Source organism: Oceanospirillum beijerinckii DSM 7166 (assembly GCF_000422425.1).
In the GTDB taxonomy this organism is placed as follows: Bacteria; Pseudomonadota; Gammaproteobacteria; order Pseudomonadales; family Halomonadaceae; genus Oceanospirillum; species Oceanospirillum beijerinckii.
Genome location: NZ_AULT01000005.1, coordinates 1 through 115,343, shown reverse-complemented (window position 1 = coordinate 115,343; position 115,343 = coordinate 1). Strand labels below are relative to the sequence as shown.

The following is a 115,343-nucleotide window of genomic DNA, read 5'->3' as shown; positions in this document are numbered from 1 at the left end:
ACCGGTACCACAACCGATATCCAGCACTGAATCTGCCTGTGGACAATGAGACAACAGACGACCCGCAATACGTTTCTGCGCTTCCGCCAACTGATCATACTGACCTGCTGCAGAACTGAACGCTTTAGCCACACGGCTTTTATCGATCACCTTGCCGTTTGAAATCTGTTTACTGCTCATCATCTGCCGCCTTAATAATCCTTAGCAGATGTTCCGCCAGAACTTCGCTTTGAGTCAGCATCGGCAAATGACCACAATCACTCAATACCTCAACCTGCCCCGGTAGTTGCTCTGCGACAGCAACCGGCACCAGAGGATCATGCTCTCCCAGTAACCAATGTAAACGCAACAGCTGAGACTGGGCGCTCTCGCTCAGCTCCTGCTCAGTCAGGTTCAGCTCAGTCAGATCCAACTTGGTCAGATCAAGTTCAGCCAGCCACTTCAGACCTGCCGCCAGAGTTGCATTGTCCGCAGGCATCTCTTTACCCACCAAGGCAGTAAAAGCTTTTTTGCAGCCTCTAAGGTCACTTTCACCCTGCATCTGCAGGCCATGAAAGCGCTTCAGGGTCTTTTCCGGGGCTTGATCAAAACCTTGGCGGAACTGCTCTAATACGTCAGCAGACAGCGCTTCAGGCCAATGTTCACGTTGAGCAAAACTGGCATTACTGCCCAGCATAATCAGCTGACCAGTGTGAAATTGAGCGGCTTCGTTCTCTGTGGTTTGATTCTCTATAGCCTGGCTCGCTGCAGTCTGTTTATTCGATGGGCTTTGCTGAGCGACAAGCTCCGCCAACCATAGCACCAGATTACCCCCTAAGGACCAGCCCAACCAATGGGCATCCAGCGGTAGTTTTGGCAGCATAACTTCAGCTAATTCATTAAGATTATCGGCCTCTGCCAACGCTGGCTCATCCCCATAACCGGGCCAGGACAGATTAATAATCTCCAGTTCAGGACAACGGGTATTCAGCACCTCAATCAGCGGCTGCCAGACTGCAGGACTGGCACCCCAGCCATGCAACAACACCAGAGGTTTTAGCTGACCTGACACTTCTGTACCTCTCCCTACAGGCTTGCTGTTTGCGGGAACGTTTTCTTTATCGACTGTTGCTATTGAAGCACTCATAACTCAACTGCCTCTGGCAGACCTCGTTGCTGCACAATCTGTTGCAGAGCCGTTAATAAACGCTCCAGCTGCGACTGAGTATGACTGGCACTGAAGGTGATTCTTAAACGTGCGGTGCCTTTTGGTACGGTTGGTGGACGAATTGCGGTTACCAGAATGCCTTGTGCTTCCAGCGCCTGACTCCAGGCCAAAGTTTCCGCTTCGCTACCAATCAAAATCGGTTGAATCGGCGTCGGTGAATCCATCAGGGTTAAGCCCATCGCCTGAGCTTCGCTTCGGAAATGTTGAATCAGCTGCTGCAGATGTTCACGACGCTCCGGTTCCTGCTGCACAATTTGCAGGCTGGCACGGGTCGCCGCTGCCACGGCCGGTGGAATCGCGGTGGTGTAGATATAAGGACGGGCAAACTGGATCAGGGTTTCGATCAGGGTTTCGCTACCAGCAACAAAGGCACCACTGGTACCAAAGCCCTTGCCTAACGTGCCCATCAGCACCTGCACCTGAGACTGATCAAAACCTTCGGTCAGACCTAAGCCTGTTTCACCCAGACAACCCAGGCCGTGGGCATCATCCACCATCAGCCAGGCATCGTGTTTGGCACAGCACTCAACCAGCTCTGTCATAGGTGCACAATCACCATCCATGCTGAATACACCATCGGTGACCACTAAACGGCGACGGCTCCGGTCTTTACTCCGGTCTTTACTCAGACGTTTATCTAGGCTTTCAACATCGTTATGCAGATAGCGCTGAAAACGCGCGCCGGAGCTTAAACCACCGTCCAATAAAGACGCATGGTTGAGCTTATCCTCAAACACCGCATCCGGCTTATCCACCAGGGCACCGATGCAGCCCAGATTGGCCATATATCCCGTCGAGAACAGCAGGGCACGATCACGCCCGGTAAATGCCGCTAACTCTTCTTCCAGCGCATGGTGTTCCGCACTGTGACCATTGACCAAATGGGACGCACCACTGCCGACACCATAAATGCTCGCTGCCTGCTGGAAACGTTCGATCACTCTGGGATCATTGGCCAGCCCCAAATAGTCATTGCTGCAGAACGCCAACATCGGCTTATCATCAATCAGGGTTTCCGGTTGCTGGGCCGCATTCAAAGTACGGCGGCTACGATACAGGTGATCCTGTTTACGCTGTTCAAGGGCGTCTTGCAGACTGTCAAAGGCAGACATAGTTTCTCGCAGATCCTAGAGGCTGTTTTCAGACCGATGTCATTTCCAATCCGTTATTAGCTATTCCCAATCAGTCGGATACCTGATGATTGTCGGAAGGCGCCTTACGGCTTTTCCAACCTACAATCGTTTATCCTGACGGGTATAAATAAAAACGTGGGGCAGACAGCAAACGACCGGTGAACTCTTAGAGTTGACCGGTCGTTTATCAAACAAAATAGCGTGTACTTACACTACCAGACCGCAAGGTTTACGCTCGCGACCTTCAGTGGAAACCGGCGTGGTGGCATCGTAGAACAGACTACCCACTTCGTTTTCCTGAATCGCCTCTTTCAGCGCGGCTTCATGCACGGAATCATCTACCGGTACTTCACGACGCTCTGGGTGAATACCCAGACGCTGGAACAGTTCACGGTCTTTGTTCGCCTGCGGGTTGGCGGTCGTCAGCAGACGCTCACCGTAGAAGATGGAGTTCGCACCGGCGAAGAAGGTCATCGCCTGCATCTCATCGGTCATCTCCTCACGACCGGCTGACAGACGCACGTGGGATTGCGGCATCATAATGCGTGCAACCGCGATGGCGCGGACAAAGTCCAACGGGTCCAGATCTTCCACCTGATCCAGTGGCGTACCTTCAACCTTAACCAGCATATTGATCGGCACACTCTCAGGGTGTGGATTCAGGTTGGACAGCTGAATCAGCATCTTGGCGCGATCAGATTCCTGCTCACCCATCCCCAGAATACCACCGGAACAGATCTTCATACCGGCATCACGCACGTGAGACAGGGTATCCAGACGATCCTGATAGGTACGGGTGGTAATAATCTGGTCGTAGAACTCAGGTGAAGTGTCCAAATTGTGGTTGTAGTAGTCCAGGCCCGCATCAGACAGTTGTTGTGCCTGATCCTTATCCAGCATACCCAGGGTCATACAGGTTTCCAGACCCATGGCTTTTACGCCTTTGACCATCTCAATAACGGCAGGCAGGGTCTTTTTGTTGGGTGATTTCCAGGCAGCGCCCATACAGAAACGGCTGGCACCGGTTTCTTTCGCGGCTTTCGCCTGCTCCAGAACCTTACGTACTTCCATCAGCTGCTCTTTTTCCAGGCCGGTGTTGTAGTGGCCGGACTGAGGGCAGTACTTACAATCTTCCGGGCAAGCACCGGTTTTAATCGACAGCAGCGTACTGACTTGAACCGCATTAGGATCAAAGTTCTCACGATGGATGGAGTGTGCTTTGAACAGCAGGTCGTTCATTGGCAGATCAAACAGGGCCTGAACCTCTTCCAAAGTCCAGTCGTGACGAGGTGCGCTAGATACGGTCATGGAAATTCCTGTAGCAACTTATCTTATTCTAGGATTGCTCAGCATAATAACCGGGCAAAGCCCAGTGTCAACCAGAAAACTATTTTAAGGTTTACACACCTGATCCGTAGCATAATTGCAACCTCAAGGAAAAAAGGGTTAATATGCAACTCAAAGATATGTTTATAATCATTTTCTTTGTCGAGATAAGCATATATCGCAGAAGGCATTTATCCCAGACGGGATAACAACCTAAGCGATTGATATTCATAGGATGAAATAAGACATGGTCGTCAAAAAACTGTTAAAAAATGGGATAGGCTTATTCCAGCACCGACTGTTATCCGGTCGCTGCCTGGGGTGTCTGGCTCCGGCACAGCAGGATCTGCCTTTATGTGAAGATTGCCAAAAAAGCCTGACCCTGAATCATCACGCCTGCCAGCAATGCGCCATTCCTTTGCCTTTTGGCCTGCCTTTATCGCCGCCATCACCCGCACTTACATCTTCTGTTATGAACCATCCTGATGCCTGGCATAAGGGTCAAGCATTCTCAGAAAACACTTCTTTTATCAGCCCCACGACGATCAACACCTCGACGATTAAAGCCTCTGCGACTTTAACCTGCGCCAGCTGCCAACAGGATCAACCGCCCTATATTAAAACGCTATCGCCCTATCTTTATGCTTACCCACTGGATCGCTTTGTTAATCGCTTTAAACAGGATCGGCAACTGATCTACGGTCGCTTATTGGCTAGATTGATGGCCGATTATCTGGCGCAACACTACCAGACTCAGCCGCACACGCTACCGGATCAGATTATTGCGGTCCCTAGCCATAAAAAGCTCAGCTTTAATCGGGGTTTTAATCCTGCGGCCTTGTTAGCAGACGAAGTTTCCAAGACACTCAAACGACCCTTTAATCCAAAACTCTGTAAAAAAGTGGTCGCCACCAGTCCACAACATACCCTGGACCGTCAGGCCCGACTGAAAAACCTGTCTGGAAGCTTTGCTCTCACCGGTTCTGTGGAGCAACAGACCATCGCCGTGGTCGATGATGTGATGACAACGGGTGCGACAGCAGGTGTAATCGCGCAACTGTTAAGGGATAGTGGCGCACAGGCCGTGTATATCTGGACACTGGCCCGAACGCCTTATCACTCAACAGATGCTAAGAACAAATAGGTTTTTTCTTCTGAAACCAAAATCCTTCCAGGCTAAACAAAATCAACGCCAGCCAGATCAGGCTAAAGGTAATCAGTTTGCTGCTATCCAGCGTTTCACCATATAGGGTAACCGCTAAGGCAAAGGTGATACTGGGGGCCAGATATTGCATAAAGCCGATCATGGTCAGGCTTAAGCGTCTGGCCGATGCGGCAAAAAACAGCAGTGGCAAGCTGGTGACCAGGCCTGCCGCGACCAGCAACAGATCCAGTTTTAAAGTGATATGGCCAAAACCCAGCTCTCCCGCTTGAGCTAACCAGAACAGATAGACCAGTGCTGCCGGTAGCATAATCACCGTCTCAATCAACAGGCCAGAAATAGCATCCACGGGGATCTTTTTCCTAAGCAAACCATAGAAACCAAAACTAAAGGCCAGAACCAGTGCGACCCAGGGCAAGCTGCCATGCAGAATAAGCTGATACGCTACACCTAATCCCGCCAGACTTAATGCCAACCATTGCAGCGGCCTTAGCCGCTCAGACAGAAAAATCATGCCCAGGAAGATACTCACCAGTGGGTTCATAAAATAACCCAGGCTGGTTTCCAGAATACGGTGTTCACCGATGGCCCAGATAAAGGTCAGCCAGTTGATCGAGATAATCCCTGCGGTACAGATCAAACCCAGCAGCAACTTGGGCTGGCGAATAATGGCGATTACAGCCGGTAGCTTACGGCTGAAAATCACCAGAACAGACACAAACACCACAGACCAGAGCACCCGGTGGGTCAGCACCTCAAAAGGTGTGATTCCTTCTAACTGCTTAAAGTAAACCGGCGTCAGCCCCCAAAGACCGTAGGCTGCCAGTGCAAACCACAGGCCTTGTTTAAACTCTGCCTGCTGCGATGCGTTTACGGGTTGAGCTAGGCTTACGGGTTGAGAGAATTGCGACATAGCTAGACTCCCGAAGCTTCAGACTGTGGCGCTGATTGTTGCTGATCACTGCTTTTACTCGTGGCTGATGAGGTAGTACAAGAGTCTGAGCCAGAATCAGAGCCGGTCTTATTAATAGGATAGATCAGGTATTTGTACCAGAACTCATCGCTGCAACGACTTAGCAAACGTGTCGCTAAGGCAACGATGACCAGAGCAAAGACCAGGCGGAACCAGAGCACACCCGAGATATCCGCCCCCATTAGCAGCACCAGCAGGGTATCCTCAATCATGCTGTGGCACAGCGCGAGCAGCAGCATGGCAGAGAAGATATCCTTCGGTTGGATATGACCTGCTCTGGCCTCTTTAATCAGCAGGCCACCGCCAAAAGCCAACCCCAGTGTCACGCCGATAATCGTAATACTGGTCGCCTGAGGACTAATGCCCAATAAACGTAATACCGGTTGTAGCAGCCAGATCATCAGGCGTTCGATATGAATCCAACGCAAAAAACGCAGCAGGGTTAGCAGGGCACTGATCACTACAAAAATCATGACAAAGCTTTCCAGCTGCTGCAGCGCCCATTCCATTAATGAGGGGTTAGTCAGCTCCGGTTGCCACACCAGTTGCACGGGCTCCTGTAACCAGTCTCCCGCTTCATAGAGAGCGAACAGCAGTGCGCCATAGACAAAGGCACCGATAAAGCGAATTAAAAAGGCGACCATCATACGCACACCAGATTGCTGTACGATAGGCACCTCCACGGGTAGGCCATGGGCAATCAGTAGCATACCACTCAGTACGGTCACCTGAGCCACCGTCAAATTGGCTTCCGGGGCTAATTGGAAGAACAGCAGCATACCGGCGTAGATATTGGTCAGCAAGGTCGTGGTAAATACCAGCCCCATGGTCTCCGGCAAGCCCACCCAGGCCATCATGGGCTCTAACAGCTGACTAATAAATGGAATAGCACCCAGCTCTTCCAGAATCTTAACGACAACAATCACAGGGATCATCAGCTTAAACAGGGTATAGCACACCGACCAGATCTCCCGGGCCAGTGAAGGTAACGTGTTTCTTATCAATGAATGCAGTAATGCAGAGGGAGTGGCATTTACCATGGCTCAATTCCAGACTTGTGCGATATCGCTATAAATAACAGGGCAGTAAATCGGTTATTTGGGTTCAAACAGCAGGGACAAGTTTAAACCAGAGCAAAAGCGCAGGATTTCTTTGTATTACTTATTTTATCGAATATATTTCTTATTTATCCTATATAAGAAATTAGATAAGAAAAATAATGATCAAAAGGAAATAAAATTAACATGCCTCTGGATCGTATTGATAAGCATATTTTAAACCAGCTGCAACGGGACAATCGTATCAGCAATCAGGCACTGGCAGAGAAAGTGGGGTTATCGGCTCCGGCGTGTCTGAAGCGGGTACGCAAACTCCGTGAGAGCGGTATCATTATGGCGGATGTGTCGATCGTAAACCCCGAGGCGGTGGGCCATCGGATCAATGTGATTGTGGAAGTAGAGATGGACAGGGATCAGCTGGATATCTATGAGGCTTTTAACCGTAAGATGCTGGCAGCTCCCGAGGTGGCTCAGTGTTACCAGGTGACGGGTGAAGTGGACTTCTTATTGATGGTGCTGGTGCCGGATATGCAGGCTTATGAGGCATTTGCCCGTCGGGAGTTAGCCAGTGATCCCAATTTGAGAAAGTTCCGCTCTTTGATTTCATTGCGACGGGAAAAATTCCAAACTGCCATTGAACTGTAACGTCAATATGCCGCCTCACCGGCTGCGGTTACGATAGCGATCAGAGCGGGAAGGTGAAGCCTGGATTAGTTGATATAGGGCAATAAATGCCGATCTAACCGGCTTTGCTGCTTTCATCTTTCTTAGAGACTGTTTTACATTGAACGGTCCTTATTTTTATAAAGCGCCCTTAGCACCCGCCCCACAGAGGTGACCTGGGCTGACGCAACTTGGCGGAGAGATTCATGTTTTCTATCTATCAACTGTTTGGAGTCAACTCCAAGGAACAGTTTGCCGACCTGATTAGTGCCCGAGAGCATCAGGAGATCATTCGTCAACACAGGGCTGAGCTAATTGCCAGCCGTATCTACCCCTTTGCACTGGTGTTTGCGGTTTTAGTACCGTTGTGGGGGATACTTGATCTGATCTTTTTACCGCAAGAGATCGCCATGCAGTTTATGGTGATGCGTCCGATCTCTGGGGGCGTTTTTCTGGCATTGGCCTTTATCACGAAAAAACTCAAGATCGGCACCAAACGCGCACTTACCTGTCTGGTCTCCATGTTGATGGTACCCACGCTGTTTTACCAGTTCAGTTCACCTTTGATTGAGCAGGTTGAGCTAACCGGTATGGCAGATCTCCTGATTCATCTTTACGGTCTGCTGCCTTATGTCGTTATTGCCTCGCTGGCACTGTTTCCTCTGACCTTAAAAGAGTTCTCCCTACTGTCGCTGGTCTTAGTAGCCCTGGCTTCTATCGGGCTGTATCGTGCCGATGGCTCCGATATCACCATGCTGATGGTGCAGATGTGGCTGTTGCTGGTGATTCTTGGGGTTTCCATGTTCTCCAGTCTGCAACAGGTGCGCTATCTGATCTCCCAGATGGTCAAAGCCAGTTATGATGGTCTGACCAAGCTGCTGACCCGTCGTGCCGGTATGGATATTATGGAATCCCTGTTTCGGGCCACCGGTCTGCAGCAGTCCAATTTCTCCATTCTGTTTCTGGATCTGGATAAATTTAAGAATATCAACGATACCCTGGGCCATGATGCCGGTGATGAGGTCTTGCGCCAGGCCGCTAAAACCTTAGGTAACTGTATCCGTCGTGGTGACGCCGCGATCCGCTGGGGTGGAGAAGAGTTTCTGATTCTGCTGCCACATACTGATGCTGAAGCCGCTAAAAATGTGGTGCGTCGTATTATGGATCAGGGCTTAGCGGTATTGCCGGACGGCACACCTGTGACCGCCAGCATCGGTCTGGCTGAACAGGAAGAGGATCATACCCATTCATGGAAAGCCTTGGTAGATTTTGCTGATCAACGTTTGTACAAGGCCAAGCAAACCGGACGCGCCAAGTGTATCTGCCCGGATGGTAGCGAAGTGCTGTTTGGGGAAGGTAAAAATACTGAACAAGAGAAACCTGAGACAACAACTGCCTGACTAATACCGACAAGATAAGTTATTGCAGGCTGGAAAAGCCGTAAGCGCCTTCCAACAGTCATCTGGTATCGGAGTCAATGTCGGATGGCGCTTCGCTTATCCAGCCTAGTCTAATATCAAGACACTGATAGTTAGTAGTGATTAGTAATGATCAGTTGACCCCATCAGCGCTTACATCACACGCATCAGCCCCAAAAAGTCACCCTGTACTTCCAGTGTCAGGGTGACAACTGTGTCAGAGCGGTTACGCCAGAACCAGCCGTGATTACCATCAAAGGCCGCGACCAGTTCACCCTCTTGGCCTGGCTTATTACGGCCTTTGCCATAACCGTGGTAAGAGATCTCGGCATTATCACCGTGAGTATCAAAGTTCAGCTTGCCGCCCCCTGCAGCCCAACGGTACTGCACCTTGCTGCCTTTGTTCATACCCAGTTTTAGCTCTGCCGCTTGACCTGGAGCCAGTGTCAGCACACGTTTGTCCTGTTTAACAACAGGTTTTGGTTGTATTGACTCAGGTGTGGTTACAGGCGCTGTTTTTGCCATTTCTTGTATCGGTTGAGCAGTGCTCTTTGCAGGCTGTGTTTGTGCAAGAGCTTGGTTGCTTTGTTGAGCGCTCTGCTGAGACAACTGTTGCACTGTTTGTGGGGCCGATTTGGCTTTATCTGCTTCCGATTCTGCCGCCAGGCTGGTTTTAATCTCGCCCATTTCAGCCAGGCCTAAGCCACGACCAATACCCGTCGGGTCGATGGCATATTCTGCCGGTAGGATCACGGTGACCAGTAATACCATCGCAACTACAAAAGCGGCGAGGGTCGAGATTAACAGTTGTTTGCTGGAAGGCAGTTGGTCTTTGTTAGGTACTTCTGAGTTAAACATAATGTAAAACCTTTTAATGCGTTGTGTTGCGTCCGTTTGCTGTCTTCGGTGACAAAAACGGCGCTATACAATCAATGCTTTTGCCACAGATTGAAGCAGCATTTTCTGATGATGCTTTGCTGCTTAAGAGATGGTTTGCGCTTAAACCCTGTCTCTTATCAAGCGACAAGCCCTTATCAAGCGACAAAAAAGCCGACGATCTGATAACCCATCAACATAAAGCCCATACTCATCAGAGCAACATTGGCTAGGAAGGCATGGCGCATAAAGCGGTTATGCCGACGCCAGAAGCACATCAGAATCAGGATAAAGCTCAGCGCCAGTAACTGACCGATCTCAACACCGACATTAAAGGCGATCAGGTTGGCTAGCAGACCATCAGATGAGATCTCAAACTCCTGGATCTTGGTCGCGAGACCAAAACCGTGGAAGAAACCAAAGATCAGTGTCGCCAGCTTGGTATCCGGTTGTTTACCAAACCAACGCTGGAAGGCACCCAGGTTGTCCATCGCCTTGTACACCACCGATAGGCCGATAATGGCATCGATGATGTAAGCGCTGGCTTCAATATTGAAGTACACCCCAAGTAGCAGAGTGCTGGAGTGGCCAATGGCAAACAGGCTGACATAGACCGCCACATGACTCAGGCGATAGAGGAAGAAGATCACCCCAAACAGGAAGAGTAGGTGATCGTAACCGGTGACCATATGTTTGGCACCGAGGTAGATAAAGGGAATCAGCTGTACACCGCTGATTTCTTGAATATAACCCTGATCGCCGACGGCAACACCGTGGGCAAATAGGGTTTCGGAGAACAATAACAGACCGATCAGTGCCAACATATAAACAGGCACTAACCTGGTTTGGGAAAAAGGTAACGTCATAACTTAATCCAAAAATAACAATCGAGTTTGTCCCTCTGAGCTATAGCTGCCGTAAATAGGCGCATTAAGCTGGTATAGCCATCTGACTATAGAGGCAAACACAACAGTGCCTATGGCTGCTAAACCATTACGTCATAGGGCCATTACGCTATAGCGCGATCAGACTGCTATTAAGCAACCATCAAACCACTACGGAGCAGTGCTTAAGCAATAACAGAGGGCGTGAAGCCTCAAAATGCTATTTTGGGAGGACGTTTGGGGGGCTTAGGTCGAAAGAGGATGGCGCTATAGTGATAGCAGACCATTAATACCCAACAGGCCACCAATGCCAGCGCCTGTTGTAGGGTCAGGTAAACGGATTCGTGGCTGTGATCAGCCGGGTTATGGCCATGCAGATGATTCAGTTGTTGTTCCCGAGTATCACCGTCGCTATGAACATGACCGTGATCGTGTGATTCCGTTGTCAGCTGCTGATGTTGCTCCGTCTGGGCCTGCTCAAAGGCCAGAGGATTATGATGATCCACAAATAACTGAGGTAGCATCACCAGCGCAGGCAACAGCAGCACAAGCACCCAGAGGGGTACTGCGTGATTGCGGTTAAACGCTTGTAGATGTATCAGCGGATGTGTCATCAGTGTGAATAATCTCTTATCACGTACAGCTTGGTGGAATCACTATTATCAGGATGTCGAAGTATACCGCTTAACAGAGTGGTGGGTAGTGGAAAAGTTCCTGAAAAAATAAGCTTATTTATCCTGTTATAACATCTTTACCTGATTATAACTTTTTAGCCTGGTTATTACTTCGGTGTCGATATTGTTCTGCGCTAGAATAGCCTCTTTGTTGCTTTTTACGCGCTAAATACCCATTGGAATACCTATGACCCAAGTTGATTTCTATATCCTGCCTGCCACCGAACAGGAAAAGCAGTTATTGTTTGCCTGTCGTTTAACAGAGAAGGCCTGGCAGAGGGGGCATCAGGTTTTTATTCAGGCCAAAGATAAGACTCAGGCGGAACAGATTGATCAGCTGCTATGGCAGTTTCGTCCTGATAGTTTTATCCCCCATCTACTGATTGATGATGACAAAATCGACTCTGTACCTGTGGCGATTGGTTTTGGGGAACAGTGCGGGCAACATCACGATGTGATGATCAACTTATGTGAGCATATCCCGGATCATTTCAGTCGCTTTGAACGGGTCGCTGAGATTGTCTTTCAGCAGCAAACCCTGTTAGCGGCTAAACGTAATGACTGGCGCTTTTATCAACAACGGGGCTATCAGATGAATCGTCACGATATGAGACGCTAATTTCCCTCAACCTGTGGTGCTGCCCGGTTATCACAACCCCGCCAGCCATGTATAATCGACCGATTATTTAGCCTTTTTTCCGCTATCTGCCCAAGCCGATGATGCTATATCGCCTGAACAGGCCCGGTCTCGTTGGCCTCTTTGCAGCTAGCTTATCTAATTAAGTGACGTATTGAGCCTCATGGATAAAACCTATCAACCCGAACAGATTGAACGTACCTGGTATCAAAACTGGGAAGAGAACAAATACTTCCGCCCGTCCGGCGAAGGTGATGCTTATTCCATCGTGATTCCGCCGCCAAACGTCACGGGTAGTCTGCACATGGGTCACGCCTTCCAGCACACCATTATGGATGCGCTGACCCGTTACCGTCGTATGCAGGGCCGTAATGCGCTCTGGGTTGTGGGCACCGACCACGCAGGTATCGCTACTCAGATGGTTGTTGAGCGTAAGCTGGCCGCTGAAACCGGTGAAAGCCGCTACGATCTGGGCCGCGAGTCCTTCGTCGAGAAGATCTGGGAATGGAAAGAAGAGTCCGGCGGCACCATCACCAAACAGATGCGTCGTCTGGGCAACTCTGTGGATTGGGAAAACGAGCGTTTCACCATGGATTCCGGCTTCTACCACGCGGTACAGGAAGTCTTTATCCGTCTGCATGACGAGGGCCTGATCTACCGTGGTAAACGTCTGGTGAACTGGGATCCGAAACTGCACACCGCGATCTCCGATCTGGAAGTTGAGAACAAAGAAGTTAAAGGCAAGATGTGGTACCTGCGTTACCCGCTGGCCGATGGCGTTAAAACCGCTGCTGGTGAAGATCACATCGTGGTCGGTACGACTCGTCCAGAAACCCTGCTGGGCGATACCGGTGTAGCCGTAAACCCGGAAGATGAGCGTTACAAAGACCTGATCGGTAAGTTTGTTGAGCTGCCTTTAGTAGGCCGTCGTATTCCTATCGTAGGCGACGAGCACGCGGATATGGAGAAAGGCACCGGCTGCGTAAAAATCACTCCGGCGCACGACTTCAACGATAACGAAGTGGGCAAGCGCTGCGGTCTGCCGATGGTGAACATCCTGACCCTGAACGCCGACATCCGTGAAGAAGCTCAGACCTTCAACACCGATGGCTCCGTTAACGAAGAGATGGATACCTACATCCCGGAACAATACCGTGGCATGGAGCGCTTTGCCGCCCGTAAAGCGATTGTTGCCGAGATGGAAGAGAAGGGCCTGTTGGTTAAGATCGAAGAAAACGCCATGACCGTACCTTACGGCGACCGTGGTGGCGTGGTGATCGAGCCGATGCTGACGGATCAGTGGTTCTGCGATGCCAAAACACTGGCCAAACCAGCCATCGAAGCCGTTGAAAACGGCGACATCAAGTTTGTGCCTAAGCAGTACGAAAACATGTACTTCTCCTGGATGCGCGACATTCAGGACTGGTGTATCTCCCGTCAGCTGTGGTGGGGTCACCGTATTCCGGCCTTCTACGATAACGAAGGCAATGTTTACGTAGCCGCTTCTGCGGAAGCTGCGCGCGAGAAATACAATCTGGATCTGGAAACCGAGCTGCGTCAGGACGATGACGTACTGGATACCTGGTTCAGCTCCGCCCTGTGGACCTTCGGCACCATGGGCTGGCCGAACGATATCGAGAAGATGAAAACCTTCCACCCGACCGATACCCTGGTGACCGGTTTCGACATCATCTTCTTCTGGGTAGCCCGCATGATCATGATGACCATGCACTTCATCAAAGATGAAGATGGCAAACCACAGGTACCGTTCAAAAACGTCTACGTCACCGGTCTGATCCGTGATGAGAACGGCGATAAGATGTCCAAGTCCAAGGGTAACGTACTGGACCCGCTGGATATGATCGACGGTATCGATCTGGAAACCCTGCTGGAAAAACGCACCGGTAATATGATGCAGCCGCAGCTGGCTGAGAAGATCGGCAAGCGCACCAAGAAAGAGTTCCCGGAAGGCATCACCGCCCACGGTACCGACGCCCTGCGCTTCACACTGGCGGCACTGGCCTCTACCGGCCGTGACGTTAACTGGGATATGAAGCGTCTGGAAGGTTACCGTAACTTCTGTAACAAGATCTGGAACGCCGCCCGTTACGTGCTGACCAACACCGAAGGTCAGGATTGCGGTCAGAATGGTGAAGACGTAATTCTGTCGCTGGCAGACCGCTGGATTATCAGCAGCCTGCAGCGTACCGAAGAGACCGTCATGCGTCAGATGGACGAATACCGTTTCGATCTGGCCTCCCAGACCCTGTACGACTTTATCTGGAACCAGTATTGCGACTGGTATCTGGAGCTGTCCAAACCAGTACTGTGGGACGAGTCAGAAGGTGAAACCGAGGAAGAGAAAGCTCAGCTGGCGGCTCTGAAGCGCGGCACCCGTGGCACTCTGGTTCGCGTTCTGGAAGCGATCATGCGTCTGTCGCACCCAATTATGCCATTTATCACCGAAGAGATCTGGCAGCAGATCAAGGGGCTGGCGGGTAAAGAAGGCGACACCATCATGCTGCAGCCGTATCCGGCTCCTGTCGCTGAGCTAATCGACGAAGCGGCAGAAGCCGACATCGAGTGGCTGAAGTCTGTCATCGTCAGCATCCGTAACATCCGTGGCGAAATGAACATCGCTCCGGGTAAAGAACTGCCGGTTCTGATCCAGAACGGCAGCGACGAAGACTTCCGTCGCCTGCAGAGTAACTATGTTGCCCTGACCAAGCTGGCTAAGCTGGAAGCGATCACCTGGCTGGAAGCAGACGAAGAAGCACCGATGTCCGCCACCAAACTGGTGGGCAAGATGGAAGTGCTGGTACCTATGGCTGGTCTGATCGACAAAGATGCCGAGCTGGGTCGTCTGAAAAAAGAGATGGAAAAACTGCAGAAAGAAGTGGGCCGTCTGGAAGGCAAGCTGGGCAACGAGAAGTTTGTTGCCAGCGCGCCGGAAGAAGTGGTTGCCAAAGAGCGTGAGAAACTGACCGCAGCGAAAGAGTCTCAGGCTAAACTGCAGGAACAATACAAAAAGATTGAAGCATTGTAAGCGTACCTTTGTTGTTGGAAAAGCCCGGTTCGCCGGGCTTTTTTACGGCTGGACAAGCATTTTCTTACACTCTTCAATAGTTATTCAGGGTGATAAAGTATCTGTACACCCAACCAGTATTTACCTACACTAATCGTCCTAAAAAGCTTCGTTTGATAGGTCAGGATAAGGTCAGTTATGGATTACCCAATTCAACACCACATTATCTATGTGCACGGCTTCAATAGTTCTCCGGGTTCTTTTAAGGCACTGCAATTAAAAGCGTTTGTCGAGCAGAACCAGATTAACGCTCAATATCATGCACCTATGCTAAGCCACTGGCCTGAACAGGCGATGGCCAGATTGCAAGAGTTACTGACAACGATCAAAGAGAAGGACCTGGCAGCGGAAAAGATCACCCGTATCCTGCTGGTAGGCAGCTCCCTGGGTGGCTTCTACAGCACTTACCTGATGGCGCGTTATCCAGGTTTAAAAGCTTTTCTGATTAACCCTGCAGTATTTCCACAGGAGCTGTTGCCTGCTTACCTGGGACTCAATACAAACCTTTATACCGGTGAGCAGTACGAACTGACCCAAGATCATATGCAACAACTGCGCAAGCTGCATATGGCAGAACCGGCCTGCTGCCAGAACATTAAAGTTCTGCTCCAGACCAAAGATGAAGTGCTGGATTACCACCGCGCAGAAAACTACTACTGCCAGGCCGATGTCACCGTGATTGAAGGTGGCGATCATGGTTTCCAGAATTTTGAGCAGCACTTTACGACTCTGCTGGATTTTGCCGGTATCGATTATCCCGAACAGCTAACCATGCCGGAAGAAGATGAAGTGCTGAAGCTTAGGGCGCTGGTTTAAGCTTTTGACCGATAGATTTCAGAGAAAGCTTTATATAAAGGGCTTTAACAGAAGTATTCAGATACTTACCGGGCTATGTCCGGTGATAAACGACTTATTTTCAGATCTATTTTTTGCTGCAGCGCTGACACGATTTACAGAATTTCAGGAACATCTATGAGCACAGAGAACAATCAATACAACGCCCAGGCCATTGAGGTTTTAAGTGGTTTGGAGCCGGTGAAAAAGCGTCCGGGTATGTATACCGATACCACGCGACCCAATCACCTGGCTCAGGAGGTGATTGATAACAGTGTGGATGAAGCGCTGGCAGGCCATGCGCGTACTATTCAGGTCACTCTGTATAAAGATGGTTCCCTGTCGGTAGAAGATGATGGCCGGGGTATGCCAACCGATATTCACCCGGAGCATGGTGTCAGTGGTGTCGAGCTGATTCTGACCCGCCTGCATGCGGGTGGTAAATTCTCCAACAGCAACTACCAGTTCTCTGGTGGTTTGCACGGTGTGGGTGTATCTGTGGTTAACGCCCTGTCCACACGCTTGGAAGTGTACGTCAAACGCGGCGGTGAACAGCTGAAGATGGTGTTTGGCGACGGTGATAAGATCTCTGATCTGGAAGTGATCGGTACCGTTGGCAAGCGCAATACAGGGACCAAGGTTCATTTCTGGCCAGATGCCAAGTATTTTGATAGCCCTAAGGTCTCGATCACTAAACTGAAACATAATCTGCGTGCCAAAGCGGTACTGTGTCCCGGCTTGTGTATCCGTTTCCTGGATGAAGCCACGGGTGATGTTACCGAGTGGCAGTATGAAGACGGCCTGACCGATTACCTGAAGCAAGCCTCCGTAGACTGGGAAACCCTGCCTGCAACGCCGTTTATTGGCAGCTTCAGTGCCACCACCGAAGCGGTGGATTGGGCGCTGCACTGGTTACCGGAAGGCGGTGAGTTACTGGCTGAGAGCTATGTCAACCTGATCCCCACCGCTCAGGGTGGTACTCATGTCAATGGTCTGCGTACCGGTCTGCTGGAAGCACTGCGTGAATTCTGTGAATTCCGTAACCTGTTGCCCCGTGGTGTAAAACTATCGCCGGAAGATATCTGGGAACGCTGTAGCTATGTTCTGTCGGTGAAAATGCAGGACCCTCAATTCGCCGGTCAAACCAAAGAACGTTTATCCTCCCGTCAAACCGCCAGTTTTGTTTCCGGCGTGGTGAAAGATGCCTTTAGCCTGTGGTTAAACCAGCATACTGCTGAAGCTGAACAACTGGCGGAACTGGCCATTAGCTTTGCGCAGAAACGCCTGCGCGCCAGTAAAAAGGTCGCCCGCAAGAAGGTGACCTCGGGTCCTGCCCTACCGGGTAAACTTGCGGATTGTTCCGGTCAGGATACGGCTAACTCAGAACTGTTTCTGGTGGAGGGGGACTCAGCGGGTGGCTCAGCCAAGCAGGCTCGGGACCGGGAATATCAGGCGATTCTACCGCTGCGCGGTAAAATTCTGAACACCTGGGAGGTCAGCTCCGACCAGATTCTGGCCTCACAGGAGGTCCATGATATCGCGGTAGCTTTAGGCATTGATCCCGTATCCGAAGACCTCAGCGGACTGCGTTATGGCAAGGTATGCATTCTGGCGGATGCGGACTCTGACGGTCTGCACATTGCAACACTGATCTGTGCACTCTTTATTCGTCACTTCCCGGCTCTGGTCGATAACGGTCATGTTTATGTTGCGATGCCACCACTTTATCGGATCGATATTGGTAAAGAAGTGTATTACGCGCTGGATGATGATGAGAAACAGGGTATTTTGGATCGACTGGAAGCAGAGAACAAACGCGGTAAGATCAACGTACAGCGTTTTAAAGGCTTGGGTGAGATGAATCCGATACAACTGCGTGAAACCACCATGGATCGCAATACCCGACGTCTGGTTCAGCTCACTCGAGAGGAACACGATGGCACCATGGAAGTGATGGATATGTTACTGGCGAAGAAACGCTCCGGTGACCGCAAAGACTGGTTACAGCAATACGGCAATCTGGCCGAAGTGTAAGCACGCCCGAGCAAGTGCAGGCGCATTATCTATCATAGAGCCATCTTTAACAATGAATTAGAAATAGAGGCTGATACCCAATCAGCGCTCTTAGCACCTGACAGAACCAAGAAAGCCCGCACTCAATGCAGGCTTTTCTCTGTCAAGCTGTATGCTGTCACTGATCTTTTGAATTAATGCACAGGACAGTCAGGATGTTCGGCAATAAAGTGTGCCAGTACTTTGCGCAGTACACGCGCATGCGCCAGGTCATTTTTACGTTCTGCCTTTCTGATATCATCCAGAATAATTTTCCGGATCATGGGCTCACCGTTATGGCATAACAGATATTGTCCCAGTGCTGCAGCGATAATCGGATCCTGGTGCTCATGTTCGGCAATCGCAGCAACTTCATCGGCATTTAAGCCACACATATCCAGGCAATCTTGATAGGCTAACATGGCCTTACCCTCCTGAGCTCACAGGCTCTTTTGCTTTACAGTCCGTTGTTGTTATTGTTCGCTTCGTTTTTGCTTTTCCTGTCTATAGCATAGAACAGTTTTAAACAGAGAAAAGACGTATCGGAGCAAAAAGCGATTTGACTCAACGGTCATGCCGATATTGCTTCAGACCTGTAATTACCGTGTCTTATTGGTATGCTTTTGGCGTTTGCAGTGCAAAATTCTGATAAGAAAAGGTCGGTTGTTTAAAACATAAAAGCCCCGCTAAGCGGCTGGCTAACGGGGCATGGATTGTTTGGTATCAATCAATTAGTCGATCACCGCAAATGATCGAAGCTAAATAGGTGGTGGGTAGCGAATAGATAATACCATTCCCGATAAGTTTCTTGATATCTGAGTAGGTTGGATAAGCGAAGCGCCATCCGACATTTGCTCCTGTATCTGATGATTGTCGGAAAGCGCCTTGCGGCTTTTCCGACCTACAACAACTTATCTTGTTGGGTATAACTTGCCGTTTACACTCTATTTCCAGCTGGGATGAACGCGTTCTGTCAGATAGTTGGCCGGTTGCTCAACACCCTGAAGCTTACGACGAATCAGATCCAAACCGGTTCCGGCCACCATGGTTTGGAACAGCTTACGGTGATAAGGCAGATATAAACGCGCAGCATCAATCTGCTCGTGATCACCCCAGGCGATCCAAACGGTGCCTACCGGCTTGTCATCGCTACCACCATCGGGACCAGCAATACCGGATACGGCAATCACATAATCCGCTTCGGCTTTTTCCAAACCGCCTGCAGCCATCTCGCGCACGGTTTGTTCACTGACAGCACCATTTTCAATCAAGGTTGTCTCATTCACGCCAACCATTGCAGTTTTCTGGGCATTGGAATAAGTCACAAACCCTGCCTCAAATACCGCGGAAGAGCCAGGGACTGAGGTGATCATGGATGCGATTAAGCCGCCCGTGCAAGATTCAACGCAGGTAATCTTTTTCTGCTGCTCTGTCAGCAACTTAACCAACGCTTGTGCCTGACTCTCACTGCCGCTGCTGGTGATATTGTCTTGCAGCAGCTGAGTTAACTTATCCACATACTCCTGATGCAGAGCGTTATCCCGCTGGGCACTTTGCACCTTCACTTCCAGTGTGGGTGCTCCGGCGCGGAAACCCAGTTCCAGCTGCTTCGGCCAGTCCGGGATCTGATCAGCAATCAGCTGCTGCAAACGGGATTCACCCAGACCAAACGTGTGGAAGCGGTCCCGCACACAGGCGTTATCGGGATTTACCAGATTTTGCAGTGCCGGAATAATGGTTTGCTGCAGCATTACCTTTAGTTCACTGGGTACACCTGGGGTACAAACCACTAAACAATCGTTCAACGGCATCTGAAAGCCCACTGCTGTGCCTCTGGGGTTAGGCACAACCTCGCAGCCTTCAGGCAGGATAGTTTGCTTGAGATTAGCTGCATTGAGCTGAGCGTTACGCTGCTCACACCATTGCGTCAGATGAGCCAAAGCTTCAGCATTTTCCACCAGTTCGGTGCCTGTAGCTAAAGCCAGTGCCTGAGAGGTCATATCATCCGTGGTTGGGCCTAAACCACCATTCACAATTAACAGGTCAGCACTTTGGCTGATGTATTGGATCTCACCCACCAGCTGCTGCAAATTATCACCCACGGTCACCCGGCGCGTCACCGTGATACCCAGAGGCTGCAGCTGATCGGCAATCATAGCGGAGTTCGAATCGATGATGTCGCCGCTCATCAGTTCATTACCGGTCATCAATAGCTGAATATTCATATTCTTTTCCTTTGGCTTATTTAGGCTCTGTGTCACTCTTTTCTATGCCGCTCTTGTCTATGCAGTGACGACGCGGTTACGCCCTTGGTGTTTGGCAGAATACAGCGCCATATCGGCATTTTTCAGACTGCGCATATAGTCTGGGTGGCCATTAAACTGGGCGACGCCAAAGGACATGGAGACATTGACTGAGCGCTGACTTTCCAACTCAACCACCAGTTTTTCTACCTTCTCTCGAATCTGCTCCGCGACTTCTACCGCTTGCTCAACACTGGATTCCGGCAGGACCAGCAAAAACTCTTCACCACCGTAACGGAAGCTGTAGTCGCTGACACGCACCGAGTGACGCACGGTTTTGGCGACCTGTTCCAGTACCAAGTCACCGGCAGTATGACCGTAGATATCATTGATACGCTTAAAGTGGTCGATATCACACATAATCAGGGCATAGGCATTACCGGTCGCCAGTGCCATCTGGGTTTCTTTTTGCAGTACCGGGGCCATATGCTTGCGTTCGATCAAGCGGGTGAGCGAATCCTCTTTTGATGAATTCGCCAGCAGGGAGTTAGCCAGTTCTGACAGTAACCAGCCAATTTCGTTGGTGGCTTTGCTCATCTGACTACAGATCTCTTTCTGACGCAGTACAGGGTCACTTTCACTATGACTCAGGTGACGAATGTCGGAAGAGAGCATCTCCATGCGTTTTTTTATCTTGTCCGAGATATCGGCCTTAGGGGTGATCAGATCCATCTTATGATTCACCCATAAACCAAATTCGGAACGTTGCAACGAATCATCTGGCAGCTCTTTGCCTGACATCACCTGAAAGATATTATCACTCAACCAGTTAAACAGGTCGGAGCGGATGCGTTCTATCTCCAGGGCGATATCCTGACCGGATAGATTCAGACGTAGGGACATGGCGTTACGTTCATTTTCCACCATATCGTGCATATAGGCCTGGTTGATCATGCTCAGGCTGGATTCCAGGATACTGTTCACCAGACGGATCGCTTCCGCCAGATGTTCCCGGTCCATATCGGATTCCACCAGAATCTCAAAACAGCCGTTTTTCACCATCAGCATGGCGTTATCGACGATCGGCATAGGGACATCAATACGGGCATGGACCTGGCCGATCTGCAGCTGGCGCTCCACCAGTTGCTCCATCTCATGGCGCTCTTTAGGCGACAAAATCTCTTCCAGCCATTGTTGCAGACTGCCCTTTAAGCGAGTCTCGACCTGTTCGCTGTCCAGAAACTGACGCGCGGCATTATCTTCCAGCAGCTCTTTATAGAACACCTGAACCACATCCATATAGCGGGGCTGAATCACCGCACTGATCTCAGCCAGAATGCGGTTATTCTCTGGGGTATAGAGGTTGGTCAGGTAAAATTTTTCCAGCCCGTTCATAGGTCGCGTCAGCCTTCTCTGAGATATGTTTACATATTGTAACGTGATTGATTGCTGCTTGTATAAATGTATCTCCCCTCTAATTACAGGAGCAAAAGTAAAATTAAAAGCGGTGATCGTCTAATTCAACATATTCCAGAACTCAGGCGGACACGGTAGAATTCAGGTCTTTAACCGAAAGAAATGGGACGATGTAATGGGCAGAGCCTTTCAGAACCGTAAAGAATCCATGGCGAAGACGGCCGCCGCAAAAACCAAGGTGTACAGTAAGTACGGCCGCGAAATCTATGTGTGTGCAAAATCTGGCGGTATTGACCCGGATGGCAACCTGGCGCTACGCAGCTTGATTGATCGCGCGAAAAAAGATCAGGTACCATCTCACGTCATCGATAAAGCTATTGAAAAGGCAAAAGGTGGTGGTGGTGAGGATTTCTCTCCAGCCCGTTACGAAGGTTTTGGCCCTGGTGGCTGTGCGGTAATCGTTGACTGTCTGACCGACAACCCGAACCGCACCATTGGTGACGTACGTACCTGTTTCAACAAAGCAAAAGCTAAGCTGGGTACTGCTGGCACTGTAAGCCACATGTTCGATCACAGTGCAATCTTTGTCTTTGATGGCGATGATGAGGAAGCGGTACTGGAAGCCCTGATGATGGCTGACGTAGACGTGACCGATATTGAGTGCGAAAACGGCAAAGTCACGGTATTTGCACCACATACCGAATATTTCAAAGCCAAAACAGCACTGACTGAAAGCTTTGAAGGTATCGATCTGGACGTGGATGAGATTCAGTTTGTACCGCACAACACCACGCCGATCTCTGAGGAAGATGCGGAAACCATGGAAAAATTCCTGGAGCTGCTGAACTTCCTGGATGACGTACAAAACGTTTATCACAACGCTGAGTACTAATGGTTCGTTGACCCGATAACAGGTCGGGAAGCCTATAATACCAAACTAGGTAGGTTGTTGTAGGTTGGAAAAGCCGCAAGGCGCCTTCCGACAATTATCCGGTATCGGAGTCAGTGTCGGATGGCGCTTCGCTTATCCAACCTACTCTGATATCAAGAAACTTATTGGGAATGGTATATAAAAACAGTCGGTGGCTTGATAAAAGTACCGGCTGTTTTTTTATTGCAGATACTTTATCTCAAGCATCAGCGTTATACCAAACCAGATAAGTTGTAGGTCGGAGAAGCCGCAAGGCGCCTTCCGACAATTATCCGCTATCGGAGTCAGTGTCGGATGGCGCTTCGCTTATCCAACCTACTCTGATATCAAGAAACTTATCGGGAATGGTATTAGTTATTTCTTCGCGACGGCCATACCTTCATAACGTTGTTTAGCCTGTACCACCTTTTCGATATAGCGACGGGATTCTGCACTTGGGTGATTTTTATTCAGTTTCAGGTACACCTGCTGAGGTGTCAGGCTGTTAATCACAGTCACCGCATGTTTGCGATCCCGGGAGAAGGTTCTTAACACGTTACCCGCTCCGCCATTGTAAGCGGAGATAATACAGTACTCACGGGAGATAGGGTTGGTCACACCTTTTAGATAGATATCATCCAGAATACTCAGGTAAGCTGCCCCGGTATCGATATTATTGGCAGGGTTAAACAGGTAACTGCGACTGGGTTGACCACTCTTTTTCTTGATGCGCTGAAAGACATCCTTACCGGCGGTACTCGGCACGACCTGCATCAGGCCATAGGCCGGAATATGGCTGGTCGCATAAGGATTAAAGTGGCTCTCTGTTTCCATAATGCTGTAGATCAGAGCTTCGGAAACCTGATATTTCTGGGCAGATTGGCGCACCAAAGATTCATATTTTTGCCCCCGGACCTGCTGATGATTGGCTTCCATTGGGATCTGTACCCGATAGATGGTACGACTGCCGGATGAAATTCGCTCTAACTTATTCTCTACCAGCCAGGTAGCGTAGCGGTTAGCGCGCCATTCCCATTGTACAAACTTGCCCTCGTGATCTTTTACCTGACCTTGCAGCACAGAAGGGCCTTGAAAGGTAACCCCCTGATCGGAAAATATTTCAGGGTCTCGGTTCTCGTCGGGGGTAAGCAGAGTGGTGACAATCGCGTCATGCAGCCGCTGCTTATGGTCTCTGGATATCGCTGTTTCTACAATAATATTGCCCTTGGCAAAGTCCACCTCGCCCCGGCTTTCATAGCCCTTACCGTACTTCACGTATTTATCCGATGAGGGTTCCAGTACGTTATCATCCCCCCATATGATGCTGGCCTTTTTCTTTAGCTGGATCACTTTTTGTTCATAACGGCGATAGGCTTGCTCCAGCTCTGCCTGTACCTCTTTATATTCTTCGTACTCTTTCGCCAGCGCCGGGAAGCGGGAGATCCAGTCCGAGGCTTTTTGTTCAACGGCAGTACTATTCACCTTCACAACAGCTTGTTCTACAGGAGTGGGGCGTGTGTTGTTCTGTGTCGCAACTAACGGTTGAGTAGAACTTGCGGCTGGCTCTGATCCGAGTGGTGGGGCATCACCCAGCACTATCGTTGGCAGTTCTTCTGCCACAATTAAACCCTCAGGTTTTGATAGTGCCTGGGCGTTGACCGGAGAGGGTTTAAACACTGCGGTTACCTTTGGCGGCTCCACCTTGCTGACAGAAGGCATACCCGCATCTCCCCCTATAGGCTGACGGCTGGAAGCGATAAAGCCTCCGGGCGGCGGTAAAGGCGTCAGACTTTTAGGTGGATCAACCCGTTTGGTACTGGTGTGTGGATAACTGCTTGTGCCTCCTGTTACAACACAGCCGCTAAGAGCCAGCACAGAGATTAAAGCAGACAGTTTTTTCAGTCGTAGCGGTGCGTGCATAGAAGTCATCATACGTCAGGATCTACTGCCAAGGGTTCATATCAATCAGTCAAACATGCTGACAAAAAACAGCGCCGGGACTCCCTGATCAAGGGCAGAGGAAAACAGCATTGCTTTGTTGTTAGTGGCCATAATGATTAAGGCTTGCTCTGTAGTAGTGCAAACCCATGCCAACTCAGCCTGTTACCTGTTATAAGAGTTCTAATAAAACCCTAATGTTAACGGCGGTTCCACTAATTTTTGTTGCTGTTGTTGTAGTCCTGTCAGGTGCTCCTGCCACCAGTTGGCGTTGCCGAACTGAGGGAATGCCTGAATAAATGCGGGGTCCAGACGGCGCTGTGCCAACCAACCACTGTAGTAGATCATACGCAGTGCCCGCAGTGGCTCAACCAATACCAATTCATTGGTTGGGAAGGTGCGGTATTCCTCATAGCCCTCTGCGACTTCATTCAACCACTGTTTCTGCTGTAATGGGTCACCGCTAAGCAGCATCCAGATATCCTGCATGGCTGGAGCCATTCGGCAATCATCAAAATCGAGCATAATCAGTTCACCATCGCGCCAGAGAATATTACCGCCATGACAGTCACCCTGCACACGGATAGCTTGAGTATCAAAGCTTTTCAGCTGGTGATCAATCTGTTCCAGTAGCTGATCGGTCAGCTGCTGATAACGACCTTCAACGCCCTCAAGCAAGCCACTGTTCAATACATGTTGTTGAGCCGCTCTACCGTATTCCCTCATAGTGAGGTGCGGCCTATGCTGGAAGCTTTTCTGCTCACCGATGCTGTGCAAGCGCCCCAGAAACCGACCCAGCTCAAACAGATGCTCTTCGTTATCCAGCTCGGGAGCATGGCCTCCCCGACGGGTAAAAAGTGCCATACGGAAATGACCAAACTGGAACAGGGTTTGACCGTCTCTCTGCTCAGGTGCAACCACTGCCATACCTTGCTCTGCCAGCTCCAGACAAAAATCGTGCTCTTCCTGGATCTGAGCATCGCTCCAGCGCTCTGGGCGATAGAACTTTACGATCAATGGTGCGCTGTCTTCAATACCAACCTGAAACACCCGATTTTCGTAACTGTTCAGTGCCATTACCCGGCCATCGCAGTAAAACCCCAGATGTTCCACGGCATCCATCACCCGATTCGGGTCCAGTTGGTAATAGGGCTGCGATTCAATGTCAAATGTATTTTGTTCGTTCATGAGATAACCGGAGACTGTGCCGTAAACCTGAGAAGGCCGACCAGATGTATTTTGATATTCGAAAAGACGGAGAGTTTATCGCGCCCCATGAGATGCCATACTATTACATTACAACCCGTATCACACTATGCCAACCCGTATCACACTATGTCAGCCCGTATCACACTATGCCAACCCGTATCACACTATGTCAGCCCGTATCACACTATGTCAGCCCGTGTTGCTATGCTAGTCAGCAGGACAGTTAGATCCGTATATCGGTGTTATTCGCCTTTTTAACTGAAGCAGCCGCGGTAAGCCGTGCTTTAGAACGATATCGCAGCACTATAAAAATTGCCGGACACAGTTACGACCATCATCCTTGGCCTGATAAAGAGCGTTATCAGCACAATGGAGCGCCTGTTCAAGGTTATCACCCTGACGGGACAGGTAAGTGCCGATACTCACGGTCAGTGGCAAAGGTTCTCGTCCTGCAAAATCCGTTTCTTGTTTCTGGGGTTGTTGACTCTGAGTGCGGTCAGGATGAGGATGGTAATCGAGTCTAAACCCAGCAACTGTACGACAGATAGTTTCACTAAGAGCGCTCAGACGAGCGTGGTCGCATTCGGGGACACAGGCGAGAAACTCATCACCACCCCGGCGTCCAGAAAAACCAGACACACCTGCTTCCTGCTCTATCTGTTGCTCGATAATGCGTGCAACGGCAACCAGTGCTCTATCGCCACACGCGTGGCCATATTGGTCATTAATCTCTTTAAAGTAATCCAGGTCGATCCAGATAAAACCGATGTTATGGGCCTGGTCATTAAAGACTTGGTTTAAACGCTCAGTCATCCCACCTCGATTGTATAACTGAGTCAGTGTATCGGTCCTGGATTGCGCCTCCAGAGCCTGGGTACGGGCTTTGACTTTATTTTCCAGTTCGGTGCGGTATTGATCTACCGCATCGGCCATCTCTGAAAAGTGGCGAATCAGATCTCCCACTTCACCTTTGCCTCTCAGATCAACAGTGACCGGCTTTGCTGCCTGCACCTGAGTAATCGCTGTATTCAGGCGCTGGACTGGACGTAACACCATACGTTGCAACAGTAGGTTAAACAAGATGATCAAAGCGATAATCGTCAGGGTGTAGACCAAAAAAATACCGCCAAAGCGGCTTAATGGCAGTAGCTTCGCAATATCAATAAAGGTGATTTCGTACCAGTTCAGTTCTGGAATATAGGCAACAGCCATCAGCTGCCGACGTCCCTCACTGACCACAAACTCACTGATAACTTTATCCCTCTGTTTGCGGGCTTCTGTCATGATCAGATCAACTCTCTTGTGATCGCTGTCATTATCCAGATATTGATAGATATACTGTTGATGGGCTTTCGGAGCGCTAATACTGGAGAAGGAGATCCGGGTTCGCTGCGGATGAAGCTGCACACTGGCTGTCTGGTCAACAAACAGGTTAGTCACTCCTTCATCCGTATTATTGACGATCTGATTGAGAAAGTGGCTCAGATTAAGCCCTGTACCCACAACGCCTAGAGGCTCACCACCATCATTCAGTAAAGCGTTAATCCAGAGCTTGGTAACGCCTAGCTCACTGTCCAGGTTTACGTTGATATGCAGTTCCAGTTGCTGTTTTAAGACGCGGAAGAACCAAGCATCTTTAGGTGAGTTCTCATCCAGTCGATAACGCAACTGTTGGCCTGCATAGCTGTTATTAGCATCGTTATGGAAATACTCGCCGCTTTTTTTCAGCGCAACAAAGTAGTTCATTTCAGCAAAGTTAAAGCGAAAGTTTTCCATCTCCTGCAAGGCGGCACGACGTAAGGTGTCATCATCTGGGTTACGGGCATAGGCCACTAACGAGGAGGATTTAGCAAACTGAAGTGCCAGAGCAATTTCCCGCATAATAGGTTGCAGGGTACGCTCTCTGTCGTAGAGCACCTGCTTTTCTGCATAACGCAACGCCCATTCTTCAATAATCTGTTCTGCCAGCGTTTTGACTGATGACCAGACTGCTATTGACGAGATTAGCAGTAACAGAGCTGACAATAGAAAGAAGCGCAGTTTCAGGCTCATAAAGGAAATATTCTAGTTTTATCGAACCATCATCCTAACCTTTATTAATTTAAAAAGCATTTCCAATGCCTTTTATTTTTTAGCAAAAAACCGCGTAAACCCTCGCCCAATACGGGCGGGGAGCAGTCACTTAGCCATCCAACGAAAAACCTTGATACCAATGGGCTGATTGTAAAAAGGAGAGCTTAGCTCTCCTTTTTTAACGGCATGGCATAAATGCCAATGAAACGTGTGCTATCGTGACTGCTTGAAGTGGATCTTGGACAGGGTTTTAATTATTAACCGTTTGATCATCTTCACTGCCATCACGCAAAGCCAGTTCCAGCTGATTCTGATAACGGTCTTGAGCGCGCTTCATATCACTACAGGCTTTCAGGTAGTTATTCTCACATGCTTTTTTATACCAGTTCATAGAGGCCGCATAGTTCGGTTTGCGCTTAGGGTAGCCCTCATACAATACACCAAGATTATATTGAGCCACCGCAACACCTTTATTAGCCACACGCTGAAGCAGGTTCGAAGCAGTCAGTAAATCCGTCCGGGTTCCCAAACCATAATAGTACATGTAAGCCAGAGACAACTCCGCACGGGTATGCCCTTGTTTTGCGGCCTGACTATACCAGCGCAAAGCCTCTGTGTAATTTTGTTTACCATCAGGGCCATCTTCGTAGATACGCGCCAGTTGATACTGGGCTTCAGCATTATCGCCCTGAGCAGCTTTAAATAACCAGTGACGGGCCTTACTCATATTGATGCCGTTACCCTGGCCTTTTTTATACATCATACCCAGTTGAAACTGAGCCTGATTAAAAGACTTCTCGGCCGCTTGTTTAATCCACTGAAAGGCTTTGACTTCGCTTTGGCTGGCATCGATTAATGTCAGATAAGCCATGCCCAGACGATACATCGCTTCAGGGTCACCTTGATTGGCAGCCTTTTCGTACCAGAAGTATGCTTGCTTAGGATCAGCCTCATCTCCCTGACCCGCCTGATACATACGCCCCAGCATAAGCTGAGCCTTAACATCACCTTTTTCTGCTTCTGGTAGAAAATGGTTCAGGGCATGGGTGTATAGCTCCTGCTCATAAAAAGCCATCGCCTGTTTAAACGATGCATTAACTTGAGATGAGAAGGCAACAAAACAGAGGGAAAGAAGTGCAGTAAGCGTTTTCAGATACGTCATCGTAACCCCGCGGTAAAACCATTGGAATTAACGGCAAAGGGTAACAAAAAGTTACACCTGGAGCTATGAGTAAACACACTATTTTAGTCGTTATTTAGTTCAATCTTAAATAACGATAGAAGTGTTTAAAACATCCTGATCTAATCCAAAAGATGGGACTCAATATCCTTCACACTTTCCATCACTGCATAGGTACTGGTCTGTAATACAAAGGGCAGAGCCGAGATCTGTTCTCCCAACACCTGACGATAAGCTTCCATACCTGAAGTACGCACTTTAAGCAGATAATCAAAACCTGCAGCGATCATATGACACTGTTCCACCTCGGGAATCTGACGAACTGCCTCATTAAAGGCCTCCAAAGCGTTGCTTTTAGTATCACTTAATTTGACCTGCACAAAGGCTACATGACTGGCCCCCAAGCGCGTCTGGTTCACCAAGGCGACATAACCCAGAATATAGCCCTGCTCTTCCAGCTTCTTCATCCGTAACTGGCAAGGCGTTTTAGACAGGCCTACTCTTGAAGCAAGCTCTGTGACCGTCAGGCGGGCATTTTTCTGCAGTTCACGCAGAATGGCATGATCGATACGGTCCAGCTCATCATTCTTTTTCATAAATCTGTCGCTTATACAGTTACTTATCTTAGAACTTCAGTGAATCGTGGCTCAGCATACCACTACACGACCAAACAACAATAGCTACTTTCTCTATAAAACAAACACTGAATAGATATGAAGACTAAAAACAAGCATCAAAAATAGTCTATAGTTTTTTTAGCCACGAACAATTAGAGAAAAAGGCTATTTATTGCGGAATAGAATATCGCATCTTTGATATTTATTCCTCTTATGAAGGGTGTCGATATGACTCGGGTAACGAACACTACAACAAATGCCGATGTGAAACCGACCAGCGAAATCCGCAATCTGATTCGCGCGCACTATCTGGCTGATGAAAATAACACCGTGCCTGCTCTGATTGAGTTAGCGGGTCTGTCTGACAGCACACGTCAAACCATCTCAGCGGAAGCCGCTGAACTGATTCGCCGGGTACGTACCTCTGCCAAGCCATCCATGATGGAAAACTTCCTGGCAGAATATGGCCTGAGCACCAAAGAGGGTATCGCCCTGATGTGTCTGGCTGAAGCCCTGTTACGTGTACCCGATGCCGACACCATCGACGAACTGATTGAAGATAAAATTGTACCGGGCAAATGGCAGGAGCACCTGGGCCGCTCCGAATCCGCCCTGATCAATACCTCCACCTGGGGCCTGATGGTCACCGGTAAGCTGATCGCACCTGCCGATGAAAAAGGCCTGGCCAGCACCCTGCGCGGCATGATCAAGCGTATGGGTGAGCCTGTAGTACGTACTGCAGTGAAACAGGCGATGAAGGAACTGGGTCGCCAGTTTGTGCTGGGGCGCGATATTAAAGAAGCCACCGAGCGCGCCAAAAAGCAGGAAGGCCGTGGTTACAGCTACTCCTACGATATGCTGGGTGAAGCCGCCCGTACCGATAAAGATGCTCTGCGTTATCATCAGGCTTACGCCGATGCGATCAGTGCTCTGAAACCGGCTTGTGTCCATGCGGATATCCGTCAGAACCCAGGTATCTCCGTAAAACTATCGGCCCTGCACGCCCGTTACGAGTTTGGTAAACGTGAGCGTGTGATGGCAGAGCTGGTAGAACGTACCTACCAGCTGGCCCTGATGGCAAAAGACGCCAATATGGGCTTTAACATTGATGCGGAAGAAGCGGATCGTCTGGATCTGTCTTTAGATGTGATCGAAGCGGTTTTGTCCCGTCCCGAGCTTGCCGGCTGGAACGGTTTTGGCGTGGTGGTCCAGGCCTTTGGCCACCGCGCACCTTTTGTGCTGGATTGGCTGTACAGTCTGTCGGTGCAACTGGATCGTAAGATTATGGTACGTCTGGTTAAAGGCGCTTACTGGGATGCGGAAGTAAAACGCGCCCAGGTGATGGGCCTGGATGGCTTCCCGGTGTTTACCCGTAAGGTGAATACTGATGTGTCCTATATGGCTTGTGCCACCAAGCTACTGCAGATGACCGATCGCATCTACCCACAGTTTGCCACTCACAACGCCCACTCTGTGGCGGCGATTATGAATCTGGCTGACGATCTGGATAAGTTTGAATTCCAACGCCTGCACGGCATGGGCGAATCCCTGCATGATGTAGTGGTACAGGAGCAGAAAGTCCGCTGTCGTATCTACGCACCCGTGGGTGCACACCAGGATCTGTTGGCCTATCTGGTGCGTCGCCTGCTGGAAAACGGCGCGAACTCCTCGTTTGTAAACCAGATTGTCGATATCAATATCGCACCGGAGCAGATCGCCAAAGACCCGATTACCGTAGTGCAGGAGCTGGATGTAATCGCCAACCCGGCTATTACTCCAGCGGCTAAGCTCTACGGTGAAAAGCGCCGTAACGCCATCGGTTGGGATATTACCGATCCGGTTGAAGTGGCTGAACTGGATAAACAACGTGATGCTTTTGCTCAGACACAATGGCAGGCAAAACCTATGATTGCCGGTCAGGTGGAAGGTGCAGACAAAAAAGCGGTGATCAACCCCGCCGATCACCAGGATCAAGTGGGTGAAGTGGTTGAAGCCTCCGTTCAGGATGTGGAAACCGCCATTGCGGCAGCCAAAGCCGGTCAAGTAGCTTGGGCAGCGTTGCCGGTTAGCGAGCGTAGCGCCCGTATCCGCAAGTTTGCGGACCTGATGGAAGCCAATGCGGCAGAGCTGTTTGCCCTGGCAACGCGTGAAGCGGGTAAAACCCTACTGGATGGTATCGCCGAGATCCGTGAAGCAGTCGATTTTGCGCTGTATTACCCGAACGAAGCGGAGCTGCATGATAAAGATGGTCAGGCCCGTGGTGTGATCACCTGTATCTCGCCGTGGAACTTCCCGCTGGCGATCTTTGCCGGTCAGATCTGTGCCGCACTGGCGGCAGGTAACGCGGTACTGGCCAAGCCAGCCGAGCAAGCCACGCTAATGGCCGCCCGTGCCGTTGAGCTGATGCATGAAGCCGGTATCCCGCAGGATGTGATCCAGCTGCTACCGGGTACCGGTGCTGTCGTCGGTGCAGCGCTGACCTCTGATAGCCGCATTGATGGCGTGTGTTTTACCGGTTCCACGCCAACCGCTCAGCACATCAACCGAGCTATGGCCGATAATATGGCCCCGGATGCGCCGCTGATCGCCGAGACCGGTGGTATGAACACCATGATCGTCGATTCTACCGCGCTGCCTGAGCAGGTGATTCGTGATGTGCTGGCGTCTGCGTTCCAAAGTGCCGGTCAACGTTGTTCCGCCCTACGTGTACTGTATCTGCAGAAAGATATCGCCGAGCACACTCTGGAGATGCTGTACGGTGCCATGGAAGAGCTGACAATCGGCAACCCTTGGTTACTGAGCACCGATATCGGCCCTGTGATCGACGATATTGCGCGCAACAAGATTATGGCCCATATCCAGGCCTTCAGCGCTAAAGGCCGTTGCCTGAAAACCTTCGATGTGCCCGCAGGCGGCACCTTTGTGCCGCCAACGGTGATTCAGCTGGACAGCATCACTGAGCTGGAAGAGGAGATCTTTGGCCCGGTGCTGCATATCTGCACCTTTGAAGCCGGTGAGCTGGATCAGGTGATTGCGGATATCAACAGTCGCGGTTATGGCCTGACTTTTGGTCTGCATACCCGTATGGATACCCGCATCGACTACGTGACCAGCCGTATCAAGGTAGGTAACTGCTACGTCAATCGTAACCAGATTGGTGCGATTGTGGGTTCTCAGCCGTTCGGTGGTGAAGGCCTGTCCGGTACTGGTCCTAAGGCCGGCGGCCCCTTGTACGTGCGCCGCTTTAAGCAGATTGCCCCTGAAGCTTTAGTCACACAGACTGATACTGCGACTAGTGTCAGCCTAAACGAGCTGCAGAGCGCAGTTGATAGCCTGAAAGATCAAGCGGTGATGGAGAAAAGTGCGGCTCTGGCGCAGCTGAGTCAACATCTGCCACAAGCCAGCCTGGCATTGGATAGCTCTACACTAGATAACCCGGCTCTGCTGAATACCCGTGAGATGCCGGGACCGACCGGTGAGCTGAACCGTCTGAGCTGTCATGGTCGTGGTCTGGTTCTGTGTCTGGGCCCTGATCTGAACAGCGTCAGCCGTCAGATCGCTATGGCTCTGGCACAAGGCAACAAAGTCGTTGCCGTTGCACCGGGTGTGAAAGCGGTCACTGATGAGCTGGCTTTCGCAGGTCTGGCGGTAGTGGGTATTGAAGGCAATGTATCCGCTGAGCTGTTAAGTCAGGTACAAGGTGTTGATGCCATCAGCAGTATTGCGGATATCGGTGTATTGAAAGCGTACCGCCAGGCATTGGCACAACGTGACGGTGCACTACTGCCGCTGCTGACCGAAGTAAATCTGCCGGAGCGTTTTGTCCATGAGCGTCATCTGTGTGTGGATACCACGGCGGCAGGCGGTAATGCCAGTCTGATCGCCAGCAGCAACTAACCACTAAACCAGATAAGCTGTTATAGGTCGGAAAAGCCGCAAGGCGCCTTCCGACAATCACCCGGTATCGGAGTCAGTGTCGGATGGCGCTTCGCTTATCCAACCTACTCTGATATCAAGAAACTTATCGGGGATGGTATAACCACCTGAGATCAAGTGTTCAGGGTCGATAAATTCACTTGCCATGCCTTTATCGACCATAAAAAATCGCAGTACCTACGTATAACCCGGTTATACGCTGGCACTGCGATTTTTTGTTTCCCGCTATCGTTCGTATCATACAGGTTCCGCAATAAGCGAATACCGTCTGAACAACTTAACGCATTACCCGCCGACCGCTACAGACTGACGCTGTTTTCTTTTTGTGCAGGCTTTGCCGCATCTTCTGCATGTTGCAGGCAATACGCTCACCCTTCACTCTCAACGTCTGCTGAAATTCGATCATACGCACTTCAAGTGCCAGAGCACGACTGAAATCCGCCTGCTCCATCCGTGAGGTTTTTCTACTCATCCTTAGTGTCCTTGATTTGTACTAATTGTTATGGGATACCATGCCGTGAAAAACATGCAGGATACATACCATATCTATAGTATGACAGCCTTTACCGCTTCTTTATCAAGCCTTATACCGACCTTATGCCAGGCGCAGTAGCCGTCAGATTAATCGGACCCCCGCCCCATGCCAGGTTGTATCCAAGCTTGAATCACTCAGCTTAGCAGGGAATATGGATTTGTACCTGTAAACCACCCTCATCTCGGTTAGATAGCGCGACATGCCCGCCATGCAACAAAGCAATACTACGCACCACACTCAATCCCAGCCCCATGCCTCCTGTGGCTCGGTTTCTGGAACCTTCCACACGATAGAAAGGGGTAAACACCTGTTCAAACAGGGCTTCATCAATACCGGGGCCGTCATCGGTCACCGTTAATACAATCCAGCGGATACCGGTATCGGAGCGTGTTTCCTGTTTCAGCACCACGTGGGCACTCTCAGCGTATTTCACCGCATTTTCCAACACATTACTGACCATCCGGCGAAATCCCATCGGCTTGCATTCACAAACCAAACGCTCAGGCAGATCACAGGTCATCCCGGCCCCCTGATCAATCAGGTCATCACATAAGCTTTGAACCAAACTGGCCAGGTCGGTGGCTTTGCTCGGCTCGTTTTGCACATCATCCCGGGCAAAGTTCATGGTAGCATTCAACATCTGCTCCATATCCGTAAGGGTGTTCAGCATCTTGTGCTGGATCTCTTCATCACTGACAAACTCCGACTGCAACCTGAGTTTGGTAATCGGCGTACGCAGATCATGGGAGATCGCCGCCAGCATCAGCATACGGTCTTTAATAAAACGCTGCTGGCGTTCCTGCATACTGTTAAACGCCTGAATAGTGGTGCGCACCTCACGGGCGCCTTCTTCAGCCAAGGGCTCGCTATCCATACCGCGGCCAATCCGGTTCGCCGCCCGGGCCAACTTCTGCAGAGGCCGGGTATTACTGCGTAATATCCATAGCATAATGGCTACGACAATAAACCCGACAATGACCAGACCCACGGCAGAGCGCCAGCGCCACACCAGCAATTCATCGACACTACCGGCACGAATGTTCAGCCAGCGTTGATCAGGCAAGAGTACAGAGATACTCAACTCATAAGGGGGGGCTTCGCCTGACAGATAGCCAAAGCGGCGAAAGTCACGATAGCGCTTATCGCTTTTGTGGTGATCATCTGAGGCTTCGTTTTTATCCCGATCCTTATCTCTGTCATCGTCATGATCTTCGTCATCATCATCGTCATCCCTCGATGGTGATGCCTGCTTGCGCCAGTAGATACGATTCTCCCCCTGAAAAGAGCGACCCCGGTTATTGGTGCCGACGTATTCATCCGTGTCACAATCAAAATCCTTGGGCAACAGGTAGCGTTCATAGGTCACCCTGATCTTTTGCTCAGGCTGGCGCAGAGTTTTTTCATACAGTTTCTGTCGCATCTCCAGAGCACCACGGGAAGCCGCCAGGCCAGCGGGCACCAGGGCATCAGTAGAGATCAATACTGCCAGTTGAGGGGTTTCAGTCGCCTTCAGGATCGCCCGGTACTGGTAAGGTTCGGACTGATCCATCAGACTAATCAGATTGGCGATACGCTGAACCTGTAAACGAATACCGGCGTTGCTGATCAGGGTGTTTCTATCCTGCAGATACACAAGCACACTGACCAACTGCACCAGCACCAGCGTTACCAGCATCAGCAGTATCAAACGACTTCTGAGACTTTCCGGCCTGAGCTTTTTCAGCCTGGCCAGTTTGCTACATTTTGGCATAAGATTCTGTCGTGGGATCTCTTAATCAATCAATAAACCGAGGGGGCCAAGTAAACCACTTGGATTCAAGTAACGCCTGCCCCTATCCGCCTATCCGTTCCCGTGGATATTCTCAACATCCGCACTGAAGCTGTAACCCCCACCCCAGATAGTTTTAATCAGCTCCGGTTTCTTCGGGTCCCGCTCCAGTTTGCGCCTGAGCCGACTCACCAGAGTATCAATTGAGCGATCAAACAGCTGAGCATTACGACCACGAGCCAGATCCAGCAGCTGATCACGGGTGAGTACCCGTTGTGGATGTTCAAGAAAAGCCTGTAGCAGGTCAAACTCTGCGGTACTGAGCGAGAGGGTAATACCTTCTTCATCCAGTAACTCCCGTTTATGCAGATCCAGTAACCAGCGATCAAAGCGCACCTGGCTTTGTTCAGGGGCAGACTGGTGTCTGTGATAGTCCGGCAGGCTGCGAGTACGGCGCAGCACCGATTTTATCCGCGCCAGTAACTCCCTCGGACTAAAAGGTTTTGCCAGATAGTCGTCGGCCCCCATCTCCAGACCGATAATGCGATCCGTCTCATCACCCATTGCCGTCAACATGATTACGGGCAGATTGGAGTGACTACGCAACTTACGGCACAGGACCAGGCCATCTTCACCCGGCATCATCAGATCCAGCACAATCAGGTCAATGTTGTGACTGGCCAACACCCTTTCCATCGCTTTGCCATCTTCAGCCAAAGAAGTACGGCAGCCATGGTTTTGCAGGAAGCGACTGAGCAGCTCACGGATCTCCTGCTCATCATCAACAATCAGAATATGGGGATTATCAGGGTTCAAGTGGCACCACCAGAAGTGTCGATCTTACAGCGCTTACGGCCATCCCTGACCCGGCTTTTTAGTGTCTGTTACCCACCGTCGTATTAACGATACTAACGGCCATGTTTCTACTATAACCGAGTCAAAAGCAAAAACTTTGACAAAGTATGTCAAATTTCCGTTTTGCCATAATTTGCTGCAAAAAAGGTTGTTTTTGACAAAGTTCAGCGACATTTCAGCGTTTTAATAACCTCATCGCAAGGCCAGAGACACTCTGTACAAACGAGCGTCTGAATTAAGTGGCCGGGATATGACAAACAGAATTCACCATAACGAGCTGCAAGCTGACGTGCTTATTGATCAGGTTCCGTAAGCATCCTCCGTCCAATCAGCTCTTGTACTCAGTGACGAGGTAAGATTATGAAAAACAATCACATTGCTAAACTCATCGGTTCTCTGGCTGCGGCAGGCGTACTGTCGATGACTCTGGCATCACCGGTTATCGCGGACTGGGATGATGACGACAATGACTGCCGCAAAGGCGATAAAAGCAGCTACCACACTAAAGGTCATCACAAGGGGCGGGATTACTACAAAGGTAATCAAAACCTGGAGTTGAACGCTGATGAAGTACGTACTCTGGTCACTTCGCGCCTGATCTACCGGGGTAATGATCGCCTGAAAGTGGGTGAAATTAAAAAAGGCGAAAAAAATACTTACCAGGTTGAAATCGTAACCCTGGACAACTCCCTGGTAGAAATACTGACCATCAGTGGAGCCACTGGTTTCCCTGTGGCACAGCGCTGATCTAAAGCCCATGCTGACCGGTATGGGCACAGCACCACCGATTCACTTTACTCGCTTTAACCTGCCCATCGACACTGCGATGCTTTGGGCAGGTCTTTTTATTCACCACTATTGGAGTGATCGCTTTACGGCCACTTCATACCCAGGCTTCATCAGGGGGAAGCGCCCCCATAAAAGGATGAGTAACAGGATCATCATCATGAGCCATAGCCATAGTCTTCGCGCAGAAGACGACATCAACAGCCCAACTGTATCGCCCGTTTTAGATCGTCTGACCATAGCTCTGCACTGGCTGGTCGGCTGGAGTATTATAGGCCTGCTCGCTCTCGGCATCTATATGGAAGAAAACAATGCTTATCATCTGTATGGCCTGCACAAGTCATTGGGAGCTTTGATCTTTATTGTCATCGTGATTCGTGCCTGGCGACGGGTGCGTCAGGGCTGGCCTAAGCCGGTCAATGAGTACACCCGTATGGAACAACGACTATCCAAGATCACTCATTATGTGCTCTTGATCGGCAGCGTACTGATTCCTTTGTCAGGCCTGGTGATGACCATCGCCGGTGGACGTGGTCTGGAGGTTTTTGGCCTGGAAGTGATCGGTGCCAATATTGATCCGGCAAACCCGGATAAACCCCTGCCACTAGTCGCGCCATTAGCGGGTATTGCACATCAGATGCACGGTATGGTCAGCAACCTGGTCATTGTAGCTCTGGTACTGCATATTATCGGCGCACTGAAACACCATATGATTGATAAGGATAACACCCTGAAACGTATGCTGGGTCGGTAATATTAAAGGGCATCAATATAACTGAATCGGAGTGATGCTTGTGTAATACCATTCCCGATAAGTTTCTTGATATCAGAGTAAGTTGAATAAGCGAAGCGCCATCCGACATTGGCTCCGGTATCTGATGATTGTCGGAAGGCGCCTTGCGGCTTTTCCAATCTACAACAACTTATCTTGTTTGGTATAAGCCTCACTCCGCAACAAGTAAGGTTAACGCTGGCAATAACCTTCCAGCTGTTGCAGTAACTTCAGACATTGAGTCTGATCCAGCACCAGAAAGGTCTCTTCCTGGTCACTCTTATCCTGCAAAGCAGCAGTCAATAGCCCCAGATGATTCGGGTGTAAGCCATAACCTTCCTGCAAACGGCCATTTCGCACCAGCGCATAATTCAATGCGGGTAAACGATCACGATTAGGTAAGCTCAATTTGCTGACCCGCGCCAAACTAGTCGCCACATTACGATTTAAACCCTCGCCAAAAGGCAGATCGGTTAACGGCAGAATCAACAACTGTTCAATCAAACTGGCCTGCTGTACACGCAGTTGCAGCCAGTCATAGAGATGATGAATACGTTGTAGCTGGCGCTGCTCCTGAGTCAAAGGTTGCCAGGTCAGCTGCTGTTTTAGCTGATCCAAAGAGCTGGCAAAGTAGACCCAGTGTTGCAGCTGCACTTTCTCCTGCTCAGGGATCGAGGTCAGACAGTCCTGAGCCAGATGCTCATGCAGACAACGACTTTCCTGAGCGGAGTGTAAAGAAACCTGATAGTGCCACACTTTATTTTGCCATTCCTGAGCGATGGCAAAGGGCACATTGCTGTAAAACTGTTGCGGCAGAGCGCTTGGCGCTAAGCTATCCCATTGCGGTGCAGGTGATGGGCCTGTATTCGTCGGCAGTGAGGCAAGCTGGGGGTCATTGGGGAGGGAACAATTAACTGTATCATCGGCGCGGGAAGAAAGCGCTGAGGTTAAAACAGGTAGATGTTGCAGAAGCGTATCGAGGGGGAAGCGGCACAAGTGGCCCAGACAATCGCCAACGGCGAAGAAAGATTGAAACGCGTGATTATCGACAGAGGTATTGTGAGCAAACATGGCAATTTTCCTGATTTAAAACGGCTAACGGATCGACGGCTGAATGTGCAAAGGTGGTGCGTTTCATGGTGTTCATCATTGGCATCATAATTTTGCCCATAATCATGGTTTTCATGACGTTTTCCTCAAAGTAATGCGCGGTTATGCGCTGAAGTTTTTAAAATCAAAAAAGATAAAGCTTACAGTTATAAAAAGCAGAAAAACCGGCGAGAGACCGGTTTTTCTGCTGGATGGATTTATTGATAACACGAGATAAAACACGCTGGCAAGTAGCTACTGGCCTTTATTGTTAAACCGCTTTAGCTATTGATCACTACGATTATCAATTCAGTGCCGTATCAAATCACCCGGATATCAACTTGTTTCAATTTACTGCGCCATCCATTCACGCCTTGAGCCTTGAATAGCTGCCAGTTATAAAGTCTGAATATCTTCACCCGCGGCCCGTTTATTACGGAACACCCTTTTCTCAATTTCCACCAGTACAAAGACACTGGAACTGATCAGCGCAATCACCAACCAATCGCCAAAGCTGATGGCTTCGGTCGCAAACAGCGTCTGCATGGGACTTGTATAGGTAAACAGCAGCTGAAATACCAACAGGATGCCAATGGCATACAGGGCGATACGGTTACCCAGGATACCCGCTTTATTCACCACAGATTCAATAAAGAAGCGGGAGTTAAACAGGTAGAAAATCTCAAACATTACCAGGGTATTGACCGCGATAGTCCTGGCATATTCAACACTGTAGCCATTGCTCTGATACCACAGGAAAAGACCAAAAGTGCCGCAGACCAGAATCATACCCACAAACAGGGTACGCCAGATCAAAAAGCCCGATAACAACGGTGCTTTTGGATCCCGCGGAGGCCGCTCCATGACATTTTTCTCAGCAGGTTCAAACGCCAGTGCCAACGCCAGGGTGACGGCGGTGATCATATTGACCCACAGGATCTGTACCGGCGTAATGGGTAACACGGTACCGAGCAGAATCGCTGCCATAATACTCAGTGCCTCACCGGCATTGGTGGGCAGGATAAACAGAATCGCTTTTTTCAGGTTATCGTAAACGGTGCGCCCCTCTTCCACCGCACGGGCAATGGTAGCGAAGTTATCATCCGCCAATACCATCTCGGCGGCTTCCTTGGACACCTCGGTACCATTAATCCCCATGGCGATTCCCACATCGGCACGCCGCAGTGCGGGGGCATCGTTCACACCGTCACCGGTCATCGCGACCACATTACCGTTAGCTTGCAGAGCTGAAACCAGGCGCAGTTTATGCTCAGGGCTGGTACGGGCAAAAACGTCCACATCCCCAACAACCTTACGCAGTTCATCATCGCTCATCTCTTCCAGCTCGGCTCCCGTCAGCGCGGTTTGACCATCGCCGATATTCATCTGAGCACCAATAGCCTTGGCGGTATCCACATGGTCACCGGTGATCATCTTCACCCGGATACCCGCGCTATGGCACTGTTTTACTGCGGCAATCGCTTCATCCCGTGGTGGATCGATCATCGCCACTAAGCCGATCAGACACAGGCCTTCATTCAGATCGCTAAAGCTCAGTTCCATATGCTCAGCGGGTACCGCTTTGGCGGCAATCGCCAATACACGCTGGCCCTGAGAGGCCATCGACTGCATTCGTTGCAGCCATAAACTACGGTCGATAATGGTTTGACGGCTGCCCGCGTCACAACGCTGGAACTGACACATATCCAGCACTCGCTCCGGTGCACCTTTTAGGTAGATGACACCATGACCGGCATGATCATGGTGCAGAGTCGCCATATACTTATGTTCGGATTCAAACGGGATAATATCGGTTCGCGGGTACTCTTCCTGCTCAAAATGGGGATCAAGACCGGCTTTCATCGCCAGGGTAATCAGCGCGCCCTCTGTGGGATCACCGACCAGCTGCCATTGCTCTACTGAGCCAGAGGCACCTGCTTCATCCTTTTTCGAAACCTTTTTTGAAAGACTGGCATCATTACAGAGCATCACCGCACGTACCAGTTCCTGCAGCTGAGGCTCGTTATCACTGTCCTGAGTCTCACCGTCGCGGATAAAGCTGCCGTGTGGATCGTAACCGGAACCTGTGACCTCGAACAGTTGATCCGCCAGTACAACCGTGCGTACCGTCATCTCGTTACGGGTCAGAGTACCGGTTTTATCGGAGCAGATATTACTCACCGACCCCAAAGTCTCTACCGCAGGCAAACGACGAATCACCGCACTATGGCGAGCCATCTGTTGTACACCGATGGCCAGGGTGATAGTCATAATCGCCGGCAGACCCTCTGGAATCGCCGCTACCGCCAGGCCAACCGCCGCCAGGAATGTCTCTGACCCAGTCATATCCTGCAGCCAGACGCCGTAAACAAAGGTAAAGCTCGCCAGTACCAAAACAGCCAGACTGAGCCATTTCGCCAGCTGATCCACCTCACGCAGCAGCGGGGTTTCCAGGGTCTGAACTTCACTCAACAGCTGGTTGATACGACCAATCTCGGTTTTAGCACCTGTACCGACGACGACACCAATGGCATGACCATAGGTCACCAAGGTGCCCGAGTAAGCCATATTGCCACGATCAGCAACTACAGTATCTTCCGTTAGCTGTGAGTGATGCTTTTCGACCGGGACAGATTCTCCGGTCAGAATAGATTCATCAATGCGCAGATCATGCACATTGATCAGGCGAATATCCGCAGGGATCTTATCGCCGGACTGCAGCGTCAGAATATCGCCGGGCACCAGCTGATCGGCATCCAGCGAGATATAGCTGCCATCCCGTTTCACCATCGCCTGGTGAGACAGCATATTGCGGATCGCATCCAGCGCTTTCTCTGCTTTACCCTCCTGCACCACACCGATAATGGCGTTAACAATCACCACAGCAGCAATGACAGCCGTATCGATCCAGTGCCCCAGCATCGCCGTTGTTGCTCCGGCGGCCAGCAAGACATAGATCAGAATATTATGGAATTGCAGTAAGAAACGCTCCAGCAGGCTTTTCTTTGGCGGTGCGGGCAGGCTGTTCGGCCCGTACCTCAGCAACCGATCCTGAGCGGAGGTACTGTCCAGGCCGGACTTTTCATCCGTCTGCAGTTGCTCCAGCGTGACCGCTTGATTGATGGCATGCCACTGAATGGCGGCACCTTCGATTTCTATCTGTTCCCTGGCTGACATCTGTTTACCACCTGGCTTAAGCCTGATCGATGAGAAAGACCTTAACTCCCAATATCTTTCGTTATAAAGGGATCGCTCATGTACATGTAGTAGTAAACCGGATATTTATTGCAATGCAGTAACAGAAGCGGACTTTTGCTCAGAGAGAGCTGTGTTTTAACACGGCCCCTGATTAACACAAGCCCTGAGCGGTCTTTGACCGATAGAAGAGGCCTGCAATCTAAAAACAGTCAACAATAGGAAAAAACTATCATAACCATCCAAATATTATACTTCTATTATCGAAGCAGACTTTTTATAGTGTACTCATACTTTGAAACGCACTACTGACTTAAGGCATAGGCTCTACTCATTTTCCCCTATGCCTAACCCAGGGAGATCAAACGATGTTAGACAATCGCGAAGGCCAGAATGTACCTCAAGTGACTTTTAACACCCGTAAGAACAATGAGTGGGTTCAGATCACCACAGATGATCTGTTTAAAGGAAAAAATGTCATTCTGTTTGCACTGCCGGGAGCCTTTACCCCGACCTGTTCCAGTACTCACCTGCCACGTTATAACGAACTGGCACCGGTTTTTCAGGCTAACGGTATTGATGACATCATCTGCTTGTCCGTGAACGATCCGTTTGTGATGGATGCCTGGGCGGGTGATCAAAACGCCGAACACATCACCATGTTGCCAGACGGCAATGGCGACTTCAGCCGCGGTATGGGTATGCTGGTCAACAAAGCTGACCTGGGTTTTGGTGAGCGCAGCTGGCGTTACGCCATGCTGGTGCGCGATGGCGTAATCGAAAAAATGTTTATCGAACCCGACGTGCCGGGCGATCCGTTTGAGGTATCAGACGCCGATACCATGCTGAACTACCTGAACCCGGAAGCGCAGCCGCCAAAACGCATTACGCTGATCGGTAAACCAGGTTGTAGCCACTGCACCCGCGCCAAAGCAGCCCTGAACGAGCGTGGTATGAAGTTTGAAGAGATCACGGTTGGTAGTCATGGCGTCAGCCTAGCGACTTTACATGCGGTATCGGGCCGGGGCACCACCCCTCAGGTATTTATTGAAGGCGAACATATTGGCGGGGCAGATGAACTGGAAAGCTGGTTAGCCAACCAATAAAGTTTAAAGATTCTGCTTAAGATAGCTCAGAGCAGCGAAGTGATTCTCCACTTGAGCCAGGCAGGCCTTTTGGCCTGCCGACTCAGAGCCATCTTCATTGTAATACCGACGAGGTTAAACAAGGTTATCCCGCGATTACAGAAGATCGGCCCATTATAAAGACGCATCAACAAAAAGGGCTATTTAACTTCCTGGGTATCGGTAACCAGCGGTTGGTAACCGGCATTACGCACCTCATCCAGTAAGGCTTCCACTTCATGCTCACGCACATTGATCATCTTCAGTGTTTCCCCGCCCAGATGCAGGCTGCTTTCCATCGCTTCAGGGAACGCGTGTGTGGCTCCCGCTTCCTGCAGACTATGGCAGGCTTCCAGATCTTTTGCCCGGGAAATAATCGGCACATTCGGATAATCAGTACGGGTATGATGAATCGCTCTTAATGCCGACGGTGTATGGTCAATGGTCATTACGACCAGCGAGGCTTCACGCAGGTGTGCCGCCTCCAGCAGATGGGCGTCACCGACATCACCATAATACACCGGCATATCCAGTTCCTGTCCCTTAGTCACATGGTTAGGATTGGTATCAAAAGCGATAAAAGGCACACCACGGGCTTTTAACAGGGTGGCAACGGTATAACCGACTCGACCAAAACCACCGATGACGACACGACCTGTTTTATTATCGGACGGCAGTTCAATCTCATCTGCTTTACTTGGCTTAACCGGTTTGCGACGGTTAGAAACCTTGTTTACCGTATCTGCAGCTTTCATCATCAGCGGAGTAATCGCCATAGACACCGAGATCACGCCCACGGCTAATACAAAGGTTTCATCGCTGATCACCTGCAGTGCCTTGGCAGAACCAAACAGGACAAAGCCAAACTCACCACTTTGCGACAGTAGCAGAGCAATACGCATTGCTTTGTCCCGATTAAAGCCAAAGGCCATACTCAAACCGATCAGTACCGCAAACTTCAGTGCGATAATCACGATAATGTGTTGAATAAACAGACCTGGTTGCTCACCTAATGCCGCGATATCAATCGACATACCCACAGCAACAAAAAACAGGCTCATCAGCATGCCTTTGTAGGGTTCGATCAGTGCCTGAACCTGAATACGGTAGTTTGAGCTGGACAGCAGCATCCCCATAATAAAGGCACCCAGCGCCATGGAGATACCAGCATAGTGCATGGTCCAGGCCGCCAGGAATACCGCCAGTAGTACCACAAGCAGGAAGCCCTCTTTATTGCCACGACGGGACAGTTGGTCCAGTGCCACCGGCAGCACATAACGACCAAAAACGCCGATCAGCGCCAGCATGCCGAAGACCGTTGCCACCTGTTGCCACACAGGCACTTCAGATAGCTGACCTGTGGTGGACAAAATCGGCACAATAGCCAACAGAGGGACAATGGCCAGATCCTGCATCAACAGAATCGCAAAAGAAGCCGAACCGTGACGACTGGTGATCTCGCCGCTCTCCTGCAGCATCTGCAATACCATCGCCGTGGAAGACAGCGCAAAGGTCATACCGATCAACAGAGCCGCCGCCCAGTTGGGTTCAAACATAGAGAAATAGAGGCCGATCACCGCACCTGAGACCAGAATCTGTAATAGCCCTAAACCAAAGACCTCCCGGCGCATCGCCCAGAGTTTGGCCGGCTTCATCTCCAAACCGATCAGAAATAACAGCAGCACCACGCCCAGCTCAGTGAAATGACGCACATCTTCCACATTTTCGGTGACATAAGGCCCCCCGGTATAAGGACCGACAGCAATCCCTGCCACCAGCAAGCCCAAAATCGAGCCTAAACCAAAATGTTTAAACAGAGCCACGGCCAGTGAGGTGGCTATCAGCACCATCAAGGCCGAGGTGATAAAGGTTTCCAGATGCATGTGTTATCCCATTGTCCGCTGCAATTCGTGATCACGGTATCGGCAATCCTGACTAGAAAGTTTACTTAACCGCTTCATTTGTATGGCTATTTACGACATTATTTTACTCTGAAAGTGCCCTATGAACTGTAAAATTCGCTATGTCCCGTGCAAAAAAACGTTAACAGCCGCCACCCCGTTAAATGTCATTTTAGTTCGTCATTTAATATCCGTGTCGTGCATCATCGTCTTGTGCAGCGACACAACCCAGCTAATCAAACGACCGATTAAGATAGAATTTCACTTTAGAATTTCTAAACACCGAATAAAAAAGCAAATTCCAATACCTATTGATAGATATATGACCTAATTCGGCCACAATAAAAGAAAAAAACACTATCTAGACTTAGGTAGAATAACTGCCGCACCATAACATTAATAATACAGCGCCAAGGCGCTTCCTCTGAGGGGAGGCATTTTACATGCAAGCATTTGTCGATTTTATGAACGGCATCATCTGGAGTCCGGCTTTGATCTATCTCTGCCTGGGCGCCGGTCTGTTTTACTCCATCATGACACGATTTGTTCAGGTCAGACATTTTTCCGAAATGTGGCGTTTGCTATTTTCCGGAAAAAGCTCTGATAAAGGCATCTCGTCTTTCCAGGCATTAGCGGTTTCTCTGTCTGGTCGTGTGGGTACAGGTAATATCGCGGGTGTAGCCGCTGCTATCGGTTTTGGTGGACCAGGTGCAGTATTCTGGATGTGGGTTGTGGCCTTCCTGGGCGCAGCAACCGCTTATGCAGAATCTACGCTGGCGCAGATCTATAAAGAAGAGCAAGACGGCCAGTATCGTGGTGGTCCTGCGTACTACATCGAAAAAGCGATGGGCCAGAAATGGTATGCTGTGATTTTTGCGATCGCGACCATTGCGGCCTGTGGTATTTTCCTGCCGGGTGTCCAGGCCAACAGTATTGGTAACGCGGTTGAAACGGCATTTGGTCCAGGTACCATGATCGCAACCGGTTTCGGTGAGGTCAGCTCTGCCAAGATTATGACGGGTGTTGCGGTTGTACTGATCCTGGGCTTTATCATCTTCGGTGGTGTTAAACGTATCGCTCGCTTCACTGAAGTGGTTGTACCTTTCATGGCACTGGGTTACATCATCATCGCTTGTACTATCGTTCTGCTGAATATTGATCAACTGCCAGGCGTAATTGGTATGATTCTGGGCGATGCCTTTACGCCTATGGCGGGTATTGGTGCTGCGATTGGTTGGGGTGTAAAACGTGGTGTTTACTCCAACGAAGCCGGTCAGGGTACTGGCCCTCACGCAGCGGCAGCGGCTGAAGTACAGCACCCTGCACAGCAAGGTCTGGTTCAGGCGTTCTCTGTATACATCGATACTCTGTTCGTATGTTCTGCGACTGCATTTATGATCCTGATCACTGGTGCGTACAACGTACACGGTGTGGGTGATACCTTCCTGGTTCAGAACGTAGCAGCCGATGCAGCCGCTAACAGCCCTATCTTTACCCAGATGGCGATTGAAAGCGTACTGCCTGGCGTAGGTAAACCGTTTGTAGCGCTGGCGCTGTTCTTCTTCTCCTTCACCACGATTCTGGCGTACTACTACATTGCTGAAACCAATGTGGCGTACCTGAAACGTTCCGTTAACCTGCCGGGTGTGATCTTTGCCCTGAAAGTCACCATCATGGGTGCCACTTTCTACGGTGCAATCAAAACTGCCAACCTGGCATGGGCGATGGGTGACGTAGGTGTAGGCATGATGGCCTGGCTGAACATCGTTGGTATTCTGATCATCTTCTTTATGTCCAAGCCTGCTCTGAAAGCACTGCAGGACTATGAAGCACAACAGAAAGCTGGCGTGACTGATTACACCTTTGATCCGGAAAAGCTGGGCATCAAAAACGCTCACTTCTGGGATAAGCGGAAAGCAGAGAATAAAGCTAAAGAGGCTGAGTCGGCTTAATCGCCCACAATCTCTTAGCTTTATCAGCTAAGCGCTAACAGAACCCTCGGTAGTGCCGGGGGTTCTGTCGTTTTAGCCCACAGAAACGCCCAATCCTCTAACCCTCCAATCCTCTAAGCGATAGACACAGACCTTTTTTCAGCCCGTACCTTAAGCCCATACCTTTCTTACTTAAGCACCTCACTAAATTAGTAGCTGCGACATTGACACTCTATCTCCTCCCTCTTTCCTTCTACGATGTGTAGCCGGGGATGGCAAGATGGATGTTGGTGGACTTATCTTTTGCTATGCGGCCGTATCTGACTCTTATGCTTTTCTAAACACCGCTGCTACACTGATTATAGGAAAATGCCCGCACCATCTGGCTTTTATATCCTTGATGTTAATCAAATGGTTAAGAAAAACAGAGCATTGTCACAAAAATGAAATGTTTTTATTGCTAACGTAACACAAGCTTACTTTTTATTAGACTAAAGCTTTAATTTATCCACTAAACAGGATAATAATTAACTGATACAGGGATAGTTAAATAATCATTTAATAAAAAAGGACTGCCGATAAGAAAAATGATAGCCACAAAGCTGAACCCACATCCTTTAAAGATTGAAGCGTCCTATGAAAATTAAAAATAGAATTGCACTGGCGACAGGTGCTTGTCTTGCACTTTCCTCTGTCATCTTACTGGCCGCAGTAGCATGGAGTAACAACAAGGTTGAAACCCAAACCGCAGGCCTTGTGAGTGAGGAGTTAACACAAAAGGCCCGTGCTCAGCTGTCAGCCCTGGCAGCAGCTCAGGCTGGTAAAACCGCTTCTGAGCTGAATCGCGCCCTGTATGTTGCCAAAGGACTGGCCGACACCATGAGTAGCTTTATTGAGCAAAGTGGTCGCCAAACACCCCGCACCCCATTTTATAACTACACCAAATCGATGTTGGTCCAGAACGATAATGTGATGGGAACCTATATTGCCTGGTTGCCCAATGCTGTTGATGGCCAGGATAAAGCCAATATCGGTGAAGTTCACACCTTCGATAATGGTCAGTTTGCCCCATACTGGTATCGAAATACTGACGGTAGCCTGGGCTATCGCCCTCTTAATCTGAAAACCGTGTATGAAAACATTGAGAAAGGCAGCACCGATTCAGCCTGGTACACCTGTCCCGTAGATACCGGAAAGACCTGCCTGGCTGAGCCCTACTCCTGGGAAGTCGGTGGCCGTACTATCGTAGGCACCTCTATCACTCTGCCACTGCTGGTCGATGGCCAGGTAAAGGGTATGGCTGGTATCGATATGGAGCTGAGCTTCCTGACTCAGTTAGCCGAAAATGCCGATCAATCACTATACAATGGTCAAGGTCAGGTGATTCTGCTAAGTAACACCGGTTTGGTTGCAGCTGATTCTGACAGCCAACTGGCATTAGCCAAGACCTATAGCGGTAAGCATAAAGATCAGTTGCTGGGTTTCGTTAAACAGGGGCAGAAACAGATGCTGCAGCTGGATGGCGAATTCTGGGCTGTCGAGCCGATTCAGCTACCCGGTGTGAATACCCCATGGGCCGTAGTGATTCGCCTGAATGAGAACCTTGTTCTGGCCGGAGCTATTCTTACAAAAGAAAGCATGGCGACTGAATTTAACGAAAGCATGGTCTCTCTGGTTCTGATCGGTGCTGTGATTGCCGGCCTTGGCATTGTACTACTGATGGGTATTGCCCATGGTATTGCTGCGCCAATTGGTCGTGCAGCAGGTATGATCAATCAGCTAGCCTCTCAGGACGGCGACCTGACCCAGCGTCTGAAACTGCAAAGAGCTGATGAAGTGGGTGATCTGGCCCGTGGCATCGATGCCTTCATCGAGAAAACTCACGGTATTGTCAAAGATATTGCGGCTGAGATGGGCAATGTCGAAGGCTCGGCCAAACGTGCTGCCGAGATTTCCAATAGCAGTACACTGGGTATTGAAAAACAACGGGCGGAAGTCGATCAGATCGCCACCGCTATTAACGAACTGGCCGCCTCGGCCGGTGAGGTGGCTCAAATTGCCACAACCACTGCCACCTCTTCCAGCGAAGCAAAACACTCGGTGGATAGCAGTGCAGTTAACGTGGATGAAAGTGCCCGCTCGATTAAAGAGTTGTCGGACCAGATCTCCAGTACGTCTGAGCTGATGGATCAATTGGCACAGGACAGCGATAACATTAGCCAGATTGTTGAAACCATTCAGGGTATCTCTGAACAGACCAACCTGCTGGCTCTGAACGCTGCAATTGAAGCGGCTCGTGCCGGTGAATCCGGCCGTGGCTTTGCCGTCGTAGCCGATGAAGTGCGTAACCTGGCCTCAAAAACTCAAGCCTCGACTGAAGAGATTCAGGCACTGATTGATCGTTTACAGCAGCGTAGCAGGAGTGCATTGCAAGCGATGCAGAAAGGTAACGAACAATCAGAGATGTGTCTGGAGCTGGCAGAAGAAGCCTCTAATCATCTACGACAGGTTGTGACGGCCATTGCCGAAATCGACAACACCACCACTCAGATGGCCAGTGTCGTTGAAGAGCAACGAGCAGTAACTGAGGATATTACCCGCAATATCGTTAATATCAGTGATGAAACCGCTCTGGTTGCCGATGGGGCGACTGCAGCGAATGACGAGAGTCAGTCACTGCTGAATCTGGTGAAAAAACTGGAAGGCCAACTGGGACGTTTCCGTTACTAGTAACGTTGATCTCCAGATAATTCAGCGATATGAAAAAGGCGACAAGTACTGGTTGTACTTATCGCCTTTTATTTATCCCATTAATACAGGACTATCCGCTCAGGAATTAAACCTTAGACAGCAGATATTGAGTCAGCAATGGAACCGGACGACCGGTTGCACCTTTCTCTTTACCGCCGCTGTGCCATGCGGTGCCTGCGATATCCAGGTGCGCCCAACGGTAGTCTTCGGTGAAGCGGGACAGGAAGCAGGCTGCGGTGATGGTACCCGCCGGACGGCCACCGATATTGGCGATATCGGCGAAATTAGACTCCAGTTGCTGTTGGTACTCGGACCACAGCGGCAGATGCCAGGCGCGGTCTGCCGCTTCGATACCGGAGGCCAGCAGGTCAGCGGCCAGATCATCATCATTGGACAGCAGACCTGTCGCCTGATGGCCCAGAGCGATAATACAAGCACCCGTCAGTGTGGCGATATCCACTACGGTGGCAGGGTTAAAGCGCTCAATATAGGTCAGTGCATCACACAGTACCAGGCGGCCCTCAGCGTCGGTGTTCAGGATCTCAACGGTTTTGCCGGACATGGTGGTCACGATATCACCCGGCTTGGTGGCGTTACCTGCTGGCATATTTTCAACGGCAGCGACCACACCCACGACATTAACCTTAGGCTTCAGGGCTTTTAATACCTGCAGCACACCCATAACGCTGGCGGCACCACACATATCAAACTTCATCTCGTCCATGCCCGCACCCGGCTTCAGGCTGATACCACCGGAGTCAAAGGTTACGCCCTTACCGACCAGCACATGAGGCTGCTCATCACCAGCACCTTTGTACTCTACGGTGATCAAACGCGACGGTTGCACACTGCCTTGGCCAACAGACAGCATACAGTGCATACCCAGATCGGCCATCTGGTCTTCGTCCAGTACGATCAGGGTCATCTCGTCGCAATCTTCAACCAGCAGTTCTGCTTGCTCGGCCAGAAATACTGGCGTACACACATTGCCCGGCAGGTTGCCCAGGTTACGGGTGACGTTAGAGCCCAGCCCCGTTGCCTGACCGATAGCCAGTGCCGCTTCTACCGCAGCGGTATCCTGGCTGACTACGGTGATTTCGTTCAGCGCCAGCGCTTCCGCTTCTTTGCTCTTCATCTGATCGAAGGAGTAGAGTGCGGTTTCGGTGTTTTCAGCCAACAGACGGGCTTTCCAGGCGTTGTCACGACCATCTTTTAATTCAATATCATCCAGATTCAGCGCCACAGATGCGATCTTGCCACCTTTGATGCTATTGATCAGGCCTGTCGCCAGTGAACGGAATTTGCCGTCGTTCAGCTCGTCGGCTTTACCTGTGCCCACCAGCAGCAGACGGGAGGCATCCAGACCATCCACAACCGGCAGCAGCAGGGTTTGGCCCTGTTTTCCGGTAAAGTCACCCTGATCGATAATTTTGCTGATCAGACCATTGGCCGCTTGGTCCAGCTGTTGCGCGGCTGCACCTAATTCACCGTCTGCGCCGACAAAAGCGACCAGACAATCTTTTTTCAGCTCAGTTAATGCCTGATTAGTTGCGATAAACTGCATAGAGACTCCAAAAATTCACAAGACAAAAAAAGCAAACCATCCAATAACGCGCTCAAATATCACTCTCTTCAACGCTATCTCATCACAAGAATGTCACCCTGGGATATAAAACTGATCCATTAGAATCAAAAATACCCGCAAGACAAAACAATACCCACAAGACAAATGGGAAGTGTTATTGGATAATTTGCCCGCTGAGAACCTACTCTCAGTCATTACGCTCAGTTTACGCAATGCCCAACTGAACGCAAAGCAGGATCAGCAGATATCCAACGAGCAAACAGCGCTCTCTGCCTGATCACCGAAGCCAACACTGACAGGAGCCGCTTTTTGATTATTTTTCGTTACCTGCTCAGGGAAGTGCTGCTGACCATGACGGCAGTTACCCTGGTTCTCCTGCTGATTATTCTCGGCGGTCGTTTTATTAAGCTGTTTGAAGATATCGCTGAAGGCTCTCTGTCACTGGATTTTCTCTGGAGCCTGCTGGTACTTCAGCTGCCTTCCGTACTGGAACTGATTCTGCCACTGGGCTTTTTCCTGGCGATTATGCTGGCCTATGGCCGTCTGTATCAGGAAAACGAGATGGGCGTCCTGATGGCCTGTGGCTTTACCCCTACCAGGTTACTGCTCTACACCCTGTGTGCCGGTGCCTTGGTAGCAACCATTGTCGGTAGCTTCAGCCTTTGGCTGACACCCAACAGTGAAGCCAAAGCCGCCGCTATCTTTGAAAAACAGAAGCGCAAGGTCGACTTCTCGGCGATTAAACCCGGACGCTTCCAGCAATTCTCAGGAGGCCAAGTGGTCTATACCGAAGAGCTGACCGACCAAAATACCCGCATGCGTGGTGTCTTTTTATCTCAGGAGCTGGACGGTGACCGCAGGGAAAAAAGCGATGGCCGTACCGCTGTATTTCGTGCGGAACAAGGTTATCAATATCTGGATGAAAAAACCGGCAGTCGCTTTCTGGTACTGGAGAATGGTGCACGAACTGAAGGTCAAGTGGGACAAAAAGACTTTAATATCCTGACTTTTGAGCGTTACGCTGTGCGTCTGGCCGAAGATAACAAAGATCGCAACCGCATCAAGGTACGCCAGCTGCCAACCAGTCAGATCTGGTCATCCGATAACCCACAGCATATCGCCGGTGTGCAATGGCGCTTATCTCTGCCGCTAATGGTCATCATTGTCACTCTTATGGCAGTGCCGCTCAGTTATGTACGCCCCCGCCAGGGTCGTTTTGCCAAACTCTTCCCGGCGGTTTTCCTGCATATTTTCTACCTGAGTGGGCTGATTTCTGTGCAGGGTATGATTGAAAAAGGCCGTTTGGACCCGGCGATTGGTATGTGGTCGGTACATCTGGTGTTTTTCCTGATCGCTATGCTACTGGTATTCAAGGATACATTGTTTAATAAGTCATCCTCCAAGCCTTCGAAGCCGAACAGCTCGAATCCGACTGATAAACCAGAGACGGTACAAAGCTGATGAAAACACTGGATCGCTATATCGCCGTCAGCGTACTGAGTGCCGTTCTGATTGTGCAGACGTTACTGCTGGGTCTGGACTTTATGTTGGCTCTGGTTAATGAGCTGGATGATCTGAATAAAACCTATCAGATTACTAATGCGCTTTACTTTGTCTTTATGACACTACCGCGACGTTTTTACGATCTGATGCCTGTAGGGGTTATGGTCGGCTCTTTGATCGGCCTTGGGGCACTGGCCAGTAGCAATGAGTTAGCGGTGATTCGGGCTGCGGGCGTGTCCATCGTGCGAATTATCGGTTCAGTAATGAAACCCATACTGGCCATCATTCTGGTTGCGTTTCTGATAGGTGAGTATGTTTCACCCGTAACAGAGGTCAACGCTCAAAACTACCGCATTCTTAAGAAATCCGGTAATGCACGGGTCGAGGCAGAATGGGGGGTCTGGCACCGTGAAGGGAATGAGTTTTTCTATTTTGCTTCGATTCATGCCAATGGCCGCCTGTTTGGTATCTCCCGCTATACCTTCGATGAAGACACCAAAGAGCTGGAAAGTATCTTCTATGCCCGATCAGGTACTTATGAAGACGATAGCTGGCTGCTAAAAAACGTGCAGATCAGTCGTATCACCCCCACCCATATTCAGGAGGAGCGTATCGACCAGTGGCGCTGGCAAACCGAACTTACACCTGACCTGATGAAGATGATCATTATCAAGGAAAGGTATCTGGCACCCAGTGAACTCTGGCAGTACGCGCAATACCTGAAAGAGCGGGGACTGAAATCCCATGATCATCTATTGGCTTTCTGGCAGAAGGTATTGATGCCGATTACCATAGGCTCTCTGGTTCTGGTCGCGGCATCCTTTGTCTTTGGCCCGCTGCGTTCCGCACCAGCAGGTACACGGGTATTCAGCGGCGTCATCGTGGGACTTGCGGTCAAGTATGTGCAGGATCTGTTAGGCCCCGCCAGTGTGGTGTATGGCTTTGAACCTATGTGGGCAATTCTGGTCCCAGCACTGGGCTGTGCCCTCTACGGTGCGGTATTGATTCGTCGCAGTGGTTAATGCGGATATTAATACTTATCCAATCCAGATAAATTGCTGTAGGTCGGAAAAGCCGTAGGCGCCTTCCGACAATAGCCGGATATCGAGGTCAGTATCGGATGGCGCTTCGCTTATCCAACCTACTCAGATATCACAAGGTTTATCAGGACGAGGCTTAACAAGACCGGCTAAACTGCGACAAAATAAAAGCCGATAGTTTTATATTTTTAACGATTTAATTTCAGGGTAAACACTATGTTTCAAAGCGGGCGACAGTTCCCCAATCAACAATGGGCCCAACCGGCAAACCTGACCCGTCGTCTGGGAGCCCTGCTGTATGACTTTCTGATTATCGTTGCCCTATGGATGTTTGCTGGTTTTGCCCGCCTGCCCTTTGTCGAAGCCGATGCCATGACCGACAGCGCAGGCCCGGCTTTCCAGAGCGCTCTGTTTATCCTGACTTTTGGCTTTTTCGCCTTTTTCTGGCTGCGGACAGGCCAAACCCTGGGCATGCAAGCCTGGCGCATCCGCGTACAAAATGAGAATGGCACGGCCATGTCACCGACTCAGGCACTGATGCGCTTTCTCTGTGCCGCACTCTCTATTGCCAGTCTGGGCCTGGGTTATATCTGGATGCTGTTTTCTAAAAACAAAGCAACCTGGCACGACCAGTTCTCTGATACGGTTGTGGTTTACATTCCTTCTGATAAAGAGATCTCAGCCTTAGATAAAGGAGATAGCTCAGAACAGGAAGGCAACAAAGCGAATTCAGGTAAGAGCAAGAAAAGGGCGAAGAAGTAATCAGAGCTATCAGCCAAAATCCTATCGGCCCTGCCATAAAAAAAGCCAGACAAGCAAGCCGAACTTAAAGCGTACGGACTTGCTTGTTAGAGGTTAAGCCACTCGATTACAGCGCCACTACAAATATTGATGAATCCAGGCCTGCAGCTGCGGCCCCTGCATCACACCGGCCTGACGGGCCACTTCCTTACCGTTTTTAAAGATCGCCAACGTCGGAATGCTGCGGATACCGTACTGAGCAGCGGTTTGCTGTGCCGCTTCCGTATCCACCTTCGCCATACGTACCTTAGGCTCCAACTGCTGCGTTGCTGCACTAAAAATCGGCGCCATCATCTGACAAGGGCCACACCAGGCCGCCCAGAAATCCACTACGACAGGCAGATCTGAGTTCACAATCACCTTTTGAAAATTAGCATCAGTCAGATTCTGAGGCTGTCCATTAAACAATGCCTGCTTGCACTTGCCACAATTAGGGCTATCACTCAGACGCTCAGCAGGCAGGCGGTTCACCGCATCACAATGGGGGCAGACGATATGTTTACTTTCGCTCATGGTTGTCCTGTATTTGCTCTGTATTTGTTGATATTAGTTGTACTGTATTAATGTTGACGTACTTAGCGTTATTAATGAGTATTCGCTTGATTATTGAGTTTAGTTAATACTAATTTATGTATTCGCTTTAATATTTTCAAGCGCTGTTCTATTAACAGAGATCTCAACAGGCAATAGGCAATAAGTACCCGAACATAAATATTCCGATATTTTCCGGCCGAAGCGGCCGGAAAATACGGGCTTTATGCAGGGAAAAGTACTGTATGCCTACTTAGGCAATAGGAATCTCAACCACTGCTATCATACTGAACTAAGATCACAAGGGGTGATGGCTACACTCATTTAGGTATATCATCCCTATTCCACCGACATCACAGGATCACTTATGGTTAAGCTCAGAGATTTGCAATATCTGGATGCCATCGACCAACACAAGCACTTTGGTAAAGCTGCCGAAGCCTGTTTTGTCAGTCAGCCGACGTTAAGCGGTCAAATTATGAAACTGGAAGAGCAGTTGTCATTACAACTGGTCGAGCGACATCGCCGCAATGTTATGCTAACCCCTGCTGGTGAACAGCTGGTTAAGGAAGCACGCAAAGTACTGAATGCCGCCAGGGATTTTGAAGAGACGGCCAGGAACCTGCTTGATCCTTTAGCCGGAGACCTGCATATGGGGCTGATTCCAACGCTGGCACCTTATCTTTTGCCTCACATTATGGGCTCGTTACATCAGAAACTGCCCAACATTCGCTTCTATTTACACGAGAAGCAGACCAAGGTGCTACTACAGGAGTTAAATGAAGGCAAACTGGACCTGCTAGTACTACCTTGGTTGGAAGATATGCAGGGTGTCGAGCGCTATGACCTGTTTTACGAGCCACTGGATCTGGCCGTGCCCACAGGCCATAAACTGGCTGATAAGGGCACCTTGCAACTGAGCGACCTGAATGATCAGAAGATTTTGACCCTGGAAGATGGCCATTGCCTAAGGGACCAGGCTATGGGTTATTGCTTTAGCGCCGGAGCCAGTGAGGATCACAGTTTTCAAGCGACCAGTTTAGAAACACTGCGTTATATGGTCGCCAGCGGTATGGGCATTACGATGATGCCACGCCTGGCCAGTCAGAGAGAAGATCAGTCACTGAGGTACTTAAGGTTTGAACAACCGGAACCCAGTCGTCTGATCTCGCTGTTGATACGTCCCAACTATTCCCGTATGACTTGCGTCAGAGAGGTGGTCAGTTGCATCAAGGATGTCATGCAAGATAGCATGAGTACAAAAAGCTCAGCCTCTTAGCTGAGCTTCTGCTATATTCTCTATGCTTTGTTTCTCAACCGCTTAGAATTTGAAGATATCTTCTTCTGCTTCACCAAACAACAGGTCAAGATCCGGTTCTTGTGCTTGTGCTTGCTGCAAAAGCTTAGAATGCGCCTGGAATAGACTTGCCAGATTACTTAAACGTGGTTTTGACCACATCTGGCAATAAGCCATAGACAGAGCACCGCTAAGATGCAGTTCCTGCAGTTTCTCAGGAGACAAGGCGTCCAGAGCTTCTTTATTGATCTCAAACAGACCCTCTACCGCAACAACTTTAGCCTCACCATCTTCCTGAAGCTGTTTAATATTGATACGCCAAGGTTGAATCAGATCGTTATCAACAAGCTGCTGCACCAGCTTATGGGTTAATAAACGGTTCTGGTGACACTGTTGCAAGAAGTTAAGCACTTTAGCTACTTCTTCGGCGGGCTCACCGGCATCAGTCAGTATGCGTAAATCGCCCTCAGCAGCCTCCTCATTAAAGAGTTCACTGTCCGCATCAACACATAAATGCAAATTATCGCCGCCTTCTTCTCTTAACAGAGCAAAAGGATAGCCCCGGAAAGCAGCTGGAACATACCCCCCTAGCCAACGCCCGTCCGGACTGACAAACAGATTCATATTGGCATGCAAAGATTGAATACCGACCAACTCATAGCCTGATTCAATATGCTCGGTTTTAGAGAACGCAATTGCCATGTGAGGCATAACATGGGCCAGTTCCTCCATCAAAAGAGGAGCCGCACTCAAATCTTTAGTAAAGGAATAACTCTTAACAGGCTGCCAACCAGCCTGTTTGTGCAACTGACGCTGCAGAGGAATATAACGAGGCATTACTCACTCCGTATTAACTGATTACTGAATCGACCATTGTACCACCCGAGATGGCTTGCACCGAGGACCTCTGACGCCACCAGACCGACACCTGGATCATTTGATCTAATGGATTTTCTTGCTTTCAACACCTTGGGCAGCTTTAGGCGTAAAATGGCTATGCATCCATTCAGGCCAGGCATCTGTTGACCACTGCCCTCGTTTATAGGCTGAAAAAAGAATATTGAGCCATTGGCGTACATTGCCAATCCCCATATTTAACTCTGCTTTTTGCTGATCGTTCTTACCCACAAGGGTCATTCGCAGCGAATGAGGTGTGGGAGTAATCTGAACACTCAATACCAGCCAACTGGCCTCTGGCTTAACCGCTGCTGCAACAGGTTCCTCTGCATCTCTTTGAGTCCTTTGCTGCGCAGCCTGCTGAGAAAAACTGAGTAAATCATTCTTTACACCCTCAGCCTGCTCAACATGCTGTTGTTCCAATAATTGAGTCACTGCTGTTACCAATCGATCCGCTAATCGTTTGGATAACCAGATACAGAGGGTATCTTCATCAGCCAAGCCGTTTAATCGAATTCTATCTTCTGTTTCCACATACTCGGTTGTAACACGCTGCAGTGAAGGGATCATGATTCAAATTTCACTTTTACATCTATAATTTTTCCAACCGCCCATGATACATGAGCCCGAAACAGGTCGTAAGTATACTGAAGTAGTTTTGTGAGTCAGGTCTCAATATCTCTGCCAAGGAAATTAATCAGCGGTTCCCGGCATCTTCCGCCCTTGATTCCAACATTTTAATCACCATATTGCAGTGAGGTGTTTAGAGGTGCTAGCATTTCGCCCCTGCTGAATGCATGGTGAAGCCGCACGATTGATCAATAGCCGTCAAAAGCTTCTCCATCCTCTAGCCAAGTATGTTTACTGGCACACGAATCAGGCTGCAGATGATCACGTTTGCAGACCGGTTTCAAGCCAATCTTTAAAATGAACTGAGCCAATCATGAACGAAACGAAAATTGCTGAAGATCTCCGATCAGCTCTTCGAGCAAGCAAACGAGGTTTTTGGGCAGCAGGTTTCTTTAGCCTGTTTATTAACCTCCTAATGCTAACCGCTCCTCTTTATATGCTCCAGGTTTACGACCGGGTTGTTGCCTCGCGCAGTTTGGAAACCCTGTTATTCCTGACCCTGCTAATGGTCGCCATGTTTTTTATCATGGGTACCCTGGAGTGGGTTCGCTCACGTATTCTGGTTCGTGTTGGTAATCAGCTTGATGGCTATCTTAGCCAGCGTATCTATTCTGCTATGTTTGAGCTGGGTGTTAAAAATCCTGCTCAGCGATCTGCACAGCCGCTCAGCGATCTGACCAGTATCCGCCAATTCATGACAGGCAATGGACTGTTTGCATTCTTTGATGCTCCCTGGATGCCTATCTATATCGGCCTGTTGTTCCTGTTTCACCCTGCTTTTGGTTGGTTTGCAATCGCAGCCGCCGTCATTCTGTTTATTGTGGCCATTTTCAACGAGCGCACCACTCGCTCTCGTTTGATGGAAGCGAACAGTGAAAACGTGAAAGCCCAGGGCCTGGCAAACAATAACCTGCGTAATGCGGAAGTTCTACATGCTATGGGCATGCTGCCCGGCATTATGGGTCGCTGGTACAATAAGCATCAGAGCTTCCTGGCAAAACAGACTGAAGCCAGTGATATGGCTGGCACATTCAGCAACCTGAGTAAGGTGCTGCGGATGATGTTCCAGTCTCTGATTCTTGGTCTGGGTGCTTACTATGTCGTACTCAATGAGATGTCTGCGGGTATGATGATCGCAGGCTCTATTCTGATGGGCCGTGCATTGGCTCCTCTGGATTTAATGATTAACAGCTGGAACGGCTTTAACTCGGCTCGCGCGGCTCACAAGCGTCTGAGCGAACTGTTGGTCGCTATCCCATCCCAGAATCGCAAGATGCCTCTGCCACCACCTATGGGCACAGTAACCGTTGAAGGCCTGGTTATTGTACCGCCTGGCTCGCGCACCCCTGCGGTACGAGGCGTACAATTTGGTGTCACACCAGGTGAGCATGTGGGTATAGTCGGCCCCAGTGCTGCAGGTAAATCAACACTGGCCCGTTCATTACTGGGAATCTGGCCTGCTGCAAATGGCTCTGTTCGTATTGATGGCGCCGACGTGCAACACTATAACCGTGATGAGTTAGGCCCTTATCTGGGTTACCTGCCACAAGATATTGAACTGTTTGATGGCTCAGTCAGTGAAAATATCGCCCGTTTTGGTGATGTTGACCCGGAAAAGGTTGTCGAAGCGGCGAAAAAAGCCGGTGTCCATGAATTGATTCTCCAATTGCCAAACGCCTACGATACCGTTATCGGCAGCAACAGCGGAGCCCTGTCTGGCGGTCAACGTCAGCGAATTGGTCTCGCACGGGCATTGTATGGCAACCCAAAAGTTATTGTTCTGGATGAACCTAACTCCAACCTGGATGATCAGGGTGAGCAGGCTTTGGCTCAAACCATGCTGCGCCTGAAACAAGAAGGCACTACATTATTTGTTGTCAGTCACCGCCCTTCAATTCTGAAGAACATCGATAAATTACTGGTTATGCGTGATGGCCAATTGCAGGCCTTCGGCCCAAGGGATGATGTCATGGCTCATTTGGCTCAACAGAAGGCTGGCTCAACACCAGTTAAAGCATAACTCTGTATTATTGCCAAAACATAGGCAGCGGCGCTGGTGAGATTCAAACTTACATAGCGCCCTACCAACGGACTTAACCGGTTTTTCAGAGAAATAAAATGAGTAAAAGCAGAGTAATCGAAGGAGAGCATGAAAAGCTCTCCTCCCAAGCAGATAAAATGCCAGCAAAGCAAGAAGACCTACTGACACCACCACCTCAACCCGTTCAGTCAGATGTCCCGGTTGATGATCGTCGCTACATCCGCTCTGGTATCTTGTTTCTGTTACTTACACTGGGTGGCTTTTCCTTATGGGCAGGCTTCGTTCCCCTGAGTAGCGCCCTGATATCCAGCGGTGAAGTGATGGTTGACAGCTACCGTAAATCAATTCAGCACTACGAGGGGGGGATTGTTAAGAACATCCTCGTACGTAATGGCGATAAAGTAGCCGCTGGCGACCCATTGATTCAACTGGACACTACACAATGGGATGCTGACAGAGATGCCACTCAGAAGCGCCTGTTGAATACTCAGGCTGAACTGGAACGCTTACGCGCCCAGCAACGTTTTGATACTAACCTGACATTCAGCGACAACCTGCTGCAAGAGGCAAAGAAATCTCAGGATATCAGCAATGTTCTGAAGCAACAGCGTCAGTTGCACACCGCCAGCATGAGTGCATTTATGCAGGAGCAACAGGCACTGGGCGCGCGCGTTGAGCAGATAAATCAACAAGTCTCAGGATATGAGCAACAGCGCAGTATTCTTGAGCAGCAAATTACTTCTCTGGATGAGGAGCAAAAAGCTTTCGACACCCTGTTTAAAGAAGGCCTGGGTGATGGCCAACGCGCTCGTGAACTGAATCGCCAGCTGCTACAACGCCAAAACGAAAAAGCACGTAATGAGTCAGAGATTGCCCGCCTGAAGCTTCAGGCAACGGAAGCAGAGCTACAGCAAGCCACTCGTAAGCAAGACTTCCTGAAAGAGATCGGTGAACGTATCAAGCAGACTCAGGCAGATTATTTTGACCTGCAGGAACGTATCCGTGTTGCCGAAGATAAAGTTCGCCGTGCGACTATTCGCGCACCGGAAAAAGGAATTGTTGTTGACCTGCAGGTGCATACGCTTGGCAGCGTTGCTACCCCTGGCCAAACGCTGCTGGATCTTGTACCAGAGAAAGACAAGTTTGTGGTTGAAGCCAAGGTCATGACTCAGGACATTAATGAACTGTATAAAGGCCAGCTGGCGGACATTCGTTTCTCCGCTTTCAACCATGGTAAAACCAAGGTTATTGAAGGTGAAGTGGTACTGGTATCTGCTGACCGTCTAGTGAATGAGCGTGATGGAATGCCTTACTACCTGGCCCGCATTCGAGTGACCGATAAAGGCTACAGCGAGATGGATGAAAGCATGCAGCTCAAGCCTGGCATGCCAGCAGAGGTTATGATTCGTCGCGGTGACCGCACCCTGTTCAGCTATCTGTTGAAACCATTAGCTGATAGCTTTGCCCGTGGCCTGAAGGAGTAATGCTGGTGTCTCGCTTAAATAAACTGACCGCTACCCTGCGTAGCCTCAATGACAACAAAACACTCTCTCTTTACACTGCACTGCCCGTGGCAGCACTGTTGGCACTGACGCCTGTTGCCCATGCACAGGATGCTGCAAGTACAACGCAGATGCCACACAGTGTACAACTATCATCATCTGATGAACTGAGCTTTAGCGCAGCTTTACAAGCCGCTTTAGCCAATGACCCGGAAATCAGGGTCGCCCAGATGACCTTCACTGCCGAGCAGGAAGAAGTTAACATCGCCAGGTCTAACCTGTTGCCGACAATCAACCTGGCTGCAGGTCATCGCTATGAGGACTCGGATAATATTTATACCGATCCGGATAATGCGAGCTACTATGACCCGGACCTGCCCCGTTCCAGTGGCACCTTGAATGATTTCTACTGGCAAGTAAGTCTGCGTCAACCTCTGGTAGATTTTGCCCGCTATTACGAATACAAAGGTGCCGAATCATATGTCGACGCCGCTGCCTTTCGCTATAAACGGGCTGAGCAAGACTTGATTTACCGTCTCTCAGAGCGCTACCTCGCCGTATTACTGAGTGCTCAGCAAGTCTATCTTAATGAGCAGAAGCTGAACGCTCTGGAAGCAAACTTAGAACAGGTAGAGCGTGAGCTCAGTCTGGGTGTCGGTGACAAGCTTAATGTTCTGGAGGTTAAGGCTCGCCGGGATCTGGCAAAGTCCGATCTATTGCAGGCAAAGAGCGAACTGAATGACTCCAAAACCCTCCTGCAGAACATGATCTCCAGAGACGTGGTCCTGCCTGAAGCCTGGGTAGCGAATGGACACCTGGTGGAGTATAACCTGCCCGTGGAAGATGAAGCCTATTGGTTAGAAAAGGTGAACCAGAATGCCACGCTTCAGGAAAGTCTCTCCAAAGCAAAGCAATCTGAAATCACAGTTTCGGCCCGTAATGCAGGCCACTACCCAACCGTTAATCTTAACCTGAGCTATCAGGACAGGGACTCTGAGGATGATCAGCGCACCCGTGAAGACCTTACCATCGGCATAGAGCTAAGCCTGCCTCTCTACCAAGGGGGCCGGACAGAGGCCAGTATAAGACAGGCCTCCGCTCGCCTTAATGCTGAACATGCCACGACTGAGTTCACCCGCTCTCAGGTCTCTCAGCGGGTTAAACTGGCCTATTCACGCATGATTAGCCTGAGCGAACGCTTATCCGCACTGGTTGAATCCAGACAATCCGGCCAGGGCTATCTTGATGCTGCAATACGCGGTCAGACGCTTAACTTAAGAAGCCAGGTTGAAGTATTGGATGCACGCACACGCCTGGTCGATGTCCAGCTTAATTTTGCCAATACCCTGAACCAGTATTTGCTGGCTAATCTCAGCTTACACCTGGAAACGGGTTTGCTGGATAGCAATATGCTCGAAGAATACGATCAATTATTCGCGCAGGCCGCCCAAAAATCAGCCCTCTAAACGACATAAGCTCAGCAATATGAATATATCCACCCTCTTCGGCTCGCAGCCGGAGAGGATAAGGATATAAATATCGAAGACTTTTGTGCTGATGCTTAATTGAAGTAAAACGGGATAACATTTTTAAGGGGGCCAGGAGCATTCCAACCCTTTAAACTGTATAATCCATCCCCATATATTGGATAGCCATAAGTGTACTTATTCAGGCTAAATATTACACAGAAAGACTACAGGAAAGAACATGCCTAAAATTACAATTGATGGAAAAGAATACGACCTGGAATCCCTGTCAGAAGCCAGCAAAAATCAGCTAACATCTCTGCAGGTATGCGATCAAAAAATTCAGAGCGTTCAGCAAGAGCTAGCGATACTGCAAACTGCACGTAACGCCTATGCTATGGCACTAAAAGAGCTGCTTGCTCAGTCTGAGTAAATTAAAAACCTGTGGGCTTCTTGATTCCAAAAAACTCTCAGGTATTGCATGGATAGTGCATATCCTATAGCTGGAGAAAAGCAGCTAAAACGTCAATTAGCTAGCTTGTTCCGATCTCCTCAAAAGCCTAAGAGATTTATTAACACGCGTAGTATTGGTAAATACAAAGGCTAAAACACGCAAGCCCTTTGAACCTGAAGGGCTTGCGTGTTTACCACGCAATAAACTCTCTATCAGGCTGCAACAAAAGCAGTCGCAGTAATATCACCTCCGGCAATACTATTAAAGACTCCCACCAACGCAATATCTCCCGCCAGTACAGTAGTATCACCTGTTCCAGTACCACTACTACCTTCCGCCAGATACCACAAGAATGCCTGGTTATTTTGATAGGTCACAAGAAATGCTTTTTCCCCTGTCCCATTCAATGTAATACCGGAAGCGGCGGTTGCATCTGATGACAAGGCCTGCAGCAAGTCCGTACCCGTACTTCCTGCGCCCAAACTGACACTACTATCCAATGTAGTTGTCAGCTCAATAACGCTGAAGTCGGCACTGCTATTTGCCAGCGTAAAGGCAGCGCCTGATGTGACAAGAGAAGTAGCCTCCGATGCAACCTTAAGTACACTGCCGCTTGTGGCTGCCGCATCGGCCGTTAGATCTGTTGCATACAGACCAATCTGATCATTAGCCACGTTAAAGCCGGTTACAGTATCAACACCATCAGAACTGCCACCAGTGAAAATAACCCGATCAACAGCCGATATGGTTTCTGTCAGGATAATGGTATCGTTACCACCATTACCCATAATGACATCGGCCCCTTCACCACCCGTAATCGTATCGGCCTGAGAGCCTGCACTAATGGAATCACTTCCCATAGAGCCCGTGATCGTCAATGCATTCACAGCCACATCGGTACTGACAATCGATACACTGGCTGTATCGCTATCGACACTGCAAGCAGAAAGATCTAATACATTTTCATCCATATTCAGGATATAAGTATCGGCGGTATCTGTACCCTTAAGCGCCAGTGTCTTGCCATGTAGCTCAGATGCGTTGATCGTGACACTGACTGCATCACTATCTGTAATTTGAAGCGCATCCAGATTGGATAAAAACAGGATATTATCCGACAGATCCAGACCACCTGTCAGCTGCAAGATATCGGTACCACCGCCACCATCGATACTCATATCGCCATCCCAGGCAATAAAGGTATCACCACCGCTGCCCCCAGTTGCTGACATTAGGGTATCGGATAGGGTCAGGGTCAAATCTCCGCTCATCGCTGTACCATTGACACCATTGGCGGTCACCTTAGTCAGCGTAATATTCTGACTACCAGCCAGATTTACCGTTGTATTCGTACCATCCCCTTCCAGCTCAGCAATCGAGACACTGCTCAGCGCTGAAAGGTTAACAACTTCAAAATCACTCACGGTCACCTTACCGCCGGTTTGTGATGTCTCTACCTGAAGGTTCAGCGTTTCATTACCCGAGGCCAGGTTCGCATCCAGAGTCACACCACTACTGGCTACATCTGCACTTAACTTTACTGTCTGCTGATTAGCCAGAGTATAGCTACCTGCAGCACCGCCCGTAGCCAGATCAATACTATCAACAGATAGAGCGCTTAAATCTCCAGTGCCAGCAGTTAACAACTTCAATGTGGTAACCACGCCACTATCGGCCTCGTCAACAACTGCCAGCCCAGACAACTGCTCTACGGTAAGGGCTAAACCAACACTATGATCGCCTGTAAAGGTCACATGAGTCAGGAGATCATCAGTGCTATCTAAGTTAAATAACACATCACCACTGTCACCCGCCAAAACAAGCCGCTCAACCTGATCAACCGCGGCACTTTCAACAGTAACGGTACCGACCCCTTTCAGGGTAGCAACATCGGTCGTAGAAGATGTACCGGATAACGACACCGAAGAACCATTGGCCAGCAGGGCTGTGACACCGCCACTGTCAACGCCTGTCACCTGAGTCGTTGCAACGCCTCGTGTATCAAGAGTGGCATTTTTCCCCTCCAGCGAAACACTCACGGTTCCAGTCATGCCAGAGCCCGCTACCAGAGTGGCATTACCCGGTAGATTAACAATACTGACTCCAGTTGCACCTGCAGTTTGCAAATTATTGACCGTCACCGTAGTTCCGAAACCGACGACACCGGCCAGATCAACGCTCAAATCAGAAAAACTGGTCAGGTTAACCACGATATTCTCTATCCCGGAGATGATGGAGGCCATCTCCTCAATATTAGAACTTGCGGCTATCGTCAGAGTATCGTTATCATCAAGATTACTGTCCACCAAGGTATCATCTGCATCTAAGGTTGCAGTGCTGTTCAAAGCGCCGCCTGTTGCCTGAATACTATCATCCAGGTCTGTGCCCTGAATTTCATCGGCGCTACCGGTGGCATCCGCATCGGTCAGGGCTAAGCTCAGGGCTACTTCTCCTGTCGAACCATCAGACGGAATTGAAGAGGCATCAATTACCACAGCACCGCCACTGGTAGGACTTTGCCCACTTGAAGGCACTGTAGACTCAAGAACATCTTTCACAAACCCAGCAAAGTCTTTCTCTACCCCCCCGCCACCCAATATGGCGTCGCCACCAACCACATACTTCATGTCAGAAGCACCTAGAATATCGACGACAGAGCCATTACTTAACGTCATACGCACTGTATTATTGGCTACAGCTGAGCTAATAATTTTCAACCCATCAATGAGCTGAATACAATTTATACCCTGGGCATCAGATATAACTACGGTACTGTAGGCATCCAATTCGGATCCTGAGAGAATATAAATATCATCCCCTTCACCCTTACCAGTAACACCGTGCTGTACCAAAACAACATCATTACTCATTTGATTAGTTTCCCCTACCAACTCAGTCCTCGCCAGCCTGCAATCTAAAAGGACAAGCAACATTTACACTGGATGCTTAATATGAGTAAAACCACTCTTGTATTTAAATAATGGCCACATAAAATTCAAATGCCACTTTAATTCACACCCAGCCCAAGCTAAAGCATGTAAAATAAAGATATTTCGGTATTTTTAACTAAAAATCCTAGCAAAGAGACCCAATAGAGCCTATAAAACCTTTATCTTACCGCTTAAGCAATATAATTTAGTACCCCAAAGAGCACAGACAGCCATAGACACATAGCTCACGGTCAGATTAACTCTACATTCACAAGAGAAGCATCAACAACACCCGCTATCTCAATACTGATAACATTATCATCAGCATCCTGGCCTAAATTGACAAATAAGGTATTGGTAATTTCATTTACTTGTACAGAAATCAGTCCCATCGCAGCCGTATCGCCGGATAAGTCTGCTAAGGTAGAACCGCTGGCCCCTGTTAGCCCACTTAACACAAGCTTGTCCTGAGCTATATTAAAGTTAACAACATTGAAGTTGCCTGTAGTTAAATCACTAAAAGTGATCGCATCAGGGCCACCAGTAGCCGTTGCCGTTGCCGTACCTACATCAGGTGTGACTGTTACAAGACCCGTTCCCTCAACAATATCGACTCCACCACCGGAACTGATTGTCGACTGATTATTGATGGTAACCGCAGCTTCTCCTTCTGCAGGTAAGCTCTGCCCCAGGACGTCAATGGCAAAAGCTGAAAAAGCTTTATCGCTACCAGAAATCCCCGCAGCCGCATTAGCACCGACTGAAAAGGTAAAACTATCCGCACCACGGATATTCACAACAGAACCATTACTTAAATACAGTAACGCCTCATTATGTACCAGTATGGATGAAGTGATGGTTAGCCCTTCGGCAAGCTCAATGCGGTTGGAGCCGCCCTGGTCAATAATTGTAATTGTCTCCCCACTTTCAAGAAAGCTTGGAATTAGACTGTAGACCTGGTCTGATTCGTCGCCTTGATAAGTAGTATTAGCTGATTGAACTAGTGTTAAAAAATCTTTTACTTTCTGAATAGCCATAATTACTCCAAATAAATTTAAAAACACCCAAGTACCTAAACATATCAGCATGCCAGGCTCTTCAACACCGGCCCGCGCGCATTCCAGGTTATTCAGGAATGTGTTGGTACCGCCTTACATACACTTAAAGACGTTGGCACCTATAACAGAAATGATCTCGGTGTTCAATCACCGTGCCCTACTGACTCACTGCCTACGCTTAGCCGCCGGCATCACTACTGACAGCTCAAGACTCGTTTCAGAATGGTGACAAGCCTTGCTCTGACAGGGTTTTCACCCACGGGAATTCCGTTAACACATCTTTGCTTATCAATTTCATCCGCATCTGAGCTTTGCTCTGCACACTAAGTACTCATTCTGGGGCGTTCTACCTACACTCAAACCGCTCGACTGACCTGGTCTCATCCTTTAAACAAGACGAGACCTTATACCATGACCTATATACGTAACTTCCACCTGAACAATAGCAAACACTTATTCAGCAGTAGAGGAGGATGGTTTATCAGCCCCTCTGTTCTGTGAACAAAACAAAGTCGGCTACACCAGCTTCTATAACTAGTGCAAACGACCAATACTCTGGCATTGCCTGCAGAGGTGTCGGGCTAGAGCTGTAGAGGTATTGATGCTACAGTATTGATCATATATATCCTCTAATTAAAATTTTGGTGATGTAATGGCTATTAATAAGGTATCAGATTTTCTAACACTGATTCAGTCTTCAGGTACTACTTATCAAGGGGATGAATCAGACCAAGTCTACAGTCTAATTCCAAGCTTTCTTGAAAGTGGGGAGACAATTACAATTATTGACCAGGGCGGCTCCAACCGCATTGAGCTTGCCGAAGGACTAACCATCACCTCATCCATACTAGTACATAATGAGGCGTTACTGTATTTAAGCAATGGCTCAGTTGTAAATATCCGAGGTGCGGATACCTTCACATTCGCCGTTAGCGCCAATGCAGCAGCGGGCATCACAGGTGCCGATAAGGATTTTCCGACCTTTGCCCTTGATGTTTTGGGCCAGAGCTTACCAGCAGAAGGTGAATCTGCTGTCACCGTAAGCAATCAGTCAGTAATCTATGCAGGCGGGGCTGTTGATATTATACCAACCGACCCAACCGACCCAACCGACCCAACCGACCCAACCGACCCAACCGACCCAACCGACCCAACCGACAGCTTATTAACTCAGGCTCAGGCTAAATCCAGCACAAATGCAACGACCGGCACACTACCTACTACAGGTGATAGCCCCGCACTTGAATCAGGTAAGTACTGGAGCAGCACAAACGTTACCTATTCCTACAATCTGACAGAACCAGCTGACTACGCTGACGAAGATCTATCCGGCTTTATCGCTTTCCCCGATGCAGCAAAACCTTCCGTTGAAGCATCTTTTGCAGATATTGCCACCTTTACACCGCTGACCTTTAGCGAAGTATCTGTTGATGGCGATATCGAGTGGAATGCTGTTGCTCAATCAGGCAATACAGATGCTTACGCTTACTATCCTGGTAGCGGTATTAGTGGTGATGTTTTCCTTAATAATGAATATACCACCAGCGAACAATACACTGCAGGTCAATCCCCCTTCTTTACGGTCATACATGAACTAGGGCATGCAATGGGGCTTGATCACTCCTTTGAAGGTGATGCGACATTACCTGCTGACGAAGAAAACATCACTCACTCCGTGATGTCCTATACGGATTACCACAACTACACTATGGAGTTCACCTTGCCCGGTAACTCCATCAACTCTCAACCTGTAAGCAGCTATTACACCACAGGCTATGCTCTGTATGATGTGATGGCACTGCAAGCAGCCTACGGGGTTAACACCAGCCACAATAGTACAGATACCACTTATACCGTCGGTTTTGGCACCACGGTACAGGAAGTGATCTGGGATGCCGGTGGTACTGACCTGATTGATGCCTCTGCAGCAACCGGTGTCTGTACTGTCGACCTGCGTGAGCAGAAATTCTCATCCATTGACGTAAAAGATGCCGCCACACAAGCCGCAGAAAAAGTCACCGAGATGGGTATTACCAGTCAAACCTTTATCAATTTTATTAACGATCAGTACACCAATCTGGGCGATCAGCTGTATACCGGTGAGATGAACCTGGCAATATCCAAAGGTGTTGTGATTGAAAATGTCACCACAGGTAGTGCCAATGACAGCGTTCAGGATAACGCTGTGGATAACGTGATCAGCACAGGTGCCGGTGACGACATTATCATCCTGAATCAAGGTGGTTTTGACACAGTAAACGGCGGTACAGGTACAGACACGGTACAACTGAGTATCGCATCCAGCGCAGCCCAGGTAGAGAAGCAAACCGACGGTAGCTACATCGTACTGGCCGATTCGTTTGCCGCTCAACTGACCGGCGTTGAGAGCCTGCAATTTACCGATACCACAACGACACTGGCGTAACGCTCAATCGTGAGATACCACAAGGAAAGCAGGCTTCCCTGCTTTCCTTTCTAACTCACCAACCCACAAAAACTCACATCAAAGCGATCTATCTTTATCCGTTTTCCTGTCCGGCGAGCAATACCTGAACCTCGTCCATCCTCGCGTCACTGGAGTACAGCCTTTCCAGCTGGCCTTTCAACGCCACACGGGCCTTGTTATCACCATGAACCAACCGAATTTCTTGCGGCTTATCACGCATACAACGGACAAAATTAACCAGATCCTTCTGATCCGCATGAGCCGAGTAGCCTGAAATCTGCTGTACCGATGCCCGGATATCATACCTTTGACCATCCAACGTGACCCAACCGCCTGCCGGACCATAGCGCAGAATATCAGCCCCTGGTGTACCTTTAGCCTGATATCCAGTAAACAGTATTTGATGACGGGACTGACCCAGCATCGCTTTCAGATAATTCACAATGCGCCCACCGCTGGCCATACCACTGGCCGCAATTACCAGAGTGGAGCGTTGGCTGCGACTCAGATAATTCACTGTCTGCAAATGCTCATCATGGCTATCAACCGTGTATAACTCCTCAAAGCTCAGCGGGTGTCGTCCTTGGCGATATCGACGCCAGGCTTCCTTATCCCACCACTCTTTTAACTCACGATAAGACTGAGTAAATTTAGCCGCCAGGGGTGAGTCCACAATCACCTCTAACTCTTTTAAAACAGAGTCAGGTTCAGCCTGATGAAGAAGATGCTCCAACTCATACAGCAATTCCTGAGTTCGACCAATACTGAAGGCCGGAATAATAATATGCCCCTTACGATGCATCGCATGCTCTATCAACTGTGCCAGCTGCTGACTTCGCTCCCTGCGATGTTGATGCAAACGATCACCATAAGTGCTCTCCAACACCAATATATCTGCCCGATAAGGCGAACGTGGCGCAGGCAACAAAGGCGTCCAGGGTGCGCCTAAATCCCCCGAAAACACAATACGCTGGCTTTTGTGGTTACCTTCTCTTTGTGACAGCTCACCGTGAACTGCCGAGCGATAATCCACTTCAATATAAGCAGAACCCAGAATGTGGCCAGCACGCTGCAGGCGCACCTTTACCGCCAAACCATTTTGATCAAGCAACGAATGCCACTGCTTATAGGGCAAAACAACCAACTGCTGATTTACCTGATCCAGAAAGCGCTCTATCAACACCTTATTGCGGGTAAAACCAATTTTAAGGGCGTCTTCTATTACCAAAGGCAAGAGATGCGCACTGGGAGGAGAACAAATGATAGGGCCACGAAAACCCGCAGCTAACAGATAAGGCAATCGGCCAATATGATCAATATGGACATGAGTGACAACTAAGGCCTCAATCGTCTCGATGGGAAAATCAATGGAAAGCCTTTCCAATGCGGGCAGATCATCATCAACCTCCTGCCCTTGAAACAAACCACAATCAACCAGCAATGAATGCTTATGATCAAACCAGAGCTGATGACAGCTGCCTGTTACTCCCTGTGCACCGCCATGATGGTCTATTTTGGGATACATCATAATCCTCCTTGATGATCATAAAAGCCACCTTGCTTCAGAAACGTCCTATATTAATACACGCACCTGCTATCGAAATGATTTAAAACAATATATGACCTAAGAAGAAGACAGAAAGTCGAAAGACCCACAAGCCAGTTCACCTGATAATAACGCAGACTCGGCTGATTCAGGCGGCGCAAATCCTTCGATCAGTTGTTGGACTAACTCAGGGTAACTGAACAACTCCTTATAACCGGAGTCATGATGATTACTGTCACTAATGCTGGCACCTCCATTTTGAGACTTGCAAGAACACAAAGACCCCCTGATGCGTAATAGGGATTGCAGAAGATCATAGCAGATTAGCGAATGGCATTGCTATTGAGGATACTTTGGCAGTCACTGCAGCAGTGATAACCACTTGGTATTAAAGGACTATAAAAGGGCTATAAAAGTGGGTGTCTTTTTTAGTCTTTTTGGATATATGCACAAGTGCCATCTATTCTTCAGGAAGCCAGATCAGATAGACTGAGTGTAATTAATGACGTCAAACGGCTGGACATTGGCGAGGTGTCCATATATGTCCCTTTAGTGTTTTCTTCTAGGTTTTCTAAGTTCTCAGCTAACATATCTTTATTCTCAATCAATGCTGAGACTGCTGCGCTTTAATGGCCTTCAGTTCTTCCGGTGTAATATCTGCAATGGCGACCACCTGATCATCGGATAAGCCCGCTTGCAGCATATTGATCACGGTTCGGATCATGCGCTTCTCAGCCGCTTCCACTTCAGCCTGAGCTTTTTGGTAGCCTTGCTGTATCCCTTGCTGTATCCCTTGCTGTATCCCTTGCTGTATCCCTTGCTGTATCCCTTGCTGTATCCCTTGTTCGATACCTTGCAGGCGTTCTTTCTTCACCAGATTTTCTAAGTTCTCGGCTAACATATCTTTATCCTCGATTAAGCTGTTGAGCTGTTCCAGGTTAACCTCGGCGCTCAAGCGATTGAGGTGTCGTTTAATCCAGCGGGTAATCACGCGGTCGATCCGTTCTTTATTGGGATCAGCCTGAATAATAGCCACCACACGATCACAGCCCGTTGTAACGAGGCCCAGCTGTCTCCGGCATTTTCCACGCTGAAGAGATTGGGGGTTCTGCCAGTTAAAGTGGGTGCCTTTTTAGTAGGATCAAATAAGAATGGGTGTCCTGAAGGTGGATTGTCAGAAACCGCGACGCCCTTTTAGTGTTATCTCTTTACTAACTTTGAATAGCGGACAGAGCGTCTGGATTAGCTTCAACTATTTTTAATAATGCACGCGCAGGGCCAGCAGGACGAACCCGCTTTTGCTCCCAGTTTTGCAATGTTTTAGGTTTAACACCAATCAGATAAGCAAACCCTGTTTGTGATAAACCGGTTTTTTCCCGAATCGCCTTCACATCTGGTTCTGGAAACTCACGCACACGCACAGCTACCGACTCATTACGCATATGCTTACCCATGTCTTTAACACTTTCTAATAACGCATCAAACTGCTGCTCATTCATCATTGAGTTCCTCTTGCATAACAGCTGCCAATTTTCGTAGCTGATCAGGTGTTAAGTCAGAAGCCACGTTCTTTGCGTAAGCATAAAGCAAATAACAGTGTGACTGCTTCGTCCAGTGATAATAGATCACCCTTGCACCACCGCGCTTACCTCTATTTAGCAAAGGTACACGCAACTTTCTTAGCCCTCGCCCACCAGGTATTAAGTCACCTGCATTCGGATTTTCCAGCAATATCGTTTGCATTGCACGTAAATCCTCATCAGAAAATAGCGCATCAGCACAACGCATAAAAATAGGCAATTCAATAAATATCATGCCAAAGATTATCCGCTAGAAGCGGATAAAGAACAAGAGAGTCACACCAGTGTAGCTGTAAGACAGATCCGTTCACAGCGGGGCTTGGTCATCCTGACCTCCTGATCCGATGTTGAGGGGATAATTGAAAGATAGACGGGGATTGAGGGGTACTGCCAGTTAAAGTGGGTACCCTTTTAGCACAGAAATAGGATAACCAATTGGTATAAAATAATTTTAGAAATGGGTGTCCTTTTTATCTGGGTGGTAGACCCCTTGCTCTACAGCAAACTTGTATAGTGTCCTGGGTTCAATATCTACCATACCATCATTAAAGATCAGACAACCCCATTCAGAATCTATTTTCGCGGTATTAATAGCTGAGGGCTCGACATAAGCCTTTAACAAAGGAGACAGGTCAGCTTCTATAAAGCTATGATCTGCAAACCCTAAGATAAAGGTGTAGTTATTTTTATGCTCAAAAGAATGTAATTTCATAAAAGGGCTATAAAAGTGGGTGTCTTTTTTAGTCTTTTTGGATATATGTACAAGTGCCATCTATTCTTCAGGAAGCCAGATCAGATAGACTGAGTGTAATTCATGACGTCAAACGGCTGGACATTGGCGAGGTGTCCATATATGTCCCTTTAGTGTTTTCTTCTAGGTTTTCTAAGTTCTCAGCTAACATATCTTTATTCTCAATCAATGCTGAGACTGCTGCGCTTTAATGGCCTTCAGTTCTTCCGGTGTAATATCTGCAATGGCGACCACCTGATCATCGGATAAGCCCGCTTGCAGCATATTGATCACGGTTCGGATCATGCGCTTCTCAGCCGCTTCCACTTCAGCCTGAGCTTTTTGGTAGCCTTGCTGCATCCCTTGCTGTATCCCTTGTTCGATGCCTTGCAGGCGTTCTTTCTTCACCAGATTTTCTAAGTTCTCGGCTAACATATCTTTATCCTCGATTAAGCTGTTGAGCTGTTCCAGGTTAACCTCGGCGCTCAAGCGATTGAGGTGTCGTTTAATCCAGCGGGTAATCACGCGGTCGATCCGTTCTTTATTGGGATCAGCCTGAATAATAGCCACCACACGATCCACAGCCCGTTGTAACGTGGCCCAGCTGTCTCCGGCATTTTCCACGCTGAAGAGCGCACTCAATGGAGTTGGGGTTAACCCCAGTTCTTCATCGGTGTACGCCCCTTCATCCACCAGATAATAGCGCAGCTGGGGTTGGTAGACACGCAGAAAAGACGGCGGTTCCGGTTGGATCATCTGATAGATATCCTGCTGGGCGCTCCAGCGGCGGGAACCGTTGTACAGCACCACCGGAAAGACAGGAGGTAACCCCTGACCTGGGGTAAGCGGACTGTTTTTCTTTATAGCCGGTATCGTGATGTTTGGCGGTCATTTTAAATTCCCTCCCCTAAGCCACCAGTGCACAGGCTTTACCCATGCCTTTCATTCGCTGCGGGCGGGCTTGTTTCAAGTGTTGTGCGGTGCCGATGGCCCAGCCGAACCCCTGCAGCCAGCGCCCTTCGGCCAGATCCTGCACCCATTGATGGGTTAAACCCAGTTGCGCCATCAGATTAGGGGTTTGCGGAGGGATAACACCCCGTTTATTAGGATGCACCACACGCCCGACGTAGTCCACCAGTTCCAGATAATCGGTCAGCGAAAAGGGGATCCCACTGGCTAGCTGGCCACCGGGATCAAAGGGCATCAACAAGGCTAAGGGCTGTTCTGCCAGTGGCGTACCGGTTAACGTGTGCTTACCGGCGTTATCATCAGCTGTCAGACTGGGGCCGGTCTGCCCGGTGATTCGGCGCTGGGCGGAGGTATAGTCCGAGGCCGGTATAGAGTCCGCCATCCCAGCCCGCACGGGGTTGAGATCCACATAGGCCATCACTGCAATAATCGCCTGTTCATCCAGTAGTGCCTGACTTTTAAACCGCCCTTCCCAGAAGCGGCCTTTAACTCCATCCTCTTTATTAGCCATACGAGCGATGGACTCATTCAACACCCGCATAAACCAGGAGATATCCTGCAACCGCTGACGGTACTCCTGCACATAAAGGGCGATTCTGGCCTGCATGGGGCGATCAAACACCGTTGGGTCTTGCCGATACCGCCGCACCAGATCCGGGCCGGTAAACAACTGTGTCCAGCGCTCCAGCACCTCGTTATCACTCCAAGCATCTGCACGGTTTGCATCCACCCGCAGCACCAGATGGTAGTGGTTACTCATCCTTTAGTCTTGCTGCCTTTAGTCTTGATGAAAATTAGAAGGGAAGGCTGGGTCAAATAAGAATGGGAGTCCTGAAAGTGGATTACGCCAGTTAAGCCACCACCGTCATATCCACATGCAGGGCACGCATAACCCTAGCGACCGTATCCCATTTTGGTTGCACCTTGCCGCTAAAAGCTTTATACAAGCTTTCACGATTTAACCCTGTAGCTTTAGCAACCTCTGCCATACCATGGTGTTTAGCCAGGTGCCCCAACGCATTCACAAACAGACTAGGATCTTCATCACGAAAACACTCAACCAAGTAAGCATTAATTTCTTCCTGAGTTTCAAAATAATCAAATGGGTTAAAAGGCTTAGCCTCATTGTTCATATTTCTCCCCCTTTATCTCACTAAATAATTTTTTAGCCAAGATGATATCTGATTGCTGTTGCTTTTTATTACTCTTGATTCCACCGTTGAGCAGTAAAACTACAACCCCATCCAATACTGCATAATAAATACGATAACTCTTACCAATAAAAATACGCATTTCGCTCACACCTTCACCAACAGGTTCGACATCACCAAAGCTCCCTTGTTCTACCCTGGCAATACGCATAGCAATAGCTCTAACTGCTTGACGGTCACTTTGCTTTTTGAGCCATTTATCAAATTGATGTGTGGTTCTGACCTTATATCTCATGTAGGCCATTGTAGCCCCCAGGCCACTTAAAAACAATATAGCAAGGAAAATAGCATCACTGAGGTTTTAAAATTGATGCCGTCCACTTAGAGAAAGCACAAAAGAAAGGATAACTAATTGATATGATGGGGTTTTAAAAGTGGGTGTCCTTTTAACACTCCTTTTAACACTCCTTTTAACACTCCTTTTAACACTCCTTTTAACACTCCTTTTAACACTCCTTTTAACACTCCTGCATCATAACAGCTGCCAATTTTCGTCAGTTAAAGTGGGTGTCCCTTTTCGTTGCCTTTATTTTCGTCAGTTAAAGTGGGTGTCCCTTTTCGTTGCCTTTCGTTGTCGTTTGTTCTTTTCGTTTGTTTTGTGGGCAGCTACCCGATATTTTTGATCAGGCAGCTGAATAGTTACTACGTTTTTAGCTTTTGGTGTCAGATCAATCCACCAGTTCCAGGGTTTTCAACAGCGGCCACTTCCGCGACAGAATCTCTGCATGCCGGGTCAGCATTGAAATATTTTCTTGTGCATTTTCCAGAGTCTTACCCTCATTGAGCAATCGCTGGTTCTGGGCTTCAAGTAATGGCCAGACTGCATTTGCCCATTCTGCCGGAGTTTTATGCCCTTGCTGCCGTGCCTGAATAAACAACTGTTCAAAACGTGACAACGCAAAACCGCCCCCAACCACAGGTGAAGCATTAAACTCAAACTCACTCATACTGTGAGATAAATTTGCGATGTGCTGATTAAGCGCCCTACAAGGGGGCCCGGCATCACCAGTGTTATCTGCAACTGCCATCAGATCATTTTTGGTAATTAACACCATCACGGCCTGTTGAATCTGGCTAAATGAAAGCTGCGGTAAACTAGTTTCAATCTCAGCCAGGGTACGCGGTTTAAAATCCCCCATCAGCTCAATAAACGGTTCGTAAACATCTTTGTTCAAATCAGCCTGACCCAGCATACCGCTCAACTTAAGATCCATATATTCAGGAGAGGAAATAAGCAAAACCGCTTGCTGCCTGAGCTGCTGGGTCTGCTGCAGGCTTGTCAGCTTGCGCCCCCCTTTAACCCAGTAGTCCTTTCTGAACGGCTGATTGATTATAAAATCACGCACCATCTGCCGATAATTCCCCTCAGGCAAACTATCGAGCAAAGCCTGTTGCTCTGGGCTCAAGTTTACAATGTCAATATGGTCCAGGTAATTAGCAGAGCAGGCAAAGTTCAGTTTTGCCGGTGCTAACCAATCAGCCATCTGGGTAAAACTCATCGGAGCCCAGTCATGGTTAAAGTATTCGTGGGCAACGTAGTTTCTGTTCTTTTTTTTCAGCTGCTCAACCTTTTGTTTAACCAGGGGATTGGCTTTAGCAAACAACGGATCAGTATCGAGCAGCCTGGTCGCAAACTCAAGAGCATCATCAATACGACCACCGATAGCATGCCCTGGCGCACCCAATACCCGAGTGTGCTCTGCTAACAATTCACGCATCGGTACCATCGAAGCCCAACCTGGCTGTGTGTTATAACTGATATACAACACTCCACCCACTTTCAGCTGACGCTCAATAAACTCTACGATAATCTGGCGGTTTTCATCATTGATCCAGCTCCAGATCCCATGCAAAGCAATAAAATCAAACGGTGGTAAGTCATCGCGCCGACAGAATTGCTCAAAGGATTGGTCAAACAAATGTGCCTGCGCACCCGACGCATCGGCCAACTCCTGTGCAAACAGAGCCTGAGAAGGATTAAAATCGGTACCATACCACTGAACGTTCGACGCGGCAGCGTTAAGATTAATGCTCACGCCCTGGCCAAAACCAAGCTCACAGGCCGTCTGCACATCAGGCGGCTGCAGCCCTGCAGAGAGAAATGCCAGTTTGATTCGCTGCGGATTTAGCTCCGCGTAGTACCCATACGTATAATCAATATCAGCCATGTAACCGGCCGTCCAGTCAGTCATTATATTTACTCTTATATATCTTCGTTAATTTAAGGAGGCTAACATTAACCCCTGTCTTTTTATCCCCGATATTTTCAACCGTATTAAGTAAGCCAAGAGCTTTTATTAAGAACAATTTATTAGCAGGGAAAGAGCTACTTATCAGGATGAAGGCTCCACGAATATCAAATAATATGATAATGAAGAAATACAGTACAGGCATTCCAAACAGAGTAGCCATACTAATAGCTGAGTGATGCTGGAAGAAGTTTAAGTGTCGCCAAATCAGCTCTGTATAGTCACGAGCGGGACATGTCAGTCCACATTCAGTGCAGGGGAGCAGGCTGCCACGATCGATTTCAATAGTGAGATGAACTGGTGAGGTGATGAGGATATATCCAGGTGCTGATCAACCAGCTTCCAGGGTGCCGCTAATCCCAAGCCCTGTGCAAAACCTGATTGCCATTCATGGTTATCCTCTCTGAAAAAATACTTATTCTGCTATAACTCTCAGAGCAGAGTCCATACCCAACGTCAATGAGCCTTAATAACGCAAGTATATTATCTAAAAATAAAGAGAGGAGAGAGTAAATAAACTATAAAAAGTAAGGCCCTATCACGTTAAAAACATGCGATAGGGCCTACCATCTTACATATAGGCGATTTTGAGCAGCCTGCTAATAAAAATTAGCAAGGCAAGACAGTCCGTCAGGCAACAGTAAAATCAGCTGCAGTCAGAGTATCAGCTGTTACCGTACCAACCAGTACAACGCCGCCAGTCCAATCACCATCTGCATCGTAGTAGATCTCTCCAGTATCGGAAGCAACCGCCCAGTTAACAGCAGAGCCTCCACTCTGGTCGCCAATAGATACTGCATTAGCACCCAAGTTTGTGGCAGTATCTAAAATCAGGTTTTCTGAACCGTCGATACCTGCAACATTTAGGGCTACAGCTGCAGTTGTACCACCCAGCTGGATACTGTCGTTCGCTGCAACGAAGCCAGTTATAGTTACACCGGTATCTGTGTTAGCAAATACGAAAGTATCACCTGCAGCTGTACCAACAACACCAGTCTGACCGTTCAGTGTATTGACTGTAATACTATCAGAAGAATCTGCAACCAACTGGGTACCATAAGTAGTATTCGTAGTATCGTACAATGACTTCAGTTGAGCTGCAGTCAGAGTTACGTTAGTCGCTGTAGTAGCAGTATCCAGATCCAGAGTCAGACCAGAAGATGCCAGTGTTGAGCTTGACAGATCAACAGCTGCGGTAGTGTTAATGTCAACCGTAGTAAAGCTTGAATCAAGACCAGTCAGAGACGTCGCAACGGCTGGGTTAGCACCATTATCACTTACAATAAATGTTGTTGATGCTGCACCACCCGTGATGTCTTTAGAATCAACAACATCACTTGTTGGGGTAGTATCAATATGAGCAATCAGTTCAATATCACCTACCTGGACGCCATCAGCACTACCGGTTACCTTGTATGCAAAAGCATCATGCGTAGCGCCTGGGTTAGCATAACTGCCTTTATTATTATAAGCACTAGTTGAGGTGTCGTTAATAATAACAACATAAGACTCACCGGCACTCACACCCATATTAGCATCAATAAATGCAGCAACTTCAGCATCAACGACATCCTGAGTGTAACCGTTCGCAATATCTAAGCCGAATGTAGCGATCTTAGAGCTGCCAGCACCATTTGCACTATCAGCGAAGATGTATACTGCACCATCAGTCGCATCAGCTGTTTTAGCTGCATCTGCCGCTTTTTCAACAACACCCTGCGCACTATCAATGCCAGTCAGGCTATTGAAGTTCAGACGCTCATCACCAGCAGCATTGGTCAGAGTGACTGTATCGACACCACCGTTGTTGCTGAAGTTATAAGTCACCTGACCTGCAGAACTATTACTGGTCAGCGTAACACTATCACTGAATGTACCACCTGTTACAGACACAGCTTTTGTTGTACCAACAGCAGTAAAGCCAGATAGCTGAACAATGCTAGTCAGATTGTCTTCAGTGTTGATGTTAGAGCCGCCATTTTCCAGCTTGAATGCGGCACCACTCGTAGCTGTACTACCACCAATTGTGTAAATACCACTAGAGGCAGCTACATTATTCAGGTTCAGAGACAGATCTGCTTCTGATGTACCTGAAACATGGATTGTATCTTCACCCACGGTGAAGTCTTTAACTGTAGCCGTTGTTTTAGCAGTAGAACCAACGTTAACCGTTACACTATCGGAACCCGCACCAGTGGTGATGGTTGCTGTTTCATCTGCAGCAACAGAAACGCTGTCATCCTTGCTACCAGCCACGATGGTAGAAGCATCAAGAGCTGTCACACCACTTAGCTGCACAGAATCAGACAGGTCAGTTGCAGTCAGTTTAGAGCCGCCGTTCTCCAGGGTAATACCCCATTCGCCAGCTTCTAAAGTACCAGTTTTACCTGCATCACCGATAATGTAAGCGCCATCAGTGACAGTAACATCTGTCAGATCGATATTACCTGTAGCGGTGCCACCATTCAGAACAACAGTATCAGTACCAAGTGCAAAGTCTTTTACAACAGTGCCTGATGTATTGGCCGATACTTTTACCTTGTCAGCGCCCTCACCCAAAGTGATTTCTTCTGCTCCAGCCGCCGTACCTTTAGCCGTTACCGTATCATCACCCGCACCAGCATCAATTTTGATCGCATTACCAGACGATGTAATTGTATCGTTACCTGCACCGCCCTGTACTTCGGTACCAGCAGCAGCAGCATTCACGCTGATAGTATCGTTACCATCACCACCCTGGATATCATAAACCTTACCCAGTGTTGTAGTGATGCTATCGCTAGACTGACCACCAACAACAACACCATCAAAAGCGCCTGCCAGCGTCACATTCAGGCCAGCCGTCATATTAGACGCGGTTACAACCTGGTCATCTGCACCCAAAGTAACAGCGGTCAGTTTCAGTGCTTCATCACCATTAACTACCAGCGCAGTCGTTGCAGCGTTCAAGGCAACATTAGCAACAATTAACGTCGCCTCATGTGCACCGTTGTCATCCAGGTCTGTATCAGAATCTTTATCTGCTTCAGCCTTCATAACCAGAGTTTCAACCGTTGCAGCTGTAGTCAGACCTGTTGTGGTTTGCGCATCTGCAACAGTGACATTCAGAGTACCTTTGGTAAAGGCAGTATCTTTGTCAGCGTTATCAATGCCAATGGTTAAGCCTTCAGCATCACCAGACAGCAGCAGCTCAGATGCCTGATTGATTGTTAAAACTGTAGTAGCAGCAGCAACACCATTCACATCAACCACATCAACCACTGCTTGACGTAAGTCTGCACCAGTTGCCAGTGCAGTTGCCTGAACGGTTGTCGTACCAGTGGAGCTATCAGTGATGGCGGTACCATCATAAGTGCCTGATGTTGACTGAGCCAACGCTACGCCATCAGTAACTTTCAGTGTGATGTTACCCGCACCAGACAGAGCCATTTTCTCAGCATTGATTTTTGCTGCATCACTCAGAGTAATCTCAGCATCCTGATCCGCTGCAATATTCAGATCCAACTCACCATTATCAGTGCCACCAGTACCGGCATCAATAGTTGCATCGCCAGCGACAGCAACATCAATCTGATCACCGGCAGACGTCAACGTAGACAGTGTCAGCGTTGCATCTTCAGCCAGTTCAATGGCATAAACATCAGGACCACCACTACCAGTCACATTGACAGCACTAGCTTCATTCGCATCAACAGCAACAGAGTCACGAGTACCAGAAGACAGTGATGTTACATTCAAAGTCTTGATGTTATCGCCCGCAACGATTGCAGCTGCATTCAGAGAGCTTGCATCAGTAACAGTAGCAGTACCACCGGCAACTTTAGTATCTACCGTCAGAGTGTTAATGCCACTGGACAGACCCAGATCCATACCAGCTGTAACAAACTCACCCGTAATATTAACGGTTTCAACATTCTGAATGCGAGGCTCAGCGCTTGCGCCAGTCACAGTAGCATTCAGTACGTCGTTATCTGTCGTGGAGTTATCCAGCAGGATGTCGCCCGTCTGCAGGGAACCCTGCGCAGTCGCATCAAACAAGTCAGACTTATCGGTACCGTTCGCGATATCATCATTGTCTGCTGTCAGTGTCAATGTGTCACCTTCAACCGGATCTGTTGGATCTGTTGGATCTGTTGGATCTGTTGGATCTGTTGGAGTAACAGCACCACCCGTTTCAATGGTTGCACCAGCATCAGAAGTTACTGCTGCTTCACCTTCTGCCGGCAGAGTTACGCTCAGCACATCAGTTGCAAACTCAGCGAAAGTCTTAGAAACACCTGTCTGACCTGCAGCTGTGTTAGCACCTACAGAGAAAGTAAAGGTATCAGCACCACGGATGTTGATGATAGCGCCATTGCTCAGTACCAGCTGTGCTTCGTTAGAAGTTACGATGCTAGAAGCAATAGTCAGACCGCCTGCCAGCTCAATAGTGTTGCTACCACCTTGGTCGATGATAGTGATTACATCACCAGCACTAGTCAGGGTTGGAGAGATCTGATAAATCTGATCAGCAGCGTTGCCTTGGTAGGTATCACCAGCAGTCTGAACGATCTGAAAAGCATCAGTTGACTTTTGAATTGCCATTATGTTTGTCCTTTAAACTTTTTAAACTTTAAAAGCTTCGAATTCAGTCTAGTGATGTTTGTCCAAAAATAATCAGACAAACATCACAATAATACTAAGTAACTAAGCTTACGCTACGCTGAAGTCTACAGTAGACAGATCGCCATCTACAACACCAGCCAGTACTAGCTGGTTCGCTACGCCGTCAGAGTTAGCGTCGAAGATAACATCAGTCTTGTTGTTGATACCAGACTCAGAAACAGTCACAGCTGCAACGAAAGTTTCAGTCGTTACAGTGCCTGTCGCTACATCGTTGAATACGATACTGTCTTCACCAACTGTGAAACCAGTGATAGTGAAGTCACCACCAGCAGTAGAGATTACACTGCCAGTAGAGCTGTCAATTGCGTATTCGAATACTTCAACAGTACCGTCAACTGCAGTCAGGTCCTGATCAACCATGATGTTGCTTGGATCAGTTGGATCAGTTGGATCAGTTGGATCAGTTGGATCAGTTGGATCAGTAGTGCCACCACCTTCAGTCGAACCAGAAGCAGTGATGCTCAGAGCGAAGCGGCTCTCAACCTGAGTACCAGAAGCACCAAAGTCTACGATACCTTTGTAATCAACGTTGCCAACTTCACCATCAGTACCGTCGAAGTCTACGTAGAATACTTTATATTCACCTTCGTTCGCATCGTTCTCAACCATTACAACAGAGTGACCCGTGCCACCAACCAACTCTACGCTAGTAGTGCTGTTGCTGTAAGTTTCAGCAGTCAGGTTGTATACGTCTAACAGGTTGCCTTCATCCAGCTTAGCAAAAGTATTAACTTCTGTGTTATCACCATCGTTAAAGTCCAGAGTAGTAATTTCGTTTGCTCTCAGCTCCAGATCATCATCCAGATCAATAGCGATAAGCTCTTCAGTCACTACAGAACCACTTACAGACTCACGGTTGTTCAAGTATGCAGAGAAGTCCAGTGCATCATTACCGTCGAAGTTATTGATGTAAGTAGTACCGAAGTCAGACAGTGTAAATACGATAGTATCGTTAGAGTCATTATCGGAAGACAGTGCAACAACGTCTTGACCAGCCGCGATGATAACAGTGTTATCAGTTGCGAAAGTAGAGTCAGAGCCGCCAGCCAGATCGTAAGTTACAGTGTACCCGGCGTACTCAGTGCTCACATCTGCTTCTGAGTAGTCAACGTAAGACTGGTATTCGTTTTCAATATTCTCGTGCTGAGCATCAGTCCAGTCAGTTTCACTAATAGTTACCTGTACTTGGTTGTCGTCGCCGTCAACCAGAGAAGTAAAGGAAACGCCATTATAAGATACTAACTTAGACAATACCGGGCTATCTGCGATTGCAGCATAAATAGCTGCATCCAGATCTGCTTTAGACGTCAGGTAGTTGTACGTACCACCTAGCTCGCCAGCAGCAATTACTGCAGTCGCCTCAAAACCGTCAGTGTAAGCGTCAACATTGTTGTTATTTACACCCTGATCACCATTAAAGGTAACAGTTACAGTACGACCCAACAGCAGCTGATAACCCATGTCAATGTTATCTTCCATGTTGTCATCTGCGCCAGAGCCAAAGTCATTGCTCAGATCTACAACTGCACTTACACCTTTATCACCAGTGTTTTCCAGATACATGGCGTCATCGCCTGAACCGGAATCAACAGTTACGTCTTCGTCGTTCGCTTTCAGAACATCGTTACCAGCACCCAGCTCAACGCTTACGTCAAACTTAGTACCCGTGTTGTCAGCTGTATCAGTGTCAGTATCCAGAGCTTCAGTAGGCAGCAGATCAACTACATCATTACCGGAACCAGCATCGATTTCAACAGTATCATCGGCAGCATCTACAATAACAACATCATCACCAGCGCCACTATCGATAGTCGCACCAGAGTTCAGTTCGTTGATGTAATCATCAGCACCACCAGTAGTGATTTCACCAGTGCTCTCACCCCAATAAATAACTTTGCCACCACCAGTTGCAACTAGCTCGCCCAGGTTATCAACGCGGGTCTCAATACCCAGACTCAGATCACCTTTAAAGTCTGCTGCATTAACCAGATTCAAGTTACCGCCAAATGGAGAAGCTGAACCATCCTGTTGATCGGTAGCATCAGTGTCATTACTACCCAAATTAGTGGTTTCACCACGAATAGTCAGGCTTGCGTAGCTGTCGTCAGAGCGCTCTTCGCTAGCAATGTTGATAGTATGCAGATCACCATTAGTAGAAGTCAGCTGACCCAGGTTGCTTGGCTTACCGTTGAAACCAGTAGAGGCGTCAGCACCCAGTACAGTCACGTTGAATACTTCAACACCATGACCTTCGGTACCGTCCATAGACTTACCGCCTACAACCAGGTTACCGCCTTCACCATGACGACCTACTTTGTGCAGTTCGATGTTTACAGTGATGTCTTCGTCACGGCCGTCTTGTACAGTTACACCTGCACGGTCATAACGGTTAGAAGCCTGAACCTCACGTTCTGCTTCTGGCACTGGAGCCAAGAAGGCGTTGTCTTCAGTTGCTGTCAGTTCAACACCAGGCTGACCTACGATCTGTACAGTTGGGGCGTCACGCTCGTCACCAGTTTGTACCGCAGTACGCTCAGTGAAGTTAGGGCCAACGATCGCGCTTAATTGGCTGTCCAGACCCATTTCTACCAGTGCGTTGTTGATCGCAGCTGCCAGATCTTCGTGCGTACGGATTGCCAGGTCATCACCGTTTTCGTTCAGTGCTTCTGTCAGATCAACAGTCTCACCGTTCAGAACGAAGCTTAGGTGTTGGAAGATAACGCCGTCCAGCAATTCAACTTCAGTGTTGCCAGTCAGGTTGATCAGATCCCATGCGTCCTGGTTCATTACTTCGTATTGAATAGTGTTAGAGTCTTCAATACGACCAGCCAGCAGGTAATCTTCGTCGAAGTATACTGTCAGATCAGATGCGTCACCGTCGGAGTTAAAGTTGTCGGTGTGATCCATCGTGATGGTGATGGACTCTGTGTTACGAGTGTTGCCGTTAGAATCCAGAGTGGTCAGGTTTTCGATAACCAGATCACCGTCAGACTGCTTGGAACCGATTTTATCGATATCGGTCATGTCTTTTGCGTCAATAACTACAGTGTTGCCTGCAAAACCGTCTTGAACTTCCAGCTCAACGATTTCGATATTCTTAGTTTCTGGCTGCACTTCCATAGTGGAAACACCAGATGCACCGAAGAATTCAGGAACCAGTTCAACACTCAGAGTGTCGTTACCCGCGCCACCGTCCAGCTCATCAGCAGAAGACAGAGAGTTAGATACACCGCCTGCCCACTGGTTTTGTACTAGGCCAGCGTCAAAGAAATCATTACCGTCTGTGCCAGTAAAATCAGCACCTTTATCAGTACCTGATGTCAGTTCAAAGGTATCACCATCAACTGGCTCTGGCTCTGGCTCTGGCTCTGGCTCTGGCGCTACGATAGCGTCAGTCGCTGCTTTAGAAGCTGCCAGAGACTCAGCCGTTGCATCAACGTCAGCTACTGCTGCTGTTGCAGTTTCTGCAGAGAAAGCCGCTGCATTTGCAGTGTAGTACTCAGCTGCAGCAGATTTGTTAACCAGTACAGCGGTGTCATCTTCAGAAGCACCCGCTGACATAGCCATAACCAGCTCATCAACGTCTACGTTTTTGCCTTCGCCGTTTACCCAGTATTCCAGACCTTCAGCTTCTGGAGCACGCTCGAACATACGAGCATACAGTTCAGTTACTGCATCTTCGCGGCTCATAGCGCCCAGGCCAGTCGCGTATTCGTCTTGGCTGTCTACAACGTTAGCACGAACCTGGTCAACAGTGATGTTGCCTGCTTCTACTTGTGCCGTCCAGTATTCCAGACCTTCTTTATCTGCCGCGCGGCCCAGCAGGCCAATGTAAATTTCCTGAATCTGTTCAGAAACAGTTGCCATTTTAACTTCTCCGTTAACGTTGATTGTTCACTTGGACTGCTTATCCATAATCCTGGGCGTCTAAGTGACAGTTCCTGGAACCCGTCGGCTCCAATCTTTATTGCCCTGTAGTCAATACTACAGAGATCTTAATCTGCTCATACTCAATCTTTAGCGAGCCAGATGGCTACCGACCGTTACGTTTCAAGGCCAGCGTTTCCCAATCTGCTCAACTTACGGCTGCCTGTCGGCGGTAGCCTAACTTTCAGTGAAAGCAAGTCTGCCACAGGTTAAAAGTTATAGTATGTGACCGGCATCACATGACTTCTTAACTTTTCCAGTTGACTGTTACAGATCAATTTTTTTTGCCAGAAGGGCATACCCCACATGATATATGCAGGCATTTTTAAGCGAACAGATGCTAGCACATTTTTCCGCATCCATACCAGAGTCAATATCCTGCATAAAATCAGTGCTCGTCTGTTTGCTCTAAAGCCCTCAATACACCCACCATTCTCTCGGCAAGTACCGGCCATTGATGCTGATCCAGCCACTGTTGTTGACGAGCTAACCAAGCCTCACGTTCATTCTTATCGCTGAGTTTTTCCAGCGCATCCTGCACCCCCTGCGCGATATCTGCCGCTGTTGTTCCCGGCAAGAAATGAACGGCCTGTTCAACATCTTCGAAAATATCCAGTGGCGTACATAACACTGGAGTCTTTGACGCTAACCCTGTTCGAACAGCTGCCGATGAGGATTCTTGTGTATGCTGATAGGGAAACACAACCACATCGGCTTGCTTCAGCCAGTGCAGGCACTCCTCTTCAGGTAAAAAGTCACTGATAAAGCTCACTTGCTCTTCCAGGCCATAGTGGCGAACTTTCTGATAACACAGTTCCAGCAACTCACTTGATTGCTCAACAGGATACAGGGCATTCACCAGCAGCAGGTGATATGGCTGTTCAGTACTCTGCGCCTTCTGTAAAAGCGCAAAACTATCAATTAAGGTTTCAATACCTTTATGAGGCAGCATAAAACCGTAACTGGCAATCACCTGCTTACCCGTCAAGTCTGGCATCGCCCGATGACGATTCTGCACTTCGCTATGGCCTTCTATTATAGAGCTACCCTTCTGGCCTGAAGACGAAGCGACAACAGACACAGGGTCACTATCATCCAGAACAGACACACTATCATTCAGAACAGACACACTATCATCCGGGACAGACACGCCATGAGGGAATAGCATCGCATTATCGATGACGCCCCACTCTTTCAGACGGTTCAGGTCTCTACAGCTATGCACTAACACACCGGCCACCTGTTTTAATTCAGGCAGCAGGTCGACCAATGTTTTTCTAACATCGCCCCAGTACACATCGGCTGTGGAGTGAAAGCAGATTATCACTTTAACCTTGTCAGCCTGCAGCCGTCTGAGCAGCGTTTTTAATGCCCCAAGATTAAAAAAACCAAAGTTAAACTGAATCACCAACTGGTTTAAAGACAGGTTACACACAGTATCATAGAGCTGATCCAGTTGACCCTCCCCCTGATCGCCACCAGACCGCCAGCAACGTACTACTCTCTGATCAGCATCGTGACTCCCGCGACAGGTCAGTACATCATCCGATGGTTGAATCAACTGGGCATCGGTATTGGCCAGCACCCAGCTCTGATCACAAGCCGCGGCCAGAGGAGAAGCGGGCGCAGCCATTGGCCGCAGCAAATAAGCGGAATAAGCCGCGATACCACACTTACTGTTCCAGGTAGACACCCAGCCCAAACGCAGAGCCTGCTTTTGGACTGGAGGGGCCTGCACCGCTTCCATCGCCTGACCCAGCGAACGATTCAGACGCTCGGCCACGTGATGCCAACAAAAATGCTGCTGCATGAGCCTACGCGCACGATCGGTTCTTTGCTGGATCATTTCCGGCTGATAATCAGCAGCCTGTTGATGATAGAAACCGCTCAGGATATCACTCAAATGTTCAACACTGGGTTCTGCCCAAACAGAACCGGCTTGCTGCATATGGGTTTTAGCCCGTGCAAAATGATATTCCAGCAACCAGCTATTATCTTCGTGACAAAAATCCCGCTGTCCGCCATAGCCTGTTGTCACAACCGGCACCCCCAACCACATGGCCTCAGCCATTGGCAGACCAAAGCCTTCGCCACGACTGGGTGCAACCAGTACGTCACTGTGCTGATACAGGGCTTTAATCTGACCATCGCGCCAATCTTCTTCAATAATATAAACAGGCGGTAATGACAGCCCCTGTCGACTCAGCTCGTTTGTTAATACTGCAAGCTGTTGCACCGCATCGTTATGGGGATTGGTAAACGTCTTAAGCACGAGAATAACCCGCGGCTCCTCTTCACCGGACGGATAACGAAAGGCCAGACTCCAGGCGTTTAACAAAACATCCACCCCTTTACGGGGGAAACAGGATGAGATGTGCAGGAAAACCCGTCGCCCCTGAATAGCCTCCAGCAGATCGGATGGCAAAGGTTCGGCCTGAATCCGCTCAATATGGTCTACCCCCACGCCGATACATCGGGTGGGCGCGTAGACTCCGCTTTCGCGCAGCACCTTACTCACATAACGTGACATTGTTGTGACAAGATTGAGGGTACGATTAAAGCCCTGGCCGTACTCAGCGGGGAAAACAGACTCCTCCCAACCATAGTTAGCCATCACCCGCAACATACCCGGCATACGATTGACTCGAGGCGGATAGAGCAAACGCAGAGAGGCATCAAAAGCCTGCCTCATCTCAGAGCCCTGCTTATAAATAGATGCAATCTCGGGGCGTTCTGTTAAAAAGTCCGCATCAGGATAAAAATCACCGCCACCCTCTGTACTCAACAAGCCCACCTGGCCCGGTTTTACCTGCTCAAGTGCCCTAGCCAACTCCCTATTTAACAGCGCTAGACTATAGCTGCTATCAAAGGGGCCCTCGACACGATAATGCCCATACCCTGGGGATTTAACCAAACAGTCAGCTCCCGTGAAAACGCCCTGCACATCCTTTGGCAGTGCAACCTGATGCTGCTCCAGAAATAGACAGAGTTCACGGTATAGTTCAGCAGGCAAGAAACGCTGCAAGTTTTCACGCTGACTACAGATCAGCCGGCTTCTCAGCTCAGGGTTTTGCAGGAAAACCGCCAACGTTGTGGACAACTGCTCCGCCGACAGCCCCTGATCCAATAACAGGCCCGAGCGACCTAAAGTACTGCCTATGGCGCCATAATCCATAGCGATGACCGGCAAATCATAGAACATCGCTTCAATCAACGGCATACCAAAGCCTTCATGTTGACTGACACACACGAAGGCATCTGCGCAAAGGTAGTAGCTGGTTAAAGCGGCTTCACTCACCTTGCCGGTGATCTCCACATCGGCTTCCAGGCCATATTGAACAATCTTTTGCTCCAGCGCCTTCTGATAAGCGGTATCACCACCACCCACCAGATACAGTCTGGGCAGTTGCTTAGCAGGTAATAGCTGTTTCAGATGAAGCATCGCATCCAGTAGAAAAAGCTGTCTTTTATTACCCGTTAAACGTCCAACAAATAATAAAACAGGCCGCTCTTGCTGACTGAATGACGCCATCAAAGCTTCGTCAGGGCGACGCTGCGCCAGCTGCTCTAAATCAACCAGCAAAGGAATACTGGCAACATCCCTGGTACTAAAACCCGCCTGTATTAGCTCATCACTATTATAGGGGGACATACCGATCGCCCCCTGCAACCAGGACTGCCACTGCACCAGCTGCTGACGCCCCTGGGCCAACAAACTCTGAATAGGATCATTGTCCGCAAAAAAATGGGCCGGGGTAATATTGTGGTAGACGAGAAACTTCTTACCTGACAACCCAGCCAATCAATCGCCATAACCATGGCCCATCGCATGATGTATCAACAGTACCTGACCGGTATTGTCCGAATACGTATCTGCGGGCCTCACCTGTGCGGCCAGTTCCGGTGGAATGTCATGAGCAAAAACTTCGGACGAGATCCCCATGGACCGCAGGAGCCGCTGGGTAAATAAGATCCCCTGACCAACGCCATCACCAACAGCGATAGAAGGGGTGTATTGATGAATGGTCAGGGTAGAACTATTTTGATCTGACACTTTGGAGCCTCATTATTCACGATCCCATCGTGAAGACCGAATAGATTGAATAAGAATTTACAGATATACCGGAAGAATAAACCTGCGAACAGGCCACAAGTTAAAGGAAACGCAGCGCTACCTAAGGTGTTAACACACGAGAGGAAAACGGATCAGAGAAACAGTGCGTATTACTGAACACTGAACGAATCACGTCTATTAAGAAGAAGCCCGCTATCAAAGCGTCTTCTTTTTCCCGTCACTGGCCTCTTTTAATCGCTGCAGTTCCGCTGCGACACCTTGATTGACCCGCAACAGCTCTTTACGCCACTGAGTGGTCTGCTCAAGATATTGACGTTCCTGCTGCCAGACACGGTATTCCAACTGATTAAGCCGCCGCTGCATACGCGTCAACTCAGATAAGGCCAGTAACCAGCGCAGCAGCTTGCCCAGGACAGGGTGTTTCTTGTTCTCAAACAACCAACGGCGTCGCTTTGAAAGTGTAAAACCTTCCAGCGTACGCCCCTTAGCCATCCCCTCTTCCGATATCATCAGGGTCATCACAATATCTTGCTTTGACTCCCCTGAGGCTAACCGCATCAGACCACTGGATAAACCGTCGTAATCCGGCATACGCCCCAGGCATGTGATATAGGCCTGAGTTATAAACTCTTCACCCTGTTTGTCAAACAGCGCTTGGGCGCTGAGGGCGAGGGACTGATCTGATGCCATTTCAGGCACCTCAAACAGTGACAGATCCAGCAACAGATCGGCTTGTTTATCCTGCACATGACTATTGTCCAGAACACTCTGTACCTGCCCTTCCAGGTTGTCGTAATCGATACCCGGATTATTACGTACAAACATAGCCTTCCTTAATCTTAATCCTTTGAAACCACAACATCAGCCTGAGCCTGCAGATTACACACACCAGCAAACGATGTACCCGTTGTACCTGCCACCTCAAAGCCCACGGCATCGTCCCACCAGTGATAACAGTCTTCGGTATGATTCTGCTGGCTGTGCAATGAAACACTTAATGTATAAACCCCCGGAGCCAGATGCATATCAAAACTAAACCGCATGCACTTGCGCTCTCCGGCGGATATGATGAGTTCATGCCCCAGAAGGTGAGTATTCGTGCCATAGAGATCCTGACCAAAGCGATCACGGAGCATAATCCCTACGGTCAAGTCCATCACGGTTTCTTGCGCACTAAACACCACATCAACCTGAGCTTGCTCACCGCAGGTCAGGCTATGACTACCAGACCCTAAGCCAATCAGGGATACCCGGTCACATACCACCTTACGATTACCATACTGATGACCATGGTCCTGACTATCAATCGCCAGCATAGCCTGATCTTCTGCTGCACTCATAATGCGGTAATAGTAATTCACACCCTCAGCAGGAGCACCACGATAGGCCACTTTCCCCTGCTCTAAAACGATAGTTTCATCACAGAGCATTTTAATGGCATTCATGTCATGAGAGACAAAGATAATAGCTCCGCCTTGCTGCTTAAACTGCTTAATTCTCTGGACGCATTTTTGTTGAAAACGCCCATCACCGACAGACAAGGCCTCATCAATAACAAAGCATTGAGGACTGGCATGAATACCTATAGCAAAGGCCAAACGCATGACCATGCCCGAAGAGTAAGTTCGCAACGGCTCATGGATATACTTACCCAGCTCTGAAAACTCGATGATCTCATCCCGGAGCCTGTTGATCTCATCATCGGTCATGCCCAGCAACAAGCCATTAATGCGGATGTTCTGTATGCCATTCAGATTGAAATCAAAGCCTGCCCCCAGCTCCAACAATCCCGCGATTTTTCCATAGCAATTAATCTGACCGCTGTCTGGCAATAGCACACCGGTTAACAGTTTCAGTAAAGTGGATTTGCCCGCGCCGTTCTTTCCCAGAATACCCAGGGTTTCTCCCGGTCGGATATCGAACGAGATGTCACGTAAAGCTTCATGGCGCTGATGATAGCTACGCCGCAAAATGACCTCTTTCAGGCGATCCAAAGGTTTGGCATATAAGCGAAAACCTTTACTCACGCCTTTAACTGCCACAACGGGGGGCGTCGCCTGCTCAAATGAAGTCACGTAGATCTTTCTCCAGCTTACCTAATAACTTATAAGCAACAATTAAAGCCAGGCCACCAATGCCAGCTGTCGCAATTAAATAACTCATCTCTGGCATTTTCTGATACAGGATCACCTGATGATAACTGTCTATAAACCAAAACGCCGGATTCCAGCTCATCAGCGTTTGCATCGTTTCCGGTACAATATCCAAAACATATACAATCGGTGTCGCCCAGAACCAAACCTGCAATCCCACATCAACCATCTGATTAATGTCACGGATAAAAACGCTCAGAACCCCACAAATAAAACCAATAGCCCATGCCATCATCTGATGTAGCACATAGATCACAGGTAACCAAAGCCATAACCAGGAAAACTGATAACCGATTAACACAAGAAAGACAGTGAAAAACAGGTAGGCGATAACAAAGATCACCGTTTCACTCACAGGAATATATAAAGGCAGCATTTTCAAAGACATGGGAACCTTTTTAATCAATGCGGCTTTCTCTAAAAACACTTTGGATGTACGCGACATTGTCGTGGAAAAGGCATTCCAGGCCAGAATACCGGAAACCAGATAAATGCTGTAACCATACTCGGTCAGGTCCGCCCCAAACGTCGCCAGCTTCATCCCCATAATCTTGGAAAAGATCAGTGTAAAGATCAAAATCTGGATCAAAGGCATCACAAGAGACCAGGCACCTCCCAGCAAAGAGCCTGAATAACGCTCAATTAGGTCCTGGCGCACAAAAGCAAGCAGCACATGAAGCTGCTGCCGGATACTGGGCTTATTCTGTTTGATATCATGAAGAGTCTGGCTAGATGAAGGCATATTTGGCATAAATGCTATAACTCAGTAGATAAATAGTTCCAAACTCAAGTGCTTTGCCCTGGTAAAACCCGGCACAGCGATCTTCTTTCAAGTTCTTCTTTCAAGTAAAGCAGGCCTGGACGCTTAAGGCAGATGCTTAGTCACTTTTGCGGGCTAACCGCTGCCGCTGTTGAGCCAAAATCCCCTTTAAGGTCTCACTCCAGGGGATCTCTGCTCTCCATCCGGTCATTTGTTGCAAGCGACGACTATCCGCCTGCACCGTAGGAATATCAGAGGGTCGCAGTCGTGTTGGGTCCAACTCGACCTGAATAGTTTCTGTTCCCAGCTTCAAGAGCTCATCCAAAATAGAGCGAATACTGCGGGGCTGACCAGAGGCAATATTAAACACGCTACCACTATCAATGCTCTCTAGCTGCCTGATCACAGTAAAATAGGCACTGATAACATCATCAACATCCAGAAAATCACGCTCTGCATCAAGATTGCCAACCTTGATGACGGCAGGCTGCAGACCGGCTTCAATCGCCGCAATCTGAGCGGCAAATGAAGGCACTACAAAATCCTGACGCTGGTGGCTGCCGGTATGGTTAAAGGGGCGCAGCCTTATGGTCTTAAGCCCTCCGCTCATACCGTATTGTCCCACCATCAAATCAGCGGCGGCTTTACTGGCCGCATAAGGGTTCAGAGGTTGCAGCAAGCTTGCTTCGGTGATTGGCTGGAGCGTTTTAAAACTGGCACCATAACAATCAGAAGACCCTGCATAGATAAAGGTGGTAGCCGGACTATATTTCACACAGGCCTGCAGCAGCATCAAAGTACCCGTAGTATTGACCGCCCAGGCTTTCTCTGGTTGCTCAAGGCAGGTCGGCACATGGGATAAGGCCGCCAGGTGCAGAATCACATCCGGCTGCAATGCCTCAATCTGACGACGGACATTATCCTCATCCAGCACTGAACCGTTAAAGCGGCTGAGCTGGGTTACACCACTACAGGCACTACCGGCCTGTGCAATGCGTTCGCAAAAGCGCTCGCCTACAAAACCGGTGCTGCCTGTCAGCAATAACGAGGTCATCAGCTTAAACGTTCCAGATCCGCTTCAACCATCTCTTTAATCATATCTTCCAAAGAGGTTTCCGCTTCCCAACCTAGTTGAGCACGTGCCTTACTGGCATCCCCCAACAAAATATCCACTTCTGCCGGACGGAAAAATGCTGGATCGATCACCAGATGCTCTTCCATATTCAGGCCGGCATAATCAAAAGCAATCCGGCACATATCGCGCACTGTAGTCGTACGACCGGTAGCGATCACATAATCATCCGCCTGATCTTGTTGCAGCATCAGCCACATCGCCTTCACGTAATCACGGGCATGCCCCCAGTCACGTTTCGCATCAATGTTCCCCAGGCGCAGTTCGGTTTCCAGGCCCTTTTTAATTCTTGCCACACCATCAGTGACCTTACGGGTCACAAACTCAAGGCCACGCAGAGGTGACTCATGGTTAAACAAAATACCGCTACAGGCATACATATCGAAGCTTTCACGATAGTTCACTGTCATCCAGTGCGCATACAGTTTGGCTGCGGCATAGGGGGAGCGAGGATAGAAAGGTGTTTTTTCCGATTGCAGTGGCTCTTGAATAAGGCCATACATTTCAGAAGTGGATGCCTGGTAATAACGGGCATCCGGTTTAATCAAGCGTAGCGCTTCAAGTACATTTACCGCACCTAAACCGGAAACCTGTCCGGTCAAAATAGGTTGATCCCAGGATGTTTTAACAAAGGACTGAGCACCCAGATTGAACACTTCATCGGGCTGAATGCGCTGTACAATGCGAACCAATCCCGATAGATCCAGCAGATCACCATCAACCAGCTCAACCTCTTTAGTGATTCCCAACCACTCCAAACGAACCAGATTTACCTCTGATGTACTTCGGCGAGGCACCAAGCCACACACATGATAACCTTGTGACAGTAGTAGCTGAGCTAGATAGGCACCGTCCTGCCCCGTAATTCCAGTAATCAGTGCGGTCTTCTGACTCATGATAAGCCCTTGTTTTCCTTTTAAATAAACTCAAAGTCGTTTGGATAGCTGTTAATCGCAGACCTTTAGAGTGAGAAAGATAGAAAAGATTCCAGACTTTATACTCAGGAGCGCCTGCCTCTTTCAGGCTAAGTGCAACGCTATCATTGCAGGCGGCATTATATACAATTAAAGCCCTTTGCACATACAATACCCCGTTCACAAGCCCGATCACTCCGCCCACCGGCCATCTTCAAAAATGATTTCAGCACATCATGGTTTTTAGCTCGTTCACCTTTATTTTTGCTTTCTTTCTGCCCCTGATTGTTATCATGGCGGGGTTCAGGTATTGCCTGAGCCAGGCTCTATCAACAAGAACAGTACTTCCAACCCAAGCTACCCAAAAAGCAACAGCCACCGCTACTGCCTCTCATTTGGAGACAACCCCCTCTGCAACCTCAGAGACTGTTTTCACGACAGGCACCACCACGTACACCCGATCGTGGCTCTCTCCTCAACAAATCACACGCAGTGCATTGTGGTTGATGATTTTGGCGTCTCTGACCTTTTACAGCTGGCAACGCCCTGATTACCTGCTGCTATTACTGGTATCCATTATTATTAACCGCCTGCTGGGCTTTCAAATTTCACACAAGCACAAGCAAGGCGATACCCGTACAAAAACCTGGCTGATAGTGGCGGTCAGCTTCAACTTATTGATGATCGCCTACTTTAAATATCAAAACTTTTTCATCGAGAACATCAATGCGCTGGGCCATACCGACCTGCCCTTAACCGATATTGCCCTACCATTAGGCATATCGTTCTTTACTTTCCAGCAAATTGCCTGGCAGATCGACCTTTATCAGCGCAAGGTAGATTATGGCAGCCATACTGATTATCTGTTTTTTGTCTCTTTCTTCCCTCAATTGATTGCAGGGCCTATTGTCCACTACCGCCAACTGGTCCCTCAGATTCAAAACCCTCTCTGGCTCAGCAACCGCTACCTGATACAGGGGTTCTTTCTCTTTGTACTGGGGTTGAGCAAGAAAGTACTGATTGCAGATACCTTAGCCCGCTATGTTGACCCGCTCTACGCCTCCGCTGAGCAACTAGCCTCAAACAACCAGCTGATGACAGCACCCGATGCCTGGGCCGCCGCCTTTGGTTATGGTTTACAGCTCTATTTTGATTTCTCCGGCTATGCGGATATGGCACTGGGCCTGGCATTGATGCTGGGAATACGCTTGCCATTTAACTTTATGTCGCCTTATCAGTCGGTTTCGATTGTTCAGTTCTGGCGCAGATGGCATATCACACTATCCCACTTTCTACGGGACTATATTTATATTCCACTGGGAGGGAGTAAAAAGGGCATTGCCAGGCAGTATTACGCACTTTTACTCACCATGCTGCTGGGCGGGCTATGGCACGGTGCGGGCTGGGCATTTGTCTTATGGGGTGGACTGCATGGTATCAGCCTGATCGTCAACCACGCCTGGCAACGGCTCTCTCCCTGGAAGCTGCCCGCACTGATCGGCTGGTTAATAACCTTTATACTTGTCATGGTGTATTGGGTGCCTTTCCGGGCAGAATCATTCGAAGTCAGCCTGCATATTTGGCACTCCATGCTGGTAGGCTCATCCGCAGGCCTGGACAGTCATAGCCTTACTCAACACCTATTACACTGGCTGCACGACTGGCGCATCCTGTTTGCAGCAAATCTGCCACTTTTCACCGGAGAAGGCATCAATGCGATCTATCAGCTTTGGCTGGAGCGCTTAATCAATCAACACCCGGCCTCTATCTGGCTTTATATTGCCGGTGCAGGCTTTATAGCCTGTATTCTGCCTTCCTCTTTTTACTGGATGAGAGTCTGGCCCCAATACAGTCAGTCCAAACTAAAAATAACACTCACCGGTGTTTACTGCTTTATTTTACTGGCGGCTTGCCTAAAGAGTATGTTGCTGAGCCCTGAACAAGTCTTTCTATATTTTAATTTTTAGAAAAAATCCGCGTAAACCCTCGCCCAATGCGCGGGCGGGGAGCAGTCACCCTGAGAGCTATTTTACCGAAATAGCGATCTGAAACACCTTGCGCCAGAGACAATTATGACAGCTAAAGAAACAGCGATGACAGCCACCGAGAACAAAGGCTCAACCGAGAACAGCAGAGACGACTTAGTCATTGCTCACACCACAGCTCAAGGGCAGTTTTTTCTTTATGCCGGGCTATGCGCAATGGTTGCAGTGGCAATAGCCTGGTACCTGCTGGTTATAGGTCAAGTAGGCGTCAGACTGCCAGGCAGTGCCTGGGTTGATCAAACCTATCAAAAGAAAAATAGCTACGCTTCAGCAATTCAGCAGCAAAAGGTACTGGTCATTGCCGGTTCCAATGCACTGTTTGGCATTAACTCCACCATGCTGAGTGACTATTTTCAAAAACCCGTAGTCAACCTGGGGGTTAATGCCGGACTGCAATTACCTCTGATTTTGAAACTGGCTACACCTTATATCAAGCCGGGCGATATTGTTCTCATGCCGCTTGAATACCCTATGTATTACTACAACGGTGACCTCACCCACGTTGAGGTGGATTATATTCTGAGCCATCAAGACCTGTTTGACAGTCTGCCTCTACTACAAAAAATCAAGCTACTGCTACACAGCCCCCTTAACCGCGTGATAAAGGGCTATATCGGCCTGCCTGAAAACTATGTTGTGGAGGGCTTATACGGCCCTCACAATATTGATCAGCACGGTGACCAGATAAACAGTGAGCGCGCTAAACGCAACGAGAACCAAACACGCACAGTACTCAACCATGGTCCCGAAGAGTATGGCAAGAGTGCGCAGAAGAGCGGCGAACAGGCATTAGGCTGGCGTTATCTGAAAGATTTCATTGCAACATACCAGGCGCAACAGGTTTGTATTATTTTTACCCCTCCTGCCTTTATGCGGCACCCCAGTTATCATTTGGATGATATAGAACGGAACTTTTACAGCGCCCTGCCACAGGAAGCCAAACAACATGGCCTGAATTACATAGGTACACCTTTTGATTTTATGTACCCCAGCGAGGATTTTTTTGACACTAATTACCATCTAACCAGCGAAAAAAGGGTCGAACATACCCAAAAGCTCATCGAACTGTTAGAATCTGGTGCCTTATGCAAAGATTTTAAAAGCGACTAAATGGCAAAATCTCCAAATACGATCAGGGTAAGAACCACTCTTTCCGAATTACGTAAGATTCCCTTATTGAGGGATCTGTCGGACCAGAGGCTGCATGAAGTTGCCAGTCAGATGCAAGTGCGCGCCTTCAGCAGGAACGATATCGTTATTCAACGTGGCAACCCATCTGAAAGTGCTGAGCTTTGCATTCTGCTCCAAGGCAGGCTGAAGGCTGTCGCTTACTCTCCAGGAGGTAAGGAAATAGGCTTTTCTTTTATCAAAGCTGGCGATCACTTTGGTGAAATGGCACTCATTGACGGCTTACCACGTTCAGCCTCAATCATCTCCATTGAAAAATCTCTTGTTGGTTTTCTTTCCACTGCAGTTGCGCGCCAGCTGATGTTTTCTGAGCCCTCTGTATCCGAAATGATCATGCGCAAGCTAACCACTATTATTCGTCAGTCTAATGACCACATCATTTTACTGGGTCATCAGCATGCTCTCAGCCGGATTTGTGCTCTGCTGCTACAGATTCAAAGCAAAGAAACGGATCGTAGCGCCCCTATCTCCATTCCGACACAACAGGAGATTGCCAGCATGACCAATACAACCCGAGAAACCGTCTCCCGTGTTTTCAGCCAGCTTCAGGAAGAGGGTGTCATTGAAAAGAGCGGAAAACAGGTCATTATCCACAATACCGGGCTACTTGAAAAACACATGCTTGAAGGCAGCTAACACTACAAAGCCTGGTGCACTACAAAGCCTGCATCACCAATAGTAATAGAGTGACACTGCCGCTTTATTTTGCTCTGTTTCAAAAAGAGCGATATCTGACCGTGTTCTGGACGCAGATGCAGATAACTCAATACTCGCCTGCTTTGTTATAAAGTACTCATAACTTAATCCAGAGGCATTGGTTGTCTTATTTCTTTTCTTATTACCCAGTATTTCTTCTGAGTAAGGCTTATCATCACTTTCTTGCTCATAACGGGTATAAGCGGACAGCGTGGCATTTGAGAAAGAATATAGCCACTCCAGACGAGCGCCATACCAGAATGTATCCCCACCGGCATGTGTATCTGATTTCCAATCCATACCACTCAAGAGGGTCGCAGAAAACTCACCGAAGTGATTATCACGCTTAACCTTAAACTGATTGGAGCACTTATTCACATCACCCACTTCAGAATCCCGATAGCGATTATGATCACAGGCTATTTGCACCTGAAAGGCACTGTCTTGTGTCAGACGCTTATCGTACTGAACCCCCAGCAGCAACCCTTGCTGATATATCCGACCTCTTTGCGAATATAAAATAGTACCCAGATTTAGTGAAAGACGTTCTCTTTTAGAATTATATACCCGCCCCCCATTCATCATTATCACACCACTATTATATCTGTCCTCCATATCATAAAAGCGCTTATTTGCAGATAAGCGCAAATAATAACTATCACTTTTTGTTTTAGATGTTGCAGAGTAGTTTTGGTAATCAAACTGCCAATAACCGCCGATATCAGAATAAGCATCCGCAATAGATTGACTTTCGTCGTCCAAATCAACCCGAATAATTTGCTGACCAAATACCAGATCAATACTGTGCCTTGAGCTTCCCGCATTAATGTTATCTGAATAGCCTTTGCTAATAAAAGCACCACCTCTGTTAGCGTACTTTGGCTGATACCACTGGGACCACTCCTTATATTTCGCGACAACCGCCACTAACCCCTCCGGTATCGTGAACCTCTTCTCCAACTCCCCTATGGCGTAGTGAACACCTTTTCTGTCACCGAGTCGAAAATAAGCTTCCGTCATATCCAACCAGGCACCAGCATGCCGGGAGTCCAACGCAACCACACGCTCAAATGCACTGACTGCCTGGCTGAGATCCCCCTTCTCAAGGGCAAGCAGACCCAGCTGATAGTTGAAATCGGAGTTATCAAAACAGCTCCCCTCCTGATCCTGATATTGCTGCAGCGTCTCCAGCCTATCAAGACAATCAACAGCCTTGACATCAGCAGAGAAGAAGAGTGCAGATACAGCTAGGAAGGTGTAAAACCTGAACATCAAGCCACCCTACTGTTCAAAATAGACACCATAGACTTCGACTGAATTCTCTCTGCCCGCTATTGAGATCTCTTGTATCGGCAAGAGATCAAACTCTTCGTCATCAGCATCCATGAGATAACCGACAGAATCACCTGTAATCAATATATCTACATCGAATTCTTTACAAAGCTTTTGCACCCTGGCGGCTAAACTGACAGCATCACCAATCACGGTATAGTTGTGCCGATATGAACTACCAATATCGCCAACAACAACCTCGCCGCTACTGATACCCACACCGACTTCCAACACAGGGCCACCTTCTGCTTTTAGTTTTACAGATAGCTCAGAAATAGAACGCTGAATACCGCAGGCCGCTTGAATGGCATTCTTTGCGTGTTCCGTATTTGACAAAGGAGCACCCCAAAAAGCCATCACGGCATCCCCCATATACTTATCCACTGTACCTTCTAACTGATAGATCTCTTTGGTCATACAATCTAAGGCTCGATACATCAGCTTTGCGACTTCTTCAGGTGGTCTTTTCTCAGCCAGTGCGGTAAACCCCCTGACATCTGCAAATAAAATCGTCATTACTTTTTTTTCTGGCCTAAGACCAATAATCTGCCCGGGATCACTCTCTATTTTGCTAAACACTTGTGCAGGCACGTAGGCCTTAAAAATATCAGCCAGACGTTTCTTCTCTCGAAAATCATGAATAGTCTGCCAAGGCAGGTAGATCATTAACAGCAACAGCAATAGGATAACTGGCTCAAAGAAAGTCAGATAGATACCTTCATACCAAAATCCGATATTAACCCCACACCATGCGGCAATGGTAAGCAAAGATAAAGGCAACACCCATCTAGAGGCATGCAACAGAGCCAACACGAATACAGTAAAAAACAACAGATCAACGAACTTAGTAAAGTGTGACTCCCAGCCTGGGGTAATAACCCAGGAATTATCCAGTAGGCCTTGCAAGATAACAGAGTGAATTTCTACAGCGGGGTAATTATTGGATAGAGGTGTCTCGATGCGATCATACATACTCGTCGCTGTTGAGCCGACAAAAATAAAACCACCCTCGTTAAGCGTGGCTTGATCGCTTAAAATATCAGTTGCAGAGGTATACGCAATACCACTACCAGCTGGACTATAAGGAATCCAGAGAGAGCCATCAGACCTTAAGGGAATTTTGATAATATCATTGATCAACCAATAGTCAGGCTGATGCCAACGACTTCCCGCTAGCGCCTCCCCTTTTACCAACTGATACTCTGGGGATAGGCCATACATATGCCTTAGCATAGCCAGTGGCAGCATCTCAAAACAGTTTCGACCATAACACACTAACGGCATAATTCTGCGAACTACGCCATCTGAATCAATAATGGGCGAAATATGCCCTGTAGCAAAGACCTTTGTTATTTGCGGCGTAACCCCCAAATAACCATCTGCCTGAATTTTTTTCATCAGAGCGTCCATACTCTGTTGGTCCTCGCCTATCAGCCTGACAGCACCATACAGCACCCCCTGACGATAGAACTCCTGCTTTCGTTTCGGTATCTCTGGACTGGCATCCTGGCTAAACTGAAAAGCCTGTGCCAATACAAAGGGATATCGCCCTACAACCTGATCCGTTGTGTATAGACGGTCGAAGTCTGTGAATAGCACATCGACCCCCACAGGGGCTTCATTGTGACTGATCTTTTCGAGCAACCCTGCAATTTGACTACGCGGCCAAGGCCAGCGCCCCTCTACAGATAAACTGTACTCATCAATATCAACAATTTGAATTCGATGATCCAGTTCATGATCAGAAGTATGGTCAGATAACCAGCGAACCTTTAAATCATAAGCCTGTTGTTCAAAAAAGAGATACCAGGCCTTATCTGTAAAGTCGGTCGACAGTATAAATACAGTAATCGAGAGCGTCAGGACACTCAGCCAGCGCTTATGCCTCAGCAGACTCAACACGCTAAAACAGCTACCTATCCCAATAGGTCGCACCGTAAATACGGCCATCAGGCATCACTTGCCGCTCAAATAAGAAGCCAGCATCGTTAACACCCTCATTGACAAACCCTTTTATATCTTCAGAGCGTATATTTCCACTGGAGTCAATAATCCCCTGATCTTCAAAATGATACCCTCTCAATGAATCCGAGTGGACCTTAAAGGAAGTAGAGAATGTGCTTTTACCAAAGTCCAGACTTAACGAACCATCTCTAAGCGTAGCTTGCTCAATCTTATCACTGGTGACATATACGGACTCAAAAGCTGATAAGTTAAAGTTGAAAGTATCTGAATCTGGATACTCTCTGTTTTCACCGTTTTGTCTAAACAGCACAAAATAACTGTTCTTACTATGCTCGCTATAGCCTGAATGCCCATACGTTAAGGCATCAATATTTCCAGATGGCTTAGTGTGGTCAGACCAGCGTCCCCATTTTACACCCGACGAAGCACCATATTGCCTGAATACGGGTTTTTTCTCAGACAGAGGATCGCTATCGTCCGGCTCAATAGTCGTGGATTCGCTGGATTCTATTATGCTGTTATCCACTACCTCAACAATTTCAGTAATCTCATCATTCGGAGATTCTGCGCCAGCATAATTCCCGCCTTCTTTATCCTCACTCTCAACTGACGAGTCTACAACCGTATCTGCGGGAGTTTCTTCCAGATGCTCAGATACAGATGCCCCCGCTGATTGAGCGGCACCAGTCTCATTGGCCGAACCATCCGTTGCAGGTACACCTACTGAACTATTTGATGAAGAGCCACTTGATGAAGAGCCATCCGATGAAGAGCTACCTACAGAAGAACCATCTGCGTAAGAGCTATCTGCGTAAGAGCTATCTGCCACAGACACCTCTGCCGGGCTATCCGCAACAGATGCGTCTGCTGATACATCAGCGACTTCTGCAGGCTCACCTGCTGATACCTCTAGTGGGCTATCTGTTTCCACAGCAGCAATATTATTGCTATCAGCTGCATTATCAGAATTATCGTGCTTCCCGCCCGTACTATCAGATGCCTCTAATTCCTGCGGATCATTAACGGCAGAAATGTGTAAATCATCCTCACTGACAGAAACCGGTTGCGCAGATGTTTTTTCTTTACTCTCATGATCCACGTCTACTTCAGGTTGAACACCTCTTCCAGCCACTGGCACACCCGAGCCGGTGTTTTTTTCCTGATCAACAACAGCAATTTCCGTATTTTCAACCATCGTATTCTCTGTACTATCCAGAGAAGCCACTGGCTCAACTGAAGCCACTGGCTCAACTACCAAATCCTGATCTTCTTCACTAGACACGGCGCTCTGTGTAACCGGATCCTGAAGAGACACCACTGATGAGCCTATTGCTGGTACCGATTCAATAGCTGTCTCACTATTCTCTTTTAAGCCCTCGGCATCATCCTGTGCTATAGCCTCTTTATGTTCAGGGCCACTGTCATTCAGAGAGTCTGCCAGACTGCCAGCCTGCACAAGAGCGACTACCTGAACATCCTTAGCAACCTGATGTTTTGATAAAGACTTACTTCTGACAAGGTTTTCCATTTCATCTGCTGTTGGCTTGAGGTATTCCAGCGAGCCCTCCCGTATAACAGGGATGCGCAGACCTCTGCGCAGCTCAATATAAGCCTCATGCTGAGCAAATAGCTCCAGTGCCTTATTACCTTCACAAGGCCCTTCACCCGACATGCGACAACTGTCTGAGAACGGACTAATCACAATCCCCCCCCCGGGCCACAGCCACCTGGGACTGGTTCACATCAGTGTAGACCGTAAAGTCAGTGCCTCTTACGCCAATGGCCGCAATAGGAGTATTGAGACGAAAACGCTTGCGATTACTCTCCCCAGCCTTACCCGTGACACTTCTTACGACCCCTTCTTCAAGAGATAGGTTAACCTTATTTTCCTCAGGGTTTTCCGGATTGTACTTATAGCTATTAATCCGTAAACGACTATTTGAACGCAGACTGATAAATCCACCATCAATCATCTTGAGCTGCAAAAAACCTGTTTCTGCTGTACTTAACACATCTCCAGCATACAGGGCCGTGCCTCTCTTAGGTTTAATAGGATGACTGCCTGCAGCATCCTGTTTCCAACGATCCCCTACAGCAAACAGCACTTCACCTATGGCTTCTTTCTCAGTAGCATGCACCAATGATGACAGACAAACTGCACAACTCATTAACAGCACAAATAGTGTTCTGGGCAGGTTTTTAACCGCACAATGGTCTAGCACCGTCATAATAGAAGTCCTGATAAGAAAAACCTTAAGCAATGTATCACAGCCATAAATGGCGCTTAAACAAAAAATCAGAGCAAAAAGCCGACATAAAGTGAATCAGCTTGATATTGCAGCCATACTAGCCAAGAGACGTTTTGCTGATGCCTCCCAACTCCACTCCTGAGCTCTCCGATGTCCTGCTTCAGCTTTTTGCTGGCGTAACTCGTCATCCGTTAACATCCGATGCAAACCATCGCGTATGCTTTCAATATTCGTTGGATCAACCAGCTCTGCACACCCACCTGCAACCTCTGGCATAGAGCTGCAATCGGAAGCAACAACAGCCGTGGCTGCTGCCATTGCTTCGGCAATAGGCATACCATAGCCCTCATAAAATGAAACATAGGGCATCAGGGTTGCCCCCTGATAAAGTGCAGGCATATCCTCTTGAGCTATATACCCTAAATAACGCACCTCACCGCTTTTAACTAAAGAAGCTAACACCGCTTCAGTTTCATCAGTTAGCCAACCTCGACTCCCTACTAATAGCAAAGGAAATCTTTTACGTATCGCATCTGGCAATGAAGCATAAGCCTTTAGCAAGCCAACAAAATTTTTCCTTGGCTCCATAGTGGCAACCGAGAGAATATAATCCGATGGCAGACTATACTTTTCTTTTACTTCAGCCTGCTTTTGTACGTCGACATTATAGAATGATTCATCTACGGCTGGAGAAACGATGTCAACTGGCTGGCTCGGCTGCCAACAGTCCAATATCTGTAGCCGGGTAAACTCCGACACAGCAATCAAGCGATCAGCATGATTCAACGTAATATCAAGACCGCTATTTAACTCCTCAATACGCTCTCTTGGGTGATACTCGGGATAATAGACATGAGACAGATCATGTATCGTTGCTAATGACTTACCTGAAAACTCCTGCATGACATAATTAGGTTCCCAATATATATAGTCATTATAACGCTCTAATACATGCTCAGACTTACGTCTCATCAAAACATTTTTTAAAGCACGCGCATATGGAATTTTTTTAATATATGGTTTCAAAAAACTCAATACAGAGCGCAAAAGGCGTATTTTTTTTACATTAGCATCAGCAGAATAATTATCAGCTTTTTCTTCTTTTTTCCCTTTCTCAAGCCAGCTTATCAACTCATCTCTGTCATAGACTCCAAATACATCAAAGCCTTTTATATCTTGAATACCTACAGATACATCTGGGTTCATCAGGAGCTGAATCAATAGCTGCTTAGTGGAATGACCAATCCCCGTTAATGGAGGTGCTAACGACGAAACATTAACTAATAGTTTCATAGCTGACTTTGTTTTACCTTTTCAATAAAATTTTTCTGAAACATCTTTTCAGAAAAACGCTCTGCATTTTCCCTACACTGCTGACGAGAAAACACTTGTAGCTCAAAACAGTGCACTGCCTCAATTAAACTTTGCGCGCTCTGCTCAGGAAAGAACACACCACTTTCTTCAGATACGCTATCCAGAGCCCCACCTTTGCCATACGCAATAACGGGAATACCGCAAGCCTGGGCTTCTACCGGCGCGATACCAAAATCCTCTTCAGCAGCAAAAATAAACGCCTCTGCACCTCTAAGCTGCTGCCTCAATATATCACCGGCGCAATAACCCAATAACTCAATATTGTCAGCCTGAGCCGCAATCGCAGAAACCTTGTCATATTCCGGGCCATCACCAATGATTCTGAGTTTCTTATCCGGCATATTGGCAAAGGCTTGTGCAATTAAATCAATACGCTTATACGGCACCATCCTAGAGGCTGTTATATAGTACTTCTCAGAGCCCGGTGTATTAACGCTGTCCGAACCTTCAGCCGGACAAAAAAACTCTGTATCCACGGGAGGATGCACCACCTGAGCTAAACGGCGATAACATTTATCAATACGCCTGGCGATAAAAGAGGAGTTGGCTATAAAAAGATCAACCCCGGCACTAGTGCGATAATCCCATAAACGTAACTTGTGCAGCAGATAGCACATCACCATCTGCTTTAGCTTGCCCGCACCGGATTCTTTCAGGTATTGATGCTGCAGATCCCAGGCATAACGCATTGGAGAATGACAATAACAAACATGATACTGATCAGGCCCTGTTAAAACACCCTTGGCCACGGCATGACTGCTTGAGATCACCAGATCGCAACCAGACAGATCAAACTGCTCAACAGCAATCGGCATCAGCGGCAAATAGTTACGATAGTGCTTTTTTGCACCAGGCAGGCGCTGAATGAAGCTGGTATTAATGTGACGCCCCTGCAACTGCTTGGCCATCTCCTCATCAGGAAAATAAACCGTACTATAGAGATCCGCGTCAGGATACACACGCAGCAGTTGGGCCAATACCCTCTCAGCTCCGGCCCAAGTCACTAACCAATCATGAATAATGGCAACTTTCATCGTCTAATTTCAGAGCTGTCGAATTAGCCCCTCCCATAGGTAGGAGCCAATACAATAGCGCTATTCTCCTTAGCACTCTTGCCCAACAACCCGACCATAAACGTCATCTAAGCGCACGATATCGTCTTCTCCCAGGTAGTCACCGCTTTGCACCTCTATTAGCACAAGATCAATCACACCGGGGTTTTCCAAACGGTGTTGGTGCCCTGCAGGAATAAAGGTGGATTCATTGGTATTGAGAAAAAATTCACGCCCATTATGCTCAACACGCGCCATGCCACCGACCACAACCCAGTGCTCACTACGGTGGTGATGCATCTGTAAAGACAGGCGTTGGCGGGGTTTCACCACGATACGTTTAATTTTAAAACGCTCATCTTCTTCCAATGTGGTGTAGGTTCCCCAAGGGCGATGGACCGTTTTATGCACTAAATGAGCATCATGACCACTGCGAGACAACTCACTGACAATCTTCTTCACATCCTGAGCCGAATCTTTGTGAGCCACTAGCAAAGCATCATCAGTATTCACAATAATCAAGTCATCCACACCAACCGTTGCCGTAAGCGCACAAGGGCTGTGAATCGTGGTATTGCGGGAATCTAAAGCGATCACATCGCCGAAGACACGATTCCCCTGCTGATCTTGCGGCAGTAATTCACTAAATGCAGACCATGATCCAATATCACTCCAGCCGAAGTCTCCCGGTACAACAGCAACACGGTCCGACTTTTCCAACAACGCATAGTCAATAGAGATATCTTCAACCGCTCTGAAGGTATCTAAGTCCAGTTCCAGCTGTTCCAACAGTTTACCCGAAGTGACCTCAGACGCCGCCAGGGTTTTCCTGACACTCGCTAATAACTCTGGCGCATGGCGCTCCAGTTCACTCAACACATAGCCAGCAGTAAAACAAAAAATACCGGCATTCCAGAAATATTCACCACTGGATACATAGGCCTGAGCCGTTTCAAGATCAGGCTTTTCCACAAAGCGATTCACAGGATAACCCTGGACAAAATCACTCTGCGGGAAGCTATTCATATCAAACTCTTTCGCGGCCTGTATATAACCAAAGCCTGTTTCCGGCTGATCGGGCTGAATGCCGAAAGTCACTAAATAGTTTTTAGCAGCCAATGCCTGCGCTGCCTGCACCGCTTGTGCAAAAGCGGTTTCATCCAACATCAAGTGATCAGCAGGCATCACTAACAGACAAGCATCATCGCCATACTGAGCCTGAATATGTAATGCCGCAGCAGCAATTGCGGGAGCGGTATTGCGTCCAATCGGTTCCAGCAGATAGCCTTGTTTTAACAATTCAGGCAGCCGCCCCTCCCCCTGCAAACGATCAAACTCATCACGGGTGTGAAAATACAGATCCCGGTTTGTAACCGTTAATACTTTCTCAACACCTGGCAGGGCTGATGCGCGCTGAAAGGTACGCCCCATAAGTGTGCCGCCATCAGGTAGAGACATAAAAGGTTTAGGGTGTAGTTTTCTTGAAGCAGGCCATAAACGACTACCTGCACCTCCGGAGAGCACAACAGGAACCAAAGACATAATTACACCCATAAACACCAATATATTTGAAATTTTAAAAAGCTAAGTGCACATCGCATCACTGTGAAGACTAGGGCTGTGCGTTTAAAAAGCCGTTAAATACCGTCATAATGACGATGCGTATATCCAATAGAAACGACCAGTTATTGATATAGTAGAAGTCATATTCCACACGCTTCCTCATGGCATCATCGGAGTCGGTCAATCCCCTTAAGCCATTCACCTGAGCCCAGCCAGTAATACCCGGCTTAACCCTGTGGCGCTGCATGTAGTCATCAATTACTGTAGAGTAATAGGAGTTCTGTTCAGGCACATGAGGCCTGGGGCCCACAATCGACATACGCCCCTGTAATACATTAAAAAACTGCGGCAACTCATCCAAACTGGTCCGTCTTAAAAAATGCCCCAGGCGAGTGACTCTCGGATCACCATGCCGGGCCTGTGCAAACTTGTTCTCAGGACCAAAGTGCATCGTTCTAAACTTGTAAATCTTGAATAACTTACCATCCAGCCCCTGACGATATTGCTTAAACAACACGGGGCCCGGAGAAGTTAGCTTGATCAACACCGCAATAACAAACATAACTGGCGTACTGATCAGAAAAAGGATAAAACCTAAAATATAATCTTCTATCGCCTTAACCACTCGCGCACCACCTTCAAATGGTGTTTTGGACAGATCCAGAGCAAATAAAGGGCCGATCTCTGTTACCCGGTGATTAAACAAACGGAAATCCGACAGATCTGGCAAATAACGGATATTAATCGTTAATCGATTCATCCGTTCATGTAGCGACCTGACGATATGGCCCTGTGAAACCGGTAGTGCAATCCAGGCTTCATCATACTCACCATCAACGACTAACTGATTCAGATCCTGAGCCAAAGCACTCTCGTCAAGTACAACAACAGAGCCATCATGGCTTTTATTTGCACGCACGATATAGTCGCCAGCAAAAACAAAACCAAGATTACTTTGATTCGCCAGTTTGGACCGGACTCTCTGGCAAGACTCCACTGAACCTATCAGCAATACTCTTTTTTGATCCAACCCCCGCTGCCTGACCCAACGGGCAAAGCTGTATAGCACCAGGCGGGCAGAAACAGAGACACAAAAACCGATCAACACCCACAGCAGCATCCAGCCCCGGGAAAGGTCAGGCAAGGTCTTTAACATGGTAACCATAAAGATAAAAACCATACTGGCAAGTAGCCAGGACATACCCAGCTGCAGTGCGAGTTTAGCCTTGTGCACCCCTCGCCATGAGCCATATAAACGCCCGACATATGCCGCAAAAAAGTAGCACAGAACCCCTAAAGGCAGATGACTCAAATAGATACTATGAAGATCGGGAGTTAGCATCAAAACGCTTGCAAAGAAGCTGGCGGCAAGAACAGCAATTAAGTCGCTTAGCTGCGGCAACATCAGCGGTAGGATAGTGCTGTTAAAAGCAAACTTTTTCATTAATACATTCAGGTAATAAAGCGATAGGAAGCACGCCCGACAATAGGCGCATGGCACTGATACAGCACACATAAGTCGGGCATACTAGCACCCACCCAACAAACTCCGCAAGCATGCGCCAAAGATCTGGCCGACGTTATCAAATTCTGACTCACAGTGCATGCGGGATAAAAATCAGAAAAGGTCACACAACTCGATCTAACATCCTTTGTCATGCCACTCATTTTCACACATTAATCATAGAGTTATGTATGATCTTTGTTTATAAAATGTAGGAAAAGCTTTTTGATGGTCGCAAAGAGAAGCCCAGATAACAGTATACAAACAGAAAGTGGGCAGAAAGCGGGCACTCCAAGGCAAAGCCCTGGAGTGGACAAGCCGAATAGAGTTAATCCAGCTTAGACAGATCCCGCACCGCCCCTTTATCCGCGGAGGTTGCCAACTTAGCGTAAGCTTTCAGCGCTGCAGACACTTTACGTGGACGCTCTTGAGCCGGTTTCCAACCCAGTTTGTCCTGCTCCGCACGACGCGCCGCCAGCTCTTCGTCAGACAGCAGTACATCAATGGTACGGTTTGGAATATCGATACGAATAATATCGCCATTACGCACCAGACCAATGGCACCACCGGCAGCCGCTTCTGGTGAAACATGGCCAATAGACAGACCCGAAGTACCGCCAGAGAAACGACCATCGGTCAGCAGTGCACAGGCTTTACCCAGACCTTTAGACTTGATGTACGACGTTGGGTACAGCATCTCCTGCATACCCGGGCCACCCTGTGGGCCTTCGTAACGCACGATCACCACATCACCGGCTTTTACCTTATCATCCAGAATGTTGGCGACCGCTTCATCCTGAGATTCTGTGATATGAGCCGGACCCTCGAATACCAGAATAGATTCATCCACACCCGCAGACTTCACCACACAACCGTCCAGTGCAATATTACCGTGCAGAACCGCCAGACCACCTTCCAGAGAGAAGGCGTGCTCCAGAGAACGGATACAACCGTTGGCACGATCACCGTCCAGTGTCGGCCAGCGTGCTGCCTGACTGAAAGCTGTTTGGGTCGGAATCCCCCCGGGACCCGCTTTATAGAACTCCATCACGGCCTCAGACGGATTGCGCATAATATCCCACTCATCCAGCGCCGCCTTCATATCCGCAGAGTGCACTGTAGGAACATCCGTGTGCAGCTTACCGGCACGGTCCAGCTCACCCAGAATCCCCATAATACCACCGGCACGGTGTACATCCTCGATATGGTACTGCTGAGTGTTCGGAGCCACCTTACACAGCTGCGGTACTTCACGGGACATACGATCGATATCCTTCATGGTGAAGTCAATTTCCGCTTCCTGAGCAATCGCCAGCAAGTGCAGAATAGTGTTGGTGGACCCCCCCATGGCGATATCCAGCGCAATGGCGTTTTCAAACGCTTTAAAGCCGACATTACGTGGCAGAAGACGATCATTGTCCTGCTCGTAGTATTCTTTCGCCATCTCAACGATGCGATGACCGGCACGCTTAAACAGCTGCTCACGATCCGCATGTGTCGCAACCACAGTACCGTTACCCGGCAGCGCCAGACCCAGGGCTTCAGCCAGACAGTTCATGGAGTTAGCCGTGAACATACCGGAACAGGAACCACAGGTCGGACAGGCAGAACGCTCAACCGCATCCACCAGCTCATCCGATGCATTTGGATCAACCGCCAGCACCATAGCATCCACCAGATCCAGCTTATGCTCCGCCAGCTTGGTTTTACCTGCTTCCATTGGACCGCCGGACACAAAGATCACCGGAATATTCAGACGCATCGCTGCCATCAGCATCCCCGGTGTGATCTTGTCACAGTTAGAGATACACACCATGGCATCGGCACAGTGAGCATTGACCATGTATTCCACAGAGTCGGCGATAATGTCACGGGATGGCAGGCTGTACAGCATGCCGTCGTGCCCCATAGCGATACCATCATCAATAGCGATAGTATTAAACTCTTTCGCTACACCACCGGCCTGCTCAATTTCACGGGCAACCAGCTGGCCCATATCTTTCAGGTGAACATGGCCCGGTACAAATTGAGTAAAGGAGTTAACCACCGCAATAATGGGTTTTTGAAAGTCATCATCTTTCATACCAGTGGCGCGCCACAGGGCACGGGCGCCTGCCATATTACGACCTGCGGTGGAGGTTTTTGAGCGGTACTCGGGCATGGGTATTCCTCAAACAGCTATTTTCAATGACCGCCGTACTGCATTTCAGAGCGCGGTCGTTTCATCAGTTTAGTGTTAGCACTTGCAGGTGACGTTTTACCATTGTGGAGCGCTGTTGGCTAGGCACAAGCCAAATCTACAGCAGGCAAAGCCTGGAATGTTTTTAGTAATCCACCCGAAATAAAATAGGCCTCTAGCGAAAACGACTAAAGAGCACCTGAAAACAGACCGTTTTTTACTGCCGTCTCTGATCTATAATCAAGCAATAACAATTATTTGAGGGAGACGCTGCCCCCACAGCAGCCAAGGAGAATAACCATGCTGATAGGCATACCCAAAGAGATCAAAAATCAGGAATACCGGGTTGGAATGACACCCGGCGGTGTTGCCGAGCTGACCCACAGAGGCCACCAGGTACTGGTGCAACAAGATGCCGGTAGCGCGATTGGCTTTAACGACCTGAACTATCAGGCCGCTGGTGCTGAGATTGTCAGCGATGTGCAAACACTGTTTAACCGCGCAGAACTCATCGTCAAAGTAAAAGAACCGCAGGCAGAAGAAATTCAACGTCTGAGAAGCGGCCAGGTACTCTTCACCTATCTGCACCTGGCACCGGACCCGAACCAAACCCTCGGCCTGATCAATTCCGGCTGTACGGCCATCGCCTATGAAACAGTGACCGATGATCATGGTGGCCTGCCGTTGCTAGCCCCAATGAGTGAAGTAGCAGGGCGGCTCTCGGTTCAGGCCGGTGCCCGCTGTCTGGAAAAATCCATGGGAGGTTGCGGTGTACTACTGGGCGGTGTACCCGGCGTTGAGCCTGCACACGTCACTATTATCGGTGGCGGTGTTGTAGGTGAGAATGCGGCACGCATGGCCATTGGCCTGGGCGCTGAGGTTACCATTCTGGATCGCTCTATTCCCAAAATGCGTGAGCTGGATGCCCGCTTCCAAGGCCAGTGCAAAACCCTGTTTTCCACCAAAGAGTCTCTATTGGCCTGCATTCGCCGTAGCGACCTGGTAATTGGAGCGGTACTGGTGCCTGGGGCTGCTGCTCCGAAACTGATCACGCGCCAGATGCTGAAACAGATGATGCCGGGCAGCGTACTGGTAGATGTCGCTATTGACCAGGGCGGCTGCTTTGAAACCAGTCGGGCTACCACTCACGATAATCCCGTCTATACTGAGGAAGGTATCGTGCACTATTGTGTAGCCAATATGCCTGGAGCGGTTGCGCGCACCTCAACCCTGGCATTAACCAATGCCACCCTGCCATTCGTTTTGGCGCTGGCCGACAAAGGTTGGCAACATGCATTAAAAGACGATAAGCATTTGATGAATGGGCTAAATATTCATGCGGGACAGGTAACAAATCAGGCAGTGACGCAAAGTCTGGGCTATGCTTACATTAATCCGACAAAGATCGTCGGGTGATACAGGTCTTTTGCTTAAGTTGTTAGCGGGATTACCATTCCCGCTTTTTTTATACCCTTTGATATCAAGATCTTATACCATTTCTGATAAACCCCTTGATATCCGAGTAGGTTGGATAAGCGAAGCGCCATCCGACACTGGCTCCTACTCTCGGTTATTGTCGGAAGGCGCCTTGCGGCTTTTCCGACCTTGTATCTCTCCGGAAATCAGGGTTAGCTACCTTGATGACCTGTAGAGTCCGGTGATGTTGGTTCCGACCTTAGTGTTTGACGCTGTAATGTAGATAAACGCCCAGACTCTCATTGTTCTCATACATTGAATGGTATCCAAGCACCTGTTTTCAGTGATGCTGCATATACAAGGTAAATGAGAGATGCATTATATAGGTATTGATATTAGTAAAGCTAAACTTGACTGCTGCTGGCTGCGTGATGTCGACAAAAGCAAGTTTAAAACCAAAGTTTTCAAGAATGTATC

The 115,343-nt window shown here is 48.8% G+C and carries 86 protein-coding genes (1 of these 86 running past the window's edge); 28 read left to right on the top strand and 58 right to left on the bottom strand.

Going from position 1 to position 115,343, the window contains the following annotated elements; all coding sequences use genetic code 11:
* The 4 genes from bioC to bioB form a co-directional block, all read right to left on the bottom strand.
* Positions 1 to 180, bottom strand: partial view of a malonyl-ACP O-methyltransferase BioC gene (bioC, locus tag H579_RS0100455; RefSeq protein WP_028299028.1) — the beginning only. The gene continues 618 nt to the left of window position 1, outside the view; 180 of the gene's 798 nt are visible here — the first part of the coding sequence; its start codon is at positions 178 to 180; its stop codon lies beyond the left edge, outside the window.
* Positions 170 to 1,126, bottom strand: a complete 957-nt coding sequence (locus H579_RS0100450) for an alpha/beta fold hydrolase (protein ID WP_028299027.1) — start codon at positions 1,124 to 1,126, stop codon at positions 170 to 172. Before H579_RS0100450 ends, bioC begins: the two co-directional genes overlap by 11 nt.
* Complete coding sequence (gene bioF / locus H579_RS23650) at positions 1,123 to 2,319, bottom strand: 8-amino-7-oxononanoate synthase (RefSeq protein ID WP_036564927.1); 1,197 nt, start codon at positions 2,317 to 2,319, stop codon at positions 1,123 to 1,125. Before bioF ends, H579_RS0100450 begins: the two co-directional genes overlap by 4 nt.
* A 228-nt stretch (positions 2,320 to 2,547) precedes the next feature.
* Positions 2,548 to 3,648 carry a biotin synthase BioB gene (gene bioB, locus H579_RS23645; RefSeq protein ID WP_051227172.1) on the bottom strand — a complete coding sequence of 367 codons (1,101 nt, stop codon included), beginning with the start codon at positions 3,646 to 3,648 and terminating at the stop codon, positions 2,548 to 2,550.
* 265 nt (positions 3,649 to 3,913) lie between these two features.
* Here bioB and H579_RS27480 point away from each other — a divergent pair, with 265 nt between their 5' ends.
* Positions 3,914 to 4,810 (top strand): ComFC family protein, encoded by an 897-nt coding sequence (locus tag H579_RS27480; RefSeq protein WP_051227171.1) that lies wholly within the window; start codon positions 3,914 to 3,916, stop codon positions 4,808 to 4,810.
* On the opposite strand, the gene rarD is transcribed toward H579_RS27480, so the two are convergent.
* Together rarD and H579_RS23635 are read right to left on the bottom strand one after the other, a co-directional pair.
* Entirely contained in the window at positions 4,797 to 5,741 is a 945-nt protein-coding gene (gene rarD / locus H579_RS0100430) for an EamA family transporter RarD (protein WP_051227170.1), read from the bottom strand. The two genes, H579_RS27480 and rarD, sit on opposite strands and share 14 nt — an antisense overlap.
* Before the next feature lie 2 nt (positions 5,742 to 5,743).
* Positions 5,744 to 6,841 carry a hypothetical protein gene (locus tag H579_RS23635; protein WP_211224639.1) on the bottom strand — a complete coding sequence of 366 codons (1,098 nt, stop codon included), beginning with the start codon at positions 6,839 to 6,841 and terminating at the stop codon, positions 5,744 to 5,746.
* Positions 6,842 to 7,045: 204 nt separating this feature from the next.
* Here H579_RS23635 and H579_RS0100420 point away from each other — a divergent pair, with 204 nt between their 5' ends.
* Positions 7,046 to 7,504, top strand: coding sequence for an Lrp/AsnC family transcriptional regulator (locus tag H579_RS0100420; protein WP_028299025.1), 459 nt, complete (start codon positions 7,046 to 7,048; stop codon positions 7,502 to 7,504).
* Between the two features lie 224 nt (positions 7,505 to 7,728).
* A complete protein-coding gene (locus H579_RS0100415; protein WP_028299024.1) occupies positions 7,729 to 8,922 on the top strand; it encodes a GGDEF domain-containing protein in 1,194 nt (397 codons plus the stop codon).
* 171 nt (positions 8,923 to 9,093) lie between these two features.
* Here the strand turns inward: H579_RS0100415 and H579_RS0100410 are convergent, their stop codons facing one another.
* The 3 genes from H579_RS0100410 to H579_RS23630 all read right to left on the bottom strand — a co-directional run bounded on the left by H579_RS0100410 (position 9,094) and on the right by H579_RS23630 (position 11,314).
* Positions 9,094 to 9,798: a hypothetical protein gene (locus tag H579_RS0100410; protein ID WP_028299023.1), complete on the bottom strand. Its 705-nt coding sequence runs from the start codon at positions 9,796 to 9,798 to the stop codon at positions 9,094 to 9,096.
* A 176-nt stretch (positions 9,799 to 9,974) separates the two neighbouring features.
* Positions 9,975 to 10,682 carry a HupE/UreJ family protein gene (locus tag H579_RS0100405; protein ID WP_028299022.1) on the bottom strand — a complete coding sequence of 236 codons (708 nt, stop codon included), beginning with the start codon at positions 10,680 to 10,682 and terminating at the stop codon, positions 9,975 to 9,977.
* A gap of 230 nt (positions 10,683 to 10,912) precedes the next feature.
* Positions 10,913 to 11,314: a hypothetical protein gene (locus H579_RS23630; RefSeq protein WP_036564926.1), complete on the bottom strand. Its 402-nt coding sequence runs from the start codon at positions 11,312 to 11,314 to the stop codon at positions 10,913 to 10,915.
* 247 nt (positions 11,315 to 11,561) lie between these two features.
* Between H579_RS23630 and H579_RS0100395 the strand changes: the two genes are divergently transcribed.
* The 4 genes from H579_RS0100395 (at position 11,562) to parE (ending at position 17,964) form a co-directional block, all read left to right on the top strand.
* Positions 11,562 to 11,993, top strand: coding sequence for a DNA polymerase III subunit chi (locus H579_RS0100395; RefSeq protein ID WP_028299021.1), 432 nt, complete (start codon positions 11,562 to 11,564; stop codon positions 11,991 to 11,993).
* 181 nt (positions 11,994 to 12,174) lie between these two features.
* The gene (locus H579_RS0100390) at positions 12,175 to 15,057 is read left to right on the top strand and encodes a valine--tRNA ligase (protein WP_028299020.1); all 2,883 of its coding nucleotides are present in this window, start codon (positions 12,175 to 12,177) and stop codon (positions 15,055 to 15,057) included.
* Positions 15,058 to 15,234: 177 nt separating this feature from the next.
* Entirely contained in the window at positions 15,235 to 15,912 is a 678-nt protein-coding gene (locus tag H579_RS23625) for a YqiA/YcfP family alpha/beta fold hydrolase (RefSeq protein WP_051227169.1), read from the top strand.
* A gap of 156 nt (positions 15,913 to 16,068) precedes the next feature.
* Positions 16,069 to 17,964: a DNA topoisomerase IV subunit B gene (gene parE / locus H579_RS0100380; protein ID WP_028299019.1), complete on the top strand. Its 1,896-nt coding sequence runs from the start codon at positions 16,069 to 16,071 to the stop codon at positions 17,962 to 17,964.
* A 173-nt stretch (positions 17,965 to 18,137) separates the two neighbouring features.
* On the opposite strand, the gene H579_RS0100375 is transcribed toward parE, so the two are convergent.
* From H579_RS0100375 to H579_RS0100365, 3 genes are all read right to left on the bottom strand, one after another.
* Positions 18,138 to 18,404 (bottom strand): hypothetical protein, encoded by a 267-nt coding sequence (locus tag H579_RS0100375; protein WP_028299018.1) that lies wholly within the window; start codon positions 18,402 to 18,404, stop codon positions 18,138 to 18,140.
* 522 nt (positions 18,405 to 18,926) lie between these two features.
* On the bottom strand, positions 18,927 to 20,207 hold the full coding sequence (locus H579_RS0100370; RefSeq protein ID WP_028299017.1) for a CinA family nicotinamide mononucleotide deamidase-related protein: 1,281 nt from the start codon (positions 20,205 to 20,207) through the stop codon (positions 18,927 to 18,929).
* 57 nt (positions 20,208 to 20,264) lie between these two features.
* Positions 20,265 to 21,620, bottom strand: a complete 1,356-nt coding sequence (locus tag H579_RS0100365) for a GGDEF domain-containing protein (RefSeq protein WP_028299016.1) — start codon at positions 21,618 to 21,620, stop codon at positions 20,265 to 20,267.
* Positions 21,621 to 21,816: 196 nt separating this feature from the next.
* On the opposite strand from H579_RS0100365, the gene H579_RS0100360 reads away from it, so the two are divergent.
* On the top strand, positions 21,817 to 22,533 hold the full coding sequence (locus H579_RS0100360) for a YebC/PmpR family DNA-binding transcriptional regulator (RefSeq protein ID WP_028299015.1): 717 nt from the start codon (positions 21,817 to 21,819) through the stop codon (positions 22,531 to 22,533).
* A gap of 393 nt (positions 22,534 to 22,926) precedes the next feature.
* On the opposite strand, the gene mltC is transcribed toward H579_RS0100360, so the two are convergent.
* Positions 22,927 to 24,483, bottom strand: coding sequence for a membrane-bound lytic murein transglycosylase MltC (gene mltC, locus H579_RS27475; RefSeq protein ID WP_084623729.1), 1,557 nt, complete (start codon positions 24,481 to 24,483; stop codon positions 22,927 to 22,929).
* 189 nt (positions 24,484 to 24,672) lie between these two features.
* Positions 24,673 to 25,677 (bottom strand): serine/threonine protein kinase, encoded by a 1,005-nt coding sequence (locus tag H579_RS0100350; RefSeq protein ID WP_036564924.1) that lies wholly within the window; start codon positions 25,675 to 25,677, stop codon positions 24,673 to 24,675.
* Positions 25,678 to 25,721: 44 nt separating this feature from the next.
* Here H579_RS0100350 and H579_RS29015 point away from each other — a divergent pair, with 44 nt between their 5' ends.
* On the top strand, positions 25,722 to 25,925 hold the full coding sequence (locus H579_RS29015) for a hypothetical protein (RefSeq protein WP_157834522.1): 204 nt from the start codon (positions 25,722 to 25,724) through the stop codon (positions 25,923 to 25,925).
* 76 nt (positions 25,926 to 26,001) lie between these two features.
* On the opposite strand, the gene H579_RS0100345 is transcribed toward H579_RS29015, so the two are convergent.
* The 3 genes from H579_RS0100345 to H579_RS0100335 form a co-directional block, all read right to left on the bottom strand.
* On the bottom strand, positions 26,002 to 27,750 hold the full coding sequence (locus tag H579_RS0100345) for a GGDEF domain-containing protein (RefSeq protein ID WP_028299013.1): 1,749 nt from the start codon (positions 27,748 to 27,750) through the stop codon (positions 26,002 to 26,004).
* Positions 27,751 to 28,021: 271 nt separating this feature from the next.
* Positions 28,022 to 28,933 carry an SEL1-like repeat protein gene (locus tag H579_RS23615; protein ID WP_084623726.1) on the bottom strand — a complete coding sequence of 304 codons (912 nt, stop codon included), beginning with the start codon at positions 28,931 to 28,933 and terminating at the stop codon, positions 28,022 to 28,024.
* Between the two features lie 140 nt (positions 28,934 to 29,073).
* Entirely contained in the window at positions 29,074 to 29,547 is a 474-nt protein-coding gene (locus H579_RS0100335) for an Lrp/AsnC ligand binding domain-containing protein (RefSeq protein ID WP_036564923.1), read from the bottom strand.
* 249 nt (positions 29,548 to 29,796) lie between these two features.
* Between H579_RS0100335 and putA the strand changes: the two genes are divergently transcribed.
* Positions 29,797 to 33,465 (top strand): bifunctional proline dehydrogenase/L-glutamate gamma-semialdehyde dehydrogenase PutA, encoded by a 3,669-nt coding sequence (putA, locus tag H579_RS0100330; RefSeq protein WP_102049249.1) that lies wholly within the window; start codon positions 29,797 to 29,799, stop codon positions 33,463 to 33,465.
* 57 nt (positions 33,466 to 33,522) lie between these two features.
* Here putA and H579_RS29795 read toward each other — a convergent pair whose 3' ends face one another.
* From H579_RS29795 to H579_RS0100310, 4 genes are all read right to left on the bottom strand, one after another.
* On the bottom strand, positions 33,523 to 33,651 hold the full coding sequence (locus tag H579_RS29795) for a hypothetical protein (RefSeq protein ID WP_281166984.1): 129 nt from the start codon (positions 33,649 to 33,651) through the stop codon (positions 33,523 to 33,525).
* Positions 33,652 to 33,781: 130 nt separating this feature from the next.
* The gene (locus H579_RS29010) at positions 33,782 to 33,976 is read right to left on the bottom strand and encodes a hypothetical protein (RefSeq protein WP_157834521.1); all 195 of its coding nucleotides are present in this window, start codon (positions 33,974 to 33,976) and stop codon (positions 33,782 to 33,784) included.
* 202 nt (positions 33,977 to 34,178) lie between these two features.
* The gene (locus tag H579_RS27470; protein WP_051227166.1) at positions 34,179 to 35,789 is read right to left on the bottom strand and encodes an ATP-binding protein; all 1,611 of its coding nucleotides are present in this window, start codon (positions 35,787 to 35,789) and stop codon (positions 34,179 to 34,181) included.
* 90 nt (positions 35,790 to 35,879) lie between these two features.
* Positions 35,880 to 36,623 carry a response regulator gene (locus H579_RS0100310; RefSeq protein WP_028299010.1) on the bottom strand — a complete coding sequence of 248 codons (744 nt, stop codon included), beginning with the start codon at positions 36,621 to 36,623 and terminating at the stop codon, positions 35,880 to 35,882.
* Between the two features lie 399 nt (positions 36,624 to 37,022).
* Between H579_RS0100310 and H579_RS0100305 the strand changes: the two genes are divergently transcribed.
* Positions 37,023 to 37,409 carry a hypothetical protein gene (locus H579_RS0100305; protein WP_028299009.1) on the top strand — a complete coding sequence of 129 codons (387 nt, stop codon included), beginning with the start codon at positions 37,023 to 37,025 and terminating at the stop codon, positions 37,407 to 37,409.
* 199 nt (positions 37,410 to 37,608) lie between these two features.
* Positions 37,609 to 38,202 (top strand): cytochrome b, encoded by a 594-nt coding sequence (locus tag H579_RS0100300; protein WP_051227165.1) that lies wholly within the window; start codon positions 37,609 to 37,611, stop codon positions 38,200 to 38,202.
* A 210-nt stretch (positions 38,203 to 38,412) separates the two neighbouring features.
* On the opposite strand, the gene H579_RS0100295 is transcribed toward H579_RS0100300, so the two are convergent.
* Both H579_RS0100295 and H579_RS0100285 read right to left on the bottom strand, forming a co-directional pair.
* Positions 38,413 to 39,291 (bottom strand): hypothetical protein, encoded by an 879-nt coding sequence (locus H579_RS0100295; RefSeq protein WP_028299007.1) that lies wholly within the window; start codon positions 39,289 to 39,291, stop codon positions 38,413 to 38,415.
* Between the two features lie 414 nt (positions 39,292 to 39,705).
* On the bottom strand, positions 39,706 to 42,486 hold the full coding sequence (locus H579_RS0100285) for a cation-transporting P-type ATPase (RefSeq protein ID WP_051227164.1): 2,781 nt from the start codon (positions 42,484 to 42,486) through the stop codon (positions 39,706 to 39,708).
* A gap of 386 nt (positions 42,487 to 42,872) precedes the next feature.
* On the opposite strand from H579_RS0100285, the gene H579_RS0100280 reads away from it, so the two are divergent.
* Positions 42,873 to 43,610, top strand: a complete 738-nt coding sequence (locus H579_RS0100280) for a glutathione peroxidase (protein WP_028299004.1) — start codon at positions 42,873 to 42,875, stop codon at positions 43,608 to 43,610.
* A 179-nt stretch (positions 43,611 to 43,789) separates the two neighbouring features.
* Here H579_RS0100280 and H579_RS0100275 read toward each other — a convergent pair whose 3' ends face one another.
* Positions 43,790 to 45,511 (bottom strand): cation:proton antiporter domain-containing protein, encoded by a 1,722-nt coding sequence (locus H579_RS0100275; protein WP_028299003.1) that lies wholly within the window; start codon positions 45,509 to 45,511, stop codon positions 43,790 to 43,792.
* Positions 45,512 to 45,972: 461 nt separating this feature from the next.
* Between H579_RS0100275 and H579_RS0100270 the strand changes: the two genes are divergently transcribed.
* Both H579_RS0100270 and H579_RS0100265 read left to right on the top strand, forming a co-directional pair.
* Positions 45,973 to 47,481 (top strand): alanine/glycine:cation symporter family protein, encoded by a 1,509-nt coding sequence (locus H579_RS0100270; RefSeq protein WP_028299002.1) that lies wholly within the window; start codon positions 45,973 to 45,975, stop codon positions 47,479 to 47,481.
* Between the two features lie 615 nt (positions 47,482 to 48,096).
* Positions 48,097 to 50,190: a methyl-accepting chemotaxis protein gene (locus H579_RS0100265; protein WP_028299001.1), complete on the top strand. Its 2,094-nt coding sequence runs from the start codon at positions 48,097 to 48,099 to the stop codon at positions 50,188 to 50,190.
* A gap of 106 nt (positions 50,191 to 50,296) precedes the next feature.
* Here the strand turns inward: H579_RS0100265 and H579_RS0100260 are convergent, their stop codons facing one another.
* On the bottom strand, positions 50,297 to 51,775 hold the full coding sequence (locus H579_RS0100260; RefSeq protein WP_028299000.1) for a leucyl aminopeptidase: 1,479 nt from the start codon (positions 51,773 to 51,775) through the stop codon (positions 50,297 to 50,299).
* Between the two features lie 330 nt (positions 51,776 to 52,105).
* On the opposite strand from H579_RS0100260, the gene lptF reads away from it, so the two are divergent.
* The 3 genes from lptF to H579_RS23600 all read left to right on the top strand — a co-directional run bounded on the left by lptF (position 52,106) and on the right by H579_RS23600 (position 55,101).
* On the top strand, positions 52,106 to 53,257 hold the full coding sequence (gene lptF, locus H579_RS23605; RefSeq protein WP_051227163.1) for an LPS export ABC transporter permease LptF: 1,152 nt from the start codon (positions 52,106 to 52,108) through the stop codon (positions 53,255 to 53,257).
* Positions 53,257 to 54,321, top strand: a complete 1,065-nt coding sequence (gene lptG, locus H579_RS0100250) for an LPS export ABC transporter permease LptG (RefSeq protein WP_028298999.1) — start codon at positions 53,257 to 53,259, stop codon at positions 54,319 to 54,321. The genes lptF and lptG overlap by 1 nt, the downstream gene beginning before the upstream one ends.
* A gap of 234 nt (positions 54,322 to 54,555) precedes the next feature.
* Positions 54,556 to 55,101, top strand: a complete 546-nt coding sequence (locus H579_RS23600; RefSeq protein ID WP_084623724.1) for an RDD family protein — start codon at positions 54,556 to 54,558, stop codon at positions 55,099 to 55,101.
* 117 nt (positions 55,102 to 55,218) lie between these two features.
* Here H579_RS23600 and trxC read toward each other — a convergent pair whose 3' ends face one another.
* On the bottom strand, positions 55,219 to 55,653 hold the full coding sequence (gene trxC, locus H579_RS0100240; RefSeq protein WP_028298998.1) for a thioredoxin TrxC: 435 nt from the start codon (positions 55,651 to 55,653) through the stop codon (positions 55,219 to 55,221).
* A 385-nt stretch (positions 55,654 to 56,038) separates the two neighbouring features.
* On the opposite strand from trxC, the gene oxyR reads away from it, so the two are divergent.
* Positions 56,039 to 56,950: a DNA-binding transcriptional regulator OxyR gene (oxyR, locus tag H579_RS0100235; protein ID WP_028298997.1), complete on the top strand. Its 912-nt coding sequence runs from the start codon at positions 56,039 to 56,041 to the stop codon at positions 56,948 to 56,950.
* A gap of 42 nt (positions 56,951 to 56,992) precedes the next feature.
* Here oxyR and H579_RS23595 read toward each other — a convergent pair whose 3' ends face one another.
* Both H579_RS23595 and H579_RS0100225 read right to left on the bottom strand, forming a co-directional pair.
* On the bottom strand, positions 56,993 to 57,805 hold the full coding sequence (locus H579_RS23595; protein ID WP_051227162.1) for a SapC family protein: 813 nt from the start codon (positions 57,803 to 57,805) through the stop codon (positions 56,993 to 56,995).
* A gap of 105 nt (positions 57,806 to 57,910) precedes the next feature.
* On the bottom strand, positions 57,911 to 58,435 hold the full coding sequence (locus H579_RS0100225; RefSeq protein ID WP_028298996.1) for a hypothetical protein: 525 nt from the start codon (positions 58,433 to 58,435) through the stop codon (positions 57,911 to 57,913).
* Positions 58,436 to 58,808: 373 nt separating this feature from the next.
* On the opposite strand from H579_RS0100225, the gene H579_RS23590 reads away from it, so the two are divergent.
* The 4 genes from H579_RS23590 to H579_RS0100200 all read left to right on the top strand — a co-directional run bounded on the left by H579_RS23590 (position 58,809) and on the right by H579_RS0100200 (position 63,937).
* Positions 58,809 to 60,515 carry a type I secretion system permease/ATPase gene (locus tag H579_RS23590; RefSeq protein WP_051227161.1) on the top strand — a complete coding sequence of 569 codons (1,707 nt, stop codon included), beginning with the start codon at positions 58,809 to 58,811 and terminating at the stop codon, positions 60,513 to 60,515.
* Positions 60,516 to 60,613: 98 nt separating this feature from the next.
* The gene (locus tag H579_RS0100210; RefSeq protein WP_051227160.1) at positions 60,614 to 62,020 is read left to right on the top strand and encodes an HlyD family type I secretion periplasmic adaptor subunit; all 1,407 of its coding nucleotides are present in this window, start codon (positions 60,614 to 60,616) and stop codon (positions 62,018 to 62,020) included.
* A 5-nt stretch (positions 62,021 to 62,025) separates the two neighbouring features.
* Positions 62,026 to 63,504 carry a TolC family protein gene (locus tag H579_RS0100205; protein ID WP_169449679.1) on the top strand — a complete coding sequence of 493 codons (1,479 nt, stop codon included), beginning with the start codon at positions 62,026 to 62,028 and terminating at the stop codon, positions 63,502 to 63,504.
* A 241-nt stretch (positions 63,505 to 63,745) separates the two neighbouring features.
* The gene (locus H579_RS0100200) at positions 63,746 to 63,937 is read left to right on the top strand and encodes a DUF6447 family protein (protein WP_028298993.1); all 192 of its coding nucleotides are present in this window, start codon (positions 63,746 to 63,748) and stop codon (positions 63,935 to 63,937) included.
* 233 nt (positions 63,938 to 64,170) lie between these two features.
* Here the strand turns inward: H579_RS0100200 and H579_RS0100195 are convergent, their stop codons facing one another.
* A complete protein-coding gene (locus H579_RS0100195; RefSeq protein WP_028298992.1) occupies positions 64,171 to 66,828 on the bottom strand; it encodes a beta strand repeat-containing protein in 2,658 nt (885 codons plus the stop codon).
* Positions 66,829 to 67,139: 311 nt separating this feature from the next.
* Positions 67,140 to 67,925, bottom strand: coding sequence for a hypothetical protein (locus H579_RS0100190; RefSeq protein ID WP_028298991.1), 786 nt, complete (start codon positions 67,923 to 67,925; stop codon positions 67,140 to 67,142).
* Between the two features lie 673 nt (positions 67,926 to 68,598).
* On the opposite strand from H579_RS0100190, the gene H579_RS0100185 reads away from it, so the two are divergent.
* Positions 68,599 to 70,371 (top strand): matrixin family metalloprotease, encoded by a 1,773-nt coding sequence (locus tag H579_RS0100185; protein WP_028298990.1) that lies wholly within the window; start codon positions 68,599 to 68,601, stop codon positions 70,369 to 70,371.
* A 94-nt stretch (positions 70,372 to 70,465) separates the two neighbouring features.
* Here the strand turns inward: H579_RS0100185 and H579_RS0100180 are convergent, their stop codons facing one another.
* The 19 genes from H579_RS0100180 to gmd all read right to left on the bottom strand — a co-directional run bounded on the left by H579_RS0100180 (position 70,466) and on the right by gmd (position 96,285).
* Positions 70,466 to 71,920: an MBL fold metallo-hydrolase RNA specificity domain-containing protein gene (locus tag H579_RS0100180; protein ID WP_028298989.1), complete on the bottom strand. Its 1,455-nt coding sequence runs from the start codon at positions 71,918 to 71,920 to the stop codon at positions 70,466 to 70,468.
* A 622-nt stretch (positions 71,921 to 72,542) separates the two neighbouring features.
* Complete coding sequence (locus H579_RS23585) at positions 72,543 to 72,974, bottom strand: hypothetical protein (protein WP_211224638.1); 432 nt, start codon at positions 72,972 to 72,974, stop codon at positions 72,543 to 72,545.
* A 175-nt stretch (positions 72,975 to 73,149) separates the two neighbouring features.
* Positions 73,150 to 73,440: a helix-turn-helix domain-containing protein gene (locus H579_RS0100165; protein ID WP_245583184.1), complete on the bottom strand. Its 291-nt coding sequence runs from the start codon at positions 73,438 to 73,440 to the stop codon at positions 73,150 to 73,152.
* Positions 73,430 to 73,753: a type II toxin-antitoxin system RelE/ParE family toxin gene (locus tag H579_RS0100160; RefSeq protein WP_028298986.1), complete on the bottom strand. Its 324-nt coding sequence runs from the start codon at positions 73,751 to 73,753 to the stop codon at positions 73,430 to 73,432. The genes H579_RS0100165 and H579_RS0100160 overlap by 11 nt, the downstream gene beginning before the upstream one ends.
* Before the next feature lie 216 nt (positions 73,754 to 73,969).
* Complete coding sequence (locus tag H579_RS0100155) at positions 73,970 to 74,230, bottom strand: DUF2442 domain-containing protein (RefSeq protein ID WP_157834520.1); 261 nt, start codon at positions 74,228 to 74,230, stop codon at positions 73,970 to 73,972.
* A gap of 204 nt (positions 74,231 to 74,434) precedes the next feature.
* Positions 74,435 to 75,112, bottom strand: coding sequence for an Rpn family recombination-promoting nuclease/putative transposase (locus H579_RS23580; protein WP_169449682.1), 678 nt, complete (start codon positions 75,110 to 75,112; stop codon positions 74,435 to 74,437).
* A 43-nt stretch (positions 75,113 to 75,155) separates the two neighbouring features.
* On the bottom strand, positions 75,156 to 75,977 hold the full coding sequence (locus tag H579_RS23575; RefSeq protein WP_036564921.1) for a hypothetical protein: 822 nt from the start codon (positions 75,975 to 75,977) through the stop codon (positions 75,156 to 75,158).
* 91 nt (positions 75,978 to 76,068) lie between these two features.
* Positions 76,069 to 76,350, bottom strand: a complete 282-nt coding sequence (locus tag H579_RS0100140) for an addiction module antidote protein (protein WP_028298984.1) — start codon at positions 76,348 to 76,350, stop codon at positions 76,069 to 76,071.
* On the bottom strand, positions 76,340 to 76,672 hold the full coding sequence (locus H579_RS0100135; protein WP_245583183.1) for a type II toxin-antitoxin system RelE/ParE family toxin: 333 nt from the start codon (positions 76,670 to 76,672) through the stop codon (positions 76,340 to 76,342). Before H579_RS0100135 ends, H579_RS0100140 begins: the two co-directional genes overlap by 11 nt.
* A 424-nt stretch (positions 76,673 to 77,096) precedes the next feature.
* Positions 77,097 to 78,620: a class I SAM-dependent methyltransferase gene (locus H579_RS0100130; protein ID WP_028298982.1), complete on the bottom strand. Its 1,524-nt coding sequence runs from the start codon at positions 78,618 to 78,620 to the stop codon at positions 77,097 to 77,099.
* A 687-nt stretch (positions 78,621 to 79,307) separates the two neighbouring features.
* Complete coding sequence (locus H579_RS0100120) at positions 79,308 to 83,261, bottom strand: beta strand repeat-containing protein (RefSeq protein ID WP_028298980.1); 3,954 nt, start codon at positions 83,259 to 83,261, stop codon at positions 79,308 to 79,310.
* Positions 83,262 to 83,369: 108 nt separating this feature from the next.
* Positions 83,370 to 87,209 (bottom strand): DUF4214 domain-containing protein, encoded by a 3,840-nt coding sequence (locus H579_RS0100115; protein ID WP_028298979.1) that lies wholly within the window; start codon positions 87,207 to 87,209, stop codon positions 83,370 to 83,372.
* A 448-nt stretch (positions 87,210 to 87,657) separates the two neighbouring features.
* Positions 87,658 to 91,071 carry a glycosyltransferase family 4 protein gene (locus H579_RS23570; protein ID WP_051227159.1) on the bottom strand — a complete coding sequence of 1,138 codons (3,414 nt, stop codon included), beginning with the start codon at positions 91,069 to 91,071 and terminating at the stop codon, positions 87,658 to 87,660.
* Positions 91,072 to 91,323, bottom strand: a complete 252-nt coding sequence (locus tag H579_RS0100100) for a hypothetical protein (protein ID WP_028298978.1) — start codon at positions 91,321 to 91,323, stop codon at positions 91,072 to 91,074.
* 216 nt (positions 91,324 to 91,539) lie between these two features.
* A complete protein-coding gene (locus H579_RS0100095; RefSeq protein ID WP_028298977.1) occupies positions 91,540 to 92,169 on the bottom strand; it encodes a DUF4214 domain-containing protein in 630 nt (209 codons plus the stop codon).
* 14 nt (positions 92,170 to 92,183) lie between these two features.
* Positions 92,184 to 93,419, bottom strand: coding sequence for an ABC transporter ATP-binding protein (locus H579_RS0100090; protein WP_028298976.1), 1,236 nt, complete (start codon positions 93,417 to 93,419; stop codon positions 92,184 to 92,186).
* Positions 93,406 to 94,239 carry an ABC transporter permease gene (locus H579_RS0100085; protein WP_084623763.1) on the bottom strand — a complete coding sequence of 278 codons (834 nt, stop codon included), beginning with the start codon at positions 94,237 to 94,239 and terminating at the stop codon, positions 93,406 to 93,408. The genes H579_RS0100090 and H579_RS0100085 overlap by 14 nt, the downstream gene beginning before the upstream one ends.
* 136 nt (positions 94,240 to 94,375) lie before the next feature.
* Positions 94,376 to 95,311: a GDP-mannose 4,6-dehydratase gene (locus tag H579_RS0100080; protein ID WP_028298974.1), complete on the bottom strand. Its 936-nt coding sequence runs from the start codon at positions 95,309 to 95,311 to the stop codon at positions 94,376 to 94,378.
* Positions 95,311 to 96,285, bottom strand: a complete 975-nt coding sequence (gmd, locus tag H579_RS0100075) for a GDP-mannose 4,6-dehydratase (protein WP_028298973.1) — start codon at positions 96,283 to 96,285, stop codon at positions 95,311 to 95,313. The genes H579_RS0100080 and gmd overlap by 1 nt, the downstream gene beginning before the upstream one ends.
* Before the next feature lie 524 nt (positions 96,286 to 96,809).
* Here gmd and H579_RS23565 point away from each other — a divergent pair.
* From H579_RS23565 to H579_RS0100060, 3 genes are all read left to right on the top strand, one after another.
* Positions 96,810 to 98,270, top strand: a complete 1,461-nt coding sequence (locus H579_RS23565; RefSeq protein WP_051227158.1) for an MBOAT family O-acyltransferase — start codon at positions 96,810 to 96,812, stop codon at positions 98,268 to 98,270.
* 105 nt (positions 98,271 to 98,375) lie between these two features.
* Entirely contained in the window at positions 98,376 to 99,458 is a 1,083-nt protein-coding gene (locus H579_RS23560) for a hypothetical protein (RefSeq protein ID WP_051227157.1), read from the top strand.
* Entirely contained in the window at positions 99,459 to 100,172 is a 714-nt protein-coding gene (locus H579_RS0100060) for a Crp/Fnr family transcriptional regulator (protein ID WP_028298972.1), read from the top strand.
* 33 nt (positions 100,173 to 100,205) lie between these two features.
* Here the strand turns inward: H579_RS0100060 and H579_RS0100055 are convergent, their stop codons facing one another.
* The 9 genes from H579_RS0100055 to ilvD form a co-directional block, all read right to left on the bottom strand.
* A complete protein-coding gene (locus H579_RS0100055; protein ID WP_028298971.1) occupies positions 100,206 to 101,504 on the bottom strand; it encodes a tetratricopeptide repeat protein in 1,299 nt (432 codons plus the stop codon).
* A gap of 9 nt (positions 101,505 to 101,513) precedes the next feature.
* Complete coding sequence (locus tag H579_RS0100050; protein ID WP_084623720.1) at positions 101,514 to 103,514, bottom strand: adenylate/guanylate cyclase domain-containing protein; 2,001 nt, start codon at positions 103,512 to 103,514, stop codon at positions 101,514 to 101,516.
* Positions 103,477 to 105,231, bottom strand: coding sequence for a hypothetical protein (locus H579_RS27465; protein WP_157834518.1), 1,755 nt, complete (start codon positions 105,229 to 105,231; stop codon positions 103,477 to 103,479). The genes H579_RS0100050 and H579_RS27465 overlap by 38 nt, the downstream gene beginning before the upstream one ends.
* Positions 105,224 to 105,757, bottom strand: a complete 534-nt coding sequence (locus tag H579_RS27460) for a FecR family protein (RefSeq protein WP_028298968.1) — start codon at positions 105,755 to 105,757, stop codon at positions 105,224 to 105,226. The genes H579_RS27465 and H579_RS27460 overlap by 8 nt, the downstream gene beginning before the upstream one ends.
* Before the next feature lie 96 nt (positions 105,758 to 105,853).
* Entirely contained in the window at positions 105,854 to 107,071 is a 1,218-nt protein-coding gene (locus H579_RS0100035) for a glycosyltransferase family 4 protein (RefSeq protein WP_028298967.1), read from the bottom strand.
* On the bottom strand, positions 107,068 to 108,186 hold the full coding sequence (locus H579_RS0100030; protein WP_028298966.1) for a glycosyltransferase family 4 protein: 1,119 nt from the start codon (positions 108,184 to 108,186) through the stop codon (positions 107,068 to 107,070). Before H579_RS0100030 ends, H579_RS0100035 begins: the two co-directional genes overlap by 4 nt.
* Before the next feature lie 69 nt (positions 108,187 to 108,255).
* On the bottom strand, positions 108,256 to 109,746 hold the full coding sequence (locus H579_RS0100025; RefSeq protein WP_028298965.1) for a mannose-1-phosphate guanylyltransferase/mannose-6-phosphate isomerase: 1,491 nt from the start codon (positions 109,744 to 109,746) through the stop codon (positions 108,256 to 108,258).
* Positions 109,747 to 109,816: 70 nt separating this feature from the next.
* Positions 109,817 to 111,211 carry an undecaprenyl-phosphate glucose phosphotransferase gene (locus H579_RS23550; protein ID WP_051227156.1) on the bottom strand — a complete coding sequence of 465 codons (1,395 nt, stop codon included), beginning with the start codon at positions 111,209 to 111,211 and terminating at the stop codon, positions 109,817 to 109,819.
* A 388-nt stretch (positions 111,212 to 111,599) separates the two neighbouring features.
* On the bottom strand, positions 111,600 to 113,432 hold the full coding sequence (gene ilvD, locus H579_RS0100015; RefSeq protein ID WP_028298964.1) for a dihydroxy-acid dehydratase: 1,833 nt from the start codon (positions 113,430 to 113,432) through the stop codon (positions 111,600 to 111,602).
* Positions 113,433 to 113,750: 318 nt separating this feature from the next.
* Between ilvD and ald the strand changes: the two genes are divergently transcribed.
* Positions 113,751 to 114,866: an alanine dehydrogenase gene (gene ald / locus H579_RS0100010; RefSeq protein ID WP_028298963.1), complete on the top strand. Its 1,116-nt coding sequence runs from the start codon at positions 113,751 to 113,753 to the stop codon at positions 114,864 to 114,866.
* The last annotated feature ends 477 nt before the right edge of the window (positions 114,867 to 115,343 follow it).

What these genes read in the sequence shown, in the direction of transcription:
- H579_RS0100450 (WP_028299027.1), bottom strand. Translation starts at nt 1,126, where the DNA reads ATGAGTGCTTCAATAGCAACAGTCGATAAAGAAAACGTTCCCGCAAAC.
- bioF (WP_036564927.1), bottom strand. Translation starts at nt 2,319, where the DNA reads ATGTCTGCCTTTGACAGTCTGCAAGACGCCCTTGAACAGCGTAAACAG.
- bioB (WP_051227172.1), bottom strand. Translation starts at nt 3,648, where the DNA reads ATGACCGTATCTAGCGCACCTCGTCACGACTGGACTTTGGAAGAGGTT.
- H579_RS27480 (WP_051227171.1), top strand. Translation starts at nt 3,914, where the DNA reads ATGGTCGTCAAAAAACTGTTAAAAAATGGGATAGGCTTATTCCAGCAC.
- rarD (WP_051227170.1), bottom strand. Translation starts at nt 5,741, where the DNA reads ATGTCGCAATTCTCTCAACCCGTAAGCCTAGCTCAACCCGTAAACGCA.
- H579_RS23635 (WP_211224639.1), bottom strand. Translation starts at nt 6,841, where the DNA reads ATGGTAAATGCCACTCCCTCTGCATTACTGCATTCATTGATAAGAAAC.
- H579_RS0100420 (WP_028299025.1), top strand. Translation starts at nt 7,046, where the DNA reads ATGCCTCTGGATCGTATTGATAAGCATATTTTAAACCAGCTGCAACGG.
- H579_RS0100415 (WP_028299024.1), top strand. Translation starts at nt 7,729, where the DNA reads ATGTTTTCTATCTATCAACTGTTTGGAGTCAACTCCAAGGAACAGTTT.
- H579_RS0100410 (WP_028299023.1), bottom strand. Translation starts at nt 9,798, where the DNA reads ATGTTTAACTCAGAAGTACCTAACAAAGACCAACTGCCTTCCAGCAAA.
- H579_RS0100405 (WP_028299022.1), bottom strand. Translation starts at nt 10,682, where the DNA reads ATGACGTTACCTTTTTCCCAAACCAGGTTAGTGCCTGTTTATATGTTG.
- H579_RS23630 (WP_036564926.1), bottom strand. Translation starts at nt 11,314, where the DNA reads ATGACACATCCGCTGATACATCTACAAGCGTTTAACCGCAATCACGCA.
- H579_RS0100395 (WP_028299021.1), top strand. Translation starts at nt 11,562, where the DNA reads ATGACCCAAGTTGATTTCTATATCCTGCCTGCCACCGAACAGGAAAAG.
- H579_RS0100390 (WP_028299020.1), top strand. Translation starts at nt 12,175, where the DNA reads ATGGATAAAACCTATCAACCCGAACAGATTGAACGTACCTGGTATCAA.
- H579_RS23625 (WP_051227169.1), top strand. Translation starts at nt 15,235, where the DNA reads ATGGATTACCCAATTCAACACCACATTATCTATGTGCACGGCTTCAAT.
- parE (WP_028299019.1), top strand. Translation starts at nt 16,069, where the DNA reads ATGAGCACAGAGAACAATCAATACAACGCCCAGGCCATTGAGGTTTTA.
- H579_RS0100375 (WP_028299018.1), bottom strand. Translation starts at nt 18,404, where the DNA reads ATGTTAGCCTATCAAGATTGCCTGGATATGTGTGGCTTAAATGCCGAT.
- H579_RS0100370 (WP_028299017.1), bottom strand. Translation starts at nt 20,207, where the DNA reads ATGAATATTCAGCTATTGATGACCGGTAATGAACTGATGAGCGGCGAC.
- H579_RS0100365 (WP_028299016.1), bottom strand. Translation starts at nt 21,620, where the DNA reads ATGAACGGGCTGGAAAAATTTTACCTGACCAACCTCTATACCCCAGAG.
- H579_RS0100360 (WP_028299015.1), top strand. Translation starts at nt 21,817, where the DNA reads ATGGGCAGAGCCTTTCAGAACCGTAAAGAATCCATGGCGAAGACGGCC.
- mltC (WP_084623729.1), bottom strand. Translation starts at nt 24,483, where the DNA reads ATGATGACTTCTATGCACGCACCGCTACGACTGAAAAAACTGTCTGCT.
- H579_RS0100350 (WP_036564924.1), bottom strand. Translation starts at nt 25,677, where the DNA reads ATGAACGAACAAAATACATTTGACATTGAATCGCAGCCCTATTACCAA.
- H579_RS29015 (WP_157834522.1), top strand. Translation starts at nt 25,722, where the DNA reads ATGTATTTTGATATTCGAAAAGACGGAGAGTTTATCGCGCCCCATGAG.
- H579_RS0100345 (WP_028299013.1), bottom strand. Translation starts at nt 27,750, where the DNA reads ATGAGCCTGAAACTGCGCTTCTTTCTATTGTCAGCTCTGTTACTGCTA.
- H579_RS23615 (WP_084623726.1), bottom strand. Translation starts at nt 28,933, where the DNA reads ATGACGTATCTGAAAACGCTTACTGCACTTCTTTCCCTCTGTTTTGTT.
- H579_RS0100335 (WP_036564923.1), bottom strand. Translation starts at nt 29,547, where the DNA reads ATGAAAAAGAATGATGAGCTGGACCGTATCGATCATGCCATTCTGCGT.
- putA (WP_102049249.1), top strand. Translation starts at nt 29,797, where the DNA reads ATGACTCGGGTAACGAACACTACAACAAATGCCGATGTGAAACCGACC.
- H579_RS29795 (WP_281166984.1), bottom strand. Translation starts at nt 33,651, where the DNA reads ATGGCAAGTGAATTTATCGACCCTGAACACTTGATCTCAGGTGGTTAT.
- H579_RS29010 (WP_157834521.1), bottom strand. Translation starts at nt 33,976, where the DNA reads ATGAGTAGAAAAACCTCACGGATGGAGCAGGCGGATTTCAGTCGTGCT.
- H579_RS27470 (WP_051227166.1), bottom strand. Translation starts at nt 35,789, where the DNA reads ATGCCAAAATGTAGCAAACTGGCCAGGCTGAAAAAGCTCAGGCCGGAA.
- H579_RS0100305 (WP_028299009.1), top strand. Translation starts at nt 37,023, where the DNA reads ATGAAAAACAATCACATTGCTAAACTCATCGGTTCTCTGGCTGCGGCA.
- H579_RS0100300 (WP_051227165.1), top strand. Translation starts at nt 37,609, where the DNA reads ATGAGCCATAGCCATAGTCTTCGCGCAGAAGACGACATCAACAGCCCA.
- H579_RS0100295 (WP_028299007.1), bottom strand. Translation starts at nt 39,291, where the DNA reads ATGTTTGCTCACAATACCTCTGTCGATAATCACGCGTTTCAATCTTTC.
- H579_RS0100285 (WP_051227164.1), bottom strand. Translation starts at nt 42,486, where the DNA reads ATGTCAGCCAGGGAACAGATAGAAATCGAAGGTGCCGCCATTCAGTGG.
- H579_RS0100280 (WP_028299004.1), top strand. Translation starts at nt 42,873, where the DNA reads ATGTTAGACAATCGCGAAGGCCAGAATGTACCTCAAGTGACTTTTAAC.
- H579_RS0100275 (WP_028299003.1), bottom strand. Translation starts at nt 45,511, where the DNA reads ATGCATCTGGAAACCTTTATCACCTCGGCCTTGATGGTGCTGATAGCC.
- H579_RS0100270 (WP_028299002.1), top strand. Translation starts at nt 45,973, where the DNA reads ATGCAAGCATTTGTCGATTTTATGAACGGCATCATCTGGAGTCCGGCT.
- H579_RS0100265 (WP_028299001.1), top strand. Translation starts at nt 48,097, where the DNA reads ATGAAAATTAAAAATAGAATTGCACTGGCGACAGGTGCTTGTCTTGCA.
- H579_RS0100260 (WP_028299000.1), bottom strand. Translation starts at nt 51,775, where the DNA reads ATGCAGTTTATCGCAACTAATCAGGCATTAACTGAGCTGAAAAAAGAT.
- lptG (WP_028298999.1), top strand. Translation starts at nt 53,257, where the DNA reads ATGAAAACACTGGATCGCTATATCGCCGTCAGCGTACTGAGTGCCGTT.
- H579_RS23600 (WP_084623724.1), top strand. Translation starts at nt 54,556, where the DNA reads ATGTTTCAAAGCGGGCGACAGTTCCCCAATCAACAATGGGCCCAACCG.
- trxC (WP_028298998.1), bottom strand. Translation starts at nt 55,653, where the DNA reads ATGAGCGAAAGTAAACATATCGTCTGCCCCCATTGTGATGCGGTGAAC.
- oxyR (WP_028298997.1), top strand. Translation starts at nt 56,039, where the DNA reads ATGGTTAAGCTCAGAGATTTGCAATATCTGGATGCCATCGACCAACAC.
- H579_RS23595 (WP_051227162.1), bottom strand. Translation starts at nt 57,805, where the DNA reads ATGCCTCGTTATATTCCTCTGCAGCGTCAGTTGCACAAACAGGCTGGT.
- H579_RS0100225 (WP_028298996.1), bottom strand. Translation starts at nt 58,435, where the DNA reads ATGATCCCTTCACTGCAGCGTGTTACAACCGAGTATGTGGAAACAGAA.
- H579_RS23590 (WP_051227161.1), top strand. Translation starts at nt 58,809, where the DNA reads ATGAACGAAACGAAAATTGCTGAAGATCTCCGATCAGCTCTTCGAGCA.
- H579_RS0100210 (WP_051227160.1), top strand. Translation starts at nt 60,614, where the DNA reads ATGAGTAAAAGCAGAGTAATCGAAGGAGAGCATGAAAAGCTCTCCTCC.
- H579_RS0100200 (WP_028298993.1), top strand. Translation starts at nt 63,746, where the DNA reads ATGCCTAAAATTACAATTGATGGAAAAGAATACGACCTGGAATCCCTG.
- H579_RS0100195 (WP_028298992.1), bottom strand. Translation starts at nt 66,828, where the DNA reads ATGAGTAATGATGTTGTTTTGGTACAGCACGGTGTTACTGGTAAGGGT.
- H579_RS0100190 (WP_028298991.1), bottom strand. Translation starts at nt 67,925, where the DNA reads ATGGCTATTCAGAAAGTAAAAGATTTTTTAACACTAGTTCAATCAGCT.
- H579_RS0100185 (WP_028298990.1), top strand. Translation starts at nt 68,599, where the DNA reads ATGGCTATTAATAAGGTATCAGATTTTCTAACACTGATTCAGTCTTCA.
- H579_RS0100180 (WP_028298989.1), bottom strand. Translation starts at nt 71,920, where the DNA reads ATGATGTATCCCAAAATAGACCATCATGGCGGTGCACAGGGAGTAACA.
- H579_RS0100165 (WP_245583184.1), bottom strand. Translation starts at nt 73,440, where the DNA reads ATGATGAATGAGCAGCAGTTTGATGCGTTATTAGAAAGTGTTAAAGAC.
- H579_RS0100160 (WP_028298986.1), bottom strand. Translation starts at nt 73,753, where the DNA reads ATGATATTTATTGAATTGCCTATTTTTATGCGTTGTGCTGATGCGCTA.
- H579_RS0100155 (WP_157834520.1), bottom strand. Translation starts at nt 74,230, where the DNA reads ATGAAATTACATTCTTTTGAGCATAAAAATAACTACACCTTTATCTTA.
- H579_RS23575 (WP_036564921.1), bottom strand. Translation starts at nt 75,977, where the DNA reads ATGAGTAACCACTACCATCTGGTGCTGCGGGTGGATGCAAACCGTGCA.
- H579_RS0100140 (WP_028298984.1), bottom strand. Translation starts at nt 76,350, where the DNA reads ATGAACAATGAGGCTAAGCCTTTTAACCCATTTGATTATTTTGAAACT.
- H579_RS0100135 (WP_245583183.1), bottom strand. Translation starts at nt 76,672, where the DNA reads ATGGCCTACATGAGATATAAGGTCAGAACCACACATCAATTTGATAAA.
- H579_RS0100130 (WP_028298982.1), bottom strand. Translation starts at nt 78,620, where the DNA reads ATGACTGACTGGACGGCCGGTTACATGGCTGATATTGATTATACGTAT.
- H579_RS0100120 (WP_028298980.1), bottom strand. Translation starts at nt 83,261, where the DNA reads ATGGCAATTCAAAAGTCAACTGATGCTTTTCAGATCGTTCAGACTGCT.
- H579_RS0100115 (WP_028298979.1), bottom strand. Translation starts at nt 87,209, where the DNA reads ATGGCAACTGTTTCTGAACAGATTCAGGAAATTTACATTGGCCTGCTG.
- H579_RS0100095 (WP_028298977.1), bottom strand. Translation starts at nt 92,169, where the DNA reads ATGTTTGTACGTAATAATCCGGGTATCGATTACGACAACCTGGAAGGG.
- H579_RS0100085 (WP_084623763.1), bottom strand. Translation starts at nt 94,239, where the DNA reads ATGCCTTCATCTAGCCAGACTCTTCATGATATCAAACAGAATAAGCCC.
- H579_RS0100080 (WP_028298974.1), bottom strand. Translation starts at nt 95,311, where the DNA reads ATGACCTCGTTATTGCTGACAGGCAGCACCGGTTTTGTAGGCGAGCGC.
- gmd (WP_028298973.1), bottom strand. Translation starts at nt 96,285, where the DNA reads ATGAGTCAGAAGACCGCACTGATTACTGGAATTACGGGGCAGGACGGT.
- H579_RS23565 (WP_051227158.1), top strand. Translation starts at nt 96,810, where the DNA reads ATGATTTTGGCGTCTCTGACCTTTTACAGCTGGCAACGCCCTGATTAC.
- H579_RS23560 (WP_051227157.1), top strand. Translation starts at nt 98,376, where the DNA reads ATGACAGCTAAAGAAACAGCGATGACAGCCACCGAGAACAAAGGCTCA.
- H579_RS0100060 (WP_028298972.1), top strand. Translation starts at nt 99,459, where the DNA reads ATGGCAAAATCTCCAAATACGATCAGGGTAAGAACCACTCTTTCCGAA.
- H579_RS0100055 (WP_028298971.1), bottom strand. Translation starts at nt 101,504, where the DNA reads ATGTTCAGGTTTTACACCTTCCTAGCTGTATCTGCACTCTTCTTCTCT.
- H579_RS0100050 (WP_084623720.1), bottom strand. Translation starts at nt 103,514, where the DNA reads ATGGCCGTATTTACGGTGCGACCTATTGGGATAGGTAGCTGTTTTAGC.
- H579_RS27460 (WP_028298968.1), bottom strand. Translation starts at nt 105,757, where the DNA reads ATGACGGTGCTAGACCATTGTGCGGTTAAAAACCTGCCCAGAACACTA.
- H579_RS0100035 (WP_028298967.1), bottom strand. Translation starts at nt 107,071, where the DNA reads ATGAAACTATTAGTTAATGTTTCGTCGTTAGCACCTCCATTAACGGGG.
- H579_RS0100030 (WP_028298966.1), bottom strand. Translation starts at nt 108,186, where the DNA reads ATGAAAGTTGCCATTATTCATGATTGGTTAGTGACTTGGGCCGGAGCT.
- H579_RS0100025 (WP_028298965.1), bottom strand. Translation starts at nt 109,746, where the DNA reads ATGTCTTTGGTTCCTGTTGTGCTCTCCGGAGGTGCAGGTAGTCGTTTA.
- H579_RS23550 (WP_051227156.1), bottom strand. Translation starts at nt 111,211, where the DNA reads ATGAAAAAGTTTGCTTTTAACAGCACTATCCTACCGCTGATGTTGCCG.
- ilvD (WP_028298964.1), bottom strand. Translation starts at nt 113,432, where the DNA reads ATGCCCGAGTACCGCTCAAAAACCTCCACCGCAGGTCGTAATATGGCA.
- ald (WP_028298963.1), top strand. Translation starts at nt 113,751, where the DNA reads ATGCTGATAGGCATACCCAAAGAGATCAAAAATCAGGAATACCGGGTT.